The organism is Desulfovibrio biadhensis, from assembly GCF_055388615.1.
This window is the reverse complement of the sequence record NZ_AP042477.1, coordinates 514,277-622,500: the sequence shown is the minus strand read 5'-3', so window position 1 is coordinate 622,500 and position 108,224 is coordinate 514,277. Positions and strand designations below refer to the sequence as shown.

Annotated in this window: 100 protein-coding genes, 2 rRNA genes and 1 pseudogene (2 of these 103 running past the window's edge); 63 read left to right on the top strand and 40 right to left on the bottom strand. The window is 54.6% G+C overall.

Features of this window, described 5'->3' with window-relative positions; translation table 11 throughout:
* The 3 genes from ACZ5EH_RS02750 to ACZ5EH_RS02740 form a co-directional block, all read left to right on the top strand.
* Window positions 1–895: ribosomal RNA gene (locus tag ACZ5EH_RS02750) — 23S ribosomal RNA — on the top strand; it begins 2,036 nt to the left of the window's first position.
* A 53-nt stretch (window positions 896–948) separates the two neighbouring features.
* Window positions 949–1,063: ribosomal RNA gene (gene rrf / locus ACZ5EH_RS02745) — 5S ribosomal RNA — on the top strand.
* Between the two features lie 272 nt (window positions 1,064–1,335).
* Window positions 1,336–1,623: a sll1863 family stress response protein gene (locus ACZ5EH_RS02740; RefSeq protein WP_464276611.1), complete on the top strand. Its 288-nt coding sequence runs from the start codon at window positions 1,336–1,338 to the stop codon at window positions 1,621–1,623.
* A gap of 92 nt (window positions 1,624–1,715) precedes the next feature.
* Here ACZ5EH_RS02740 and ACZ5EH_RS02735 read toward each other — a convergent pair whose 3' ends face one another.
* Both ACZ5EH_RS02735 and ACZ5EH_RS02730 read right to left on the bottom strand, forming a co-directional pair.
* Complete coding sequence (locus ACZ5EH_RS02735; RefSeq protein ID WP_464275709.1) at window positions 1,716–3,173, bottom strand: IS1182 family transposase; 1,458 nt, start codon at window positions 3,171–3,173, stop codon at window positions 1,716–1,718.
* An 83-nt stretch (window positions 3,174–3,256) separates the two neighbouring features.
* Window positions 3,257–4,030, bottom strand: coding sequence for an enoyl-CoA hydratase-related protein (locus ACZ5EH_RS02730; protein ID WP_464276610.1), 774 nt, complete (start codon window positions 4,028–4,030; stop codon window positions 3,257–3,259).
* Between the two features lie 282 nt (window positions 4,031–4,312).
* Here ACZ5EH_RS02730 and ACZ5EH_RS02725 point away from each other — a divergent pair, with 282 nt between their 5' ends.
* Together ACZ5EH_RS02725 and ACZ5EH_RS02720 are read left to right on the top strand one after the other, a co-directional pair.
* A complete protein-coding gene (locus tag ACZ5EH_RS02725) occupies window positions 4,313–4,969 on the top strand; it encodes a hypothetical protein (protein WP_464276609.1) in 657 nt (218 codons plus the stop codon).
* 153 nt (window positions 4,970–5,122) lie between these two features.
* On the top strand, window positions 5,123–5,476 hold the full coding sequence (locus ACZ5EH_RS02720; protein WP_464276608.1) for an Mth938-like domain-containing protein: 354 nt from the start codon (window positions 5,123–5,125) through the stop codon (window positions 5,474–5,476).
* Between the two features lie 9 nt (window positions 5,477–5,485).
* Here the strand turns inward: ACZ5EH_RS02720 and ACZ5EH_RS02715 are convergent, their stop codons facing one another.
* Window positions 5,486–6,409: a lytic murein transglycosylase gene (locus tag ACZ5EH_RS02715; RefSeq protein WP_464276607.1), complete on the bottom strand. Its 924-nt coding sequence runs from the start codon at window positions 6,407–6,409 to the stop codon at window positions 5,486–5,488.
* A gap of 280 nt (window positions 6,410–6,689) precedes the next feature.
* Here ACZ5EH_RS02715 and ACZ5EH_RS02710 point away from each other — a divergent pair, with 280 nt between their 5' ends.
* Together ACZ5EH_RS02710 and ACZ5EH_RS02705 are read left to right on the top strand one after the other, a co-directional pair.
* On the top strand, window positions 6,690–7,274 hold the full coding sequence (locus tag ACZ5EH_RS02710; RefSeq protein WP_464276606.1) for a hypothetical protein: 585 nt from the start codon (window positions 6,690–6,692) through the stop codon (window positions 7,272–7,274).
* Window position 7,275: 1 nt separating this feature from the next.
* Window positions 7,276–7,758, top strand: coding sequence for a GNAT family N-acetyltransferase (locus ACZ5EH_RS02705; RefSeq protein ID WP_464276605.1), 483 nt, complete (start codon window positions 7,276–7,278; stop codon window positions 7,756–7,758).
* Between the two features lie 5 nt (window positions 7,759–7,763).
* On the opposite strand, the gene ACZ5EH_RS02700 is transcribed toward ACZ5EH_RS02705, so the two are convergent.
* The 5 genes from ACZ5EH_RS02700 to ACZ5EH_RS02680 form a co-directional block, all read right to left on the bottom strand.
* Complete coding sequence (locus ACZ5EH_RS02700) at window positions 7,764–8,411, bottom strand: ComF family protein (RefSeq protein ID WP_464276604.1); 648 nt, start codon at window positions 8,409–8,411, stop codon at window positions 7,764–7,766.
* 158 nt (window positions 8,412–8,569) lie between these two features.
* Complete coding sequence (locus ACZ5EH_RS02695) at window positions 8,570–9,211, bottom strand: flavodoxin family protein (RefSeq protein ID WP_464276603.1); 642 nt, start codon at window positions 9,209–9,211, stop codon at window positions 8,570–8,572.
* Window positions 9,212–9,273: 62 nt separating this feature from the next.
* A complete protein-coding gene (locus ACZ5EH_RS02690; protein WP_464276602.1) occupies window positions 9,274–9,435 on the bottom strand; it encodes a hypothetical protein in 162 nt (53 codons plus the stop codon).
* A 93-nt stretch (window positions 9,436–9,528) separates the two neighbouring features.
* A complete protein-coding gene (locus ACZ5EH_RS02685; protein WP_464276601.1) occupies window positions 9,529–10,158 on the bottom strand; it encodes an MBL fold metallo-hydrolase in 630 nt (209 codons plus the stop codon).
* 2 nt (window positions 10,159–10,160) lie between these two features.
* Window positions 10,161–10,649, bottom strand: a complete 489-nt coding sequence (locus ACZ5EH_RS02680) for a nitroreductase family protein (RefSeq protein WP_464278252.1) — start codon at window positions 10,647–10,649, stop codon at window positions 10,161–10,163.
* A gap of 227 nt (window positions 10,650–10,876) precedes the next feature.
* On the opposite strand from ACZ5EH_RS02680, the gene ACZ5EH_RS02675 reads away from it, so the two are divergent.
* The 5 genes from ACZ5EH_RS02675 to ACZ5EH_RS02655 all read left to right on the top strand — a co-directional run bounded on the left by ACZ5EH_RS02675 (window position 10,877) and on the right by ACZ5EH_RS02655 (window position 15,934).
* Window positions 10,877–11,746 carry a CheR family methyltransferase gene (locus tag ACZ5EH_RS02675; RefSeq protein ID WP_464276600.1) on the top strand — a complete coding sequence of 290 codons (870 nt, stop codon included), beginning with the start codon at window positions 10,877–10,879 and terminating at the stop codon, window positions 11,744–11,746.
* A gap of 97 nt (window positions 11,747–11,843) precedes the next feature.
* The gene (locus ACZ5EH_RS02670) at window positions 11,844–12,503 is read left to right on the top strand and encodes a Crp/Fnr family transcriptional regulator (protein ID WP_464276599.1); all 660 of its coding nucleotides are present in this window, start codon (window positions 11,844–11,846) and stop codon (window positions 12,501–12,503) included.
* A gap of 211 nt (window positions 12,504–12,714) precedes the next feature.
* Window positions 12,715–14,598: an anaerobic carbon-monoxide dehydrogenase catalytic subunit gene (gene cooS, locus ACZ5EH_RS02665; protein ID WP_464276598.1), complete on the top strand. Its 1,884-nt coding sequence runs from the start codon at window positions 12,715–12,717 to the stop codon at window positions 14,596–14,598.
* A gap of 108 nt (window positions 14,599–14,706) precedes the next feature.
* Window positions 14,707–15,474 (top strand): ATP-binding protein, encoded by a 768-nt coding sequence (locus ACZ5EH_RS02660; protein WP_464276597.1) that lies wholly within the window; start codon window positions 14,707–14,709, stop codon window positions 15,472–15,474.
* Between the two features lie 154 nt (window positions 15,475–15,628).
* A complete protein-coding gene (locus tag ACZ5EH_RS02655; RefSeq protein ID WP_464276596.1) occupies window positions 15,629–15,934 on the top strand; it encodes a hypothetical protein in 306 nt (101 codons plus the stop codon).
* Window positions 15,935–16,083: 149 nt separating this feature from the next.
* Here ACZ5EH_RS02655 and ACZ5EH_RS02650 read toward each other — a convergent pair whose 3' ends face one another.
* Complete coding sequence (locus tag ACZ5EH_RS02650; protein WP_464276595.1) at window positions 16,084–16,917, bottom strand: tetratricopeptide repeat protein; 834 nt, start codon at window positions 16,915–16,917, stop codon at window positions 16,084–16,086.
* A 216-nt stretch (window positions 16,918–17,133) separates the two neighbouring features.
* On the opposite strand from ACZ5EH_RS02650, the gene ACZ5EH_RS02645 reads away from it, so the two are divergent.
* From ACZ5EH_RS02645 to ACZ5EH_RS02635, 3 genes are read left to right on the top strand one after another with little or no spacing between them, the layout of a single operon-like run.
* Window positions 17,134–17,604 carry a chemotaxis protein CheX gene (locus ACZ5EH_RS02645; RefSeq protein ID WP_464276594.1) on the top strand — a complete coding sequence of 157 codons (471 nt, stop codon included), beginning with the start codon at window positions 17,134–17,136 and terminating at the stop codon, window positions 17,602–17,604.
* Window positions 17,605–17,652: 48 nt separating this feature from the next.
* Window positions 17,653–19,275 carry a response regulator gene (locus ACZ5EH_RS02640; protein ID WP_464276593.1) on the top strand — a complete coding sequence of 541 codons (1,623 nt, stop codon included), beginning with the start codon at window positions 17,653–17,655 and terminating at the stop codon, window positions 19,273–19,275.
* Window positions 19,276–19,300: 25 nt separating this feature from the next.
* Window positions 19,301–19,681, top strand: a complete 381-nt coding sequence (locus ACZ5EH_RS02635; RefSeq protein WP_464276592.1) for a chemotaxis response regulator CheY — start codon at window positions 19,301–19,303, stop codon at window positions 19,679–19,681.
* A gap of 284 nt (window positions 19,682–19,965) precedes the next feature.
* Here the strand turns inward: ACZ5EH_RS02635 and ACZ5EH_RS02630 are convergent, their stop codons facing one another.
* The gene (locus tag ACZ5EH_RS02630) at window positions 19,966–21,963 is read right to left on the bottom strand and encodes a putative bifunctional diguanylate cyclase/phosphodiesterase (RefSeq protein WP_464276591.1); all 1,998 of its coding nucleotides are present in this window, start codon (window positions 21,961–21,963) and stop codon (window positions 19,966–19,968) included.
* A 231-nt stretch (window positions 21,964–22,194) separates the two neighbouring features.
* On the opposite strand from ACZ5EH_RS02630, the gene ACZ5EH_RS02625 reads away from it, so the two are divergent.
* The 7 genes from ACZ5EH_RS02625 (at window position 22,195) to ACZ5EH_RS02595 (ending at window position 29,470) form a co-directional block, all read left to right on the top strand.
* Window positions 22,195–23,109: an ADP-ribosylglycohydrolase family protein gene (locus ACZ5EH_RS02625; RefSeq protein WP_464276590.1), complete on the top strand. Its 915-nt coding sequence runs from the start codon at window positions 22,195–22,197 to the stop codon at window positions 23,107–23,109.
* A gap of 81 nt (window positions 23,110–23,190) precedes the next feature.
* Window positions 23,191–24,372 carry a sensor histidine kinase gene (locus tag ACZ5EH_RS02620; RefSeq protein WP_464276589.1) on the top strand — a complete coding sequence of 394 codons (1,182 nt, stop codon included), beginning with the start codon at window positions 23,191–23,193 and terminating at the stop codon, window positions 24,370–24,372.
* Between the two features lie 211 nt (window positions 24,373–24,583).
* Complete coding sequence (locus ACZ5EH_RS02615) at window positions 24,584–25,192, top strand: hypothetical protein (protein ID WP_464276588.1); 609 nt, start codon at window positions 24,584–24,586, stop codon at window positions 25,190–25,192.
* Between the two features lie 10 nt (window positions 25,193–25,202).
* A complete protein-coding gene (locus tag ACZ5EH_RS02610) occupies window positions 25,203–26,330 on the top strand; it encodes a glycosyltransferase family 4 protein (protein WP_464276587.1) in 1,128 nt (375 codons plus the stop codon).
* Window positions 26,331–26,539: 209 nt separating this feature from the next.
* Window positions 26,540–27,703 carry an SPOR domain-containing protein gene (locus tag ACZ5EH_RS02605; RefSeq protein ID WP_464276586.1) on the top strand — a complete coding sequence of 388 codons (1,164 nt, stop codon included), beginning with the start codon at window positions 26,540–26,542 and terminating at the stop codon, window positions 27,701–27,703.
* 87 nt (window positions 27,704–27,790) lie between these two features.
* Window positions 27,791–28,732 (top strand): polysaccharide deacetylase family protein, encoded by a 942-nt coding sequence (locus ACZ5EH_RS02600; RefSeq protein WP_464276585.1) that lies wholly within the window; start codon window positions 27,791–27,793, stop codon window positions 28,730–28,732.
* Between the two features lie 36 nt (window positions 28,733–28,768).
* Complete coding sequence (locus ACZ5EH_RS02595) at window positions 28,769–29,470, top strand: type 1 glutamine amidotransferase (RefSeq protein WP_464276584.1); 702 nt, start codon at window positions 28,769–28,771, stop codon at window positions 29,468–29,470.
* A gap of 38 nt (window positions 29,471–29,508) precedes the next feature.
* Here ACZ5EH_RS02595 and ACZ5EH_RS02590 read toward each other — a convergent pair whose 3' ends face one another.
* The gene (locus tag ACZ5EH_RS02590) at window positions 29,509–30,729 is read right to left on the bottom strand and encodes an HD-GYP domain-containing protein (protein WP_464276583.1); all 1,221 of its coding nucleotides are present in this window, start codon (window positions 30,727–30,729) and stop codon (window positions 29,509–29,511) included.
* 202 nt (window positions 30,730–30,931) lie between these two features.
* Here ACZ5EH_RS02590 and ACZ5EH_RS02585 point away from each other — a divergent pair, with 202 nt between their 5' ends.
* Genes ACZ5EH_RS02585 through ACZ5EH_RS02570 form a run of 4 tightly spaced genes read left to right on the top strand, consistent with a single transcriptional unit; the run spans window position 30,932 to window position 33,336 of the window.
* Window positions 30,932–32,005, top strand: a complete 1,074-nt coding sequence (locus ACZ5EH_RS02585) for a PilZ domain-containing protein (RefSeq protein WP_464276582.1) — start codon at window positions 30,932–30,934, stop codon at window positions 32,003–32,005.
* Window positions 32,006–32,059: 54 nt separating this feature from the next.
* Window positions 32,060–32,662 (top strand): GDSL-type esterase/lipase family protein, encoded by a 603-nt coding sequence (locus ACZ5EH_RS02580; protein ID WP_464276581.1) that lies wholly within the window; start codon window positions 32,060–32,062, stop codon window positions 32,660–32,662.
* The gene (locus tag ACZ5EH_RS02575) at window positions 32,659–33,009 is read left to right on the top strand and encodes a DUF2250 domain-containing protein (RefSeq protein ID WP_464276580.1); all 351 of its coding nucleotides are present in this window, start codon (window positions 32,659–32,661) and stop codon (window positions 33,007–33,009) included. Before ACZ5EH_RS02580 ends, ACZ5EH_RS02575 begins: the two co-directional genes overlap by 4 nt.
* Window positions 33,010–33,024: 15 nt before the next feature.
* On the top strand, window positions 33,025–33,336 hold the full coding sequence (locus ACZ5EH_RS02570) for a hypothetical protein (protein WP_464276579.1): 312 nt from the start codon (window positions 33,025–33,027) through the stop codon (window positions 33,334–33,336).
* 5 nt (window positions 33,337–33,341) lie between these two features.
* Here ACZ5EH_RS02570 and ACZ5EH_RS02565 read toward each other — a convergent pair whose 3' ends face one another.
* Window positions 33,342–33,812: a hydrogenase maturation protease gene (locus ACZ5EH_RS02565; RefSeq protein WP_464276578.1), complete on the bottom strand. Its 471-nt coding sequence runs from the start codon at window positions 33,810–33,812 to the stop codon at window positions 33,342–33,344.
* A gap of 264 nt (window positions 33,813–34,076) precedes the next feature.
* Between ACZ5EH_RS02565 and ACZ5EH_RS02560 the strand changes: the two genes are divergently transcribed.
* Window positions 34,077–34,481, top strand: a complete 405-nt coding sequence (locus ACZ5EH_RS02560; protein ID WP_464276577.1) for a chemotaxis protein CheW — start codon at window positions 34,077–34,079, stop codon at window positions 34,479–34,481.
* Window positions 34,482–34,494: 13 nt separating this feature from the next.
* Here the strand turns inward: ACZ5EH_RS02560 and ACZ5EH_RS02555 are convergent, their stop codons facing one another.
* Both ACZ5EH_RS02555 and ACZ5EH_RS02550 read right to left on the bottom strand, forming a co-directional pair.
* Window positions 34,495–37,260, bottom strand: a complete 2,766-nt coding sequence (locus ACZ5EH_RS02555) for a cation-translocating P-type ATPase (RefSeq protein WP_464276576.1) — start codon at window positions 37,258–37,260, stop codon at window positions 34,495–34,497.
* The gene (locus ACZ5EH_RS02550) at window positions 37,257–37,946 is read right to left on the bottom strand and encodes a TVP38/TMEM64 family protein (RefSeq protein WP_464276575.1); all 690 of its coding nucleotides are present in this window, start codon (window positions 37,944–37,946) and stop codon (window positions 37,257–37,259) included. Before ACZ5EH_RS02550 ends, ACZ5EH_RS02555 begins: the two co-directional genes overlap by 4 nt.
* A gap of 279 nt (window positions 37,947–38,225) precedes the next feature.
* Here ACZ5EH_RS02550 and ACZ5EH_RS02545 point away from each other — a divergent pair, with 279 nt between their 5' ends.
* The 9 genes from ACZ5EH_RS02545 (at window position 38,226) to ACZ5EH_RS02505 (ending at window position 46,162) form a co-directional block, all read left to right on the top strand.
* The gene (locus tag ACZ5EH_RS02545) at window positions 38,226–38,618 is read left to right on the top strand and encodes a desulfoferrodoxin family protein (RefSeq protein ID WP_464276574.1); all 393 of its coding nucleotides are present in this window, start codon (window positions 38,226–38,228) and stop codon (window positions 38,616–38,618) included.
* Window positions 38,619–38,622: 4 nt separating this feature from the next.
* Window positions 38,623–39,762, top strand: coding sequence for a PAS domain S-box protein (locus tag ACZ5EH_RS02540; RefSeq protein ID WP_464276573.1), 1,140 nt, complete (start codon window positions 38,623–38,625; stop codon window positions 39,760–39,762).
* Window positions 39,759–40,697: a sigma-70 family RNA polymerase sigma factor gene (locus ACZ5EH_RS02535; protein WP_464276572.1), complete on the top strand. Its 939-nt coding sequence runs from the start codon at window positions 39,759–39,761 to the stop codon at window positions 40,695–40,697. Before ACZ5EH_RS02540 ends, ACZ5EH_RS02535 begins: the two co-directional genes overlap by 4 nt.
* Window positions 40,698–40,941: 244 nt before the next feature.
* A complete protein-coding gene (locus ACZ5EH_RS02530) occupies window positions 40,942–41,880 on the top strand; it encodes an L-lactate dehydrogenase (protein WP_464276571.1) in 939 nt (312 codons plus the stop codon).
* Between the two features lie 54 nt (window positions 41,881–41,934).
* Window positions 41,935–43,329 (top strand): dihydrolipoyl dehydrogenase family protein, encoded by a 1,395-nt coding sequence (locus ACZ5EH_RS02525; protein ID WP_464276570.1) that lies wholly within the window; start codon window positions 41,935–41,937, stop codon window positions 43,327–43,329.
* A gap of 109 nt (window positions 43,330–43,438) precedes the next feature.
* Complete coding sequence (locus tag ACZ5EH_RS02520) at window positions 43,439–43,831, top strand: class II SORL domain-containing protein (RefSeq protein WP_464276569.1); 393 nt, start codon at window positions 43,439–43,441, stop codon at window positions 43,829–43,831.
* A gap of 66 nt (window positions 43,832–43,897) precedes the next feature.
* A complete protein-coding gene (locus tag ACZ5EH_RS02515; RefSeq protein ID WP_464276568.1) occupies window positions 43,898–44,386 on the top strand; it encodes a universal stress protein in 489 nt (162 codons plus the stop codon).
* Window positions 44,387–44,659: 273 nt separating this feature from the next.
* Window positions 44,660–45,205 carry a PAS domain S-box protein gene (locus ACZ5EH_RS02510; RefSeq protein WP_464276567.1) on the top strand — a complete coding sequence of 182 codons (546 nt, stop codon included), beginning with the start codon at window positions 44,660–44,662 and terminating at the stop codon, window positions 45,203–45,205.
* Window positions 45,206–45,244: 39 nt separating this feature from the next.
* On the top strand, window positions 45,245–46,162 hold the full coding sequence (locus tag ACZ5EH_RS02505; protein WP_464276566.1) for a LuxR C-terminal-related transcriptional regulator: 918 nt from the start codon (window positions 45,245–45,247) through the stop codon (window positions 46,160–46,162).
* A 95-nt stretch (window positions 46,163–46,257) separates the two neighbouring features.
* Here the strand turns inward: ACZ5EH_RS02505 and ACZ5EH_RS02500 are convergent, their stop codons facing one another.
* From ACZ5EH_RS02500 to ACZ5EH_RS02480, 5 genes are all read right to left on the bottom strand, one after another.
* Complete coding sequence (locus tag ACZ5EH_RS02500) at window positions 46,258–48,297, bottom strand: transglutaminase TgpA family protein (RefSeq protein ID WP_464276565.1); 2,040 nt, start codon at window positions 48,295–48,297, stop codon at window positions 46,258–46,260.
* On the bottom strand, window positions 48,290–49,222 hold the full coding sequence (locus ACZ5EH_RS02495; RefSeq protein ID WP_464276564.1) for a DUF58 domain-containing protein: 933 nt from the start codon (window positions 49,220–49,222) through the stop codon (window positions 48,290–48,292). Before ACZ5EH_RS02495 ends, ACZ5EH_RS02500 begins: the two co-directional genes overlap by 8 nt.
* 119 nt (window positions 49,223–49,341) lie before the next feature.
* Complete coding sequence (locus ACZ5EH_RS02490; protein ID WP_464276563.1) at window positions 49,342–50,529, bottom strand: radical SAM protein; 1,188 nt, start codon at window positions 50,527–50,529, stop codon at window positions 49,342–49,344.
* A gap of 54 nt (window positions 50,530–50,583) precedes the next feature.
* On the bottom strand, window positions 50,584–51,012 hold the full coding sequence (locus ACZ5EH_RS02485) for a hypothetical protein (RefSeq protein WP_464276562.1): 429 nt from the start codon (window positions 51,010–51,012) through the stop codon (window positions 50,584–50,586).
* Between the two features lie 178 nt (window positions 51,013–51,190).
* Window positions 51,191–52,360, bottom strand: coding sequence for an AAA family ATPase (locus tag ACZ5EH_RS02480; protein ID WP_464276561.1), 1,170 nt, complete (start codon window positions 52,358–52,360; stop codon window positions 51,191–51,193).
* Window positions 52,361–53,039: 679 nt separating this feature from the next.
* Between ACZ5EH_RS02480 and ACZ5EH_RS02475 the strand changes: the two genes are divergently transcribed.
* From ACZ5EH_RS02475 to ACZ5EH_RS02410, 14 genes and pseudogenes are all read left to right on the top strand, one after another.
* Window positions 53,040–53,222, top strand: a complete 183-nt coding sequence (locus tag ACZ5EH_RS02475; RefSeq protein ID WP_464276560.1) for a ferredoxin — start codon at window positions 53,040–53,042, stop codon at window positions 53,220–53,222.
* A 208-nt stretch (window positions 53,223–53,430) separates the two neighbouring features.
* A complete protein-coding gene (locus tag ACZ5EH_RS02470) occupies window positions 53,431–55,473 on the top strand; it encodes a methyl-accepting chemotaxis protein (protein WP_464276559.1) in 2,043 nt (680 codons plus the stop codon).
* A gap of 241 nt (window positions 55,474–55,714) precedes the next feature.
* Window positions 55,715–57,421, top strand: a complete 1,707-nt coding sequence (locus ACZ5EH_RS02465) for an FAD-dependent oxidoreductase (RefSeq protein WP_464276558.1) — start codon at window positions 55,715–55,717, stop codon at window positions 57,419–57,421.
* A 417-nt stretch (window positions 57,422–57,838) separates the two neighbouring features.
* A complete protein-coding gene (locus tag ACZ5EH_RS02460) occupies window positions 57,839–58,003 on the top strand; it encodes a DUF1328 family protein (RefSeq protein ID WP_464276557.1) in 165 nt (54 codons plus the stop codon).
* Window positions 58,004–58,251: 248 nt separating this feature from the next.
* Window positions 58,252–58,659 carry a hypothetical protein gene (locus ACZ5EH_RS02455; RefSeq protein ID WP_464276556.1) on the top strand — a complete coding sequence of 136 codons (408 nt, stop codon included), beginning with the start codon at window positions 58,252–58,254 and terminating at the stop codon, window positions 58,657–58,659.
* Window positions 58,660–58,784: 125 nt separating this feature from the next.
* Window positions 58,785–59,459, top strand: a complete 675-nt coding sequence (locus tag ACZ5EH_RS02450) for a response regulator (RefSeq protein ID WP_464276555.1) — start codon at window positions 58,785–58,787, stop codon at window positions 59,457–59,459.
* Window positions 59,440–60,834: a sensor histidine kinase gene (locus ACZ5EH_RS02445; RefSeq protein ID WP_464276554.1), complete on the top strand. Its 1,395-nt coding sequence runs from the start codon at window positions 59,440–59,442 to the stop codon at window positions 60,832–60,834. Before ACZ5EH_RS02450 ends, ACZ5EH_RS02445 begins: the two co-directional genes overlap by 20 nt.
* Window positions 60,835–62,462: 1,628 nt before the next feature.
* Window positions 62,463–62,774 carry a 30S ribosomal protein S6 gene (rpsF, locus tag ACZ5EH_RS02440; protein ID WP_464276553.1) on the top strand — a complete coding sequence of 104 codons (312 nt, stop codon included), beginning with the start codon at window positions 62,463–62,465 and terminating at the stop codon, window positions 62,772–62,774.
* A 1-nt stretch (window position 62,775) separates the two neighbouring features.
* Window positions 62,776–63,039, top strand: a complete 264-nt coding sequence (gene rpsR / locus ACZ5EH_RS02435) for a 30S ribosomal protein S18 (RefSeq protein ID WP_464276552.1) — start codon at window positions 62,776–62,778, stop codon at window positions 63,037–63,039.
* A 12-nt stretch (window positions 63,040–63,051) separates the two neighbouring features.
* Window positions 63,052–63,639 carry a 50S ribosomal protein L9 gene (gene rplI, locus ACZ5EH_RS02430; RefSeq protein WP_464276551.1) on the top strand — a complete coding sequence of 196 codons (588 nt, stop codon included), beginning with the start codon at window positions 63,052–63,054 and terminating at the stop codon, window positions 63,637–63,639.
* A 59-nt stretch (window positions 63,640–63,698) separates the two neighbouring features.
* Window positions 63,699–65,087: a replicative DNA helicase gene (gene dnaB, locus ACZ5EH_RS02425; protein ID WP_464278251.1), complete on the top strand. Its 1,389-nt coding sequence runs from the start codon at window positions 63,699–63,701 to the stop codon at window positions 65,085–65,087.
* A 110-nt stretch (window positions 65,088–65,197) separates the two neighbouring features.
* Entirely contained in the window at window positions 65,198–66,499 is a 1,302-nt protein-coding gene (locus ACZ5EH_RS02420) for a phenylacetate--CoA ligase family protein (protein ID WP_464276550.1), read from the top strand.
* A 175-nt stretch (window positions 66,500–66,674) separates the two neighbouring features.
* Window positions 66,675–67,172: a DUF456 domain-containing protein gene (locus ACZ5EH_RS02415; protein ID WP_464276549.1), complete on the top strand. Its 498-nt coding sequence runs from the start codon at window positions 66,675–66,677 to the stop codon at window positions 67,170–67,172.
* 73 nt (window positions 67,173–67,245) lie between these two features.
* A pseudogene (locus ACZ5EH_RS02410) lies at window positions 67,246–68,013 on the top strand (RNA methyltransferase).
* A 35-nt stretch (window positions 68,014–68,048) separates the two neighbouring features.
* Here the strand turns inward: ACZ5EH_RS02410 and ACZ5EH_RS02405 are convergent.
* Window positions 68,049–68,528 carry a hypothetical protein gene (locus ACZ5EH_RS02405; RefSeq protein WP_464276548.1) on the bottom strand — a complete coding sequence of 160 codons (480 nt, stop codon included), beginning with the start codon at window positions 68,526–68,528 and terminating at the stop codon, window positions 68,049–68,051.
* A gap of 248 nt (window positions 68,529–68,776) precedes the next feature.
* Here ACZ5EH_RS02405 and ACZ5EH_RS02400 point away from each other — a divergent pair, with 248 nt between their 5' ends.
* Together ACZ5EH_RS02400 and ACZ5EH_RS02395 are read left to right on the top strand one after the other, a co-directional pair.
* On the top strand, window positions 68,777–70,963 hold the full coding sequence (locus ACZ5EH_RS02400) for a protein kinase domain-containing protein (RefSeq protein ID WP_464276547.1): 2,187 nt from the start codon (window positions 68,777–68,779) through the stop codon (window positions 70,961–70,963).
* 61 nt (window positions 70,964–71,024) lie between these two features.
* Entirely contained in the window at window positions 71,025–71,816 is a 792-nt protein-coding gene (locus tag ACZ5EH_RS02395; RefSeq protein ID WP_464276546.1) for a hypothetical protein, read from the top strand.
* A gap of 54 nt (window positions 71,817–71,870) precedes the next feature.
* Here ACZ5EH_RS02395 and ACZ5EH_RS02390 read toward each other — a convergent pair whose 3' ends face one another.
* Both ACZ5EH_RS02390 and panD read right to left on the bottom strand, forming a co-directional pair.
* Window positions 71,871–72,203, bottom strand: coding sequence for a hypothetical protein (locus tag ACZ5EH_RS02390; protein ID WP_464276545.1), 333 nt, complete (start codon window positions 72,201–72,203; stop codon window positions 71,871–71,873).
* A 16-nt stretch (window positions 72,204–72,219) separates the two neighbouring features.
* Entirely contained in the window at window positions 72,220–72,573 is a 354-nt protein-coding gene (gene panD / locus ACZ5EH_RS02385) for an aspartate 1-decarboxylase (RefSeq protein WP_464276544.1), read from the bottom strand.
* A 300-nt stretch (window positions 72,574–72,873) separates the two neighbouring features.
* On the opposite strand from panD, the gene ACZ5EH_RS02380 reads away from it, so the two are divergent.
* Both ACZ5EH_RS02380 and ACZ5EH_RS02375 read left to right on the top strand, forming a co-directional pair.
* Window positions 72,874–76,686, top strand: coding sequence for an ABC transporter substrate binding protein (locus tag ACZ5EH_RS02380; protein WP_464276543.1), 3,813 nt, complete (start codon window positions 72,874–72,876; stop codon window positions 76,684–76,686).
* On the top strand, window positions 76,670–76,969 hold the full coding sequence (locus ACZ5EH_RS02375; protein ID WP_464276542.1) for a YrhK family protein: 300 nt from the start codon (window positions 76,670–76,672) through the stop codon (window positions 76,967–76,969). The genes ACZ5EH_RS02380 and ACZ5EH_RS02375 overlap by 17 nt, the downstream gene beginning before the upstream one ends.
* A gap of 7 nt (window positions 76,970–76,976) precedes the next feature.
* Here ACZ5EH_RS02375 and ACZ5EH_RS02370 read toward each other — a convergent pair whose 3' ends face one another.
* The 4 genes from ACZ5EH_RS02370 to ACZ5EH_RS02355 form a co-directional block, all read right to left on the bottom strand.
* Complete coding sequence (locus ACZ5EH_RS02370; RefSeq protein WP_464276541.1) at window positions 76,977–77,987, bottom strand: glycosyltransferase family 4 protein; 1,011 nt, start codon at window positions 77,985–77,987, stop codon at window positions 76,977–76,979.
* A gap of 9 nt (window positions 77,988–77,996) precedes the next feature.
* Entirely contained in the window at window positions 77,997–78,389 is a 393-nt protein-coding gene (locus ACZ5EH_RS02365) for a VOC family protein (RefSeq protein ID WP_464276540.1), read from the bottom strand.
* A gap of 140 nt (window positions 78,390–78,529) precedes the next feature.
* On the bottom strand, window positions 78,530–79,063 hold the full coding sequence (locus ACZ5EH_RS02360) for a ferritin-like domain-containing protein (RefSeq protein WP_464276539.1): 534 nt from the start codon (window positions 79,061–79,063) through the stop codon (window positions 78,530–78,532).
* A gap of 198 nt (window positions 79,064–79,261) precedes the next feature.
* Entirely contained in the window at window positions 79,262–79,714 is a 453-nt protein-coding gene (locus ACZ5EH_RS02355; RefSeq protein WP_464276538.1) for a Fur family transcriptional regulator, read from the bottom strand.
* A gap of 338 nt (window positions 79,715–80,052) precedes the next feature.
* Here ACZ5EH_RS02355 and ACZ5EH_RS02350 point away from each other — a divergent pair, with 338 nt between their 5' ends.
* The 8 genes from ACZ5EH_RS02350 (at window position 80,053) to ACZ5EH_RS02315 (ending at window position 89,134) form a co-directional block, all read left to right on the top strand.
* Complete coding sequence (locus ACZ5EH_RS02350) at window positions 80,053–80,397, top strand: carboxymuconolactone decarboxylase family protein (protein WP_464276537.1); 345 nt, start codon at window positions 80,053–80,055, stop codon at window positions 80,395–80,397.
* Window positions 80,398–80,559: 162 nt separating this feature from the next.
* Window positions 80,560–82,470, top strand: coding sequence for an ATP-binding cassette domain-containing protein (locus ACZ5EH_RS02345; RefSeq protein ID WP_464278250.1), 1,911 nt, complete (start codon window positions 80,560–80,562; stop codon window positions 82,468–82,470).
* Window positions 82,471–82,551: 81 nt separating this feature from the next.
* Window positions 82,552–83,190, top strand: a complete 639-nt coding sequence (locus ACZ5EH_RS02340) for a LysE family translocator (RefSeq protein ID WP_464276536.1) — start codon at window positions 82,552–82,554, stop codon at window positions 83,188–83,190.
* A 210-nt stretch (window positions 83,191–83,400) separates the two neighbouring features.
* The gene (locus ACZ5EH_RS02335; protein WP_464276535.1) at window positions 83,401–84,435 is read left to right on the top strand and encodes a LacI family DNA-binding transcriptional regulator; all 1,035 of its coding nucleotides are present in this window, start codon (window positions 83,401–83,403) and stop codon (window positions 84,433–84,435) included.
* Between the two features lie 45 nt (window positions 84,436–84,480).
* On the top strand, window positions 84,481–85,488 hold the full coding sequence (locus tag ACZ5EH_RS02330) for an ABC transporter substrate-binding protein (RefSeq protein WP_464276534.1): 1,008 nt from the start codon (window positions 84,481–84,483) through the stop codon (window positions 85,486–85,488).
* A gap of 75 nt (window positions 85,489–85,563) precedes the next feature.
* Complete coding sequence (locus ACZ5EH_RS02325) at window positions 85,564–86,379, top strand: ABC transporter permease (protein ID WP_464276533.1); 816 nt, start codon at window positions 85,564–85,566, stop codon at window positions 86,377–86,379.
* Window positions 86,376–88,292 (top strand): ATP-binding cassette domain-containing protein, encoded by a 1,917-nt coding sequence (locus ACZ5EH_RS02320; protein WP_464276532.1) that lies wholly within the window; start codon window positions 86,376–86,378, stop codon window positions 88,290–88,292. Before ACZ5EH_RS02325 ends, ACZ5EH_RS02320 begins: the two co-directional genes overlap by 4 nt.
* On the top strand, window positions 88,292–89,134 hold the full coding sequence (locus ACZ5EH_RS02315; protein ID WP_464276531.1) for a phosphodiesterase: 843 nt from the start codon (window positions 88,292–88,294) through the stop codon (window positions 89,132–89,134). Before ACZ5EH_RS02320 ends, ACZ5EH_RS02315 begins: the two co-directional genes overlap by 1 nt.
* 12 nt (window positions 89,135–89,146) lie before the next feature.
* On the opposite strand, the gene ACZ5EH_RS02310 is transcribed toward ACZ5EH_RS02315, so the two are convergent.
* From ACZ5EH_RS02310 to ACZ5EH_RS02295, 4 genes are all read right to left on the bottom strand, one after another.
* Entirely contained in the window at window positions 89,147–89,353 is a 207-nt protein-coding gene (locus ACZ5EH_RS02310) for a DUF2905 domain-containing protein (protein ID WP_464276530.1), read from the bottom strand.
* A gap of 233 nt (window positions 89,354–89,586) precedes the next feature.
* The gene (locus ACZ5EH_RS02305; RefSeq protein WP_464276529.1) at window positions 89,587–90,447 is read right to left on the bottom strand and encodes a LuxR C-terminal-related transcriptional regulator; all 861 of its coding nucleotides are present in this window, start codon (window positions 90,445–90,447) and stop codon (window positions 89,587–89,589) included.
* Window positions 90,448–90,549: 102 nt separating this feature from the next.
* Window positions 90,550–91,059 (bottom strand): PAS domain-containing protein, encoded by a 510-nt coding sequence (locus tag ACZ5EH_RS02300; protein WP_464276528.1) that lies wholly within the window; start codon window positions 91,057–91,059, stop codon window positions 90,550–90,552.
* Between the two features lie 295 nt (window positions 91,060–91,354).
* Entirely contained in the window at window positions 91,355–93,424 is a 2,070-nt protein-coding gene (locus ACZ5EH_RS02295) for an ATP-binding protein (RefSeq protein WP_464276527.1), read from the bottom strand.
* A gap of 711 nt (window positions 93,425–94,135) precedes the next feature.
* On the opposite strand from ACZ5EH_RS02295, the gene ACZ5EH_RS02290 reads away from it, so the two are divergent.
* Window positions 94,136–94,516, top strand: coding sequence for a DUF3568 family protein (locus ACZ5EH_RS02290; protein ID WP_464276526.1), 381 nt, complete (start codon window positions 94,136–94,138; stop codon window positions 94,514–94,516).
* A gap of 135 nt (window positions 94,517–94,651) precedes the next feature.
* Here the strand turns inward: ACZ5EH_RS02290 and ACZ5EH_RS02285 are convergent, their stop codons facing one another.
* From ACZ5EH_RS02285 to fdnG, 10 genes are all read right to left on the bottom strand, one after another.
* The gene (locus tag ACZ5EH_RS02285) at window positions 94,652–94,975 is read right to left on the bottom strand and encodes an antibiotic biosynthesis monooxygenase (protein ID WP_464276525.1); all 324 of its coding nucleotides are present in this window, start codon (window positions 94,973–94,975) and stop codon (window positions 94,652–94,654) included.
* Between the two features lie 67 nt (window positions 94,976–95,042).
* Complete coding sequence (locus ACZ5EH_RS02280) at window positions 95,043–96,788, bottom strand: PAS domain-containing sensor histidine kinase (protein WP_464276524.1); 1,746 nt, start codon at window positions 96,786–96,788, stop codon at window positions 95,043–95,045.
* Window positions 96,789–96,916: 128 nt separating this feature from the next.
* Window positions 96,917–100,186: a PAS domain S-box protein gene (locus ACZ5EH_RS02275; protein ID WP_464276523.1), complete on the bottom strand. Its 3,270-nt coding sequence runs from the start codon at window positions 100,184–100,186 to the stop codon at window positions 96,917–96,919.
* A 410-nt stretch (window positions 100,187–100,596) separates the two neighbouring features.
* On the bottom strand, window positions 100,597–101,733 hold the full coding sequence (locus tag ACZ5EH_RS02270; RefSeq protein WP_464276522.1) for an ATP-binding protein: 1,137 nt from the start codon (window positions 101,731–101,733) through the stop codon (window positions 100,597–100,599).
* Window positions 101,734–101,929: 196 nt separating this feature from the next.
* Window positions 101,930–102,766 carry a transposase gene (locus tag ACZ5EH_RS02265; protein WP_464276521.1) on the bottom strand — a complete coding sequence of 279 codons (837 nt, stop codon included), beginning with the start codon at window positions 102,764–102,766 and terminating at the stop codon, window positions 101,930–101,932.
* Window positions 102,767–102,923: 157 nt separating this feature from the next.
* A complete protein-coding gene (locus ACZ5EH_RS02260; RefSeq protein ID WP_464276520.1) occupies window positions 102,924–103,352 on the bottom strand; it encodes a winged helix-turn-helix domain-containing protein in 429 nt (142 codons plus the stop codon).
* 153 nt (window positions 103,353–103,505) lie between these two features.
* Window positions 103,506–104,273 (bottom strand): formate dehydrogenase accessory sulfurtransferase FdhD, encoded by a 768-nt coding sequence (fdhD, locus tag ACZ5EH_RS02255; RefSeq protein ID WP_464276519.1) that lies wholly within the window; start codon window positions 104,271–104,273, stop codon window positions 103,506–103,508.
* Window positions 104,270–105,229 carry a formate dehydrogenase accessory protein FdhE gene (locus ACZ5EH_RS02250; RefSeq protein ID WP_464276518.1) on the bottom strand — a complete coding sequence of 320 codons (960 nt, stop codon included), beginning with the start codon at window positions 105,227–105,229 and terminating at the stop codon, window positions 104,270–104,272. Before ACZ5EH_RS02250 ends, fdhD begins: the two co-directional genes overlap by 4 nt.
* A 94-nt stretch (window positions 105,230–105,323) precedes the next feature.
* Window positions 105,324–106,067 (bottom strand): 4Fe-4S dicluster domain-containing protein, encoded by a 744-nt coding sequence (locus ACZ5EH_RS02245; RefSeq protein WP_464276517.1) that lies wholly within the window; start codon window positions 106,065–106,067, stop codon window positions 105,324–105,326.
* A gap of 52 nt (window positions 106,068–106,119) precedes the next feature.
* Window positions 106,120–108,224: the 3' portion of a formate dehydrogenase-N subunit alpha gene (gene fdnG / locus ACZ5EH_RS02240; protein ID WP_464276516.1), read on the bottom strand. The gene runs 940 nt beyond the window's last position; 2,105 of the gene's 3,045 nt are visible here — the last part of the coding sequence; its start codon lies beyond the right edge, outside the window; its stop codon occupies window positions 106,120–106,122.

Below are 108,224 nucleotides of genomic sequence, written 5' to 3'. Positions count from 1 at the left end.
ACTCAGTGAAATTGAATTGGCGGTGAAAATGCCGTCTACCCGCGGAAAGACGGAAAGACCCTGTGCACCTTTACTACAGCTTGACATTGAGCTTTGGGTAAGCATGTGTAGGATAGGTGGGAGGCTGTGAAACGGGCACGCTAGTGTTCGCGGAGCCACCCTTGAAATACCACCCTTGCTTGCTTAAGGCTCTAATCCAACGCCGTTATCCGGCTTGGAGACAGTGTCTGGTGGGTAGTTTGACTGGGGCGGTCGCCTCCCAAAAAGTAACGGAGGCATGCAAAGGTTCCCTCAGGCTGATTGGAAACCAGCCGTTGAGTGCAAAGGCATAAGGGAGCTTGACTGTGAGAGAGACATCTCGAGCAGGAACGAAAGTTGGTCTTAGTGATCCGGTGGTCCCGTATGGAAGGGCCATCGCTCATTGGATAAAAGGTACGCCGGGGATAACAGGCTGATCGCATCCAAGAGTTCACATCGACGATGCGGTTTGGCACCTCGATGTCGGCTCATCACATCCTGGGGCTGAAGCAGGTCCCAAGGGTTCGGCTGTTCGCCGATTAAAGTGGTACGCGAGCTGGGTTTAAAACGTCGTGAGACAGTTTGGTCCCTATCTTCCGTGGGCGCAGGAGACTTGAGAGGGGTTGCCCCTAGTACGAGAGGACCGGGGTGAACGATCCGCTGGTGGACCTGTTGTCCTGCCAAGGGCATAGCAGGGTAGCCACGATCGGAAAGGATAACCGCTGAAAGCATCTAAGCGGGAAGCCTGCCTCAAGATAAGGTCTCCCTCTCTTCGGAGCTGAAGATCCCATGTAGACTACATGGTTGATAGGCCGGGTGTGTAAGCGCAGCAATGTGTTGAGCAAACCGGTACTAATAGATCGTGCGTCTTGCCTATCTCATTATAAAAACCTCCCCCCTCTTTCTTCCTATATTTCCGGACAAATTTGTCCTGGTGACCATGGAGGAGGGGGTACACCCGTTCCCATTCCGAACACGGCAGTTAAGCCCTCCATCGCCGATGATACTGCAGAGTAGTTTGTGGGAAAGTAGGCCGTTGCCAGGGCACCCTTTACAACGAAAGCCCGTCAGCTCAAACTGACGGGCTTTTGGCGTTTCTGGACCCACCACATCCACACCACACACAAAAAAACCGGAAAGTTTCCTTTCCGGCTTCTTCTTTTTACGTTTGGTTCCTCACATACAAATGGGGCATGTGTACCCGTTTACCGGCTCGGTTTCCGGGATAGCTTGACGGTCTGCTTTGCTATGCTAATGTTTAGAATAGAAATATACTCAGATTATTGTTGCAAAGAGTATTAAATCCAAGGAGCCGCCATGGATCCCCAAAAAGAGTATGAACTCAAACTGCGGCAACAGCTTGATGGCTGGAATGCTGAAATCGCAGGTCTTGAAGCAACGTTTATGGACAGAAATGCCGATACGGACATCGATTACGCCACCGAGCTCGACGCTTTGAAGAGCAAGCATGATGCCTTACATGGCAAGCTTGGTGAGATGGAGAGTGCGGAAGATGATTCCTGGCACACAATGCGCCACCTGGCGGATAAAATACAAACCGAATTGCACGAGGCGTTAGAGGCCTTGAAAAAGCGCCTGGGGTAATAATAAGCGCCTTCTAGAGGGAAGGCGCTTCAGCTCATTGACAAACCCCGCTTTTTGCAAAGTGGGGTTTGTTTTTATGAACCGATTTCTTTTCAGGCCGCTGCCAGCTGGGATGTTGGCTCGATCGGCCCCAATCGAACGAGACAGAGAGACTGAGGTAGAAAGTACAGGCATTTGGGCTGCAAATATTTGTATGACAGCTCCAAAGGGGCCAGCAGCAAGGCCATTTTCTTCATGTTTTGACATGTGGCGGAAAGCAGGCTTTGAACCTGGACCTTAGCCAGGCCGCAGAACCGAGCATAGCGTTGCCCGTGCAGTTGTTTGGCGTCGGCAAAGCTGCGCTCTACGGTCTCTTTCCGGCGAGCATAGATTCTTTTTCCGAATTCCGTGAGCCGGTGCGCATCCACCGTATCCACGTATTCCCGCCACACATGGCGTGTCACTGTTTTCTTGCAATTCCGGTTTGTTGTGCACTCTTTCAGTAACGGACAGCGGCGGCAAATCTTTGGTAACGAGTCATAGAGACGATATCCTTCGCGGTTGGTGGTGGAGTAGTGAAGCTCCTGGCCTTCGGGGCAAAGATAGCAGTCCTTGTCCGGCAGGTATTCAAAGGCGCGTTTGGGGAGCATCCCTTTGCGACGAGTGGGACGACGATAGCCAATGACACCATAAATATGCTTTTCTTCCAGCGTCTTGCAAATGTGTGAGGTGAAATATCCTGCATCGAGGCCGACGTGCTTCACAGCAAAGCCGAAGCGGTTGATTTGTCGGTCCAGCCGATCGAGATAGGGCATGCTGTCATGCACCGAGGCCGGAGTTACGTAACTGTCGGTGATAATGTTGTGTCGGCTGTCCACAGTGCGATGATCCAAGTAAAAGAAGCCCTTAGGCTTGCCCTCGCGTACCATGTACCCGCTGTCCGGATCGGTTGTGCTCTGCTTGATCCGCTTGGACCCCGCTTCGCGGTTGTCCTGCTTCAGCGGTTTCTTTCCATGCCTGCGCCTGTCTTCCTCCACGGCGTCTTCAAGTTCGCCCAAGTATGACTTCGTGCTTTGGGCAACGAGCTTTTCCGTAAATTTATGCTTGTTGGCGTTGGCTTTCAGGTGGGTGGAATCGGTGTAAAGCGTGTGTCCGCCGACAAGCCTCTTTTTCATGGCCTGGAACACTATACCGTCAAAAATGTCCTGGGCAACGCTGGTGTCGTTAAATCTGCGCCGCCGGTTTTGGCTGATGGTGCTGGCATCGGGCACTTTGTCCTGCAATCCCAGGCCAAGGAACCAGCGATAGGCAACATTGACCTGGATTTCCTTGACAAGCTGACGCTCGCTGCGGATGCCAAACAGATAGCCGATGAATAGCATTTTGAAGAGCACCACCGGTTCAATGGCCGGACGGCCATTGCCCTCGCAATACAAATCCTTGGTGAGCTCATGAATAAAGGAGAAATCAATAACCTTGGCAATTTTGCGAAGCAGATGATTCATGGGGACAAGTTCGTTGATCGAAACAAACTCCATTTTCACCTGCTGATTTTTGGGCGGCTTTAGCATGAAGATAGTATAAGAAAACCCTCGCCGATTGGCGAGGGTTTGTCAGCATTCTGAAGCGCCTTCTAGAGGGAAGGCGCTTTTTTTTATTCACCGCTCCAACAGGGGGGGCGTTTTTCCGAAAAAGCCGCCGGCCCTTCCTGAGCATCCTTCGATGCGGCTATCTTGGCCCAGACCTCATCGTTGATGCCCCATAATGCATCTGATCCTGCAAGGCTTTCTCTGGCGACCTTGAGAGTGCCCTGCACTGCCAAAGGCGCGTTGGCGGTTATTTTTCGCGCCAGGTCCATGGCCGTTTCCAGAGCCTGTCCTTCAGGGGCTAATCCATTCAACAGTCCGTATTCAAGGGCGCCACGGGCCGTTATACGCGCCCCGGTCAGCATCATGGCCATGGCGGGCTTAGCTGGCATTATTTTGGGCAAGCGTATTGCTCCGCCGGCATTGGCGAACAACCCGACACTTACTTCAGGCATGGCAAAAAAAGCGTTCTCCGTAGCAATGACCATATCGCATGCCAAAACTATCTCGAAACCACCCCCCACGGCGCCACCTTCCACGGCGGCTATGATGGGCTTTGGCGGCAGAGCTCCGGTGAGTCCTGCAAAACGTCCGGGTCCGCCTAATATCGCATCGCTTTCTCCAGCAGCAAATGCCCCCAGATCCATGCCTGCGCAAAAGAATTCCCCCTGGGAAGTGATAATGGCGACGAGGGCTTCTTCGTCTTCTGCAAATCGTTTGAGCGCCGCACGCATATCATTTGCCAGGGCGGAGTTGACGGCGTTGCGTTTTTCCGGCCTGTTCAGCCGCAGTATTGCTATACCGTCGATGCGTTCGTACAAGACCAGCTCATGGTCGGCCATATATTCCTCCTTATGTTAAGTTCAAGCTGACACGAAACGCAGCGGCACCGCAAGCTTTTCACTGCCTGTGGGAAGATTGGCGCAGATCATATTTTTGTGTATAAATTAACCAGGATTTTTGAGAATTGATTGCTGCTATCCAGGAAACGCCGGAGCCATGCGCGAAAGACTTGCGAAGCGGGCCGACTCAATTTACTGTTCAAAAAGGGCATGCCCCCCGTGCTGGCGGCAGTTTTGCCTGACGTTGCTTTCCCCTTGCACCCCAACCGGAGAAAGTGCCTCATGAAATTGCGTATAGAAATCACTGGACAGTTGGAACGAATCATAGTCACCAGTCTGCCCGAACGTTTCATAAACAAGATTTTCAGGCACTGCCTCGGCAAAAACAACACTCCATATTTTGCCAACAACTGCTTCAAGGGCGTGCTTTATTTTGATTGGGAACTTGCGGTGAAATTTGCCGAGAGTGTGGACTTTGCCTGGACCACATGGAAAGAGGCCACGCCCATCCACAAGACAGAGGGCTATCTGTTCGAACAATACGTAGACATCATGGCCAGCATGGATGGTGACAGGAAAGTGCCGTTGTCAGCCTCCGAGTTGGAAACACAGAATAATGCCTTGCCTTTGGATGCTGCACTAGAAGCAATTCCCGATGATCATATCTGTATTCTGCTTGGGGCAATAGATAAGGGGTCTGAAAGCTATACTCTGGAGATAGAGAATCATTTCGATCCTTCCAAACTGCTTTTCTCGTTGGACAGCCTGGAGGACTTCAAAATGTCCGACATGCTCATCACCGGAGTAAGCTACGACGGCGCCCCCATGCAGCGAGAAGCGGGCAAGCACATTGGCAAGCAAATGGTCATGCCTGTCATGTTCTCGAAAGAAGGCGTGGAACTCGACTTGTATGATTTTATGAGCATGAATTTGGAGTAGCGCCAGGGAGGGCTCTGCTGAGGAGTCCGGTCTGAGGCTGCTTTTTATCGCTATCCAGCATCTTTGGTGCTGGGTAGTGGCTTTGCAGTATACCCACCATCTTGCACCGATACCTGGTGCTAACACGTAACATACGGATACAACATACTTATTATGGAACAGCCACATATTGAACACTATGCTTTCGGGTCCATGACAGTGGACGGCGAATCATTCAAAGACGATGTTATCATTATTTCCGGTGCCGCGCACAGCGACTGGTGGCGCACGCAGGGGCACCTTTGCCAGGAAAGCGATCTGGATGAAATTTTCGATGCCAGGCCGCGTCATCTGGTCATCGGCACGGGCAGTTCCGGAGCCATGCGCGTGAGCCCCTCAGTGGAAACACGGTGCAAAAAACTGGGCATTGCACTCAGCGTGGCGCCTACGGAAAAGGCCGTGGATGAATATAACCGCCTGGCCGCAGAAGAAAAAAGCGTGGCCGGGGCCTTTCATCTCACTTGTTGATAGCCTTCCTCAGTTTTTGCCGATTTCCTTTGCAACGGCCAGCACCGTGATGGCGTAGAAGTAATCCGGATTATAACGTTTGATGACCTTGATGCGCCCCTTGCGTGAAAGAGATTTTTTCCATCCCGCTTTGTGCAGGAATTTGGCGACGCTGTGTATGGCATCTGCAGGGGCGTACAGGTCAACCACACCATCGCCGTCTCCATCCACACCCAGGCGCTCCACATTGGAGGGCATGAACTGACACATGCCTATGGCGCCGTATATGGAGCAGGGCATGGCGGTAGGATCAAGTCCGTTGGCCCAGGCGTACTCCAATAACGCCTTGAGCTGCCTGTAGGCCCATTCCGCCTTTTGAGACTGCCGCTCCACCAGCCATTGTTTCTGTTCCGGTGTGGGCGAGTATTTATCCACAAAAGCCGCCATATCTTCATAGCCGCTGGCCGCAGACATGCTGGAAAGAACATTGATTGCGGTGCCATAGCCCAAAAACGTGCCTAGTTTCGTCTCCACCACCAGCACGGCCAGAACAACCTCGGCCGGAACCTTGTACTCCTGTTCTGCAGCTTTGAGGGCGGAAGCGTAGTCCTTTTTGAAGACCGCCAGCCGCGCGAGCACTTCGGGAGTCAGATGCGGTGCATGCAGCGGTATTTTTTCGCGTTTTTTTGCAGGCTTTTCGGGTTGCGCGGGCGTTTCGGGCGCGGGCTCCACTGGCTTGTACTGTGTTTTGTACAGAACGCGCATCTTACGCCCCATGGAATCGGGGTCGTAGGCAACTTCAGGCCTGGAGTACAATTCCTGCAAGCGCTCCATGGGGTAGCCCTCGGCAGCAAGCCGGGCAACCAAGGCCTCAAAGTGAGGATCAAGGGCGGTCTGCCTTTGTTCCACCAGAGGCGCCCCCATGACTATTTTGGATGCCGCGCTCGTCGCCACGCCTGTCAACGGAAACAAAAAAAATAAAGATACGCCAAAAAAAAGCCAGCATCGCATAAAAAACCTCGGTGCGGGTTGGTGTCGTTGGAATCAGCCCTGAAATGCGCCAGGCACTCGGAAGAAATATACCAGATATTTTCCTGAAGAAAAGGACGGTGCGTTACGGAACACATCAGGCATGTAGGGGGAGTCCAAGTGGATTTGCTTATTGTCCTCTAAAAAAGTATCGGATATGAGCCCGTTTTTACACACCATGAATAAAAAATCGGGAGAACCTTCCGTGAATGATCTTTTTACCATGGCGGACCGTAACCAGCAACGCGCCAGAGAAATAATACAGGATATCTGTCTGCTTGAAATTTGGGCGGCGCATGGTGTGCAAGCCAACCTCGTGGGCTCACTGCGGAATGGCTTGCTGTTACACAATAAAGATATCGACATGCACGTCTATTCCGATCCTTTTGTTCTGGCGGACAGTTTTGCGGCCATGGCGCAACTGGCTGAAAATCGTCGGATCAAGCGAATTGAATACGCAAATCTGTTGGACACGGAAGAAGAATGCCTGGAGTGGCACGCCTGGTACCAAGATGACGAAGAAGTATGGAAGCTCGACATGATCCATATCCGCAAGGGGTCGCGCTACGACGGCTATTTTGAAAAGGTTGCCGATCGTATCCGTGAAGTGCTGACGCCGGAAACAAAAAAGGCCATTTTAAGCATCAAGAATGATCTGCCAGCCGATTGCGCCTCCATGGGTATTGAAATCTACAAGGCGGTTATCGCTGACAATGTCAGAACCTGCCAGGATTTTCTGCTTTGGAAGGCCCAGAACCCCGGAGAGGGCGTTCTAGACTGGATGCCGTAATATGGCGGCTGCGATGTTATCCATAAGACTGGCTGCTCCTGAAGATCTACAGGACATTGCACGTTTGCACAGAACTTCCATCAGTGTCTTGTGCAAGGGGGATTATGCACCTGAAGTGATAGAAATATGGACGGATTTGCTGCGGCCGGAAATTTACCTGCAGGCGCTGCAAGAGAAAATATTCCTTGTGGCTGAAACGGGCGGATGTCTCCATGGTTTCGGCATGTTGGATATTCTCGGAAAGAACGTAAGCGCTCTGTATGTGGCGCCGGAAAAAGCAGGCTGTGGTATCGGAACTGCCATTTTGCATGCAATGGAACACAGGGCTGTACAACAGGCATTGGAATCGCTGACCGTGCATGCCACCAGCAATTCCGTTTCCTTTTACACCCGAAATGGATTTAGACGGATTGCAGATTCGTTTCACAAACTGCCGGATGGTACGCGCCTCGCCTGTGTTGTGATGGAAAAAAGCCTGCTGTAACGCGCTCACGCCCCGGGTGTTCTGGCCAGAACCAACACGTCGACGCGAGCTGCCCCGCTTTTTCGCAAGGTGCGTGCGCATTCGGAAATTGTCGCGCCACTGGTCATTATATCATCAAGCAAAAGAACGTGCTTGCCCGAAACAATGGAGGCGTCGGCCGTGAAAGCGCCTTTGATGTTTTTGGCGCGTTCTGAGCGCTGCAACGTGAATTGCGGCACGGTGGGGCGCTGCCGGGCCAGGGCCTTTGGCAAGACAAGCAACCCTGCATGTTTTTGCAGAGGCCGCGCCAATTCCACACTCTGATTAAAGCCGCGCATGCGTAGCCGTTTAGGATGTAACGGCACGGGCGCCACCAGGTCAGGCGTATCTCCCCCAGCGCCATGCATCTGCCAGGTTGTCAGGGTCAGGTGCTGCAGAAGCGCCCCGAGACCGAGACGTGATTCCATCTTGAAGGCGAGAATGCATGCGCGCAGCACCCCGGAATAAGGGGCGTAAAAATGTAGCATATCCCATGTGCGGTCGAGCTTTCTTTTTTTTCTTGAACGGGAAGTCGGGAAGCAATTGCCGCAAGGGCGCACAGGGGCGTTAGCAGCCGCAGTCATTTCACCACAATAGGGGCAATACCCTCCAGTGCGGGGGGCAAGCAGATCCATACAATCACTGCAGAGAGGCGGCGTCCGCCCACGTATTTGTGTAACGTTGCGAGCAGATGATTCGGTGACCTGGCCGCACAGGCTGCAGCGTCGCTCCAAAAGGCCCAGGGCGTGCAAACCGGAGTGGAGGGCCTGAGCAAAATGAAGCCTGGGCTTTATCACGGCGTGGGTGTGTCCAAGTGTTTTTGTGCCGCACGCCAAGCCTGGGCGCCAAAGTCCATGAGTTGCCCTATTCGCTCGGAAGGGGAAATCACGTCACCTGGTGCGTCTACCCCCCGAAAAAGCAAGGGGGGCTCCAGGGTGCGGTGAAAAGGGGAGAGGAAATACTTGAGTGTGAGCAACGCCCCTTCGAATAGCTTTTCCCCTTTGGGACGTCCCGCTACCATGCAGACAAACGCAGGGCGTTGGGGCAGGGCCACCATTTCCGGGTCTTTGTTATCCTGTCGGATGTAAAAGCTCTGGGCCCTGTCGATAAAGGCTTTGAAGCCAGAGGGCACGTGGTAGAAAAAAATCGGGGAGCTGAACACAACCACAGGCGCGGTCATCAAAATGGTAAACAGTTCGCCTGACTGGTCCTTTCCTGTCAGCACGCAGCGGCCGGCCTTGTCGCGTTCGCAATGGCCGCACCCCCTGCAGGGGGTGACCTGAAAATCGCGCAGATGAAAAATGCGGCTCTGCCCCCCGCTTTGTTCGATGCCAGCAGCGATTTGCAGCGCGGCCTGGTCGCTGTTGCCGCCTGCTCTGGGGCTGCAGGCAAAGACGGCCGCCGTGTTTTTGCCAGTGGGGGTGATGTGTTCCACAAAAAAGCACCTTGGAGTATGGCTGCGCGTTCAAAACAGCGAGCATTGTGCAGTAACAACAATTATTTGCGCTGAAAGCTGATCTTTACGTTCCTGCCATCAGGCTGCTCGGCAAGGCTCCAGCCGGGTTCTATGAACAAAAGCTCCTGCGCCACGGGCACATCCCGTGGGTTGAGTAGAAAGTCGAGGCGCTTATGCCCGCTATACTTGAGATGCCACTGCATCTCCTGAAGCAACCGTCAACAACGGTTGCTCAGGTCGATGAATTGTTCCGTTTTGGCCATGGCCCCCCAGCCTTCAATTTGGAGCGTAAAAGATCACATTCCTCTATAGTCACTGAAAAAGGGATTATGCAACTTTTCATCGCCAACACTTGTTGGTGAGCCGTGTCCGCTGTAAAGCACGGTTTCGTCTGGCAAGGTAAAAATATTTTTTATGACGGACTGTTGCAGGGCTTCAAAATCACCGCCAGGAAAATCAGTACGCCCTATGGAGCGGTTGAATATGAGGTCGCCCACAAAGCAGACATTGTGCTCCGGAAAGTAGAAGCTGAGGCTTCCCGGGGTATGTCCGGGGGTGGCCAGGGCCTTGCAAGTGGTGCCCAGCAGCTCCATTTCTCCGGCTTCAATGGGAGTGTAGGTGAATGTCTCCACCGTGGGCATGCCCCACATGCCGCCTTTGCCCAGCTCGGTTTTCATCAGAAAGGAATCTTCATCGTTTGCCAGGATGGGGGCGCCGGTGGCGTCGGCAAGGGCCTTGTTGCCGAATATATGGTCAAAGTGCAGATGCGTGACCAGGATATGGGTGAGGGTTATCCCGTTTTGCTTCAGGTGGGAAAGCAAAGGGGTTGGATCACCTCCTGGATCAACGGCAACGGCTTGTTGGCCTATGCAACCCAGATAGCAGTTGGTTTCCAGGGGGCCAATGGGAAAGGTCAAAACATCCATGTTTAGAAATCCTCCAAAAGATATTCTTCAAGATCGAGCCGTGAGGCGCTGCCTTCGGCTGCGGGCTTGCCAATGGCCAAAAGTGCTTGAAATTCGTATGCATCAGGTGAAAGCCCAAGGGAATCCATAACCTGGTCGCTCTGGTTGGCTATTTCTCCCAGCCACACGGCGCCATAGCCTTGGGCGTGGACCGCCAGCAGCATGTTCTGGATGCTGGCGCCGACGCCCTGGTGATCCTTCATGGAGCTGTATGTCCTGGATTTGTCCAGAAATACGGCAACCAAAGCGCGGGCCGCCACAACGATTTTCTTATAGGCAGTGCATTGGGAAAGCGCCTCCTGTCTGGGGTCGCCAGGCAGAATCACCAGAAAACGATAGGGCTGATTGTTCTTGCCGCTAGGCGCCCAGCGGCCGGCCTCTACAACCTCGCGCAGTACTTCACGCGGCACGTCTTCTCCGGTAAATTTTCGTATGCTGCGGCGTTGTCGCATGGCCTGCAGCACAGGATTTTGTTCTGTACTCACATGAGCTCCTTGTCATCTTGCGAAGATTGCAACTTGTTTTTCATACTAGCCTCTCCTGGTGAGGGGAGCAAGGGCAGTCAACATTCCTGGTAGATGCAGGAACCAAAAGCGCCATGCAGCGGATTGTTTTTATCTCGGTCTTGTACTGAGAACATACCTGGTGTATGGTAACATACCCTATACGAGGCATGTATATGAATGAAACCATGAGCAGTGTGAAGACAAGACCTGCCCTGACACTTGGGCATATGTCTGAGCGGGACTTTAACAAGTTCAGCCAGTTCATTCATGAACGCGTGGGCATTAAGCTGCCGCCCTCTAAAAAGAATCTGGTGGAAACGCGGCTGCAGAAGCGAATGCGTGCTTTGGGCTTGCCTTCCCATCGCGAGTACATGCACTACGCGTTCAGTACGGAGGGCATGGAAAAGGAACTTTCCAACCTCATAGACGCCATCACCACCAATACAACACACTTCTTTCGCGAAAATCAGCATTTTGTTTATCTGGCTAAAACGTTGCTTCCCCGTTGGCTGGAAAAAAACGGTCGTTACCGCAAAATGCGTATCTGGAGCGCCGGGTGCTCCATAGGTATGGAGCCGTACACCCTGGCCATGGTCTTGTCCGAGTTCAAGGAAGCTGTAAATGGTTTTGAATTTGAGATCCTGGCCACGGACATCTCCACCCAGGCGCTTCGCGAAGCATCCCAGGCCATATATTTTGCTGAGCGGGTAGAACCCGTGCCGGAGCACATGAAGCGCAAATACCTGCTGCGCAGTCGCGACCGCAGCAAGGGGCTGGTGCGTGTGGTGCCTGAATTGCGAAAGGCCGTGAAATTCATGCAGCTTAATTTCATGGAAGAGTTTTCGTTTGATCAACCTTTTGACGTGATTTTCTGCCGCAATGTGGTCATTTATTTTGATCGCGAAACCCAAGCAAAGCTTTTTACGAAATTTTGCAGAAACCTGAAGCAAGGTGGAAATCTGTTTATCGGGCATTCCGAAAGTCTGACGGGAATGGCCCTGCCCCTGCGCCAAGAAGTTCCCACCGTTTATTGCAAAATATGATCGTCTCTGGTCTTTTACCGCCTTGCCTGGCCTTCAGGCTGATAGTACGGTAAAGAAATGGAGACCCCTCTCCATCAAAAATGAACAAGGGGCGATCGTGAAAACCAGACTCATGGACATCAATCTGCTCGAGGCGTTGGAAAATCCAGGCCTTGAAGATTTGCGCAACGAATTTTCCTCCCGCCATTACTCGAAAGGGGCGGTTATCTACGAGCCGCGCAGCCGTGAGAATACTGTTTTTATAGTAGCTTCCGGCAGCGCCAGGCTTTATCTGGCCTACGAGGAAAAGGAATTTACCCTTTCCATACTGGTGCCGGGAGATATATACGCCACACATACCCGCGCCTATGTGCAGGCCATGGATGACCTGACACTTCTCTCCATGCCCACGGAACGATTTGCTAAATTGCTGCAGCGACACCCAGAGTTGAACAGAACCATGGTTCTGGTTCTGGGAGACATTCTCAAAAGCTCTTTCTCCATCATCCACTCCCTTGTCTTCAAAGATATCCCCCATCGTATTGCCGAATATTTGCACGTTGCCGCCTCTGAACATGGAAGCAAGCTCCCTGAAGGGTACCGGCTGGAACTTTCCGTAACCACGGAGCAACTGGCCAACATTGTGGGATCGACACGGCAGACAGTATCGGAAACCCTCTCTCGCCTGGAGCGAGAGGGCCTCGTTTTACGCGAAGGACGCGGCGTTTATCTTATTCCGGATTTGCGCGCCCTGGGAGCGTACGCCGCGGCAAATTGATCGCCCCTTGTCTTTGTTTTTTGTGCAAGGCAGAGAAAAAAAGGGCGGGCACATTTGTTGACGGTTTTTGTCGGATACCCGACAGACGGGATTGTTCCCTGGTTGTATTTTTACGGATGAAAATATCTTCATACCGTCCGCAGGATATGTTGGCAGGATTTATCCAGGCGGACGTGCTTCCATCCACATTCATACACTGAGGGAGAAGGAAATGGCAGAAAAGCTACCCCCCAGACCCGAGGACCTTTCCATTTGGCCAGACGCCCACGCAATGATTGAAAAAGCCAGGCGTGATGGTGTGGAAACCGTATGGGACAGGCTGCAACAGCAAACCCCTTCGTGTAAATTTTGCGAACAGGGACTCTCGTGCCAGAAGTGCGTTATGGGGCCCTGCCGGATTGTGCCGGGTAAAAAAGACCGCGGTGTCTGTGGCGCAGATGCAGACCTCACCGTGGCGCGCAACTTTGGCCGCTTTGTTGCTGCCGGCGCTGCTTCCCACTCAGACCACGGGCGTGACCTGGTGGAAACGCTGCTGGCCATCGGCACTGGCGAAACCAAGGATTATGAAATCCGCGATTCTGAAAAACTGCGGCGCATTGCCGGTGAAATCGGCCTGGACGTTTCCGGCAAAAGCGATCAGGAAACTGCAAAACTCCTGGCCGAAGCCTTTATTCAGGATTTTGGCTTTGCCACCCATACGGTGTCCTTCCTTAAAAGGGTGCCTGAAAAGCGTCTGGCTCTCTGGGAAAAAGTGGGCATCACCCCCCGCGGTATAGACCGCGACGTGGTGGAAATGATGCACCGCACCCACATGGGCGTGGACAGCGATGCCATCAGCATCTGCCTGCATTCGGCGCGTGTCTCTCTTGCGGACGGATGGGGCGGTTCCATGATCGCCACTGAACTCTCCGATATCATCTTCGGCACCCCCACGCCTAAAACCGCCAAGGTCAACCTGGGCGTGCTCAAGGAAGATCAGGTCAACGTGGTGGTGCACGGGCACAGCCCCATTGTTTCCGAAATGATTCTTGCAGCAGCAAGGAGCCCAGAGTGTCTGGACAAGGCAAAGGCCGCCGGTGCAAAGGGCATCAACGTGGCCGGCCTTTGCTGTACCGGTAATGAAGTGCTCATGCGCCAGGGCATCCCCATGGCCGGTAACCACCTGATGACCGAACTCGCCCTGGTGACAGGGGCGGTGGACTGCATCGTGGTGGACTACCAATGCATCATGCCTTCCTTGGTTACGGTTGCAGGCTGCTACCAGACGCGTTTTGTCTCCACCTCCGACAAGGCCAAGTTCACCGGCGCCGAACACGTGGAGTTCAATTACAAGAACGCCCGCGAAAAGGCCGTGCAGGTTGTGGAAATGGCCATCGAGGCCTACAGCAAGCGCGACCCGTCCCGTGTGGAAATTCCGGGCGAACCCGTTGAACTCATGACCGGTTTCTCCAATGAAGCCATTCTTGGCGCTGTGGGCGGCACCCCGGCGCCGCTCATCGAAGCCATCAAGGCCGGACAGGTGCGGGGCGCAGTCGGCATCGTCGGCTGCAACAACCCCAGGTTGAAGCACGACCACGTACACACCGAACTGTGCAAGGAGCTCATCAAGCGCAACGTTCTGGTGCTTGTCACCGGTTGCGCCACAGTCGCCATGGGCAAGGCCGGCCTCATGGTGCCGGAAGGCGCCAAAATGGCTGGTGACGGCCTGCGCAGTGTTTGCGAATCCCTTGGCATTCCTCCGGTTCTGCATGTGGGCAGTTGCGTGGACAACTCGCGCATCATCCACCTGTGCGCTGTGCTTGCCAATGCCCTGGGCGCAGACATCTCCGACCTGCCAGTGGCGGCCAGCGCCCCTGAATGGTACTCGGAAAAAGCTGCGGCAATCGGCCTTTACGCAGTCGCCAGCGGTATTTATACTCACCTGGGATTGCCCCCGAACATCACGGGCAGCGAAACCGTCACCAATCTGGCCCTGGGCGGATTGGATGAGGTCGTGGGCGCATGCTTTGGCGTGGAGCCCGACCCCCTGAAGGCAGCGGAAGCCATTGATGCGCGCATTGCATCCAAGCGGCAGGCCCTTGGTCTGAATCCGTAGAATACGCAGCCTTCCGGTTTCCGGAAAAGACTGATGACAGTGAAAAAAGGGGGGGCGCAAGCCCCCCTTTGACTGATGCGCTCGCATCATAATCCATTGGAGACAGACATGAAATTGGCGGTTGCCGGAAAAGGTGGGGTAGGCAAGACTACCATCGCGGCCTGGCTTGGTGACTATCTCGCCAGGCAAGGCAAGGACGTCTATCTTGTGGACGCCGATACGGCCCTTTCTCTGGGGCAGGCGTCTGGCCTCTCCCGGGAGGCCCTTCCCGAACCGCTGGTGCTGCGCGACGACCTGGTCAAAGAACGTATTGGCGCCGGTTTCATGCATCTCAATCCCGAAGTGGGCGACCTGCCTGAGAACCTGGCCGTTGAACTGCCTGGCTCAGGAGAAAACGGCGCAGGCGCCAAACGATTGCTGGTCATGGGCACTGTTGCAGGAGCTGGAGGCGGTTGCGCTTGCGGCGCAAACTCTTTGCTCAAGGCCCTTCTGGCGCACTTGGTGCTGGACGCCAAGGAATGGGTGATTGTCGACCTGGAAGCCGGCGTAGAGCATTTAGGGCGCGGCACCGTGTCGAGCGTTGACGGTCTGGTGGTGGTCAGCGAACCATCGCGCCGCGGGCTGGACACCGCTGCGGAAATCGCTCGTCTGGCAGGGGAGATGGGGCTCACAAAGCAGTTGCTGGTGTTGAATCGCCATCAAGGCGCGGCAGCACTGCCGGAGATAGAGGGACTGCCCCCCTTGGTCGCCACGGCGCCTCCTTTGGATGGATTGATCGCCAGGCAGTTGGAAAGCGGCAATGTGCTGGGGCTTGCAGAGCAGAGCGAGATAGTGGACCCGTTGTGCGAGAAAATTCTGTCTGGTCTGGGCGCGTAAGCACCTATTTTGGGGAACGGTTTACGGCATCTTTTGCCGCCTTCTTTTTTATGGCTATATAGTACCTTGAAAAGATTGACGTATCTGTGGTTGGAAAGCCTTTTGCTTAGCATTGAAGCAGTAAACTCCAACCACAAGCATGAAGGAGCGCCCCATGCTGGTACGTATGAATGATAGCGATGTGGCTCGTGAGAGCGATCCCTTTGCCCGTCTTGAAAATTTGCTGCAGAAGAGCAGAGAGAAGCGGGGGCTGATCAATCCGGCGCAAGCATCCGCACCCCAGGCAGCACAGCAGACTGGTGCGGCAAAGGATGCCGACTTCAGCGACCCCAATGTGCGGGAAGCTTTTCTGGGATCATTGCGAACCTTGGGCACGACGGAAAGCAGCCAGGAAGCAAACGACGCCCTTGCGCATCATCTTGATCCGGACAGGGTCGCGGCATTGCTGGACCTGGATTAGCTGCAGCGTGCACGTGGGCGCAGCAGGCTCGCCCATTTCCGTAACAATCGGAAACAATCACAAAAGGCAGGGGGGCGCTGTCAGACGCCATGAGTGGTGCTGACAGTTTGCAAAGGGGAGCGGCTCCGGGAGAATATCCTGGCCCGTGGCTACGTTGTTTGGGGAGCAGCCTTCTTGGCGGCCGCTTTTTTGAGTTTGTTGTAGATCATGCGTGAAGCCTTGTGCCCCGGATCGGCTTGCAGCCCTTGCGCCGCGCTTTTAAGGGCTTCCCTGGCCTTGCCCTGTCGTGCCTGAGCCTGGGCCAGCAGCGCGAATAGGTCGGGATCGTGGGTTGCCTGTGCTGCGGCTGCATGTTCCAGGAGAGCGGCTTCAGCCTTGTCCCACTCTTCCAGGGCAATCCAAGCACGCGCGGACGCAATGGCCACGATAAGTGGGTCGGGATCGACTTTCAGCCCTTTTGTCAGATACGTCAGGGCCTGTTTTGGGAATCCTGCTTCCAAAAGTTTGCTGCCGATGACGTAGAAGAGCTTGTGCTCATCCACATAATTATTCACCGCCTCTTGGAATGCTTCTTCCGCATCCTTCAAGTTCTTATTTTCCAGGTATTTTTGGCCTCGAATCAGGTTGTTGTCCAATTCGAGCTTACGATTTCTCGTTTCTTCAAGACTTTCTTTCTCAGCTTCTTCTTTCACTTTTTTGATGATGCCTATAAGTGTTTGAAAAAGGGATTTGAGTTTTCCCTTTTGCATCACCAAGCCATCTGGCGAAGGGCAGTGGCGCCTCACCTCCTGGGTACGGTTCAGCAGTTGTATCAACTCGAGAATGCCGTTTTCCACAAGAGCCTTATCTCGCCCTAATAATTGTGAAGTTGCTGTGGTTTTGAGTGCCGTTGCCACACTCAACATAGCGCGCAACACATCATGACGATGATAATAATTCCTGGCCCTGGCCAGTTCTTCCATTATGTTTTTGGTCTGTTGCATTCTTTTGGTTGTTGGAGTTCCGAATCTGCGTTTTCTCTTATCCTCTGGCGAGGAAGTGCGTCAAGCGGGTGATTTCGTATAATGGAATTACGGCCATGTCTGGACAGAAAGGGGGCACGTCTGTATGAATATATCAGACTGCCGGTCTAACAGTGCAGCGCAAAAAGAAGATCCTGATATTAAAACTGAGGACCTATCGAGCAAGGAGCATTTGTAATGTCCAAACCCGCAGGCGTGGAAATCGCCAAGCCTTTTGTCAAGGCCACCGTGAGTGTTCTTAGCACCATGGCCATGATTGAGCCACAGCCCGGCAAGCCTTTTGTGAAACACGATAACACCGCCATTGGTGACATCTCTGCAGTTATCGGCATAACAGGAGACAGGAATGGCAGCATTTCTGTATCCTTTACTAAAAAATGCGCGATTGCTTTGGTCAAATCCATGCTGGGTGATGACGTGCAGGACATAGTGCAGGATGTAAAGGATGCTGTGGGCGAGATAACGAACATGATTTCTGGACAGGCCAGGGCCGGGCTTGCAGAATTGGGGATGCATCTCGCCGGCTCCACACCATCAGTTATTATGGGTGACAACCACACGATTACCCATGTTACCAAAGAGCCTGTTGTGGCGATTCCTTTCACAACAGAGCACGGTGATTTTTTCGTGGAATTTGCTTTTGAATAAAAGTTTACCCGGTAAGGACGCGTAACGCATTTTACCCCGGGAGTTTGTATGGCTATTTTGGAAGGTTTTCACGATAAGGATTTTATGGCGCAAATCGCCGAACTGGGCGAGGTGGAGAAGAGTAACGATCCTGCCGCCGTTGCACCACTGTGTGCAATACTTGAAAATCCAGTTGGCGACACGGCGGTGGACTCCATGGTCCGCAATACATTGCACAATGTGCTGCTGCACAATCCTGCAGAGTTGCTGGCCCTGCTGGAAAGCGGCAACAAGAACCTGCAACGCTATTGTACATCGCTTGCTGCAGAAGCCGAATTGGCTGAAGCGGCGCCTGTCCTGCGGCGGCTGGCCGAAGCCTGGGGAAGCGAACCAGGTGAAGGGGAAGCCCTGCACGAAGCGCTTTCCGCCCTGGCCCGGCTGCACGATGGCGACTCTCTGCCGCTTTTTCATAAGCACTTGCATCACGAGGACGATTATATTTCCACACTGTGTATCGAACAGCTCGGGGAGTTGGGCGATGCTTCGGCAATCCCTGAATTTGAAGCCATTATTAACGCCAACGAAGCGCCGGAGCGCTATACACAGTGCGAAGTCCTGACCTGGAAAGCCATCGAGGCGTTGGGACAGTTGGGCGCAAAGGGCGCTGATGCGGCGCTTGGGTATCTTGTCACCAAACTGCACCACGAGAACCCGACAGCCAGACGTATCGTACACCGCGTGCTGGTCGAAGTGGGGCAACCGGCTGTGCCATTGGTGGCGAATACGTTGCGCACCTCCAGAGACATGGATACCAGAATCATGGCGGCCAACGTCCTGGGCTTTATCGGCCACAAGGACGCAGGGTCGGCGTTGGTAAGCGCCTTGGATGACAAGGTGCTGGTCGATCATAACGAACTTTTTGCAGCTTATGAGGCCCTTGGTAAAACTCCTGGCATAAAGAGCATGGTAGCGTTGCAGGACGCACTGTTCAGTGAAAAGGATCCGTTGCTGATTCTTTGCATCGTTCAGGGGTTGGATTCTTTGCTTTCTCCTGCTGGGGCCAAGGCCTTTGGGCAAAAAATTGTCTCCCTGGTGGAAAAGGGCGAAGACCAGGGGCAGCGCATCTTGGATGCGGTGATTGCAGCCAAAGCCGGCAATCTCTTTGCCGCTCTTCATGGAGAAGGAGCAGTTGGCGAGAAGCTTTTGAAGGCGGCGAATGCTGCCGCGACAGATACCCGTGAACATTTTGCCCAGATACTCGAAGCTGCAGGGGCCGCAGAAGATGCGGGCCAGCTCAGGCAAAAGCAAGAAGGCGCATCCGACAGCGGGCCGCGGCTGTTGGCCGTGGACGACTCCGACGCCATGCGAGGGTTTTATGCGCAGTTGGCAGGAGAGGTGAGGTGCACGATACACACTGCTGAGCATGGCCAGGCGGCTCTTGATCTTGTAGAAGCAGGTGAACGATATGACATGTTTGTGGTTGACATGAACATGCCTGTCATGGATGGCATTGAGCTTACCCGGCGCTTGCGCGCCATGGAAGAATACGGGCAAACGCCCATAATGATGGCAACGACTGAATCCGCAAAATCACAGGCCCAGCTTGCAAAGCAGGCGGGAGTGACCGGATTCATCATAAAACCATTTACAAAAGAACTTTTTGCTAACAAAATAGTGAAAATGATCCATTGAGGAATTCAAGAGGAGAACTGAGAGCATGGGCTATAACACCAACATGCGGCTCCTGGTCGTGGACGACTTTTCCACGATGCGCAGAATCATCAAAAACATTCTGCGCCAACTGGGCTTCAATAACATCGAGGAAGCAGACGACGGAACCACTGCCTGGGAAGTCATCAATAAGGGCGGCATAGACTTTATCATTTCCGACTGGAATATGCCCCAGATGACCGGCATCGAACTTTTGCGCAAGGTGCGCTCCAGCGAAGAGTTCAGCGATCTGCCTTTTTTGATGGTTACTGCTGAAGCGCAACAGGAAAACATTATCGAGGCTGTACAGGCAAAAGTTTCCAACTACATTGTGAAGCCATTCACTGCAGAGACGCTGAAGCAGAAAATCGACAAGATTTTTGATTAGTGTCGTATATGCTGCCTTTTGAAGGGCAGCGCTAAAAGCCGCAAGACTTCTTTTCTGGGCATTCCGGCAGCCGGGTGCGTGCGGCTTTGTATGCGTGCAAAAAAATGCCGCACCCCTTTTGTGGCCTCTTGTTGCTGGTAAGGTGGAATTGCGCGTTTGTCTGGCAAGGCTATACGTGCTTGCTCACCTGATATTGGTGGCTGAACGCCCGATCAGAATGCACCATACTGCGGCGGAAACAGCAGGTTTTCTGCTTTCCGTCGCGGTTTTTTTATTGTGGGGGGCTACTGAGAAGCGTCGGTGGGCAATTCGCTTGTCACCAGAGAAGGCCGGCAGCTGCGAATATATGTTTCCAAACTTTCCGTGCAGAGCGTCCGGGCAAAGTGGTAGCCTTGGGCAAAGGTACACCCCAGTTCCAGAAGCCTTGCCCGCTGTTCTTCTTTTTCCACACCTTCCGCTATGACCGTCATCTCCATACTTTGCGCCATGGCGACTATTGCCTCGATAATGCGGCAATGCTTGCCTTCCAGGAATTCGATCCTGTTTACAAAGCTGCGGTCTATCTTGAGGATGTCGAAGGGGAATTTGTAAAGATGGCTGAGTGAGGAGTAGCCTGTACCGAAGTCGTCAATGGCCAGGGAGACGCCCAGCCGTTTCAGCTCCTGTAGCGCGGCGTTTGCTTCCAGGGGATTGTCCATGACCATGCTTTCGGTCAGCTCCAGGTGCAGCAGTTCCCCGTCCACCCCATTTCTCTCGAGGTTGTCTTTGATGATGCCTGGCAAGGATTGCTGTTGCAGTTGCCTTGCTGAGATATTCACACTCATGGTCAGGCGGTTGCCGTTGGTTCTGTTGCGGTTGAGCTCGCGCAACCGTGTGCAGGCCTGTTTCAGAACCCAGGCGCCAAGGGGCAGGATGAGACCGGTCTCTTCGGCAATGGGGATGAATTCCACGGGGGAGACCATGCCACGTGTGGGGTGCTGCCAGCGCAACAATGCCTCAACCCCCGTAACCAGCCCTGTCTTCAAGGACACGATCGGCTGGTAGTGCAGGCAGAACTGGTTCTGCCCCTCTTCTATCAGGCAGCAGCCTTCTTCGCTTTTTTTCGGTGAAAGCTCTATCACCGCCTTGCGCATATCTGATTCCAGCTGCAGATAACTCATGGCTCTGTCGTGTATTTCCGAATGGAAGACCTTGTACCCGCCACGGCAGCGACTACGGGACCATTGCATGGCGGCGTGTGCATCGCGCACAATGTCGTCCGGGTCTTCATAATGGGGTGCGCTGAAGGCAATGCCGATGCTTGCCGAGGTGTAGACTTCCGCACCTTCAATGATGAACGGTCTGGAAAGGACCTCGCGAACACGCTCCACCACCCGTAGGGCTTCCCGCTGATCGCTTATTTCATCAAGCAGCAGCACAAATTCATCTCCCAAAAAACGGGAAGCCGTATCCACTTTGCGAAGGCACCTTTCTATGCGCTGGGCCGTGGCGCGGATCATGGCGTTGCCTTTGGCGTGGCCAAAGCTTTCGTTGATGATCTTGAAACGGTCCAGATCAATGTAGAGCACGGCGTACTGCAGCCCTTCGCGACGTTGATAGCCGGCCATGGCGCGGCGCAGTCTGTCCAGAAACAGCGCTCTGTTGGGGAGAGAGGTCAGGGGGTCGGTAAAAGCCCTTCTGGCCAGCTCTTCTTCATAAAATCTACGCTCGGTTATGTCCCTTCCGATCATCAAGGCGCTTTTTTCTGTGAGGGGGGATACCGTTAACTGAAAAGGGGTCTGGGTGTTGTCTATCTCGACAAGTTGTTCCACCTCTTCACTCACACGCTCCAGGAAAACGCGCTCCAGCACCTGACTGAAACGTTTCCATCCCTGGTTTGGCAGGAACTCCTGGATGTTGCGTCCTTCTATGTCGTCAGGATCAAGCTCGTGCAGTTCATAGCGGGTGGGGATGAACCGCAGGATAAAGCCGTTTATGTCCAGCTCTGCAACGAGGCTGTTCATGGAGGAGAGGACAGTGCCCAGTTCCGTTTCTGATCGCTCCCGTTCGATGCATTCTGCAACGAGCTTCTGGCGCGTTGTCTCGGCTTGAGATTCCAGTCTGCGGGTCCATGTGAGCACCCAGGCGCCCACAAGAAGCAGTATGGCGCTCAGCCCCAGGGCGATTCTTTCTCCACCGAGTTCAGCGGAGGATTCCCAATGAAGGAAGCCCCCTTGCCAGGTGGCAATGAGCGTAAGGGAGGCTAATGCCGTAGCGACAATTATGTATGTACGTTTCTTCATGATAAAACCAATAAATGTGTAAGCCCTCAGGGTGACAATAACGTTACAAACGTATTTTTGTCGTGAAACAAGCCGTCAGGTTTTCCGTACGAAACCATGGCGGATCGGGGATGCCTTGGAAATGCCAAGAGGGGTTGAACAGGGGGCGCTTTGGAGCTAGGTATGTAAGTAAGTAAAAATTTACGACACATTGAACGAATTGTGTACAACCCGGAACACAGGAGACAGAACATGTCAGATACAACCCGAGCTCTCGTCCTGGCCTCATTTGCAGGAGATTCCCTCTCCCTCGGTGCCCATTGGATATACGACCCGAAGCGCATTCAGGAGCAATTCGGCAGAGTGGAGACGCTGCTCGCCCCCCAGCCGGGAACCTATCACGCTGGCAAAGAGGCTGGTGATTTTACGCATTATGGGGATCAGATGTTCGTGCTGCTGGAGTCTGTGGCAGCCAAGGGCGGGTTTGATCTGGATGATTTCGCCACCCGCTGGAAAGCACTCTTTGATGGCTACAAGGGCTATTTCGACGGCGCCACCAAGAAAACCCTGGCTCGTTTTGAATTTGGTTCCGAACCTGAAAGCGCAGGTTCGACATCCATTGATCTGGCAGGTGCTTCGCGGATCGCCCCACTTGTCTGCAAGCTGCATGGTGATGCAACGGCCTTGGTGGAAGCGGCGCGGGCGCAAACCAAGATGACCCACGCCACTACTGATGTGGTGGATGCTGCTGCCTTCTTTGCACACACCGCCTTGGAATGCCTGTCTGGCGCACACCCTGAAGAAGCCATGAAAAACGCCGCCAAGGCCGAGTACGTTGCCGGCAATATACCCAAGTGGGTGGAAAAAGGACTGAGCACCAAAGGCAACGATACCGTGGAGACCATCCAGAAGCTGGGCCCAACGTGCCATGTTGACGAAGCGTTGCCAGGGGCTGTGCATCTGATCGCGTCCTATCCGGATGCTCCGAAAAAGGCGCTTGTAGAATGTGTCATGGCGGGTGGGGATTCCGCAGCCCGAGCCATGCTTGTGGGCATGGTGCTGCTTGCCTGGCCGGAAAATGGCGGCCTGCAGGCGCTGCCAAACGAATGGATAAGCGGGATGCGCCGTGCTGAAGAGATTGAAAAACTCTTGGATAGCATGGCCTGATGCAGCGGGTAGTGCGTCAAACGCTCATGATTGCCATTTGAAATGCCAACGGCTATACCCCAACGCGGGGGAAAATGAAATATGGCTATTGAAGTTTGGCGCACCTGCCATCACCATTACCAGTCCAGGTATCATATGCCGGATGCCAATTTGGCCGAGCGTTTACCCGCAGAGATTATCGAACGTCAGGCAGAACTCTTTACGAGTGAATTGATCCACACGCTTCTTGGCGCAGTTTTTGACAGTGTCTTCATCGTCAATATTTGCCGTCAGGTCGTTTTTGCAAACCGAGTGGCGCTTGCAGGACTCGGCGTGCAAAACCAGGACGATGTTCTGGGGCTGTGCCCTGGAGAGCTCTTTGATTGCGGTCATGCTCTGGGCGCTTCCGGAGGCTGCGGCACGACTGAATTTTGTCAGCAGTGCGGTGCCTTTCGCGCCATAGGCAAAGGTCTCGAAGGTGTGGAGTGTGAAGACGAATGCCGCATCATGCGGCACCACGGTAAAGAGTTGGAGGCGTCCGACCTCAGGGTCCGTGCGACGCCTTTTTTTACCAGCGACGAAAAGTTCGTCATCATCGCATTCAACGACATCAGTCACGAAAAGCGCCGCCGCGCTCTCGAACGCATCTTTTTCCATGATATTCTGAATACGGCCGGGGGGTTGCGCGGCTTTGTAGAAATGCTCATGCAGGATTCCCCTGAGAATCTGCGTGAGGATACTGCAATGCTCTACCGTTTTTTCTCCACGCTGCTGGAAGAGATCAAGGCGCATAAAACCTTGATGGCTGCGGAAAACGATGAGCTTGAAGTCAGGGAGCAGCTTCTGCATTCGCGCCCGTTGCTGGAAACGCTGGTCGCAATGTTCAAGGAGCACGATGTCGCCAGGGGGAAAACTGTCTGCGTGGCCAGTGATGCGCAGGATATAGCCCTTTTGACTGATGTCGCCCTGCTGCACAGAATTCTGGCGAACCTGCTCAAAAATGCCCTGGAAGCGAGCGAACGCGGGCAGACTGTGGCGATAGACTGCCAGAAAAAAGACGCGGACAAGATCGTTTTCAGCGTCCAGAATGAAGGCGTTATGAGCAAGGACACGCAAGTGCAACTGTTCAAGCGCTCCTTTTCGACCAAAGGTGAGGGCAGGGGGCTGGGCACCTACAGCGTGCGGCTTCTGACCGAACGATACCTGCAGGGAAAAGCGGATTTCATCAGTAATGAAAAACAAGGCACGATTTTCTACATAGAGCTCCCCTTGAAGGAGTTCTAAGAACTGTGGCCTGACGCTACTCAGTCTGCGTACTTTTTTGTACCCCTTGAGCGGTCTGATAAACGCTGCATTGGCGGTTGTACAAAAACTTGCGAAAGATGGTAAGAATTAGGTATACTGCAAAGTAGAAAAGTTTCTTATGTTGCTATTTTTTTATTTGTATCGCCAATGCCTGTGATGTTCACCTTGTTGCCTGTTAATGGTGTCTGCAATGCGAGTTGTATGGAATCCAGCTGACGGAAGCCAACCTTCATTGCCACAGATCGGTACTGCACTGATGGGGGCGGGGCTGATTGTTGAAGAGCAATTGCTAGCTTCTCTGGAGCGGCAAAAGAAGCACCCTTACCTGACGCTGGGGCAGCTCATCAGTTTGATGCACAAGATCCCGATGTCGCAGGTGGACGCCGTCAGCATACGTTACATGACGCTGCCTCTTGTTGGCCCTGCCTTGCTGCAACGGCTTACAAAGTTTGCTGAAAAGGACCGTTTTGCAAAACGGCTCGATCCCAGTTCCTTTGTAAAGGAAGTTGTCATCAAGATGCTTGAGTACGAGATGATGCACATAGACGCCAGGCGATATGATGAAGAAGGCGGCGAAATCCGCACAAATGAAGTGCGGCGGTACGTCCTTACGCAGGGCAAGGTGCAGGTGGACCTGCATACGGTCAATGGTGAAAAGGTTCCGGGGACGCTCAGGATCAAGCAGGACAGCATTTCTCATGTCCTGGAAATCACGGACCCGGATGATTTCGTCAAGGCTGAGTTCTATTACGAATTACGCAGGTATTACACGCGCACGTCTGTCGCTTCGGAAGATTGAGTTCCTTCCTGTGCAGAAAATCCCCGACACGTCGCCCCCGGACCGCATCAGGGTCCTTTTCATTCTCGGCCAGTTCACCTTTGGCGGTTCTGAACGTCATGTCGCTGATATGGCAGCGAATATGGATAAAACTCGTTTTGATCCATGCGTTTTGAATCTGCGCCTAGGCGGCCCCCTGGCCGATACGCTCAGTGCAGTGGATGTTCGCTTCCGTCAGGTGCCGCTGCTTTCTTTGCCCTTTCCTTTTTGGCGGGTGCAGCGCGAGGTGCAGGCGTTCGCCCCGCATGTGGTGAGCGTTTACACTTATGTGGACAAACTATGGGGCAGGGCCGCCGGCATTCTGGCACGGACGCCGGTGGTGCTTTCTGCCTACCGCACCCGCCGTTTCCCATGGTACGAGCGCTTGCTCTTGCCCGGCACCACAGCCGTGGTAGCCAATTCGAATGCCTTGCGGCAGGAGTTTCACGAACGCTATGGCTACCCTATGGAGCGGTTGCATGTTCTGCCCAATGGAGTGGACCTGGAGCGGTTTGCCCCGCGTTCTGTACATGAGGTGCGCAAGGCGCTGGACCTGCCCGGACACTCGCCCCTTGTGGCCATGGTAGCGCGTTTCGCCCCGGTTAAGGGACACGAAGTTGCGCTGGATGCCTTTGCTGCGGTCAAACGCGCCCTGCCTGATGCGATTTTCATCCTTATGGGGCACGGGGGGGAAGAAGGCAGGATCAAACAGCGCGTTCAAGAGCTTGGCCTGCAAGAGAGTGTTCGCTTTCTGCCTCCGGATACCGATGCCCCCTTGGTGTACGCCGCTGCTGATGTGGTGGCGCTCAGTTCGCATTCCGAGAGCCTGCCCCGTGTTCTGGTGGAGGCGGCTGCATGTGGTCGGCCTGCGGTGGCCACTGCTGTCGGGGGGTGTAGCGAGATCATAGAAGATGGACAAAGCGGCTACATTGTGCCGCCAGGAGATGCGGCAACGCTTGCCGCCCGCCTTGTGACTCTGCTTTCAGAACCCGACCGTGCAAGGCGAATGGGCAACAGAGCCCATGCAATCGCAGCTGCGCGCTTTTCCATGCCTGCCATGGTGGCAGCTTTTGAATCTCTGTGCTCACAGCTGCTTATGAAAAATCAGCACGTTCGCTAAAACTCTAAAAATGCTCTAGACATTCTGGCGCTTCAGACGTATCGTTCTTACGATAGGTTGTTTTCAGGTTTGCGCGCCGCCCGGCACTCTGGAATGGAGTTGCCCCGTCTTTGTTCTGAGTAGGATGAAGGAGCGGCCGGCGCATTCCGGGGAAGTCAGGGGCCGGCTCTCCCGGTTGTTTTCCAGGGCTCTATCAACTGGAGGGCGCCATGCGTCGCAGTCTGCTGATTGTCTCCCTCGTATTGGTTCTTACAGCAATAATGGCGCTGGCCGGGTGCCAAAAGACCAAAATTCCGCCTGAGCGTTACGCCGGTAGTGGTAATTCGCAATCAGGCGCGGTGACGCAGCCCACCACCATTCAGCCACCGGCAGAGAAGTCCGGCGGTGTCAAATCATCCGATCTTTCCGAAAGCCCTGCGCCAGGAGTTGCTTCAAGTCAGACGCCTGCTCCCAAGCCGGTTGCCGCGCCTACGGCTGGCTCTCCAGCGCCCCAACCTCAGGCGGGGCAGGTAAACCCTGCACGTGAAGTGGTCACGTATCAGATTGGCGCCTTTTCAAAGCCGGAAAACGCCCAGGCTCTGGCCCAGAAAGTGGAAGCACTCGGCTTTTCCACCAGCGTGGAAAACGATGCTGCAGCGGGCGCTCCTTCACACAAGGTCCTTGCCACCTGGCGGGGGTCGGATGCTGAAGGCCGGGCCAGGCTCAATGAAGTAGGGGTCTACGATCCCATACTCATCGGCGGTCGTGTGGACCCCCGTGATCAGGACAACATGCAGAGCATGCCCGCGGCCACCAGCTATGTTCCGGAACCGGCAGGGGCTCTGCCTGCAACGGGTGTCAGTTATCAGGTGGGCGCCTTTGCCATGGAAGCGAATGCCGTGCAGCTCAAGCGCCAGCTCGAAGAGGATGGCTTCACCGTAACACTGCAGAACACCCCTCAGGATCCCGATACCAAATACCGCGTGGTGGCCACTTGGCCAGGTACTGACGAAGAGGGACGCGCGCGGCTGCTCGAACATGATATTTTCGACCCCATGATTGTTCAGTCCGGGCCGCAGCCGGCTGCATCCACCACCACTATTCCCGCCGCTTCCCAGGCGCCTGCAGAACCGGTGGCGCCGGCCGCGCCAGACGCATCACCCCAGGCTGAACAGCACTATACCTTTCAGGTCGGCGCATTTGGCGCCGTGGAAAATGCAGAGATGCTGCGCGATCAGCTCCGGGGCGTCGGCTTTGAGACGGATGTCGAGCTCGTGGAAGAACAGGGCAAGCCCAAGTACCGTGTCATTGCGCGTAAGCAGGGCAGTGTGCCCGCACTGCGCAAAGAGCTGATGGACATGGGGGTGGCAAACCCCATTCTGTTGGGTTTCTAGTTTTTCCGGGCCGAGGCCCGTGGCGGCGAATATGAGCATGCCTGCTTCCCAAGCTCGTCTGCCGGTGCTACTCTGCGCGCCATGCACGTGAGCAGACAGACAGAGAAACCTTCCGTCAAACTTGTTGTCAGTGTTGACGTGGAGGAGGAAGGGCTGTTCGGCGGGCAATACGCCAGAGAGGCAACGGCCGCGAATGTTACCCACCTGAAGCGCCTGGATTTTTGCCCCCGCGAATTCGGCGTGCCTTTGACGCTGTTGGCTGCATGGTCCGTGACACAATCGCCCGCCGCCTGCGAGGCGATTCTGCGTCACAAGGAAGACTATGGCGCGGCTGTTGGCGCGCATTTGCATCACTGGAACACCCCCCCTTTGCGGGAACTCCCGTATCCCGACCCTGTGCCTTCAGCGCTGGTGCCCCATGATTTGATGCGGGACAAGCTGCTGCAGCTATGCGACACCATCAACGACCGGTTCGGCACTCCCCCCCGTTCATTCAGGATGGGGCGCTTTGACTGGTGTGACTCCCTGGCTCCTCTGCTGGAGGAAGCCGGCATCAGGGTTGATTCCAGCATGGTGCCCCTGCGCACGGAAATAGGGCTGGACCGGCCGGACCATTTTCGTTTTCGCGCCAGACCATGGCAGATAACGCCCTCTCTTTTGGAAGTGCCGCTCACGGCCGATTCCATTGCCGATTTTTTCGCTAAAGGGGCGGATCGCCTTGGAACCCTGCTACCGGAAAAAGCCCGGCGCAGACTGTTGCGGGATTACTCCCGGGTTGCAGTTGTTGGCATTGCTCCCTTGTGGTTTCCCCTTGCGTCCATGAAGCTGGCGACCTGGCTGCATCTGGCCCGCGGCGGACGCGTGCTGAACATGTTTCTGCACTCTTCCGAACTGATGCCAGGGGGCAGCCCAAAGGTGCCGGACGAAGCCGCGGCGAACAAGTTGGCAAAAAAAATTGGAACCTACATGGCATGGTTGCACACCGTATGCGACGTGCAGGGAACCACCCTGGATGCTGTAGCGGAGTGAGTGGCGCCGCCAACTATAGCTTTGCAGGAGGATCGTATGCGGATGCACTGTCTGCGGCATGTGCCTTTTGAAGATGAGGCCGCCATTGGGCAATGGGCAAGAGCGCGTGGGTATGAAGTCACTGCGGGGGGATTTTACCTTGCGGATGAAGCACCCGCCGTGGCTGCGCTGGATTGGTTGGTGGTGATGGGCGGACCCATGGGCGTTGGAGATGTGGCCGAACACCCCTGGCTGGAAAGGGAAAAGGCTTATATTGCGGATGTCGTTGCCAGTGGCGCGCGGGTTCTTGGCATCTGTCTCGGGGCGCAACTCGTGGCGGAATGTCTGGGGGCGACGGTCACGCGCAATCCAGAACGCGAGATCGGCTGGCTGGATGTGGAGCTTTCACAACAGGCCAAAAAATATACATTTTTTGCGGGCTTGCCAGAGCGATTCATGGCCTTTCACTGGCATGGTGATACCTTTTCCACCCCCCCTGAGGCAGTGCCATTGGGCAGCACCGCTGGGTGCCTCAATCAGGGGTTTCTGTACCAGGAGCGTGTTCTGGGCCTGCAGTTTCACCTGGAGTCAACGCCTGCTACCGTGGAAAGTCTCTTGACCCACTGTGCGGATGAGATGACTCCGGGGCCATGGGTTCAAGATGCCGCAACAATTCGCAATGGAGTGGAGAACATCGAAAAAATGCGGCCCGTAATGGAAGAGCTTCTGCTCCGTCTGGAGCGAGGGCGAGCCAAATAAAAAGCACGCCCAGTAAATTCTGCATACCGGGGCATGCCCTACAGTAGGTACTGGGCGGGGTCTACGCGGAAGTCCTTGGGATCGAATGTTTTGACCACTTTCAAATCCTCTTTGCCCTTGTGGGCGGAAAGGTCAATATCCTGCGGGATGCAAGCCCGTTTTTGTGCGTCGAAAATGACTTTTACGTTGGGCCGCAACGGATTGCCAGGATTTGGGCTGGCGACCAGAGCGAACATGCCAGAGGACAGCTCCACCATCGAACCAATGGGATAAATGCCCAGGAAGTTGACGAAATTCTCCACGTGCAAGGGGAACAAATCCTGCCCCCGCATGCTGAAAATCGTGCCCATGGCCTTGTTCGGCTGTATGCCGGGCTTGTAGACCCGTTTGCTGGTCAGGGCGTCGTATATGTCCGCCAGGCTGATGATGCTGCCGAACAGACTGATGGCATCGGCTTGCAGCCCTTTAGGATAGCCTTTGCCATTGTACTTCTCGTGGTGCTCTTCAATACCGCGCAGGATTTCTTCCGAGACATTTCTTTGCCCCGCCAGCAGTTCCACCCCTTTTGTGGGGTGCTTCATCATTTCCGAAAATTCTTCCTGGGTCAGCTTGCCCGGCTTGTTCAGAATGGCGTCCGGTATGCGTGCTTTGCCCATGTCATGCAGTAGAGCCGCCACGCCAAGGTCCTTTACCACAGGGGGGGGCAGTTGCAAAAAGTTCGCAAAACCAAGGGTCAATACGGAAACGTTGATGCTGTGGGTGTAAGTATATTCATCGTATGAACGCAGTTTTGTGATGCTGATGAGGGCATCGCTGTTGCGTATCACACTTTCCATCAGGCCCTGCACAAGTTCGTTGGAGCGGGAGACGTCCAGTTGTACACCCATGCGTGCGTCCTTGACGCAATCCTGAACCAGACGCATGGAGTCGGAGTAGAGCTTTTTGGCTATGCCCAGCTCTTTCTCCAGAGGAACTTTTTTTGTTTTGATGAATTGCGTGTGCTGCTGGGCTTTTGAAAGGTCCAGAGCCTTGCTTATGGTCTCTACTGTGTGATGCAGGGAAAGGCCGCTGCCATCGCCGTCGGTAGGGTCGTCTATGAACGTTTCCGTATACCCTTCCGCCAGGATGGCTTCGATTTGGCTCTGGTCCTCAATGACGCAGGACTTGGCATACAAATAAGGGTTTTCGAACCAGGAAAGACCTGTATCAACAATGTGCATGCCGACTTTAAGGTCGGCAACGTCGATTTTTCTCCGCATGAAAAAGCCCCCCGGCAAAGCTCCACAAGAAAGTTACACAATGTATACAAGACACTAATCTCGTTGTCACTGCCGTTATTAAAGGGAGCCTTCCTCTACATCTCTGCCAGGCAGGCGTGTTCTTGCTTCACGTATGACTTTGGCCTATCTTGCGCTTAAGGAAAAAGTCTTTGGGAGGACATCATACGTAAGGAGGCCGGTAATGGATGAGGGCTCCGGCAGAGTGCAAAACAACGTGACACCCCAGGCGCGGGAGCATTATCGACAAGGGGTTGCGCTGCTTAAAGAACGTAAGATGGATGAAGCCAGACGTGAGTTGGTGGCTGAGCTCAAACTCGTGCCTAAATACCCTGAAGCCCTCAAAGCTCTCGCTGTTACCTACAAGGCGCAGGGCAAGAAAAACGAGGCCTCCAAATATTTCAGTGCCGCAGCCATGGCTTGTGTGCACCTGCGACGCTATGACGATGCCGACGCCCTTTACAAAGGGTGCCTGGCCAGCGGGTTGAAGGCAGAGAATCCCTATCAGCGGGCGGCCGGCGCATTGCGAGAGGCCGGCAGGCATGAGCAGGCGCTCAAGCTCTATGAGCGCGGGTTGCAGTGTGACCCCGCACATGCTCCCCTGGCCGCAGGGTACGCCATGGCCAAGGCAGGCGCGGGCCAGGTGGAAGACGCCCACCGTTTTTTACGCTCCTATGTTGCGGAACGGCCTGAAACGGAAGAAGCTTTGCAAAACATGGTCTGCCTGCCGGAACCGACTAATGGCGAAACTGCCTGGAATGCCTGCCCGCCTCCTGAAATTACAGGTGGGGTGGATTTTGATCCTGACCTGCCGGATATGGCAGTGGATGAAACAGGGCAACAGGAGCTTGTGGAAGAGTTGGCTCCAGAGGTTGCCCCGGGCAATGAAAAAAGGCGTTCCCGGCGTATTCCACTGGCGGATTGCAGCATACGGTACGCCAAACGAAAAGACCCGCTGCCCGTTATAGATATCTGCCGCGAAGGCGTTGGTTTCAAGAATGAAGGCGTGGTCTTTGAGAAAGGCGCAAAGCTGACCTTGGACTTGCTGGGGCTGGAAAAGGTCAAAGTGAAGAAATTTCGCGTTCTGGTGCGCCACGTAACGGGAGAGCATGTGGGGTGCGAGTTTGTTGATTTATCGGATAAGCAGCGTAAACAGATAGATGATTTGCTGTTCGCCGATGACAAGGATAAAAATGATGATTTTGAATCCGTTATCGGTGTAGGCAAGGACATCAACTTCGATCTCGATGTCTGGTAGGGCGTTTGCCTACCATGATGGTAAGCCGACATCGAGCCCCTCTCAGGAGAGATAATGATCATCAGTTTTTTTGGCGATTCCCTGGTGAATGGCGTGAACGATCCGGACTACATCGGTTGGGTCGGGCGTCTTTGCGCTGAAGCCAGAACCAGAGGCTGCAGCATGACGGTTTACAACCTGGGAATTCGCCGCAATACGAGCGCCGATCTGCTCGCACGCTGGAAAGACGAACTGGCCCGCAGAGAGGCGCCCGGGGATTCCATGTATCTTGTTTTTGCCTGCGGTGTTGCAGATATGGTGTTGGAAGATGGCTCACCACGTATCTCGATAGAACAATCCGTGGCCAATGTAAGAAAATTGGTGGAAGACGCAAAGGCACAGCACCCTGTGCTGTTCGTTGGGCCGCCACCTGTGGCCGATCCGGATTTCACTTCCCGGGTTATGAAGCTTGATGCGGCGTATGCAGCAATGTTTAGAGAAATCCAAGTTCCATACTTGAGCATCTTGGCGGATTTGTACGATTCAGAACTCTATGGAAACGACCTGACGCAGGGCGATGGCGTGCATCCTTCCCGCGCCGGCTATTCACATATCTTCCGGCTGGTCGACAGTTGGGACGCATGGAATGACTGGATATGCCCCCCGGAGCAGGAATGACGCATACAGGCGGCGGGGCGCAGGACCTGCAGGAGCGATTCCCGGCTTTGCAGCTGGAAATATTATATTACATACACAAGGCTGGCCCCGCTTTTGTGAACAAGCTGGCCAAACGGCTCAATGCAGCGCCGGAAAATGTGCGCGAGGCCGTCTCCGTATTACAGGGGCAGGGGCTGCTTGAGCGCGTCACCGGCGCCAATATCGAATACCGCCTGGACAAGCGCACAAAAGTGGCCAAACATCGCAACCACGCCTACTTTGGCCTTACACGCAAGGGGCGGCATCTTTTTCGCCGTAATGAGGTGGACTTGGATGTGAACCTGCGCCCGCCCTATAAACAAGCCTGACCACGTTGTTTTCGCATGATCGATAAGACAACGATCCAAAAGACCCTCATACAACGCCTGGAGAAATTGCCGCAGGGGCACGCCGTGGAGATTGTGACCTACAAGCGCAATCGCGGCGCGGTATTTGTCCGCCACAAAGAGGGCTTTATGATCATCGAGCATGGATACAATGAAGAGCGTTTCGAGGACGTGCCCCTTTCCCGGGTGGAAAAAATGCTGAAGACTCTTTTGAAGCGAGAATTTCCACGCAGCACCAAGATACGGCTTTACACCCTTGGGGAGTTTGACGAAGCCGCCTGGCGGGATACCAGACGCAAGGTCTTGTAGCCTGTTTACGGTTGCTGTAGCCGGGTGATGATATCCTGCGCCACCTGCTCTACGGCGGCGTCGACTGCGGGCGTACAGGGCGATTGTGGTGTTTCCGGCAAGGCCGCTTCAATGAGGATTATACGGATTTCATCTGGTATCTCTGCAGGGTAGAGGACCCTGGCTGTTTCCAAAGTTTGCCCCAGCGCTATGGCGTGGGAGTTCACGGGGTCACCGGCTCCGGTAAGCTCTGCGGCTGCGATTTCACGCACCTCCCCGGGGCTCCCTCCAAGTCTGCTGGCGTCAACGATAAAAGCCCTGCGACAGCCTCTCAGGGCCTCCATAATCGCAAACCCCACAGTGTAATAACTGGCGACGTCGGCCTCCACCTGGGAGGAAGCAACGGCCTCCTCTATACGCCTGGCCACTTCCAGCCCTGCGCGGTCATCCCCCATCACGGGGTTGCCAATGCCTATGACAACGTTTTCGCGCTGCATGCTTTTCTCACTGTGCTCGTGTTCACGCCAGAAAGCAGCACTACGCCATGGCGAGCCGCAGCTCAAGGGGGAAGTGCGGCAGTCTTCAGGCAGCCACTTGGCCTTGGAGCCCGAATGGTCTATGGTTCAAAATGGAGTAAATAGAGTTGTGCCAAGGAGAACGATATCTGCTTGAATGGAAAGAAAGAATGGAGCTACTGCCATGCACCATGAAAAAAGCAACATGCTGGATGTCCGCCAGTTTCTTTGTTTTGAATTGGGGGTGTGCCATATGCCATAGATTTGGGCACGGTGAAAGAAATTGAGCGCAAGCTCGACCTTACGCGGCTGCCGGAAGTGCCGCCTGAGGTTGATGGCGTGGTGGAGTGGCGCGGCCGCGCAATACCGCTATTGAACCTCTGGCATCGGCTGGGTGTAGCGCCGCCGGTTGATGAACGTGAACGCCCTGTAGTTGTGCTGGATATGGATGGCGAATTCATCTCCTTTGCCGTGGAGACCATGCCGGAACTGTGCACCCTGCGTGAAGACCAGGTGATGCCTCCGCCTGAATCCACGGTTTCCAGGGGGCAGGAGCTCATCACCAGCATGGGGCGTTTCGATGACGACTCCCTGGTGATGATTTTGGACGCCGAGGCCCTTGCCTCCAGCGTGCGCGGCGCCTCGGACTGAGTTTTTCAGGGCATTATTTCTTCTTTTCCCTGGCGTCCAGCACCAGCAGGACAATCTGGATAAAAGCTGTTGGGGCCAGGCTGCAGCCTATAATGAGTTGCCAGCCCACCAGTCCCGGATTTCCAAGAGCCAATACTTCCGACAATACAGGCAGCCACACTGCCAGCAAAAGCAGCCCGATGCAGATGCCGAGCGCTCCCCATACAAAAGGATTGCGCGTGACGACATTGTTTATGGGGTTGGTGCCAATGCCGCGCATGTTGAACACATGCCAGAGACGGGCAAAGGCCAGTGTCAGGAAGGAAATCCCGACAGCCTGCTTTTGCGGCATTTCAAAGTGGTACAGCGCCAGGGCAAAGCTGACCAGCACCGCCGCGGTGATAACGGCAGCGTATCCGGACATGCCCCACCAGTGTGCGCCCGTGATGATGGATTCTCCCGAATCACGCGGCGGCCGGCGCATGGCTGCGTCGTCTGCGTGCCCCATGCCCAGGGCAAGGGCGGGAAAGACATCCCCCAGCATGTTCAGATAAAGAATCTGCAACGGTAACAGAGGCAAGGGCATGCCAAGAAGCATGGCCACGGCCACGATGGCGATTTCAGCCATGTTTCCGGAAAGCAGAAAGATGATAAAGCGGCGGATATTGTTAAAAATGCCGCGCCCCTGCTTGATGGCCATGACAATGGTGGAGAACGCGTCATCCTTCAGCACCATGGCTGCGGCCTCGCTTGCTGCCTGGGTGCCGCGCTTGCCCATGGCGATGCCGATGTCGGCCTTTTTCAGGGCAGGGGCGTCGTTCACGCCATCACCCGTCATGCCCACAACATCTCCCTGATTTTGCAGCAGTTCAACCAGCCGCAGTTTTTGTTCGGGAGAAACACGTGAAAAGACAGTAGCCGAGGTAAGGCGCTCGATTGTTTCCGGGGGCGCCTGCGCCCCCCATCCGTCATCGGTGCCGATTTCACTGCCGTGGATGGGTTCTGCGCCTTGGGGGGCAAGGCCCAGTTCACTGGCGATGGCGGCGGCGGTGTGGGCCTGGTCTCCTGTGACCATGATGACGCGGATGCCGGCATCGTGACATTCGGCAATGGCGTCCGCCACGCCATCACGCGCGGGGTCTTGCAAGCCCACAAGGCCCAGGAGCGTCAGCCCTTCATAGGGAGGGGTGTTTTCGTCGTTGGTCAGTTTGCGCGCCAGGGCCAGCATGCGCAGCCCTCTGGAGGCCATTGCCCTGTTCGTTTCCTCCCAGCGCTCTCTGCCCTGATCGTCAAGAGGTGTCAGGGCGTCATCTTCCAATACGGAATCGCAGTGTTGCAGCACGGCTTCGGGCGCTCCTTTCACTGCAACCAGCACGGAGCCGTCTTCATTGTTCGCAAGGCGATGGTAGGTGGCCATCATCATGTTCTCCTGGGAAAAAGCCACCTCGCGTAATTCAGCAAATTGCTGCAACAGGTCCGCACGGTCATAGCCTGCGGCGGCGCCCGCCTCCAATAGCGCAATTTCCAGGGGATCGCCCAGGCTTTTTTCCCCTGAGCCGCCACGGTCTCGACCGAGTTGGGCGTTGTTGCAGAGCACACCCACCCGTATCGCTTCCCACACTTCCTGGCGGGGCGAATCCTGGGCGGGATGAAGTGTCTCTCCATTATATGTAAATGCGCCCGTTTGCTTATCAAAAGAAGTGTAACAGGACTTTTCGCCACAATCTCCAGCATGGGCAAGCTGCGACAAGTGCATGCGATTTTCCGTCAGGGTGCCGGTCTTGTCCGTGCAGATGGCGCTGACAGCGCCAAGGGTTTCCACAGCAGAAAGTCTTTGCAGCAGGGCGTTGCGCTTGGCCAGCCGCCACATGCCCCTGGCCAGGGCTATGGTGGCCACCACGGGCAAACCTTCGGGAATGGCCGCCACTGCCAGAGCAATGGCCGTCTCGATGACCAGAAACAGTTCCATGCCAGTGAGTACGCCCACAAGAGCAACCACCACCGTAATGGCCACTGTGACGAAAAGCAGCCGTCTGCCCAGGCGGTCGAGCCGTTTTTCCAGAGGCGTGTCTTTTTGTTCGGCGTCTTCGGTCAGTTGGGCAATGCGGCCGAGTTCGGTGTGCATGCCCGTCGCTGTGACAACGCCATGGCCGGAGCCGGCCGCCAGGGTGGCGCCCTTGTAAAGCATGCAGCTTCGTTCGGCCAAAGGGGCGTCTTCCGGAGCTGGGTCCAGATTCTTGGCCACGCTCATGGATTCCCCCGTCAGAAGAGCCTCGTCGGCCTGCATCTGGGCTTCTTCAATGACACGGAGGTCTGCGGGAATCACGTCTCCTGCTTCAAGAACCACAATATCGCCGGGCACGAGTTTGGCCGCCGGAATCTCTTTGGCGCTGCCGCCACGAATAGTGCGTGTTTTGGCCTGGCCGAGCTTTTCCAGAGACTCCATGGAGCGAACTGCTTCGAGTTCGGTGAAAAAACCGATGATGATATTGAAGCCTATGGCCACGGCAACGGAAGCGGCTTCGAGCCATTGGCCGAAAACCGCGGATAACCCCATGGCAATGGCCAGCAGCAGTACGATGAGATTGCGAAATTGCTCCACGAATATTTTCCAGGCAGGCGTTGTCTTCTTTTTCGCCAGCCTGTTGGGGCCGTATTGCTTCAGTCGCGACGCTGCCTCCCCAGGGGCCAGCCCGCTTTCCAGAGAAGTGCCGAGCGCGTCCTGCACTTCTTGGGCGGAGAGGGTCCAGGGGGCGTTTACCGCAGATGCATTATGGGGGCGGGGGGGTGCTTCACTCATTGTTTCGAGTCACTTCCTTTGTTGCTTTTTTGTGCTGCATCGTCTTCATTGCTACGCAATGAACGTACAATGCGGGGCGTGCCCACCATGGCGAGCAGCAGCAGAAAAATGCCGATGAAAAGAGGCGTCAGACTTCCCGTGGCTACGGATCCACCCACAAGCACCAGGGGAATGCCCTGGGCTACCTGTACGGGCCAGGCAACGGCCAGAATCAACCCCAAAGACCCGCCGCCAAGGGTTATGGTGAAGTTCTTTACCGCGTAGGATAATGCAGGAATAAGCGAAAACATGGCGACCCAAAGCCCTTGATCGCGCTCCGGGATTTGCGGCAGTGAGTGCCCCTTACGTTTGAGGAAATTCGTGATCCAGCGTTGCAACCACCTGGAAAGGAGCCACGTAAGAAAAAGATGCACAGGGGTTGCCACAACAAGGGCGGTAATGCCCCAGACAATGCCGAGCCGTGCTCCCGCCACGACCAGCAACAGGCTCAGGGGGAACCCGAACACCGGGAGTGTAAGCAAAAGCGCAAGAAACAAGGGCAGCGACGTGTGCTGCTCGATGTAATCATGGGCCTTGTCCAACAGCCCGGCATCCCACAAATAATATCCAAGCCCCCCCACAACCAGCAAGGGCGCGATTGAGAGCGCTATGCGAACGTATTTGTTGTGCATCCAACTCTTATCCATTTCTTGACTCCGGAAATTTCTGAGCCGGGGGATCGGCGAAAGACTCCCACCGGCAAGTATTGAACACTATACATGATTGCGCCCCCGGACAAAGGGGAGAAAACGGGGCATTGGGCATAAGGGCATGCCTTTGCTAGCGCCACAGCCCCACGCGGAAACGAGGATCATACTAAGTCACGCTGCAACTACCCGATCTATCCCCCTTTCACCCCCTTTTCATTGCAACAGGTTGGCGTAGGTTCAATAAACGAGAAAACTCAAGAAGCAAGGAGCGGACAGGTGGCTGAAGCATTGCGTGTGCCCAGGGGGGAATACTTCACTGTGAAGCTGTCGATGGGAAATAACGAATCGCACGAGGCGACGAGTGAGCATCATATTCGCTGGATTCGGGTGTATTTCAAGCCTGATGTGGGTAGAACCGTAGAGGTCGCCACCTACAATTTGGCCCATGCTGCAAACCAGAATAAAGGTGCATCCGCCAGATCGCTGGTGGACACGGAGGGCAACGTGCAATGCACGTTGGCAGTGACAACGCCCGGCACCTTGCTGATATGGGCCTATTGCAACCGCCACGGCTTTTGGGAGCGTTCGATGCGGTTGGAACTGGAATACGTGGCCAACATGGAAGAAGCCGAGCGGCCACAGTCGCAGCCTTCCTACTTCAATGGGTGATGGTATGCAGGGACCTGAGAATGGCAGCAATACAAAATTTATTCAGGACAATGCTTCCTGTAATCTTGTCGAAGCCCGCTACCAGGCAATCACTGAAACCTCGGTTGATGCGATTGTAACGACCAACGCGGCCGGGGAAATCATTACCTGGAACAAAGGCGCCGAGAAGATGTTTGGTCATGGCCGCGAAATCGTGGGCAAAAATGTTTTGGAGATTATCCCGGAGCACTACCGGGAAGACCATACCCGCGGTATGAAACGGTACCTGGAAACAGGTGAGAAAAAGCACATTGGCCAGCATGTTGAGCTGGAAGGGCTGCGCGCCAATGGCGAAATCTTTCCGCTAGAGCTTTCGCTTTCCACCTGGGAAGGCGAAGGGTGCCGCTATTACGGGGCCATTATTCGCGACTTGACCGAGCGCAAACGTACCGAATCGTTGCGCGAGGAAGTGCACAGGCTGATGCGCCACGACCTGCGCTCCCCGCTTGTGGGCATTGGTGGTATGGCCCGTTCTCTTTTGAAAAATGACGATCTGAATGAAGAACAGCTCGAGAAGCTTGGTATTATAGAGCACTTGGGAAGCAGGGCCGTCAAGCTGATCGACCGTTCACGCCTGTTGTTGCGCATAGAAAAAGGGGAATTTGAACTGGAGCCCACGGATGTGGACCTTGTGGCCATGCTGCTTTCGCTTGAGCAAAGCTGTTCCCCTGAAGATGGCGCAACGGGCGTGCCCCTGCAGCTCAGCATCCAGGGGCACCCCCTGGATCGGGATCAGGAGCCTGTCATTGCAGTGCAGGGAGACCCCGTGCTTTTGGAAACCATGTTGGAAAATTTGCTGCGGAACGCGGTGGAGGCTTCTCCCAAAGACAGTGACATTGCCGTCGACCTTTCCGAGAAAAACGATGTCGTGGTTGTTGACGTGCACAATCAAGGTGAAGTGCCTGCAAGCGTGCGCAAGCGTTTTTTTGAACCCTACGCCACGGCCGGCAAGGAACACGGTACGGGACTGGGGACCTACAGCGCCAAACTGGTGGCCAATGCGCACGGAGGCGATATCGACTTCACCACCTCTCCACAGGAAGGCACCCATGTGGTTGTTTCGCTGCCAAAAACCGTAAAAGAGCAGAAAAAGGACCCGTCATGAACAAGAAGGCTGGTCTTGATAATACTTTGCTTCCTGCCGTGTCAGGAAAAAGAAAGCAGACAAAAGAAGGGGGCGGCTTCAGGGATGGGCTGAGCGGCTATCTGCGGGAAGTTGGACAGTTTCCCATGCTGACGCCTGAAGAGGAGCGGTTGCTCGCCAATCGTGTTCGCGAGGGGGAGGACCAGGAGGCCGCCTTCAGGCTTGTAACGTCACATCTGCGTCTTGTTGTCAAAATCGCTATGGAATTTCAGCGTGTCTGGATGCGCAGCGTTCTGGATTTGATTCAGGAAGGCAATGTCGGGCTCATGCAGGCTGTCTCAAAATTCGATCCGGACAAGGGCGTGCGCTTTTCCTACTACGCCACCTTTTGGGTCAGGGCTTTCATACTCAAATTCATCAGGGATAACTGGCGCATGGTAAAGCTTGGGACCACCCAGGCCCAGCGCAGACTGTTCTATAATCTGGGTAAAGAGCGGCGCAAGCTGCAGCAGCAAGGGCTGGAACCGGACGCCAGTGCTCTGGCAGCGAGTCTGGACATGGACGAGGAGCAGGTGGAGCAGATGCTGCAACGCATGGATATGCCGGATATGTCCCTGGATGCTCCGCTGGGCGAAGAGCAGGGCGCCACCTTTTTGGATGTGATGCCCGCCCTCGGCCCTGGTGTTGAAGAGCAGGTGGCGTTTTCCGAGCGCAGCGCCCTGGCCAAGGACGAAATAGAATCTGTGTTGCCGGAGTTGAACCCGAAGGAAGCGGATATTTTGCGCGCCAGGCTTTTGCATGACGAGCCTGACACACTACGCACCATTGGTGAGCGTCATGGTGTTTCCCGAGAACGCATCAGGCAGATAGAGCAACGGCTTGTGCAAAAGCTGCGCGATCGCATGGCGGACAGGCACGAGGACATGTTCGCCGCAACGGCCGAGATGGAGTCCTGATGAAGATATTCTGGCTTTTAGGGTGATGCGTGAACTGCATACCCGATGATTACCCTGTCCACCCCCTTGGAATCGCGGCCATGTCGATGCATTGTAGTCAACATGGAGAAAAAAGAAGAAGTGTTTGCAGGTTTGCAACTGTGAAATGAATGCCAAAAAGGTATGTATCCACCCTGAAACGATCGAATATCGTCTCAAGGGTGCATTTGTTTTTGCAAAATAAAAGTTCTTTAGAGGAATTGACATGTATTCAAAAATTGCAGTCATTGGCGCAGGAATGGTCGGGTCGTCTTTTGCTTATGCTGCAGCCATTGAAGGCGTGGCAAATGAAATTGCCCTGATCGACCTTTCATACGAACGGGCGGAAGGGGAGGCCATGGACCTGAACCACTGCCTTTCTTTTCTCAGCCCCATGAACATTTACGCGGCAGGCTACGAGGCCTGCAAGGACGCACAGGTGGTTGTTGTAACCGCTGGAGCTGCAACGCAAGCCGGGCAAAGTCGCCTGGAGGTGGCCGACAAGAATGTGGACATCACGCGCAAAATCGTGGGCAGCATCATGGAGCATGCGGCATCGCCCGTGCTGCTCATGGTCAGCAACCCGGTGGATGTGCTTACCTATACGGCCGTCAAGGAAAGCGGTCTGCCCAAGGAAAGGGTCATCGGCTCCGGCACCGTACTGGACACGGCGCGGTTTCGATATTTGCTGGCGGACAGCTGCAAGGTGGACCCGAGAAATGTCCACGGCTACGTCATTGGCGAACATGGCGACAGCGAACTGGCCCTGTGGAGCAGGGTCAACATTGCCGGTGTTCCTTTGGAGTCGTATTGCGAAGCATCCGGAAAGAAATGTGATAGCGACTTCCGTAAAAACGTCATGGAGGACGTGAGAACCGCCGCATACAAAATTATCGAGCGCAAGGGCGCCACTTACTATGCCATAGGTCTGGGCATGGTGCGTATTGTTGAGGCAATCCTCAATGATCAGAAAAGTGCGCTGTGCATATCCACCCTCGTTGATGGCCAATACGGGCTGAACGATGTCTGCCTGTCGCTGCCGTGCCTTGTCGGCAGAAACGGTGCGGAGCAGATCATCGAGGCCGATATAGCGCCCGAGGAATTGGAAGCCTTGCATAAGAGCGCCGGTGTGCTGCGCGAAACAATCGACAACGTGGGCATTTGAAGCCTCTATGCAGGCGGCGGAAAAAGATGAGTATGTATCGAGGGGGATACTGCAATGGCTGATACTTTTGACGTTATAGTGGCGGGCTCTGGCCCTGCCGGCGGGCATGTTGCCAGGAGATGTAAAAGAGCCGGTCTTTCTGTTGCCGTTGTCGAGGAGAACGGGTGGGGGGGCGTATGCCCTTTGCGGGGGTGCGAGCCAAAGAAAACCCTGGTGGAGGCAGCGCACGCCGTGGACGCCATTCACCGTATGCGGGGCAATGGCGTAACTGGTCAGGCCTCCATAGATTGGGGGGATTTGATCCGCTTCAAGCGTGAATTTACCGAGCCAATTTCTGATGCCGTGAAGAAAGGTCTGGAGAACGCAGACATCGCGACCTATTCCGGGCACCTGGAGTTCACAGGGCCAGACGAGATGCTGGTGCACGAGGCGTCAGGGAGCACGGTTGCCCTGCAAGGGCGGCGTGTTTGTCTTGCAGTGGGCGCAAAGCCCAGGCCATTTTCCTTTCCCGGCGCGGATATGATGGTTGCAAGCCCGGAATTTCTGGAGCTGGAAAGTCTGCCCCGCAGAATCGTCTTTCTTGGCGGCGGCTATGTTTCCTTCGAGTTCACTCTGGTGGCCATGGCCGCTGGCTGCGAGGCCGTGCTTGCAACGCATGGGAATACATTTTTGCGCGCGTTTGACCAGGAATTGGTGGCGCGTTTGCTTGATATCTGCCGGGAGAAAGGGCTGGAGCTGGTCACAAATTTTACTCCCGGAAATCTGGAGCGCAAGGATGGCAAGCTGGTGCTGCATGGCGCTGGTGACGATGCCAGGAGCTTTGAGGCTGACATGATCTTCAATGGTGCGGGGCGCGTTCCCCGTACTGCTGCACTGGGGCTGGACAAGGCCGGCGTCACGTTGGTCAAGGGCGCCGTGGAGGTTGACGATTGTATGCGCAGCACCTCGAACAAGGCTGTTTTTGCCGCCGGAGACTGCAACAACCAGAGCTGGCCCCTGACCCCCGTTGCCGTGCATCAGGCAGACGTGGCGGTCTACAACATTCTGCAGGACCTTGGCATCGAATACCCGACAGGTCGCGAAAAGGTGCACTATGCGGGGTTGGCAAGCGCTTTGTTCAGCGACCCTCCCCTAGGACGTGCGGGCATGTTGGAGCACGAAGCCGCCGAACAGGCCAGGAAGGAAGGATTCTCCTTGAAAAGTTACAAGGGAGATGCCTCGGAGTGGGCTGAATACCGCCGTATAGGGCGCAACCACGCCGGATATAATGTGCTGGTGCGCGAAGACACGGGGCATATTCTGGGCGCGCACTTTCTTGGAGAAGGCGCAGAGGAAATAGTTAGTCTGCTGGGGTTGGCCATCAGGCAGGGTATAACCGTGGACGATCTGATGGATATGCTTTGGGCGTATCCCTCCTTCGCCTATACCCTGCGCTATGTATTTGGCTGACAGGCTGGCGGAAAAACTGAAAAATGTTGCAAAATGCGACATGCTATATAGTATGAAGGATGGAATCTTTGTTCTATCCTAAACCGAGGAATAAAAAAGGAGGCGCACAATGCGCGGGGGTGATCTGTATCAGAGCGATGACTGGAAAAATGAAAAACATGTACCTGTTATCGATGCCCCTGACAGTGTGAAAGAAGGTGAATTTTTCGACGTAAAGGTCACTCTGGGTAAGGAAATCGCCCACCCCAACACCACAGAGCACCATATCCGTTGGGTGCGGCTGTACTTCAAGCCCGAAGGCGACAAGTTCACTTATGAAATCGGAAGTTTCGAGTTTGCGGCGCATGGTGAATCGGTACAAGGCCCCAACACTGGCCCTGTCTATACCCACCACGAGGTTGCCGCATCCATGAAGATAACCACGCCCGGGCACATCATTGCCACGGCATACTGCAACATCCACGGTCTGTGGGAGAACAGCAAGGCTGTTTCCCTGGCGTAGAAGGGTAGATGCAAGAAGGGTAATGGAGCCTGGACGCAACACAACAAGCCCAGGAGGGAAGCCAACATGGAAATGAAGACGATAATCTGGCCGACCGACCTGTCGGACAACTCAATCAAGGCGATACCGCATCTGCAATCACTTGCGGAAAAATATGATGCTCGTGTCCTGGCTATGTATGTGGCTGTGGATTTGTGCTCTTACTTTCCTGCATACGGTAATTACCCGAGTAAGGATGTAGTGCGCGATTTCCAGAGCTGGGAGTTGGAGCAGGCCAAGGCAAAACTCGAGAGCATATGTGAAGCTGAGCTGAAGGCTTGCCCTGACGTGCAGGTGCGTCTGGTTCAGGGACGCCCTGCCGATGCTATTCTGGAAACCATCGAAAAGGAAAAGGCTGATATGGTCGTAATGACCAGCCGCGGCCACGGCGCCATCGACAAACCTGGAACCGACCCAGGCTTGGGCGCGGTTGCCAAGGAAGTTCTGGAACGTTCGCCTGTGAGTGTGATCACAGTGAACCCCTTCCAGGCAGGCCGCATGGCCGTTCAAAAATGATATATACGCCGGGGCGGGAGATCATCCCGCCCCGGTATTGATGTTCCCGCCATCTATTTTCATTTCCTCGAAATAGAGGAAACCTTCCCCTTTTTGTCCGTTTTCGTCCTACACGTGTTTACGCATAGTTCCTACACCAGGTGTGGTGCTTTGCTGATAGTCGCGCATGTCTGCCGCAGGTAGTTATATGACCATGACGTACCCCCCTTTAAGGTCTGCCCGGTTTAGCTGTTTGGCCGTCAATGGGTGGCAACAGGGGGTGGGGAGGCATATATGTTTGACAAATATAAATGTATTCCAAACAGATTCCATAACGAAAATCATGTGTCGATGGATGAGAAGACCCTGGTGCCTCTTTTGCGCACACTGGTCGACAGGCAGCAATTGCTTGCCGTTCGCTACGACGCCAACGGGAAGCTGACATGGGTCAATGACGCCTACTGTGCATATTGTCGTATGGAACGAGATCACCTTTTAGGCCGCAATTTTATCCATAGAATTCCAATGGAGGATTTGCTGCGGGTCAGTAAGGCGGTGATGTCTCTTTCACCACACCATCCTTCTTGTGCCATCCAGCATGAGATGTTGCAGTATGATGGCGAATTGCGGACCCATCTGTGGGTGCACAGGGCCACATTTGACGCGGAATCGACTACGCCCACCTACGCAGGTGTAGGCTATGATATTACAACTGTGCTTAACAATTTTGAATTATTGAGGAATAAAGCCAGAGAGCTTGATTCGCATGCAAGAGAATTGCTCACCAACCATCGGAACGAAGCGTTTGTTGCCCGAGGTGGGGTGTCTAGCATCGCATGAGCAGGAAGTCTTGTATGATACTGTTATGGGAGAGTTAAAATGTCGCAAAGTGCAGAATCCATGACGAAAGGCCGGGACATGCAATCCGGGATGTTGCCGCCAATGAAGAAGAGTGGCACCGGCTCAGACGCCATGAAGCCGGAGCGCGAACTCCCTATGCAACTATACCAATCACTTTTTGAAGACGCGCCTCATGGTGTTGTCCTGGTAGACGAGGCTGGGCATGTACTGGAAGGGAACAAGGCCGCCCACTCCCTGTTTGGGAGAAATGGCGATCTGGTGGGCGCATCCCTTTCTGATCTGCTTTCCCCAGGGCAGGGTAAGCTGTTGCTGGAAATGCTTGCCGGCTTGAATGAAGAGCAACACGCGTGTTTTGTTGAAGTCAACAGCAGTACCGGGGCGGTCCCTGTCCAGGTGTACATTGGGCCACTGGAGACAAAGAACGGTTCTACCAGACTTTACCGCCTGTTTTTTGAGGATAAAAGCGACCACAAGGCCCTGGAGGAGCGCTTGCAGCGCAAGGAGGCCCTGGTCGAAGAAATGCAGATCACGCTGCGCAATGTCATGCGCTCTGCCAGGCAGGACAAGGAAGAGCTGGAGAAAGACCTTAGCCATTTCATCAAGGTGGATATTCTGCCAACCCTGCGCAGGATGTCTGTGGAGCACTCCCCCGAGGTTCGACAGAACTATGAGGAAGTCATCGAAGAACAGCTTGGGGATCTTTCCAAGGCGCATGAGCAGGAACCTGATCCGCTGTTCTATGATCTTACGCCCACAGAGCTGAAGGTGTGCGAATATATTCGTGTTGGGCACGCCACAAAGGAGATTGCAGAAACCATGCATCTGGCCTTTGAAACTGTGCAGACACACAGGAAAAACATCCGGCGCAAGCTTGGTCTCAAAGGGCGTAAGGTCTCCCTTTACATGTTTTTGCGCTCGCGGGGCCGTATGACATGATGCCGCGCCGGCAATTTTCGTAATAGTCCCTCACACACGGCCGCCCCTCTTTTTCGATTTCGCCTCGAAAAAGAGGGGCGGTTCGTTTTTTTTGCTCAATCGTTGGCGTGAGGGCGTCGTATGTGTCGTGGAATTTTGCGGACAAGGGTTTCCAGCTCTGCAATGTCCTGATCGTCCACTACTTCTGGCGGGGCATATCGCACTTTTGCATACATTTCAGCTATGTGCGTAACAGGCTCGCAAAGGTCGGGTCTTTCATTTTCCAGTCGTTGCACGAGTGTGGCGGCATACTCCATAGGGCCTTGCCAGTGGGGGCGCGGCAAGCCATTACGAGCCATTTTTGCGCAGAAGCGCTCCCATAAGAGAACTGACTTCTCGTTGTTGGCTTTTCGTGCAAGAAATTGAAGGGATAACCCTCTGCGTACCAGCACCAGAACCAGAAAGCTGAGGGCAAGCACGCTCAGCACAAGCGTCACGCCTATCAGTATGCGCTCCAGCCGAAGGTTGCCTATGCCCATTCCAAGGGCGCGCAGAATGCGATTGATAACGCCGCGTTGATCCCAATAGCTATAGCCGAGGACGGTGCGCTCCCATTGGTAATTCAAGGAATCCAAACGCATGGATATGGCGCGGAGCCAGGGCGGAAGCTCCTGCAAGGCGCCGTCCGGCGCACCCCCGCTATTGGCAAGGGCAGCCAGCAGTCCTTGGTCCAGCCGCTCCGGCGCAACCATGGCCGTGGGGTCCAGGCGCACCCACCCCTGCCGCGCTATCCACGCCTCCACCCAGGCGTGGGCGTCTGACTGACGGACCATGAGATAGCCGCCTACCGTGTTTTCCTCCCCTCCCAGATAGCCGACAACGACCCGGGCCGGAATGCCGGCGGCGCGCAGCAAGAATGTCATGGCAGAGGCATAATGCCCGCAGAATCCTTTTTTGGTTTCGAACAGGAAGGTGTCCACGGGGTCTTGGTCTGCATCGATTGCTGGTGGGGTGAGCGAATACAAAAAGCCTTGATTGTGAAAGTATTGCAGACACCTGTCTATTACCCCTTGTGGGGATTGCTCTTCTCGGAGCCATGTCTGGGCCAGGGCTCGTGCATTTGGGGCGGCGTCTTCAGGCAGTCTGAGGCCCCGAAGGTAGCCGAAGTGGCTCAAACCGTCAGATTTATGGTGCAAAAAAGAGGTCATGGTGAAGCTGCGTGTGCGTGTGACATCAAACCGGGAGCGCAAGGTATGGTCCACCTGCAGGACCGCCCACCCCAGGCCGGATATGGGCATGTCCAGGGTGAAGAGCCATCGCTGGCCGTTTGGCTCCTGCATCACTCTGTAGGTGATGGGAGAACTGCCCGTGATGGATGCGTAGGCTTTTGGCAATTGCTGGGGTGCTTGCCAGCTTCTGCCGTCGAAATCCCACAGTACTATCCCCCGCCAGTAGAGCATGCTCCGCGGTGGCGTGGCGCTTTCAAAGTTCACCCGAAAAGCAAGCTCCCTGTTCAATACGAGGTTCGATATATCTCCAGGGGCAAGAACGTCACTTACGCCGCTCAACGCACCCTGGGTGGAAAAGCCCAGAAGGCCGCCGGGAAAACGCGGGAATACAAGGAAAAGGGCCAAGGCCAGGGGGGCTCCTTGCAATAATAAACGCAGCGATATCCTCAAGGATTCGGCGGTGTGTGTTTTTTCGTGGGTGGTGCGCAGCAGGGCAGCGCCCAAGGTGATGAGCGCTCCCATGGCGAAAAGCGCGGTTATCAGGCTTTGGGAAAAGAACAGGCTGAAAATGAGCAGGAAGCTGGTCAACAGCAGTGTGGTGACGGCGTCACGGCGGGTGGTAATTTCCAGGGGCTTGAGCGCCAGCAGTACGGCCAGCATGGAGACACCGGTCTTCAGGTTCAGGGAAGCGCCATAACCAAGAAAAAGCAGCCCGGCAGCGCCGAGCGCCAGCAGGTTTCTGGTCACTTTTGGGGGGCGTCGCCACCCTTTATGTATGCCCAACAGCAGATAGCTCCAGGACGCCAGGCAGAGCAGTGTCACCCCTGCCGGGAGTTGAAACATGTGCGGCAGGTAGGCTGTAATGACAGCCAGAAGCACCGCCCCTAGATAGGGAGAATCAAAGTATGGCGATTCGCTTTCAGCCACGGGGGCTCCCTGTTGCTTCAACTGCATCGATTCGGAACAGGGCCAGGGCTTGCAGGCACCGGCGCAGGTGCGCCTCACCCTGGGCGGCGGGGATTTTTTCATCCGGCAAACGCAAGGAAAAATGCTCCCCAAGACCATGCGCCTGCAAGGCCTGGCGGCAGAGCATGGAGAGCCGCTCCTCTTTGCCGGTTGCGGGCAGGCTTTCAAAGTCCAGTTGGATGGCGCCGCCTTTTCGTCCTTCAAATTCCTTGGTCAACAGGCCGTGCCCCCGCATGGATGCCTTCCAGTCGATGCGTTGCGGCACGTCGCCGGGCGTGTATTCACGCAGCCCGGCAAAATCTTCAACGTCGGGGCCGCCACTGGAGCCGGCGCCTTGTCCGCCTGTGCCGCGAGGGAGCGGCAAGTCCAGGGGATAAGGAGCAGGGTAGACCAGGCAAGACGCTGTGACGCTTTTTTTGACATGTACCTTGAAGATACCCAGGGGGTACTGTGTGGCGAGGTGCAAATCCGGTGGGTGCAAAACCCCACGCCTGGGGGCTGGCAGAAGCAAGGAGGCCTGGGTGTCGCCCTTTGCGGGGATATCTACAGTGACGGGGGCGCTCCCTGGCAGAGAACAATCTATGGAGCGCCCTGCCGTGGGGCCGGACATGCAAAGCATGTAGGTGAAGCTGGCTTCCTGTCCTGCAAAAACAGGGTGGGCGCTACAGCCGCGAATTTCAATACTGCGAAGCTGGGCCCTGGCTGTCAGCAAAGATACGGCAGCCATGCTCAGGAGCAGGAACGTGATTAAAAATCCCAGATTGTTTCCGTAATTGGCGCTGCCTAAAAGCATGCCCACAAGACTCAGAAAGAAGAATCCTCCATACGCAGTGGGGCGTACGCGCAAACGCAAAAGCGAAGAATCCGGGGCTGTGGTCGCTGTCATGCTGCATCAATAACACAAAACCACAGGAACAGGGGAAGCGGGGCGTTTTTCGTCTGCCGCCGTTGGTCAGACTGCGCCCAATTGTAAAGAGCGCTTCCTTATGCAAACAAATGGAAGAATCAATCCTGCTGGCTGTCGCCCTGTTTTTTGAGCTGTTTGAAGGACGCCACGTTTTCCTGGCTGCGCTCGTTGAACCCGCTTTGCAGGTGCTCGAGCCCGGGGATGCCAAAGGCGTTTTCGTGCAGGGTTCTGTTGTGTGCGTCTTCACAGTCAGGGCCGTGGCGCATCACGCAGTAGGCGCAGTATGGATAATAAGGGGCGTCAGCATCGATTGTCGCGCGGATTCTGCGGTAGTGCTCCCCGTTCCAGACGGCCTTGAAGCCATCCTTGAAAAAGCCGAGTCGCTGCTTCCAACAGTAATAGCAAATGCGCAGGGAGCCGTCGGTATCTATCTGGCAGAACTGCCACGGACGCAGGCAGGGTGCGGGGATGCGCCCCTGGCCGGGAAGGGCGGGGGTCACCAGTTTTAGGCCGAGTTCGTCCGCCTTTGCGCCTGCTTCGGCAAAGACTTCGGCGGCCAGCTTGGGGTGATTGTACAGGGATTCGTCGAAATCCAGATCGTTGGCCACGTTCAGGTATTTGACCTCGATCTTGTAGAGGCCGAGCTTTGCGGCCAGTTCCACCGCGGCAGGAAGCTCATGGGCGTTGGAGCGCATGATGGCGAAACGGAACCAGAGTCTGGGGAAAAGTTGTTTTTTGCTGCGCTTCAGGCTTGCAAGCCGGTCGATGTTTTCGACAATGGTTTCAAAACGCGCCCCGCGCCGGATACGCTCAAGGGTTTCCTTGGTGGCGCCGTCAAAGGAGATACAAAGCTCCTGCAGGCTTTGGTCCTGGACCATCCACTTGGCCACGCTTTCGTCCAAAAGCATGCCGTTGCTGGTCATGGTGGCCAGGGTGCGGTATTTGCGCGCGAGCAAAAGGGCTTCGCGTATCCGAGGGTAGAGCAGCGGCTCCCCTCCGGAGCAAAAAAAGACTGTGCAGGCAGTGGGAAAAAGCTCCTTGGCGATGCGCTCGTACAACTCGAAGTCCATCCAGTACGCTTTTTCCAATGATTCGTAGGAAATACAGAAAATACAGCGAAGATTGCAGGCCTTGGTCAGGATAATATCCAGCGACGCAGGCATGCCCCACGGTTGTGGGCGCCTGAGTTTGCCGGCAAGGGTAACGCGTGCTGCGTTGGCCATGGCGGCGGGATTGATGCAACGTGCCTGTCCAAGCGTGGTGCTCAGGGTATTGAAAATGCGCATGTAGTTCGTAGTGTTTTTGATTCCGTCTGTCGGGGGCGGCTTGCAGGCGGGAGTTCAGCTTGTTTTCTGGGATAATGTCAGAATTTTTTGCACAAGGGTGCTATCCAGCCCTTTTTTATTGAATTCATCGAGAACGATCTCAAGCGCTTTGTCCACAATGTCCGAGCGGCTTGGCCGATCGCCGAGCCTGTCTTCGAGCAGACGTGCAATTTTTGATCGCGCAGCGCCCAGACTGTCCAGGTTTTGCTCGGAAATCAGGTGGGTGGCTTTTCTGCGGGGGGTGGTGCGCACTCCCTGCCCGGCCTTGTGGACGCCTGGCTTATCAGGGGCGCCCTGGGGTGTCATATCGCCAGGGGCGGCGTCCTGCATTGGAGCGCTGCGGTATATGAGTTCGCTCAAACCTTCGAAACCAGTACGGTGGTCTTCCACTGCCTGGGTAAGAACGTCCTCGAGCACGTCGCGTATGCTATTTCGCTCGACCATTTGAATACCTGTAAATAGGGGTGCTGGATATCAGGAGGCCCCCCCAGCTTCCCGAAACGAATCGAAGCAGCTTGCCCGGTTGCAGCGGCAAGCTGTTTGCGACAACCTGCTCCAGAGCGTAGACGGACGCCCTGCTTTCGTCAATATGCGGCGATTTGCTGTCTGCGCCTGCCCTTACTCAGAGCAGGGCGTCCCCATCCGTCACCTTGCGGACCAATGCCTTGTAATCCACCACGCCGCTTGAATCGTCGTCATACTCATAGATTGTCTGGCCGTATGCAGGAGCTTCGGAAAGGCTGGGGTCGTAGCGGACTGGCGTGCAAAGATAGTCGGCGTAAAGTTCCTTGAGCTTTTCGTAAATGTCCACTCGGCTGGAGATTTTGTAATCCAGAAAAGTGGGCACGATGTAGGTGATGCCCAGATCGTTGCGGTATTTCTGGATGGTGGCAAGGCTTTTGGAAAATTCGGAAAGACCTTGCAGGCTCATGACCTCCAGGGAAACGGGAATGAGGATTTCCTTCACGAAAAAAAGCACGTTGACCGTGATGGGGTCCCACCCGGGAGAAGAGTCGACTATGATGAAGTCGAAGTGGGTTTCAAAGGGCTCGAGAGCTTCGGCAAGGGTCAGTTCGCCGCCAAAGTCCTTGCGGTCGATGAGCCGTTTGAGGCCTGCGAGGGAGCGCCCCCCCGCCAAAAGCCAAAGACGTTCGCGGGCCTTGTGCAGTGCCTTTTGCGGGGAAACTTCCTTGGCGACGAGCTCGGCCAGACCGTACTCAGGTTTGACGCCAAGCATATAACTGGACTGCCCTTGTGTGTCGGTGTCCACCAGGAGGACCTTGTAGCCTGCCGTGGCCAGTCCGGCGGCCAGATTAACAGACGTGGTGGTCTTGCCAACACCGCCCTTGCTGAGAATAACGCCGATGGAGCGGGCCTTTTGTTTTGGCTTGGGCCGCTGCGTCATATGTTTTTTGGCAGCCGCAGCTGTCTGCTTGTCCGGTGGCGGCAAATGGGGCGTGGGCTCCGGCGCACCGGCTTCAGGCGCGGCCTCGGCGGTCGTCTCGCCGGTGGTATCTGCAAGGGGAGCGGTCGACTCTTCCTGCTTTGGCGCTGCAGATGCATTGTTAGCGGCTGCGGCAGCTTCCTTTTTGCGGCGCTCTTTACGCCCCTCATCCATATCCTGTGTGTCTTCCGGGGCTGCAGAAGTGCCAAGGAAGCCAAGCTGGTCCAGGTGCAGGGTAAACCGGTGGCCGCATGAGCGGCACAGTGTCGTGACCCGGGGTTTGTCCCTAGGGATCAGCTTGTCGTCAACATTGCGTGTAATACCGCAATTTGGACAGGTAATTTCCATCTTCAGCCTCCAGGGCGCTGTTGACGCAGGGTATCCGTTAGACCACCGCGCGATGATACAGTTGCCGCAATCACTTGCGAGAATAGCATATTGAGACGTAAAACGCCATAATCCTTAGCACAGAAATTGCTCACCTTTGATGACGAGAATTATACCGACATCAATTCCATGCGCATAGACGCATGGCGTAAGCTGAAGCAGCACGGTATATACTGCTGTATGAAAATTGTAGCATCACCTTTGCAGTCAGAAAAGCATGTGCGCTCACGCAACAATGCGCCAAGGGGCACAATTGCATGTGGCGCGTAACAGGGCTGCAATATAAATGAGCAAGGCCGGCTTGCCCCACGGAAAATCCGGCCAGACAATACAGCACCGCCCACACCGTTTTGTCAATGACGACACCCATAACTGCAGGGCGCGGCGAAAATCCATCTTTCAGACTGAGCTCGGGGAGAATCCAATCTTATTAAAGTGATCTTTATCCCAAGCCTTGCAAGCGCACATGGAAATAGTATATGCGGAGCAAAAGAGCGTCGCACCTGGCCAAAGCTCTTCAGAAACAGGTGTGTCGCTGTGTCATGGTTCCTCACCATGCGCCAGTGGAGAGCGCCGTTTATTCGGTTCCGGGTTGGCCATGCGAGGGGCGAAGAGCAAAGCAAATTTAAGGAGATCTGTTATGGCCATTGTTATCGATGAAGATGCATGCATGGGTTGCGAATCCTGTGTCGAAATGTGCCCCGACGTTTTCGAAATGAATGCTGATGGCGACAAGGCCGTGGTCATTAATCCCGACTCCGACGCTGACTGCGTTGAAGAATCCATCGACGCCTGCCCCGCTGAAGCCATTTCCAAGAGCTAGCCGTGTTTTGACGTCGTCTCCTTTGTACGACGTCGCGTGAACGATCGCATCTGAAAGCCCCCTGTGCGGATAAGCACAGGGGGCTTTCAGTTTTTGATACAAAAAAAACTCATCCCTACTTGCCTGTGCAAACGCATTCGGTTATTTTACCAATTTATATGGGAGCATGTATAACATTGGATTAAAAAGCAGTTCTTTTGGAGCAGATATGAAATTCAGAGCTAAATTCCTAATCCCTGCGTTATTACTTCTTATTGTTGGTATGTCAGTGATGACGTGGTTAGCTTACAAAAAGAGCATAGTTACCTTGTCGTCACAGACAAATGAGATGTTGAGAGGGTCAGTAGATAGTCTTCTTTCCTCGATTGATCTGTGGGTAACAGGGGCTAACAATGAAGTTCTCACATTGTCAGGTGCATATAATGTTGTTCAGGCTATAACAAACAGTCAAAATGAAGAAATAGTAAGCGAAACTAATAAGTATTTACAAAAAGTTTTGAAAAGGCACGCTTCTTTTGACAGCCTTGCGTTGGCTAATACAAAAGGTATTATTGTCGGCGGTACGCTTGATGAGCTGCAAGGGCTGGACTTGAGTAATCGTGATTATATTCAAGAGGCCTTGGCTGGCAAAAATTATATATCAAAGCCAATAATAAGCCCTGTAAATGGCAGGGCCGTATTCGTTATTTCCGCACCCGTATACGCAGATGGTAAACTTGTCGGAGCTGTAAGTGCTGGTATTCGCATCTCTGCATTTGCCGAAAATCATGTCAATACGCTCAATACAGATGATGTTTATGCGTATATCTTGGCTCCGGATGGCCTTCTTTTGGCGCATCCGCAAGCTGATTTGATTGCCAAACTCAATGTGTTCACGGAAACGGACTACGGAAAGAAAATGGCCAACCAGGATGAGGGGGTTATTGAAACCGAATCGCTGGGTGTCGAAAAACTAATCTTCTTTACAAAATCCAAGATTACTGGATGGACCCTGGGGATGGCGTTTGTCAAAGAGGCTGTACTTGCACAAGCCAAAGACCTGGGACTGTTTATTCTTATCCTGTCCGCCAGCCTGTCGGTTGTCATGGGCCTTGGTATCTGGATCATCCTCACCCTAAGCGTGCTAAGTCCCATAGGGAAGCTTGATGCAGCGGCCATGCGTATCGCCGGGGGAGACCTTGATGTCGATATGAAATCCGACAGAAAGGATGAAATTGGCAGCTTGCAGGGCGCAATGGATACCATGGTCGTTACGCTGAAAACGAAAATCGGAGAAGCCGAGGAGCAGTCGCGCCTGGCTGCCACGGAAACAGAAAAAGCCACGGCGGCAATGGCGGATGCCGAAAAAGCACGAGAAAAAGCTGAAAAGGCCAAGGAAGAGGGCATGCTGCTGGCGGCGGAGCAACTTGAAAACATTGTGGCTTCCATAACCTCTGCTTCGCAGACGATTTCACAGCAGATAGAGCACGTGAGCAAGGGCTCGGAAGAACAAGCCAGCAGGGTGGGCGAAACTGCCGCGGCCATGGAAGAGATGAACGCCACTGTGGTCGAAGTGGCGCAAAATGCTTCTGAAGCTGCGGGCATGGCTGGTGAAGCAAGGCAGAACGCAGGCAATGGTTCATCTATCGTGGCCAAGGTCATCAAGGGCATTGGCGATGTGCAGACAACGGCCATGGCGCTCAAGGATGACATGACCAACCTGGGCGAGCAGGCCCAGGGCATCGGGCAGATAATGAATGTTATCTCCGACATTGCGGACCAGACAAACCTGCTTGCGCTGAATGCCGCCATCGAAGCGGCACGGGCTGGTGAAGCCGGCCGAGGATTTGCAGTGGTGGCCGACGAAGTGAGAAAGCTCGCCGAGAAGACCATGAGCGCAACCAAGGAAGTGGGCGACGCAATCGCCGGTATTCAGCAGAGCACGAAGAAGAACGTTGAAAACGTGGATATGGCAGTGCAGAACATTGATGCTGTGACCACGTTGGCGGGTGATTCCGGCCAGGCCTTGGAGACCATTGTAAGCCTTGTCGAGCAGACTTCGGACCAGGTCAGCTCCATTGCTACTGCTTCCGAACAACAATCGGCAACCACGGAAGAGATCAACCGCAGTGTTGCCGATATCAGCCGTATTTCCACTGAGACGGCAGACAACCTGCGGCAATCAGCAGACGCCATTGCCGACCTTGCCGCACAGTCCGAGGAGTTGCGACGTTTGATCGCTCATATGAAGTCAGGCGACAACGCCGCGTAACTGAACGGGTTTCGTTCCCGTCGTAGTCGTTTTTTGCAAGCTATGTGCGCTGCCTTCTTCATCAGTAAAGGAGAAGGCAGCGCACTTTTTTTATGGGGCCATAACGCTACGTTATATGCAAGACAGGGTGCTGACTTTTCCAACACCCTTTACGCCTTTGCTCCTTTGCGCTAACAATCGCCGGAAAGTAACTACCATGCATCCGAAAATACGGAATAATTTCTGACGTCAGGAGGATAGAATGTCGCAACATGTGGTCGTAATCGGGGCAGTTGCCCTCGGCCCGAAATCTGCTTGCCGCTTCAAGCGTCTGCAACCCGACGCAAAGGTCACCATGATCGACAAGAGCGATCTCATTTCCTACGGCGGGTGCGGTATTCCCTATTACGTCGGGGGTGAGGTCTCCGAGGCCATGCAGCTGCGCACTACCAGTTTTCATATGCTGCGTGACGAGAAGTTCTTCAAGGAAACCAAAGGCGTCGACGTCATTACCGGCACCGAGGCCGTGTCCATCGACCGCAAAGCCAAGCAAGTGCGTGTCCGGCATCTGGCCACTGGAGAAGAGGAAGACCTGCAGTACGATCAGTTGGTTATTGCGACAGGAGCCACCCCGCGCAAGCTGGGGCTGCAAGGTGAAGAATTGCAGGGCGTTCACTATGTTTCCAATCCCCATGACGCCACCAGAATCCGCGAAGCCGTGACCAAGGGGCAGGTGGAAAAGGCCGTTATCCTGGGGGCCGGGTTCATTGGTTTGGAAATGGCGGAAGCATTCGCCGACATGTGGGAAGTGGAGACGACCGTTTTGGAGATCGCCCCCCAAATTATGCCCAGGTTGCTCAGCCCTGTGCTGGCAAAAATGGCAATGCGCCACATGGAAGAAAAGGACGTCAGTTTCGGGCTGGGTGAATTTGTCCAGCGCATCGAAGGTGAAGGGCAGGTGCAGCGTGTCGTCACCAACAAGCGCACCATTGATGCCGACGCCGTGGTCATCAGCGTAGGCGTGGCGCCCAATGACGAACTGGCTCGCAAGTGCGGTCTGGCCGTGTCCGACCGCGGCGGCATTATCGTTGATGAAAGTATGCGTACCTCTGACCCCAGTATCTTTGCAGGGGGCGATTGCGTGGTCATCCGCAACGAGATCACTGGGCGCGATTTCTATCTGCCCATGGGGTCCATGGCCAACCGCCAGGGCCGTGTCATCGGCACCAACCTGGCGGGGGGCAATGCCAGCTTCAAAGGCGCAGTGGGCAGCTTTGTCTGCAAGATCTTTGAACGCTCCATCGCTGGCGCTGGTCTCAGTCTCCAAAGCGCCCTTGAGATGGGCTTCGACGCGGGGAGCGTGATGCTCACCCAGTTGGACCGCGCCCATTTCTATCCTTCAAAGGAACTCATGACTCTGGAGTTGGTCTTTGACAAGAGTACCCGCAGGGTGCTGGGCATCCAGGGCTTCGGTTCTGCCGGCGATGCCATGGTCGGCCGGGTGAACGTCGTGGCCACTCAGTTGGAGCGGTGTCTGGGTGTAGACGATATGTGCAACCTGGAGCTCTGCTACTCGCCGCCTTTTTCCGCCGCCATGGACATCCTGAACACCCTGGGCAGCATGGCCGACAATGCCCTGGCAGGGCGCAACTGTGGCGTCGGGCCGGAGGGATTCCAGGGGCTTTGGGATGAACGCGATTCCGGCAAGTATTTCTTCATGGATTGCCGGGAGCAGGCGGACGCCAGGGATTATGTGGAGCGCCACCCCGACGTCTGGCACAATATTCCCCAGGGCCATATTTACGAGCGGCTGGAAGAGATTCCCAAAGACAAGACGGTGGTTCTCGTCTGCAACACAGGTGGGCGCTCTTATGAAGCGCAAATCATGCTGCATGAGAAAGGCTATGAAAATGTGGTCAATCTGCACGGCGGCATGGCTGCGTTGAAACAATGGGGCATGGACCTGTAATCATTTCGGTTGCAACCCCTGACAGACAATAATGGGAAACGGCCCGGCGAAACGTCTGCTGACGCTATCGACCGGGCCGCTCCATTGCATCGCCCCGGGCGCACCGTGCGGTCATATGGCCGCCGGCGAGGCATTGTAGTGTGTTGTAAGCCTCCGGGCCAGCATGGCGTCACGAATGCCCCAGGTGTTTTTGGTCTAGCAATTACAGTGCCAAAAGTTCTTTTTGGTGACTATTTTTGAATGCCGCAGAAGTCTCTCCTGGCTCCCCTTACCTGTTTTATCACCGATTCCTGACCGTTACAGGTCGAAAACTTCACGTTACAGTGAATGTGGTTTCATAGGGAAACCGTAATGAGGGGATAATGACGGCCCGTGCGTTGCCCGGCGACCGTCGGGATAACAACAGGAGGGAACGCCATGTTAGGTTGGGCAATAACGTTTTTCATCATCGCCATTGTTGCGGCTGTGTTTGGCTTCGGCGGTATAGCTTCCGCGGCTGCTGGCATCGCCAAAATACTGTTCTTTGTCTTTTTGGTGCTTTTCGTCCTCGCCTTGATTTTTGGCAGGCGCCGCAGATTGTGATGTTCTGCTGTTAATAGCATCAGGTAAACACACCATGCTGGGGGACGCAGTTGCCCCTTGCATTACGGCTTCCCAAAAAGGCGCATGCTGTGGCATAGAACACCTGCGCCATGCGGGAAGCCGCGTGTTTTTTGTCTTGCATGCAATTACAGGAGCGCCCGGACCAACCAGTTTTGAACTTGTGGTGCACCGGGTTCCTTGGAAAGGATGCCGATAGTGTCGGCGCAACAATATGTAAGGAGAGGAACATGAAGGGCTATGCAATGCGTTTGATGGTGGCCGCCATGGCTGCGATTCTGGTGTTGACCTCGGTGGCGTTCGCTTCTGAGCAGAAGGCGGAAGACGACAATCTCACCGAAGGGCAGATTGAAGAATACGCTTACGACAAGCGCGCTGACGCCGTGAAGGTGCTCGAAGACAGGATGCAGGATATCGAGCAGGGCTTGGACAAGCTTGCTGAAGAGTTCAAGGACAGCGAAATCAAGAAGGCGTTTGTTGATGAAATGAAAGAGCTGGCCGAAGAGACCAACGACGTGATCAAGCAGCTCAACAATGCTGACGAGACCGTCTGGCCTGAACTCAAGGAAAAAGCTGCCGCCGTCATGGACAAGCTGGAAGCTTTTTACGAGAAGATGGAAAAAGAATTGACGCAGTAGGAAGTTTCCCAGGTTTTTATCATTCTATAAGTAACCCGGGGCGGGCTTTGTCCGGCCCGGGTATTTCCCGGTTCCAGCCGGGGGGCTGCCCCCCTATATTGTGTTGAACCGCTAAGGCGTTGCCCATGAGAATCCTCATAGTCGAAGACGACCCCAAAATCGCCGCCTTTGTAGCCAAAGGACTGGAGCAGGCCACTTACGCCGTGGATGTCGCCCAGACAGGCACGGACGGTCTGCATATGGCCTTGACGCAACCCTATGATGCCGCTGTGGTGGACATCATGCTCCCGGGTATGGATGGCATCTCTTTGATAGAAGCCATGCGGAACAAGGGGGTGCAGACCCCTGTCATCATCCTCAGCGCCAAACACAGCGTGGAGGATCGTGTAAAAGGGCTGCGCAGTGGTGGTGACGACTATGTCGTCAAGCCGTTTTCCTTTTCCGAGCTTCTGGCCCGCGTCCAGGCGCTGATAAGGCGCTCCAGTCAGGAAGCAGAGGCAACGACGCTTCGCGTGGGAGATCTGGAACTGGATTTGCTCAGCCGCGAAGCCAAACGGGAAGACAAAATCATTGAGCTGCAGCCTCGCGAGTTCGCATTGCTCGAATACCTGATGCGCAATGCGGGGCGCGTGGTTTCCAAGACGTTGATCCTGGAGCACGTCTGGGATTACAGTTTCGATCCGCAAACCAATGTGGTGGATGTTCTTGTGTGCCGGCTGCGCAATAAGGTGGACCGCGACTTTCAGGACAAGATGATCCACACCTTGCGCGGAGTTGGCTATGTACTCAAGGGCGCATAGGCCGGCGCTGCGCGTCGGCTGGCGGCTGGCTCTCTGGTTCACTCTCGTCTCCATCTGCATCACCGTTCTGATCTTTGGCGCAACCTATGGCCTGGTTTCTCGCGCCATCCGGGATAACAACCGTAATGTCGCCAGAAACAAGCTCGAACAATACGTACAGATAGAGCACCGCCACGGCTTGCCCGCGCTGTTGCGCCTTCTGGACGAAGAGCGCACCGCAAACGCCCGTACCGGGTTTTTCGTGCGTGTTCTGGATGACAAGAACAGGGCGCTTCTGGTGACCCTGCCCGAAGGTCTCCGGGACGTAGACATCAAGCAGATAGAGCAGCGACGTTTTACCTCCACCCGCCGCTGGGTGGTGCTCCAACCTTCCCAGGACGGCGAGACCCTGGAAGCCATGGGTGTTTCGCTGGCAGAGAATTTCCAGCTTCAGGTCGGTTTTGGTATGGCCGAGCGCAAACGATTGCTGGGCTACGTCAAATCCATATTCCCCCTTGTGGCCCTGCCCATGCTTTTACTCGGGCTCAGCGGCGGCGTATTTCTCGCAAACAGGGCGCTTTCCCCTTTGCGTGATCTGACGCGCGCCGTGTCCAAGGTTGAGAAGGGTGGGTTTGACGCCAGAGTGCCCATGCCCCCTATTCAGGATGAGCTGCACGATCTGGCAGGGCAATTCAACACCATGATTGAGCGCATCGGCGCATTGGTTGCGGGCATGCGCGGGACCCTGGACAATGTGGCGCATGACTTGCGCACCCCCCTGATGCGTTTGAAACTGACCGTGGAATCAGCCCTGCAAAAGGAACAGGACCCCGCCGTGCTGCGCGAGGCGTTGCTGGATTGTGCGGAAGAAGCCGAGCGCATCGGACGCATGCTGACCACGCTGATGGATATTTCCGAAGCCGAAAGCGGCGCCATGCACCTGGAGCTCGATGACGTGGATCTGGTTGTTCTTGCCGAGGAAGTGGTGGAGCTTTATTCCATGATCGCCGAAGACAAGCAGATCGACATCTGCATGGAGGCGGACGCGCCGCTTCCGGTCAAGGCAGACACGGGGCGCATGCGGCAGGTGCTTTCCAACCTGATGGATAACGCCCTCAAATATACACCGGAAAAGGGGCGGGTTATCGTAACGCTGGGCAGCGATGCCGGACATGCCATTGTCGAAATTCGCGACAGCGGGCCTGGCGTCCCCCCCGAGGACAGGCCGCATATTTTTGAGCGCCTCTATCGCGGCGACAAGAGCCGCTCGCAAAGAGGGCTCGGCCTTGGGCTCTCTCTTGTGCAGGCCGTGGTCCACGCCCACGGGGGGCAGGTGCGCGAAGACGGTGTGGATGGCGAGGGCGCCTGTTTCCGGGTGCTGCTACCCCTGGTGTAAAAAAGGCGGGGCCGACGGCAAATCTGGATTCCCGATTTCTCGGGAATGACAGTTCGCTGTGTTTTGGCTGGTGGTCATGTGATGCGGTGCGCCTGTCTGGTGTGTGGCTGATGGCCGTGTGGTCTTGAGGGCTGCGTTGCGGACGCGCTCTTTGTCATGCCCGCGGATGCAGGCATCCAGCCTTTTGTATAGTCCCTCAGGGTGGTACTGCAGTAGCGCAGGCTAGAGGTGAATCCTGGATTCCCGATTTCTCGGGAATGACAGTTCGCTCCGGTGTGGCTGTGGTGGTGATGTGGTGCGGTTCGTCTGTCTGGTGTTGGGCTGGCTGCCGTGTGGTCTTGAGGGCTGCGTAGTGGACGCGCTCTTTGTCATGCCCGCGGAGGCGGGCATCCAGCCTTTTGTATAGTCCCTCAGGGTGGTACTGCAGTAGCGCAGGCTAGAGGTGAATCCTGGATTCCCGATTTCTCGGGAATGACAGTTCGCTGCGGTTTGGCTGTGGTGGTCATGTGGTGCGGTTCGCCTGTCTGGTGTTGGGCTGGCTACGGTGTGGTCTTGAGGGCTGCGTAGTGGACGCGTCCTTTGTCATGCCCGCGGAGGCGGGCATCCAGCCTTTTGTATAGTCCCTCAGGGTGGTACTGCAGTAGCGCAGGCTAGAGGTGAATCCTGGATTCCCGATTTCTCGGGAATGACAGTTCGCTGCGGTTTGGCTGTGGTGGTCATGTGGTGCGGTTCGCCTGTCTGGTGTTGGGCTGGCTACGGTGTGGTCTTGAGGGCTGCGTAGTGGACGCGTCCTTTGTCATGCCCGCGGAGGCGGGCATCCAGCCTTTTGTATAGTCCCTCAGGGTCGTACTGCAGTAGCGCAGGCTAGAGGTGAATCCTGGATTCCCGATTTCTCGGGAATGACAGTTCGCTCCGGTGTGGCTGTGGTGGTAATGTGGTGTGGTGCGCCTGTCTGGTGTTGGGCTGGCTGCCGTGTGGTCTTGAGGGCTGCGTAGTGGACGCCCTCTTTGTCATGCCCGCGGAGGCGGGCATCCAGCCTTTTGTATAGTCCCTCAGGGGCGTACTGCAGTAGCGCAGGCTAGAGGTGAATCCTGGATTCCCGATTTCTCGGGAATGACAGTTCACTGCGGTGTGGCTGTGGTGGTGATGTGGTGCGGTTCGCCTGTCTAGTGTTGGGCTGGCTGCGGTGTGGTCTTGAGGGCTGCGTAGTGGACGCCCTCTTTGTCATGCCCGCGGAGGCGGGCATCCAGCCTTTTGTATAGTCCCTCAGGGGCGTACTGCAGTAGCGCAGGCTAGAGGTGAATCCTGGATTCCCGATTTCTCGGGAATGACAGTTCACTGCGGTGTGGCTGTGGTGGTGATGTGGTGCGGTTCGCCTGTCTGGTGTTGGGCTGGCTGCCGTGTGGTCTTGGGGCTGCGTAGTGGACGCCCTCTTTGTCATGCCCGCGAAGGCGGGCATCCAGTATTTGAATGGGGCGCATCGTTGGCGCGTGCTAGCGGCCTCGTTTTTTCATCGGAATACGCTTGACAGCTCCAGCGTTTTTCACTACCAAATTCAATTCCGCCTTGCTCTTCCGCCGGAACCTTCTTCCGAAGGGAAGGGCCATACCGTCCAAAAGGAGGATTACATGCGTAAGTACGAGTCTTTGCTGTTGTTCTCTCCTGAGCTTTCAAGCGAGGAGCGCAACGGCATCCTGGAGAACCTGACCGGCATCATCGAACGCCAGGGCGGCAAGGTGCTGCTCACGGACGAATGGGGAATGCGCGAGCTGGCTTATCCCGTGAACAAAGTCATGCGCGGGATTTACGTCCGCCTGGAGCTGGCCATGCCTCCTCTGGCAGTGCAGGAGTTGGAACGCAACATCCGCATCACCGAAGGCATTTTCAAGTTCGTCACCGTGAAGCTGGCCGATCAGGTCGAGGCCGAGGAGGCAGCATAACATGGCTTTTAAAAAGCGTTTTACCCCCCGTCGTAAGTTTTGCCGGTTCTGCGCAAACAAGGACCTGCCCCTGAACTACAAGAACCCCGAGGTGCTGGGTGAGTTTGTCACTGACCGTGGCAAAATCATTGCCCGCCGCATCACGGGCACCTGCGCCAAGCATCAGCGTCGCCTGACCACAGAAATCAAGCGCGCCCGGCAGATGGCCCTCTTGTTCTACACTGCCACCCATTCTTCGCAGGTGCGCAAGAAGTCCACGCTGTAAGGAGCGCTCGCCATGAAACTTATATTGAGAGCAGACGTTGATCATCTCGGCCGTTTGGGCGAGATTGTGAAGGTAAAGCCCGGCTACGGCCGCAACTACCTTATTCCCCGCGGGCTTGCTATGCCTGCTACCGAATCCAACCAGCGCGTCTTCGAGCAGGAGCGTAACAAGCTCCAGGCTCATATGGAGTCTGTCCGCGCTGAAGCCCGCAGCCTGGGTGATAAGATTGCCGCTTTGTCTTTGGAAATCCCCATGCGTGTCGGTGAAGGCGACAAGCTCTACGGCTCCGTGACTTCCGTCATGCTGGCAGAAGCCATGGAAAAAGCCCTGGGACAGAGTGTTGATCGCCGCAAGATCCTTTTGGAAGAGCCCATCCGCTCCCTGGGTGCCTTCACCGTGCCGGTGAAGCTGCACCAGGATGTGGTTGTGGAATTCACCGTGAAGGTTATGCGTCACGGTGTCTCCGCTGAAGAGGCCGAGGCCGAGCTCGCTGCACAGGCTGCGCCTGTGGAAGAGCCTGAGTCCGAAGAAGCTGCTGCTGAAGCAGCAGAGCAGGCCCCTGCTCAAGACGAGGGCGAGGCCGCTACCGAGCAGGCATAGCTTCCTTGAGCGCGGAATACGAATCCGGAAAAGGCAAGAAGAAGGGCCAAGGCCGCGGCTTGTCCGTTGGCGAGGTTCTGGAGCAGGCCTCTTCCGATCTGGTGCGCAAAGTCCCCCCCCATAACCTGGAAGCCGAACAGGCGGTTTTGGGGGGGGTTTTTCTTGATTCCAGAATACTCAACACCCTCATTGACATTCTGAACAGGGATGATTTCTATTACCCTGCCCACCGTGTCATCTACTCGATTTTTGAAGATCTGAACGAAAAGTCACGCCCCATTGATCTGGTCACGGTGGGAGACGCCCTCAAACAGAGCGGCATGCTCGCCGATATCGGGGGCGCCGTGTATTTGGCGGAGCTGGCCCAGTCGGTGATCAGCGCTTCCAACGCCATGCACCATGCGCGCATTGTGCGTGATAACTCCATCCGCCGCGAACTCATCCGGACATCGTCCAACATCATCAGCGATTGCTTTGAAAGCGGGAAGGGTGTGGACGAGTTGCTGGACGAATCCGAGCAGGGCGTGTTCGCCATCACACAGCGCACGCAAGGGGCGCTCTATTCTTCCAGCCATGATCTTGTGGCCAAGGTTTTTGATGAACTGGCCGAGCGTGCCGAGCGCAAAGAGCTGGTGACGGGAGTGGACACGGGGTATCAGAAGCTCAATGAGATCACGGCGGGGCTGCAGGCATCGGATCTGATTATTTTGGCGGCGCGCCCCAGTATGGGAAAGACGGCCTTTGCCCTGAACATCGCCATGCGCGCGGCAGTTGGGTCTCAGGTCCCCACCGCTGTGTTTTCGCTGGAAATGAGCATGGAACAGCTGATGATGCGTATGCTCTGCTGTTGGGGCAAGGTGGACCTTTCCCGGTTGCGCCGCGGTTTTCTCGATGACGAAGACTGGACCAGGCTGCACATGGCCGCCGATTTTCTTTCCCCTGCGCCCATCTACATTGACGATACCCCCGCATTGGGCACCATGGAATTGCGTGCGCGCTGCCGTCGCATGAAGTCGGATAAAGGTCTGGGCTTGATAATTGTGGACTATCTGCAGCTTATGCGGGCGAGCAGGCGGATCGAGTCCCGTGAACAGGAAATTTCCGATATCTCGCGCAACCTGAAGGCGCTGGCCAAGGAACTGGACGTGCCAGTGATCGCGCTTTCGCAGTTGAACCGCAAGGTTGAGGAGCGGACAAACAAGCGCCCCTTGCTTTCTGACTTGCGTGAATCCGGCGCCATTGAGCAGGATGCTGACGTGATCATGTTCCTTTACCGCGACGAGGTTTACAACAAGAACGAGGACAACCCCAAAAAGGGTGTTGCCGAAGTCATCATCGGCAAACAACGTAACGGCCCCACCGGCACCATAGAACTGGCCTTCCTCGGCCCCAGTACGGCGTTCGAGGATCTGGCCGAGATGCCCGCGCCGTCAGAATCCAGTTATTAGGGGCTGACCCTCGTTGGCACCCCCTGGGCAGGCAGGGGTGTTCCGGCGTGTTTGCGCCGTAATTTCAGCACATTCGCTTTTGTTTTTGGGGCGAGAGTAAGGAGGGAGGCATGGACTGGTACCACGAGGCAGAAGCCTATGACCGCAGCCAGATCGAGGCTTTGCAGCTGGTAAGATTGAAAGCCGTGCTCGAACGCTGCGCTGCTTCTCCCTTCTACAAAGAGCACTTCAAGGAAGCGGGCTTCTCCCCGGACGATGTCAAAAGCCTGGATGATCTCCGGCGCATTCCCTTCACCACCAAAGACGACCTCCGCGCCAGCTATCCCGATCGCATGCTGACCATGCCACGGAGCAAGATGGTCCGGTTGCACGCTTCCAGCGGCACCACTGGCGCGCCTACGGTCATCATGCACACCAAAAACGACCTGGATACCTGGGCCGATCTCATGGCGCGCTGCATGCACCTGACGGGCATGCGCTCCAGTGACATATTTCAGAATATTGCAGGGTATGGGCTGTTTACCGGCGGGCTTGGCATCCATTACGGGGCGGAGCGGCTTGGATGTCTGACCATCCCCTCCGGAGCAGGCAACTCTGCGCGTCAGCTCAAGCTGATTATGGATTTCAATGTTACCTCTGCGCATATCATCCCTTCCTATGCACTGTATTTTGCCGAGTATGTGCGCAATCAGGGCATAGATCCCACATCGCTGCCCCTGCGTGTTGCGCTCATAGGTGCAGAGCCGCATACGGACGAAGCCCGGCGTCGCATTGAAGAGATGCTGGGGCTGAAGGCCTACAATTCCTATGGTCTTTCCGAAATGAATGGGCCGGGTGTGGCGTTTGAGTGCAAAGAGCAGAATGGAATGCATCTTTGGGAAGACGCCTATATTCTCGAGGTCATCGATCCTGAGACGGGCGAGCCTGTGGCGGACGGAGAAATAGGCGAACTGGTGCTGACCACGCTGACCCGGGAGGGAATGCCCATACTGCGTTACCGTACGCGGGATTTGAGCCGTATCTTGCCGGGAGAGTGCCCCTGCGGCAGAAAGCATCGCCGTATCGATCGCATAGCAGGGCGCGCCGATGACATGATTATTATCAAGGGCGTAAACATTTACCCCATGCAGATTGAGCAGGTCCTGCTGTCCATCCCCGAAGTGGGGCAGAACTACCTCATCGTGCTCGAACGCGAAGGCTTCATCGACCAGATCAAGGTGCTGGTGGAGCTAAAAGACGAATTCTTTGTGGAAGATATGCGTGCATTGGCCGGCCTGCAAAAGCGTGTTGCTGCGCGTTTGCGCGACGAATTGCTGGTAACGCCGCGGGTGGAACTGGTGCAGCGCAATGCCTTGCCCACCAGCGAAGGCAAGGCGCAACGCGTTCGTGACGACCGCCATAAAGGCGAGTAAAGATTCCCTTTTTGCGGGGGAAAACGTATTATAGGTTTTCCCCCGCCCCCTTTCCTAAAAGAGTTATTATTTGCTGCCGGGGGCGTTGCTTGGTACAGCACAGCAACGCTACAAAAGAGACAGCACAATAACAGAGTCGTAATCCTGAAATAACACATAGATTGGAGTTTTAACTATGGCGACTGTCTGGGCCATACTGTTCGTATGTCTTCTGCTGCTTGTGCTTATGCTGCACATTTTCAGCCTGCCGGCCAACTGGATCATGCTGGGGCTGCTGCTTATTTGGAAATTCATGCATCCGGAAGCCATGGGCTGGGGGTTCATGGGGGTTCTCCTGGCGTTCGCACTTGTAGGAGAAATCATGGAGTTCATAGCCCAAGCTTACGGGGCAAAGCGTTTCGGCAGCACCGGGAGGGGCAATCTTGGCGGCATTATCGGCGCCATAGCGGGTGCCATTCTCGGGGCGCCCTTCTTTTTTGGGTTGGGTGCCGTGATCGGCGCCCTTTGCGGCGCCTATGCCGGTTGCTTCATCATGGAAACAGGACAGGGGCGCAGCAACGCCGAGGCCAGTCGCGCAGCCTGGGGTGCATTCTGGGGCAAGTTCTTCGGCATGGGCATCAAGGTCGGCCTGGGCATGGGTATGCTGGCGCTCAGCGTCACTAGGATTTTTTGATTTCCCCCATCTGAACGTTTCAGTTGTTATCGTTTTTGAATCCTGATGCTTTCGCATATCCAAGGAGTCATGGATGCTCGATGGTTTGGCCGTTGTATTGGTGCGGCCGAAATTTCCTGAAAATGTAGGCGCGGCTGCGCGGGCCTGTGCGAACATGGGGTGTTCGCGGCTTGTGGTGGTGGACCCCAAACGCTGGAATATGAAAGCCGCCCAGGCCCTTGCCACGGCGTAGGGCGAGCCCATCCTGGAAAATATGCGCGTGGAGGAAGACCTTGCCACCGCCCTTGCCTCCTTTAATATGGTTTACGCCACCACCGCCCGTACAGGGGGGTGGCGCAAGGGTGTTTTAACGCCGTCCCAGGCAGCTCCTGAAATAGGGGAGCACCTGGGAGAAGGGTTGGAAGTGGCCATTGTTTTCGGCCCTGAGGACAGGGGCCTGACCAACGAAGACATTGCGCTCTGCGGCCGTCTGCTCTGCATTCCGACTACGGGGTCCAGTTCCCTGAATCTGGCGCAGGCCGTGCTCATCGTCTTGTACGAGTGTTTTACCCACGCGCCCAACACCAGGCCTTTCCGTCCTGCCGGCCCAAGTCTGGAGCGCCGTATCACGCACCAGGAGCAGCAGACCCTTTACGCCACTCTGGAAAAAACCCTGCTGGCCATCGACTACCTGAAGTCTGACAATCCCGACTACTGGATGCTCCCTGTAAAGCGCTTTTTGCAGCGCACCCCGCTCAGGCGCAACGAGTTCAACCTGCTCATGGGAGTCTGCCGCCAGGCGCAATGGCTCAGCACGCAGGCAGGTATTGCGGGTGCGGAAAGCAAAGAGGATGATGCGTAAGGGATTGATAAAGGCGTGATGCCGGGGCCTGGCCTTTACGGCATCAGGTAGAATCCAACGGTCTTGTTGCGCACCCCGCCCACAAACATCACACCCACCAGGTTGTCCTTGATGGAAGTCACCTTGACGGTACGCTCCACCGGGGTTTGCTGTTTGTTATCCAGGGTTAAGCTTATATCCAGGTTCATACCGTGGGCCATGTCATCCAGGTGATCAACCGTGAAGGAAGCGCCTTCGATGGATAAACGCTGCAATGTGATGGCGCCACGCTTTTCGGTTTTGGGGACGTGGTATTCTCCTGCCAAATCCACATTCTTGATGTAGTTCTTGCAGTATTCGAATTGACAGGTAAAGGATTGGCCGCAGGGGCAGTTTACGCGTAGAGGCGTTTCGACCTCACGGTAAGGGCGTGCATCAAGAACCTTCTTGCGATGGCAGGAGGGGCAGACCAGCGTTGTACGTTCGCTGACGTCCACATAAAAGGTGCATTTATCTCCAGTGCGTGAAATTTCCATGGCGATTCATATATCAGGGGGGCGAACATCTTCAGGGGAAAATGTCCCGCATGGCCGTCTAAAGTGTTTAATAGTTGATGCTTCAACTATCATCAGGTTCCATACCTGTCCAGATTATGTAAACAGAGCGTTTTCGTAACCGTTGGGGACGGCTTTACAAATATCACACCCGGAGCTAGAAATTTATAAGGTACGGTCAGGCGTTTATTTTTCAACACTAATCCTGCGACACGGCAGGAGGCCGGGGCGTGGCAGAAACCGAAAACGGTTCCGAATACGGTACTGAAGCCCTCGAAACAGGAGTGGTGCTGCAATCCTACGAAATCCAGGCAATCCTGGGTAAGGGAGGATTCGGCATCACGTATCTCGCCATGGATCGCAACCTCAAGCAGCAGGTTGCGCTCAAGGAATATTTTCCCCACGAAGTCGCCACAAGATTGGAAAACAACAGTGTCGCCGCGCGTAGCGAGTCTGTGCAGGCCCACTTCGACTGGGGCAAGAGCCGCTTTCTGTTGGAAGCCCAGATACTGGCGCAATTCAAGCACCCTAACATAGTGCGGGTGCTGACCCTTTTTGAAGACAACAATACCGCCTATATGGCCATGGATTTCGAACGGGGGCGCAGTCTCGCGGATATCCTTGAAGACAGCCAGGTGCTTGATGAAACCGCCCTCAAAGCCATTACCCTCCCCTTGCTCTCTGGCCTGGAATCGCTCCATGCTCAAGGATTCATCCATCGGGATATCAAACCGGAGAACATTGTCATACGCGAAGATGGCTCCCCCGTGCTCATTGACTTCGGTTCTGCGCGCAATGCCATGGGGCAGCGATCCAAGGCGCTGACAACTCTGCTGACGCCGGGCTATTCACCTTTGGAACAGTATTACAGTACGAGCGACGACCAGGGGCCTTGGACCGATATCTATGCCTTTGGCGGGGTTCTGTACCGCTCCATCACCGGGAACACGCCGCCGGAATCCGCTTTGCGCACCAGCTCTGCACTGAGCGGCCGCAACGACCCTCTTGTGGCCGCAGTGACCAGCGGGTTGGGGCGCTACAGCCGGCACTTTCTGGAAGCAGTGGACCTGGCGTTACGTGTATTGGAAAAAGACCGGCCGCAAAGTGTGGAACAATGGCGCGCCATGCTTTTTCCTTCTGAGGATGCGGCCTTGCCGGAACCCAAGGGGCTTGCGCCTGTCGTTCCTGTGCATAAGGACAGAGAGCGCCCCAGTGAAGCGTCTTACAGAAAGACGGAACCCCTGCTTTTGTATGTGGATGACGCAATGCAGCAGCGCATACAACAGGTAGCTTCCAGCGGTGAACTGCCGGGCAGTTTTGAAAATGTTCTGGTGCTGGCGGACGATGTGGAGCATGTGCGCAGTGATTGCGCCAAGCTTGCCGCTGCTGGGTGTAACGGGTTCAAGGCGTTTGCCAGAGGACGCCAGGGGCTCAGGTACATGAAGGAGCACAAGGTTGACCTGATCATCTGCGATGCAAGCTTGCGGGACATGGCCGGTCTCTCGTTTTTGCATCATGTCGGCAAGCTGCGCCCCATGATTCCGGTTTTGCTCATCGCCCACTCTGCGGAGCGGGGGTATGTGCTGGACGCCATCTCGCTTGGGGCGGCTGGCTTTCTCAAACGCCCGATTGATGATGACGACATGCAGCGCCAGCTCTTGCAGTTGTGGCAGGTGGGGAGTTTTTATGGCGTGGAGATGAAACGCATGGGGCAGGCCCATCGACTGCTGGCAGAGGGCAAATTGCGCGAGGCGCGTGAATCCTTCATGGCAGTGACCTCCATAGTGGAGGAACCCCAGGATTATTACGATACGGGGTTTGAAGAACTGTTGGGCAATCAGTTCGGACGCGCCATGGTGGATTTCAAGCGTGCGGCAAAGATTCTGCTTTTGGCCATTGAAGCGCACAAAGGTCTGGCCGAAGCCGCAACCCGGAGCGGTGACACAAAACGCAGCAAGGGGTTTTCCGTTCGCGCAGCGCGCCATCTGGCTCTCTACACACGTCTGGAAGAGACCAAGCAACTATTCGTGACCATCATGCGCAACAAGAGCCACATCCCCAACCCCTATAATACGCTCGGTGTGGCCCTGCGCAAGCTGGGTGATTTTACGGGCGCTTCAAAAGCCTACGCAAAAGCCCTGGAGCTTTCTCCCGACGACCCTTATGTGCACTATAATATGGCGCGGGTGCTGGCTTCAAACCTGGAGCACGATCAGGCTGTGGAGCAGGTCTCCATGGCCTTGGCCGCAAAGCCCAACTTCGATGCCGCCCGCCAATTGTACAGGGTCATTACTGGCTTGGGGTGGCAGGGGAATGGCAGCACCCCCCCGGAGAGCGAAGCAGAGGAAGAGGCGATCGCCACGGCCCCCAGAGCCGGGAATACGGTGCGCGGTCCCGAGCCTTTGCTGGATGACTGATAGCTAAGTGGTGCGCTTTTTTGTTTGCATGACATAAGCGCTTGCCTTACTTCTTTATGCCGTGAATCACTCCCCACTTTCTCTTATCCTCGGCCTGGCGGCAGGCTATCATTTCGGTGACGTGCGCCCCTTTCTGCAATCGCTTAAAGAGACAGGCTATCAGGGGCGGGTGGTATTGTTCACATCCCCCACCACCCGAGACCTTGAGCGAATGGCCGAACTCGGCGCGGAAGTGCGCCCCTTTGTTCGTCCGGATGCCATGGCGCATGTGCCTTACAATGCGTGGCGGTATTTTCTGTACCGTGAATTTCTCGATGCTGCGCAGGATGTTATAGGCCATATCATGCTCACGGATGTACGCGATGTGGTTTTTCAACGCGACCCTGCAGAGTTCCCATGGGATAGGGGACTGCATGTGTTTCAGGAGGACGCGCGAATGCGGGTGCTGGACTGCGAGCACATGCGTAGATGGGTGGCAGGGCACTTGGGAGAGCAGGCTTTGCAGGACCTGGCTGATGAGCAGATCCTCTGCTCCGGCATAACCGTGGGAGATGCCGACTCGGTGCGCGAATACGTGCGCACAATGTGCTCGGGGCTTTTGCCCTTTACGCCGGGCGTGCGCATGGCAGGCTATGATCAGGGGTTGCACAACCATTTGCTACGGCGTGGCGTGTTCGAGAAGGTAAAGGTCCACGATAATGCGGGACCCGTATTGACCCTAGGGTATAGAAAGGAAGGTGCGGCAATGAATGCGGCCGGTGATATGCTGGGAGAAAACGGGGCGACGCCCCTGGTTGTGCACCAGTATGATCGCCACCCCGCGCTTTTTCGTGCTGTAAGAGAACGCTGGTAGGGCGCTCTTCAACGGGCTCCAGCCCTGCCTGTCAGATTGAGCTGGAGTGCCTGTTTAGTCGTCGTCGCAATCGCAGTCATGTCCGTCTGATTCTTCATCTGCCGCATCCTCATCAAATCCTTCCTCAGGAAAGAACTGCAGCATGGCCTGGGAGAAGAGAAACAGGCCATCCACCATGAAGGCGAATTCAGGACATTCGTCGCGCCACAGGGTCATGAGTTCCTTGACTTGCTCCTGGGCCTTTTCCACTTCTTCGGGGGTTTCGGCATTGTTGATGGCGGCCAGAACTTCTAGATAGTCATCGCTCATATACGCCATGACCAGGGCTCTGCCCACGCGTTCCTTGTCCAGACCGTCCCATACGCCGGGTTTGTTCAATTTGGCCATAAAGGGAACTCCTTGCTTATTGCGAAGCCTGGGGAACGTTGCCCGGGCCGCAGATGACTATTTTGGGGGTGTGTTTTTCAGTTTCAGACTTTTCCAGCCAGGTGTAGGCAGCAACTATCAGGCGCTGGCCGACTTCGCCCTTGTGGGCAGCGGCGCCGTTAAGGCAAATCTCGCCGGGTTGTCCTTCTATGGCGTATGTTGTCAGTCGTTCGCCATTGTCCACATTGTAGACGTCTACCTGTTCGAAAAGCGCGATGCCTGCAGCTTCAAGAAGCGCAGGGTCAATGGATATGGAGCCGATGTAGTCACGGTTTGCCCCCGTCAGGGTGGCGCCGTGAATTTTGCCGTTGAGAAAGCAACGCAAAGACATGAGTGGATGATCCTTTGGATGGCGCTGCAGCAAGGCAGCAGCCGGGTTTGTGCACGCCCGCAACAAAGACAGGGGCGCGTGTGTCGAGCCGGGAACCTAATCCATGGCCCACTGCGATGCAAGGGGGATGAGCAGGTAATAATGTACCAAAGGGATTTGTCTATAGCATTCTTCAAGAACGCAATGCACAAGTTATCTAGCTTGTGAATAGTGCCCGTAATGTGGTAATTAAAATAATACGTTTTCATGTCTGCCGCACATTGCGGCCACTCGTGCGACAGATAATGGGGGGAGCACAGGGTGTTGATTCGTACTGCGTTATTACTTGCCGGCATGTGGCTTATGGTGCTTTTCATGCCTGCTACCGGCGAGACGGCAGAGGCCGAAGCGCGGCAGGATGTCCTGGTTGTCTCCTCTTATCATGAAGGCGATCGCTGGAATGACCATATCATACAGGGGCTGCGTTCCGAGTTGAACGAACTCCCCAGGGTGGTGCTCCATGTTGAACATTTGGACTCGCGCCGGCACAGAGGCGAGGATTATCAGGATGCTTTTGCAAGGTTCCTGAGCGAAAAATATGCAAACATGGACCTGGCTGCCATTGTCGTTTCGGATAATGCAGCTTTCGATTTCATTCTCGATTTTCGGAAACGTTTCGCGCCTGTAACGCCTCTTGTCTTTTGTGGCATCAACAATTTTTCTCCTGAGCAAATCAAAGGAATAGATAATATTGCCGGTGTCAATGAGATGCTGGATTTTGCAGGTAACGTGGAGCTTATCCTGCAACTGTTCCCCAATAGCGAGAGCATTGGTGTTGTTGCCGGGAGTAAGGGGCTTGGGCGGCTGAACCTGGATCTGTTTCGAAAATCACTCGCGGCCTACTCTCAAGAAGTGAAGCTACGCGAATTTATCAATCTTGGAGAGTGCAATGTCAGGGACGCATTGGCCACATTGCCCAAGGGCACGCCGGTATTGCGCATGTGCAATCTCGTTTCTGCAGATGGTACTGATGTTTCATTGGATAAAAGCTTGGAAAGTATTGCGGAAGCAAAATATTGTCCGATTTTTTCATTGTGGGATTTCGATATCGGCAAGGGAGCATTGGGCGGCATTGTCACAAGCAGTTTCCAGCAAGGGGTGACGGCCGGTTCCCTGACGGCAAGGATTCTTAAAGGGGTGCCTGCTGACAATATACCTGTTGTTATGCAGACGCCCGCCGTGGCGATGTTCGATTATGTGCAAATGGAAAAATTCGGTATTGAAGAAGAAATGCTCCCCAAGGACGCAATTATCATTAACAAACCCGATACCCTGCTGCACCGTCATAAGGCAGCCTTTTACGGTCTGGCTGTGGCCCTGGCTTTGGCGGCGGTGACGATTCCTGTCTTGTTGTACCTACTGGCTGCGCAGAGGCGTTCGGAAGTTGCTGTGCGAAAAAGCGAGCGCTTTCTCCACTCCCTTATCGAAACCATTTCCACCCCAATATTCTGGAAGGATATTGATGGCATCTACAGAGGGTGCAATACGGCTTTCGCTGCATCACTTGGCTTGACGCCGGAACAGGTGATCGGACGCTCCGTATATGAGGTGGCGCCGAAAGCCATGGCGGATGTGTACGCAGAAATGGATAGTGCTCTTTTTGAAAACCCCGGTAAGCAGGTTTACGAGTCCCAGTTGAAAGATGCGCAACAGAACCAAATCGATGTGGTCTTCCATAAGACGACATACAATGATCATGAAGGAAAAACCGAGGGCCTCGTAGGTATTGCGCATGATATCACCCAACGAAAGAGGGCCGAGTTGGACCTGCGGGAAAGTGAGCACCGGCTGCAGCATATTTTGGAAAACCTGCCAGTAGGCGCGATTCTGGTGGTGGACGGCGCCTTGCGCTGCAATCGCACGTGCACAAAACTTACGGGATATGATGCTGATGAGATTGCCACGGAAGAGCAGTGGTTTTTAGCTCTCTTCGGCACTGCCTCAGAAAAGCGGCGCAAACTCTACGAGCAGGACAAGGCCATGTCATTCGGCAAGAGCCATACGTTGCAATTTCAGCGCAAAACCGGGGAGGTGCGTTGGGGCAAGTTCAGCGGCTGGACTGACGGAAAGATGCTCATCTGGCTTATCGACGACGTGACCGAAAGTGTAGAGGCTCGGGAAGTTGAACGGCAATCAAAGGCCCGGCTGGAAAGTATTTTCAGGGCGGCTCCTGTTGGGATTGGCGTTGTGACAGATCGCATTTTTCAGGAAGTAAACGAATTTTTTTGCGAAATGCTTGGCTACACCAGTGAGGAGCTCATAGGCCAAAGTACCCGCATGATCTACCATTCCGAAGAAGTGTTCGAGGAAGTGGGCCGGGCCAAGGAAGAGCAAATGGCGCAGCAGCACATCGCCACCATCCGGACGCAATTCAGACGCAAGGATGGTGAGCTGTTGGAAATAATCCTGCGGGCCACACCCATGGATTCCAGCGAGCCCGTCAAGGGCGAGACCTTCACAGCCTTGGATATTTCAGAACTGGAGCGGACCCAGCAGCAGCTTCGCGAAAGTGAAAAACGTATCCGCTCCGTGATTGAGCTTTCACCTTTGGCGATTGGGCTGACCAGTAGTTCGGGTAATTTGATTGACTGTAACATGGCGCTGGCCAATATGCTGGGCGTACCGCGGGATGCATTGCTTGGGCGCAGGATTCATGAATTTACACATCCCGACGACCTGACAGAGGGGCAGGATCTTCTGCGCGCATTGTGGGCAGGGGAAAGGGATAATTACAGCGTAGAAAAACGATACATCAGGGCGGACGGCACCGAAATCTGGGTCAGTCTCCTGGCAAGCATCTTCAGGAGTAAGGCCCCTGGCATGAGCTTCAGCTTCGCATTTGTGGAGGATATAAGCGAGCGCAAGGAATACCAGGAGAATTTGCGGCTGGCCAAGGAAGCTGCTGAAGCAGCCAACCGGAGCAAAAGTGAATTTCTCGCCAACATGAGCCATGAAATCCGAACACCTCTCAATGGTGTGATGGGGATGCTGCAACTTGTCCATCATTCTCAGTTGGATGAGGAGCAACGTCGTTTTATTGATACCGCGATACTTTCCTGCCAAAGATTGACGGGGTTGTTGAGCGATATTCTGGATCTTTCGCGCATTGAGGCGGGCAAGCTGAGCATTGTCAGCGAAGAATTGAACGTGGCGGGACTGTTGCATGAGGTTGTGGATACCTTTGGCGTAGCTGTAGCGCAAAAGGGGCTGGACCTGCGGCTTACTGTTGACGAACGGATTCCTCCGCGGCTGATGGGTGATCCCATGCGTCTGCGGCAGATTGTGGTCAACCTGGTGGGCAATGCCATAAAATTTACTGAAGTTGGAAGTGTCTCCGTAGAAGCATGGCGTTTACCGGATTTGCATGAGCAAGATCAGGTACGGGTGCTGTTCAGCGTCAAAGATACGGGCAACGGTATTTCGGACAGCAAACTTAAGAAGATATTTGAAGTTTTTTTTCAGGGAGAAGATACCTACACCAAGCGCTACCAGGGTGCAGGGCTGGGATTGCCGATTGTGCGGCGTCTGCTTGAACTCCTGGGCGGCACCATGTCCGTGGAGTCGAAACTGGGGGAAGGCACGGCCTTCTACTTATGCCTGACTTTGCAACTTGCTTCTGAAAAAGCCCCGGTAGTGATCAATTGTGGAACCAACGTCAGCGCACCGTGTAAAATCCTTTTGGTGGAGGATGAACCCGTAAACATGCTTTCCACCACACGTTTGCTGGAAGTGAACGGGCATAGAGTCTCCACGGCCTCTAATGGGCTGGAAGCGTTGGAGATGCTGGAGAGTGAGGATTTCGACATAGTGCTCATGGATGTGCAAATGCCTGAAATGAATGGTGTAGAAGCTACCTCCGAGATCCGAAATTCCCCTGCGCTGGCAGCAAAGAAAGATACGCCGGTGATAGGGCTGACGGCCTACGCCATGGAAAGCGATAGACAGGCCTTTCTCGCGGCCGGGATGGACGGTGTGCTGACCAAACCCGTGGTCATAGAAGAGCTGGAGCAGCTGATATGGCAACTTGTCATTGAAGACAGGCCGCGGGGGGCGGCTGATGTTTTGGCGCAATAATTATACGTTTTATGGCGCGCAGGTATTGCACTTTGCTCGCAAGTGTACAATATGTTTAAGTATGAAAGTAATACGCACACTTGTCAAAGATTATGGCTGGATTCATCTGGGCATTGGGATGCTGGGTAATCTCTGCTTTTTCATAGGTAGTGTTTTTTTTCTGTGGGAAGGGTTGAAGCCCGCTGGTGTATGGCTTTTCATTATAGGTTCCGGAGGCATGCTGATCGGCTCTGCTGGCGGGTGGGCCGTTTCCGTCTACAAGGCCAGGGAACCGGATTCATAAGTCATTATCAGAAATTGAGAAGAGAGCAGATTTTTTTTCCTATGTTGTCTGGTGCGTAAGCCCGCATATCCTCCATGGCCTGCGTGCATACGGGGGGCGTTTCGCCTTTTTCCCAATAACGCAGGACCTTGCGCATGAGGTGCGCCAGATGTCCCGGGTCTGGCACGGCCCACTGCATTTCCCGGGTGTATAAAGGAATACGCGAACACATTTCCGCGGAAACAGCATCCAGTGTGTAGCGCACGGGGTAGCTGTTGGCCTGGGTCATAAAATGCATGTTGCCGCTCCAGCCTGTGGCAATCACGGGGGTACCTGCCGCCATGGCCTCTGAAAGTGAGAGCCCCCATGCTTCGGCATGGTGCGGGCTGACGCAGCAGTGGCACAGGGCGTGGAGTGCTGCGAGCTCCTCGCTGGGGAGTTCCTCTTCAATGCTGATGATGCCGGGCAGGTTCGAAAGGTCCCACGGGTGGCGGTATTGCTTGACCACAAGCCGTACGTCATCGCGGCGAGAAAAATGTTGTGTGTAGGTTTCTAGCAGCAGTTTCAGGTTTTTTCGCGGATTGACCGAATCCACAATGGTGTAAAAGTAAAAGCGCCCCTCTGTGTAACGTATGCGTTTGCGGACCGCCTCCATTGCTTCGGGGGGTGGGGTTCTTTTTTCTGCCGGATGGGGAACGACATCCACCTTGCAATGGGGCGCAAAAGCCTGTGCGGAAAAGTCCGAGCAGGTCCAGACGCGGTGCACGTGCTGCAATTGCTCCCTGTATTGCTTTGGCAGCGTCTCTGTTTCCCATACGCCATAACCGACCACCGTGCCCCCCCGTGCCGTGAAGGGGGCGAGTTGCAACCGGGTGGCAAGCGCCCCCCAGTTGAGAGGGTCATCGTGCAGCACAACCACGTCGGCTTCTGAAACGGCAGGAACCAGGCGCGCTCCTGCCATTTGCAGGGCCTTCATGTTCGCCTTCCCAGCGATTTTGTGGCTGATATATTCACTCAAATGGTAATAGATGCCTGCCATGGCCCCGGTCTAGTCCTTGTAGTATTGGCTGTATTCTGCTGTGGGGGGGATTGGGGTGTAGATGTAGATGGTCACGCCGTAAGGGTCCGTGGTGGCAAAACCGCGGTCCCCCCAGGGGTGGTCTTCCAGAGACATTATCATTGTAAGGCCGGCGTCTGCCAGACGCTGGTGCACGGCGTCCACGTCATCCACCTGAAAATTGCAGGTAAGTCCTCCGGCATAGCGGGGGTGCTCAGGCGATTGCGCCTGCATGAACTGCATGGAGCAATCATTCCCAAAGGAAATGTTCAGGTACCAACCGCAGTCAAAAACAATGCGTGCATCAAGGTGTGTCTGGTAGAAGTCGCGTGCCGGTTGCACGTCTTCCACAATGATGCAGGGGGAAATGTCGCTGATGTTCATGTGTTGCTCCCGGGCTATTAGGTGCGTTTCATTGTAGCTACCGACAGGGGGCGCAGAAAGCAAGTGTGCAACAAAAACGCCCCGCACCAGGAAATTGATGCGGGGCGTTATCAGTCAGCGTTTTTCAAGAGCAAGGTGGGTTATTCTCCCTGGCTCACAAAGCTCTTGGTGGAACCACCAGTAGAAGCGGAGGTGCCAGCGATCTTGGAAAGATAGGTCTCGCCGAGGTCGGCGATGTGGCCGGCAACGTTGTCGAAATGGTTCATGTGCACCTGTTCTTCATCAATGATGGTGTCGAACAGCTTAGCGCTGACGTTGTCGCCCATTTCACGGCAGGTTTTCAGAAGCTGGTTGTAGACATCGATGGTGTTGTCTTCCAGATCTGTGTCAAAGGGGAAGATGGCCTTGACGTCCTGCCCCTTCTGTACTTTGTCGTCCATTTCCGTGGTGGGGTCGCCGCCAAGTTCCTTGATGCGCTCGGCAAATTGCTCGGCATGGCGCATCTCATCGATGGCGATCAGCTTCATGTCACGGGCCAGTTCACCGTAATCCATGTCGTCCAGTGCGTAGTGCTGGATCATATACTGCGAAATTGCAAAAAGCTCCATGGAACGAGCTTTGTTCAGTGCTTCAAGTACCTTAGCGCGGCGTTCTTCCTTTGTCATGTCAGCCATGATCTGCCTCCTGTAAGCGTTTGTATTTGGAGGGGCGGTGCACCGCCTCCGGGGAATGCGACAATCAGTGTATACAAATCCTAATTACGATAAAGCATGTTCCGGAATATTGGCAAGCGCCGGGTGGTTTCAGGGAGCTGCCGCGAAACAACGTGGATATTACGGAAAATGATTATCCGTAGCAAGGGGGAATCTGATTTATGTGCTGCGTTGGCAGGTGGGGCACAGACCGTAAAAATCCAGCCGGTGAGATGTAAGTACAAATCCTGAATTGTTCTTGATTTCCTTGATGATATCTCCAAGGCCGTCCACTTCGGGGTCCACAACGGCGCCGCATTTTGTGCAGATAAGGTGCGGATGCGGGGAAGGATTATGCCCGTCAAAACGATTTTCGCGGCTGCTGAATTCCAGCTCTATCACCTCGCCCATTTGCTTCAGCAGCGTGATGGTCTTGTAGACCGTAGCCAGGCTCATGGAGGGAAATTTATCCAACAGGGCTGTGTGTAATTCATCCACGGTGGGGTGCCCCGGATGCATTATCAGGGCGCGGATGATGGCAACACGTTGGGGTGTCATGCGCAGGCCACGTTCCTGAATCTTGGTCAGAAGGTGGTTCAGGCGTTCTGTGCGCGATTCTTCATGTTCAGACATTGCAAATAATCACTTGTAAAAAATAACTTATAAAATAAAACGTTGTGCATCTGTTTGTTGGCGCATGCGGAAACGAGAAATACGCCACTATAATGAAAGTACGCCAGAAACTGGGGAACGGTCAACATCTTATGTTTTTGTAAGCGTTATTTTGCTTTGCCCTACTGCTGAGATGCTGCCCCACTGGTGCGCTTACGCATCTATACGGAAGGCAAGGTGGGAAAAATAATGGAGTATCAGTGCTTCTTCTTGGCTTCATGAAGAATGTTCATTTGCACCAGCCCTTCTGGTGATGCAGGGTGCGACATGAAATTTGCAAACCCCAAAAGGAGGCAACAATGCTGGAGAGTCAGTTGGACCTGCATAAAAAGATTGGTGAGCAATGGAGCAAGTATCGGGAAATTTTGCCGGATGTGGCGGATGCTTATGACGCCCTGCCGCAAGAGGTATATAAGGATGGCGTGCTCACGGGCAAGACAAAGCGGCTGATGGCCTTGGCGGGTGCGCTTATCGGCGGCTGCCGCGCCTGTATCCTGTTTCAGACAGAGCATGCTCTGAACCTGGGCGCCACTCCGGAAGAAATACTGGAGACCTGTGCTGTGGCCATATCTCTCGGGGGCACCATGGCAGGGGGGCAGACCACCCGCGTGGTGGGACTTCTGGAAGAGAAGGGACTTATATAAAAAAGGGCAGTTATCCCCTACTGCCTGTCAGCAATACAAATATGTACAGGGCGGCCCCTTAGAAGGGGGCTGCCCTTTTTGGGTTTTTTTCTCTGCCATGCCCACCACATCTGGGCAGGGCACCAGTTGCGTCCGTCCGCAAAACCTGTCATCTCCCCCTCCATGGCTCAAATAAGTGTTCACAACTTGCACAAGGCATTTGCCGGCCCGCCTCTTCTGGATGGTGTTTCCTTTCAGGTACAGCCTGGAGAGCGGATATGCATTGTCGGGCGCAATGGCGAAGGAAAAAGCACGCTGCTGCGGCTCATGAGCGGTGACCTGCAACCTGATGCGGGCGAAATCGCCTGGGAAAAGGGGCTGCGTGTCGCCCGGCTTTCCCAGAAGGTGCCAGAGGAAACCACGGGGGAAATTTGGGACGTGGTGACTCAAGGGATGGGGCGTTTGGGTGAAGTGCTGGCGAAATATCACCACGTAAGCCAGAACCCTGACGTCACGCCTGAGGATTTGGCTGCAGCGCAAACCGCCCTGGAACGTCAGGGAGGGTGGGAAGCCTTGGCTGAAGTGGAGGCCGTGCTCTCCAAGCTGGGACTCGATGGTGCAGCCCGTTTTGAAAATCTTTCTGGCGGTCTCAAGCGGCGGGCGCTGCTCGCACGCGCCCTGGCCAGTTCCCCGGACGTGCTGCTTCTCGATGAACCGACCAACCATCTGGACATCGACTCCATTGCCTGGCTCGAAGACTATCTGTTGCGCAAGGTGCGAACCCTGGTTTTCATCACCCATGACCGCGCCTTTTTGCGGCGGGTGGCCACCCGTATCATCGAGCTTGACCGGGGCGCGCTTGCCGATTGGAGCTGTGATTACGACACGTTTTTGGAACGCAAGAACGCCCTCCTTGAAGCTGAGGAAAAGGAGTGGGCCGAGTTCGATAAAAAACTGGCCCGCGAAGAAACCTGGATTCGTCAGGGCATAAAGGCGCGGCGCACCCGCAACGAGGGACGCGTACGCGCGCTTAAACAGATGCGCCGCGAGCGGCAGGCCCGGCGCGAGCGCACCGGTTCGGCCAATTTTTCCATGCAAGGGGCAGAGCGCTCCGGCAAGATTGTCATCCAGGCGGAAAACGTTTCTTTTGGATGGGGCGACACCGTTCTGTTCAAACCTTTTGACCTCAGAATCTCCCGTGGCGACCGTGTTGGGCTCATTGGACCCAATGGCGCGGGCAAGACAACGCTTATCCGCCTGCTTCTTGGTGAACTCACCCCAACAAGTGGAACCGTGCGCCTGGGCACCAATCTGGAGACCATCTATTTTGACCAGCATCGCGAACAGTTGAACCCTGAGACACGTGTGCGCGATACAATTGCCGACGGCAACGACCAAGTGGTAATCCAGGGCAAGGCCCGCCACATAATAGGGTATCTGAAGGATTTTCTTTTTCCTCCGGAGCGCGCCAACAGTCCCGTGAGCGTGCTTTCCGGCGGCGAGCGCAACAGGTTGCTGCTGGCGCGCCTGTTCACGCGCCCCTCCAATTTTCTGGTAATGGACGAACCCACAAACGACCTGGACGCGGAAACGCTGGAGCTATTGGAAGAGCAATTGGCCGAATACCAGGGTACTGTGGTTCTGGTCAGCCACGACCGTGCTTTTCTGGATAACGTCGTCACCAGCACCATTGCTCTGGAGGGAGAAGGGCGGGTAGCTGAATACGTGGGCGGATATGAAGACTGGCTGCGGCAACGGCCGCAACCTGCCACGGCGGAAAAAAAGCCCGCTCAAAAGCAGGAGACAAAGCCAAAGATCGTCCCCCAGGACAAACCCAGAAAATTGAGCTTCAAGGAGCAGCGTGAAAAGCAGGAGTTGGAGCGGGAGCTCGAAGAACTGCCCCTGCGTATCGAGAAGCTGGAAAAACAAGTGGAAGCAGCGCAACTCAAGCTTGCCTCACCAGAGTTGTATACAGGGGGCAAGGATGAGGTCACGACTGCCAAACAGCAGCTTGAAGCGTTGGAAGCTGCGTTGGAACAGGCTTTTGAGCGCTGGAGCGCAGTGGAGGCGCGGCTGGAGGAATTGAGTGAGTGAGGGCGCGCAGTGTTGCTTTTGGATAGAAGAGGGAATAGCTTTGGCGGGCAATAACGCGAATGACCACCTTCTGGAGATCCCATGATTTTTGCTTATGACCTGCAACACTGGTTGACCTTTTTTGCCGCGGCGTTCCTGCTCAATCTCGCCCCTGGGCCGGACCTGGCCTATATTCTGGCGCACACAGTACGTGGCGGGCGCGCTTCTGGCTTTGCCGCCATGCTCGGCATCTGGACTGGGGCGCTGGGGCATGTGCTTTTTGCCGCTCTGGGCCTGTCTGCGTTGATAGTGGCTTCGTCGCTGGCTTTTGGCATCGTTAAATATGCAGGCGCGGCCTATCTCCTTTGGCTGGGCGTGCAGGCTTTGCGCTCCAAGGGTGGCTTCAGCGTTGATACAAGTGGCGCGGCCCCTCTTTCTTTGCGGCGCACATTCATGCAGGGCGCTTTCATCGACCTCCTGAATCCCAAGGTAGCCATCTTTTTTCTGGCGTTTTTGCCCCAGTTCGTAGCGCCTGAAGCCGGGCCGGTGCCGCTGCAACTCATGCTGCACGGGGTGCTGATTATCGTTGTGGCCGCCTTTATAGAGCCGCCCATGATTCTCATGGGGCATGCGGTGACGGAGCGGCTGCGCAACAACAAGCGTTTTTGCACCTGGCTGGACAGAAGTCTGGGCGCATTTTTTATATTTTTGGGACTGCGTCTGGCTGCCAGCGAACGCTAGAGGTCTGTTTTTTTAGCTTTTTCACCGGCGTCGGGGGTCACCCCGTCGCCGGTTTTTTGTTTTCCGGATACCCACCCCCCTGATCCTGCCTTTCTTCATACTGTCATAGAACGTTCACAGCGACGTCACCACAGCCCCTCCCTTATGGAGGTAGGGATGCACCATTGACTGGAGCACGACAGGTGTAAACGTTTACATTGCGGGGCCGTCATGGGGTCTTCACCTACTTTCAAGGATGTCGCAAGAGTTGCAGGGGTTTCCCTCGCTACGGTTTCACGCTGTGTAAACACTCCAGAACTGGTGAGCGAAGAAACCAGGGAGCGGGTGGAGCAGGCCATGGAAAACCTGCACTACCGCTACAATTCCCTGGCCAGGAGCTTTGCGACCCGCACCAGCAGAACGCTGGGTGTTGTTCTGCCAAGCATTACCAACCCGGTCTTTGCCGAATCCACACGCGGCATTCAGGATGCCGTGGCGGAACGCGATTATCAGATATTCCTTGCCAATACGGACTATGACCGGGACAAGGAATTTCCCCTCATCCGCAACATGCGCCAGCACCAGATCGACGGCTTGATTCTCACGTCTTCCGGATTGGCAAGCAAATCTGGACAACCCGAAGGGCGCGGCGTGCAAGAGTTGCTGCAGGACAGATTTCCCTGTGTGCTGCTTTACAGCACCATCAGACAGGGGCCGCTGAGTTCCGTGGGGGTTGATAATGTGATGGGCGGTGAAATGGCCGCCCGTTATTTATGGGAGCAGGGGCACCGGCATATTGCCATGCTTGCGGGCTCGTTCGCCATGTCTGACCGCAGCCGGGACAGGTATGACGGCTTCAAAAATTTCCTGATGGACAAAGGGTGTTTCAAACGCACCCTGGTCAAGGAAATCGGTTTTGACATGGGGGAATGCAACACGGCGCTGGCAGGACTTTTTTCTGTGAACGAGCGCCCCACCGCACTTTTCTGCTCAAACGACCTGCTCGCCGTGGCTGCCATTGCAGAGCTGCGGGAAATGGGCTTGGACGTTCCCCGTGATGTTTCCGTCATGGGCTTTGATGATGTTTCTCTTGCCGGGTTTGTCAGCCCCGGCCTCACCACCATTCGCCAGCCCGTTTATGAAATGGGGCGTTTGGGCGCCGAATTGCTTTTTGATCTGCTGCAGAATCCTGAGAAGGAACCTGCGCACAAATTGCTTCCCTTGGAATTGGTTGTTCGAGGAACCGTAGCCGCGTTGGGTGCGTAGCTGCGCGGACCATTATCAATAGAAAATCTTGGAAGGAGAATGGACATGAAAGCGTTTACATCAGCTGTTGGGGCTCTGGCCCTGGTGCTCATGCTCGGCTCTGTGTGCTGGGCCATGGATCAGGCCATTTGTTACAACTGCCCCCCGGAGTGGGCGGACTGGAAGACGCAGCTCAAGACCATTGAAAAGGAAATCGGCATTTCGCTGCCCCACGATAACAAGAACTCGGGGCAGACCCTTTCCCAGCTCATTGCGGAGAAGGCCAATCCTGTGGCGGATGTCGCATATTACGGTGTTTCCTTCGGTATCAAGGCCAAGGAAGAGGGCGTTATCGCGCCGTACAAGCCTGCGCATTGGGATGAAATCCCCGACGGTCTCAAGGACCCGGATGGTTACTGGTTCACCATCCATTTTGGCACCATCGGCTTTTTCGTGAACAAGGACGCCTTGGAAGGCAAGCCAGTGCCCAAGTCCTACGAGGATTTGCTGGACCCCATGTATGAAGGCATGATCGGCTATCTGGACCCCACCAGCGCCTTTGTTGGTTATGCGGGCGCCGTGGCGGTGAACGAGTCTCTGGGCGGCAGCCTGGATGATTTCACGCCTGCCATTGAATTTTTCAAGAAGCTGAAGGCCAACAACCCCATCGTTCCCAAGCAGACGTCCTACGCACGGGTGCTTTCTGGTGAAATTCCCATTCTTTTCGACTATGATTTCAACGCTTATCGCGCCAAATACAAAGATAAGGCCAATGTTGAGTTCGTGATTCCCGAGGAAGGCTCCATCATCGTTCCCTATGTGATGAGCCTGGTGAAAAACGCGCCGCATACTGAACAGGGCAAGAAAGTGCTGGATTTCGTACTGAGCGACAAAGGCCAGGCTGTTTGGGCCAATGCCTACCTGAAGCCGGTGCGCTCAAGCGCCCTGAGCCCGGAAGTAGCCGCCAAGTTTCTGCCCGCTTCCGAGTATGAACGCGCCAAGCCCATTGATTACAGTAAGATGGCAACCAGTCAGAATACCTTCAGCGAGCGTTATCAGAAGGAAGTACGGTAAACAGTTCTGTCTTTCCGGCATGCGGCATGTCGCCGCATGCCGGATTGCGGGATAAAGTAAAAGGTGAATGCATCCATGCGTAGGCAGCATCTGCTCCTGCTATTGGCGCCGATGGTGGCAATTTTTGGGGCTTTTTTCCTCTTACCGCTTGCCAAATTGCTGGTGGTTTCTTCTGCCCAGCAGACGGGCGCGCTTTACCTGGAAGCGCTCACGGCGAGCAGGTATCTGAAAAGCCTGGGGTATACGGTGGTTCTGTCCCTTGCGGTCACTGTTGTTTCCCTGGCTCTTTCCGGCGTTGTGGGCGTATTTTTCGCGCGCAACAGTTTTCCCGGGCAAAGGATACTCATGTCCATGCTCACCTTTCCCCTGGCGTTTCCAGGTGTTGTGGTGGGGTTCATGATTATCCTGCTGGTGGGCAGGCAAGGCCTGGTGGGCGAAGTGACCAAAGCGGTCACGGGAAGCAAGGTGGTGCTGGCCTATTCCCTTGGGGGGCTGTTTCTGGGCTATTTATATTTTTCCATTCCCAGGGTGGTGGCTACCATCAAGGCTGCAGCAGAAAAGATCGACCCCTCGCTGGAGGAAGCGGCGAGGTCCTTGGGGGCATCGCCCTGGCTGGTGTTGAAGGATGTGCTGGTGCCGGCGCTGACCCCAGCCTTTGTGGCTTCCGGGGCCATCTGTTTCGCCACCTCCATGGGCGCCTTTGGCACAGCCTTCACTTTGGCCGCTGGTATAGATGTGCTGCCCATCACCATCTACACGGAGTTCACCCTGTCTGCGAATATCGCCATGGCCGCGGCTCTGTCCATTATTCTGGCGGGCATTACCTGGCTGACGCTGCTGCTTGCCAGGTGGGCCACAGGTGAACGAAGCATAGGAGCGGCGGCAGGATGACCAGAAACAGGATTTTGTTCTACGTGCAACTTGGGCTGACCCTGCTGTGTTGCCTGTTCCTTATCGTTCCCGTGATCCAGTCAGTGCTGGCTGGTGTTACGGAAAATTATTTCAAGGGCATATCCAGCGGCCTGACCCTGCGGTGGCTGGTAGAGATGTGGGAGCTTTACGCCGACACCATTTTTCGGTCCATGGGTATTGCCTTCATGTGTCTGCTGGTGTGTCTGGCAGCGGGCGTACCGGCCGCCTATGTGCTTACGCGCAGTAACAGCCGCTGGAGTCGCCTGCTTCAGGAACTGCTGGTCCTGCCCCTTGCTGTGCCGGGGTTGGCAATCGCCATGGGTATCCTGCTTGTTTTTGGCGGCTTTACCAGCTTTCGGCAGTCAAATTTGTTCATCCTCACCGGTCATGTTGTCTTTTGCCTGCCGTTCATGGTCCGCTCGGTCAGCGCCGTGCTGGGCATGCTGGACCTGAAGATTTTGGAAGAAGGGGCGGCCAGCCTGGGGGCAGGATTCTGGCGACGCTTCCTGGAAGTCATCGTGCCTTCTGCCGTGCCAGGCATCCTGGCCGGCTCGCTGATGGTATTTACTCTGTCAGTGGGAGAATTCAACCTTACCTGGATGTTGCATACGCCCTTGACCAAAACGCTTCCTGTGGGATTGGCCGATAGCTATGCCTCCATGCGGTTGGAAATCGGCTCGGCCTACACGGTGGCTTTTTTTCTGATCATCATTCCCGTGCTGGTGGCCATGCAATGGCTGGCCAGATTGCACGAAACCCGGACGCGGAAGACCGCCGCGTCGGCAGCCAAGGAGATGGCATCCATGGAGCCTGGTGGCATTACCGCCTCGACAGCCGGATTCACGGGCGCGTCAGTGCAGCTTACGCACTGCGCCAAGACCTTTGCCGACGGCACCAAGGCCCTCGAGCCTTTGGAGCTGTCCATAGCGCAGGGCGAAACCCTTGTCTTCCTGGGACCTTCAGGCTGCGGCAAAACCACGACCCTCAGAATCATTGCGGGGCTGGAAAGCCCGGACAAAGGGGGCATGGTTCTTTTTGATGGTGAGGACGTGACCAGGACGCCCATCGAGCGGCGCAACGTGGGCATGGTGTTCCAGAACTACGCTCTGTTTCCAAATATGAGCGTGCTGGACAACGTGGCCTACGGGCTGAAAGTACGCGGTGAGTCCCGACGGCAACGGCATGCAGGCGCCATGGAAATGCTTGAAATGATGCGTATAGCCGATCTTGCATCGCGGCATGTGGACCAGCTCTCTGGCGGACAGCGACAGCGGGTTGCCCTGGCAAGGGCGCTGGTGGTGCGCCCCAAGGTGTTGCTGCTGGATGAACCGTTGACCGCTCTGGATGCCAAACTTCGCGAAGTGCTGCGCGCCGAGATTGATATGTTGCTGAAATCCCTCGGTGTTACAGCAGTCTATGTGACACACGATCAGGCCGAAGCAATGGCCCTGGGTGACAGGATCGCCGTCATGGACAAGGGGCGCATCATACAGATCGGCACGCCACGGGACATCTATTTCAACCCGGCTGACCATTTTGTCGCCGACTTCATAGGCGTTTTCAACAAGCTGCAAGCCACCACAAATGGCGAAGGACTGCGGGTCGGGGCCTCAGGCCGTATTCCCATGGATTGTTTGAGCAGTCCCTTGCATGAAAACGCGAGCAACGCGGCGATGGATGTGTTCTTTCGGCCGGAGGACGCGCGCATCGACGAAAAGGGGACACTTCAGGGCGCCATAGAATCCTCGCTTTTTCTGGGGGATAAAGTGAGACTGCTCGTTCGTCTTGGCGACGGGCAGGTGGTGAAGCTGGATGCGCCTGGAAAGCAGCGTTATGTGACGGGCGCCCCCGTAAATGTTGCTCTTGATCCAGCCTCGGTGATGGTGCTTTGATGCTGCTAGCCCAAATAAGCGATCTACACATCACAGGTGGCGACGCCCTGGCTTATGACGTTGTCGATACAACGACAGCAGCCAGGAGAACAGTAGCATATCTTGAAAAGTTAACGCCTGCGCCGGACCTGATGCTTGTGACGGGCGACGTCACCGACGATGGCAGCAAAGAAGCTTACGCGACTGCCCGGGATATTTTGCGCAACGTTGCCGCGCCCCTTTTGGTGGTGCCAGGGAATCACGACCACAAAGAGCGGCTGCAGCAGGCATTTGGCCAGCAGACCGCCTGCACAGACATGGTGGCAGGGCGATTGTGTTGCCAGTTCATGCTCCCCCCATTTATGTTGGTGGGGGTGGATTCTGCCATCCCTGGCAAACACGGAGGGGGGCTGCCTCCGGAGGTTCTGGAATGGCTCGACCAGATATTGCATGACGGACAGGGCATGCCTACCGTGGTTTTCATGCATCACCCGCCATTTGCCGTGGGGATAGGCAACATGGACGCCGAGACCTTTGTAGGGCGCGAGGCACTGGAAGAGGTGCTGTCCCGCCACCAGCATGTTGTGCGGTTGCTCACCGGGCATGTGCACCGCCCTTTGCTGCGTCAGTTTGGCGGCACTTTGGCAGCCGGAGCGCCCTCCACCGCCATGCAACTTGCACTGGATTTGACGGCGGATGCGCCCTCCCAATTTGTGATGGAACCGGGGGGGGTGGCGCTGCATTTCTGCCCTGACCCAAAAGCTGCCAGGCCTGAGTTGGTCACCCATTTCGGGCTGTTGCCTGATCCTGAGCGCCCCTTCAGTGGGCCGCATCCTTTTTTCGGAGTTGTATCGCCGGAGTAGTCAGGAAGGGCTTCAGCGCCGGAAGATGTTTATCAGAATGGTCAGCACTATGCTGACTACGAGCATGGATGTGATGGGAATGAAAACCTTGGTGCGCCCGGATTCATAGCGGATGTCGCCGGGGAGTTTGCCGAACCAGTGCAGCAGCCAGGGGGCAAAGTGCAATACAAGACCGATTGCCACAAGAATGCACCCCGTGATGATTATCCAGCGAGCCATTGAATCCCTTTGTTGTTAGAAAATGGGAGTCCGTCGCATCCGCCAACGTGCAGTTTTTTACCTCTCCTGCCGAAATATGCAAACAAGGCTGCCGCTGTGCTTGTTGCCTGGATGACAGTTGGCTCAAGGGCGCTTGTCCTGCAGCGCAAAGGTAGACTCGGAGTGCAAAAAAATGCCTGAGCACAGCGTGGTGGAAGCTGTGCTCAGGCTATATAACATCAGAAGGCGAAGGGTCAGGCCCATTGAGCTGGAGCCAGGCGCCCTCTGGTACGTATGAACATTTGCAAGGAAGCCTTGCTTCCGTTGAGCCCCAGTTTACGGCGGATGTTCTTGCGGTGGGTCTGCACTGTTTCAAAGGTCAGGTGCAGGTTGCTGGCGATTTCCTTTGTGGAGGAGCCATCGCGTACTAGGCGGCATACTTCGATTTCCCGCGGCGTCAAAACCTGAAACAGGGGATCGGCCATGCCGGGGCGGTATTCACTGGGCTTGCTCGCATGGATTGCAGACGCGGGTTTTTTGGGTTGCGTCCTGGGTTTATCGTGGGCGATGTCGTGTGGTTCCACGGCGACGTCAATGGCTGCAGAGGCGGGTGCGGCTTCGCCGTAAAGGGCGTCACGCATATGCACCTGAGTATCGGGCTGCTTTTCCGGCTCCTGTTTACGGGGCAAGGGCTTGGGATCGAAAAGCAGGTGGTAGATGCCATTTTGCGGGGTGCCCCAACCGAAATTCTCCAGCTTGCTGACGTGTACTTCACCCGTAACCGTTCCCTTGCTGGTGGGGATGGAGATACGGGATGTCAGTTGTTCATCGCTGATGGAGGAAAAAGCTCTGCAGAGTGACTCCCCTTCTGCAAAAATCGAGGAGAGGCTGCTGCCAATGAGTGATCTGATGGTGAACATTTTATTGGCTGCCGGGTTGGCGTCGATGATCTGGCCGCCTTCATTTGCCAGGAGCATGGCATGGGGGGCTTCTTCAAAGATCGTTCTGAATATCCCTTTTTCGGCACTTGCATCGTTTTCAGGTGCAGAAGGAGAGAAATGAAATGGAACGACATTTTCGAAATTACTGCTCTTTTCGATTGTCAGGTTCTGCATGATAGTTTCCTCCGTATTGCAAATAGCAATGTTAGCTCTGCCGCTACTGATCCACGGCTGTGCAAAGTATCTCTATTGAATGAAAAATGACCATTTTTTCGTTCACATTGTTTGGTTGTGGAGCTCTTTCCGCATGGTCTTCAGAACATGGCTTAAATCTCTAACCATCGTGTCTATATATTCGGGGTCATGCGATCGGGCCGTGACGTCAATGCCCACTGCCAGGTAGGCCGCAGTGTCGCCCTCTGGGGTGAAAAATGCGTGATGTACCCACAGTTGTCTGCGAAGGCCGTCGCCATCGTGCTGCACGTCGTGCGCTATGCTGCAAGCAGGATTTGCAGGTGAGAGTTTGCTGACGGATTGGCTCACGTGCATAACGTCTTCTCTTGGCACGAGATGGATGAAGTTTTTTCCCAAGAGAGCTTTTTTTTCCATTTGAAAATAGTCGCAGTACGTCTCGTTAACGTAGGTAAGCTCACCTTGGGTGGAGTAGGCCATGACAAGGTAGTCTGGCTTTTTCCAGGGTGTATGGGGAGCTATGCTCCCTGCCGCCAGGGTTTTGGAAACGTTGCCGTTGTCCTGGCTTTGGATTTTTTCTGAACCTGTATTCATGGTTGCCTCCATAACCTTCTTGCCCATGTTCCACTTGTTTTTTGCTGCAGGTGGGCAAGTCTCTTCAGTTTAGTCTTCTACAGGGCAACCAAGAAAAGCGCTGTCGGCAACGCAGGGAAGGTTGGTGTCAAAAAAAAAGAATATGTCTGTAGGATGAACGCCTACAGGATTTGAAATGATATACTATATTGAAAAGTTGGGCATGTTCTTGCCCGCAAGCAACAGGGGAAGGCGGAAAAAAGCGCGGTAAGAGATGAGGAAAGGTTTTACTGTTCGTATAGAGAAAATAGATTTTCTAGCAGAAAATTGTAGGAGGAAATTCAATAGTAAACGTGCTCCCCTTCCCCAGTTGCGAATGAGCTGTAATGACGCCGTCGTAGTTCGCCACAATCAACTTGCAAATGGCCAGGCCCAGGCCGGTGCCTTTAGCCCTGTCGGAAAGTGTATCATCACGGGTTACCTGATAGAAACGATCGAAAATCTTCGCCAGCTCAGCGGGGGGAATTCCTCGCCCCTGGTCTGCGACTTCAATGCGCAGGCCACCTGTGGAGGTTTTCTCCATGGTTACGGAGATGATTCCTTCCGGTGTGTGCTTGGCAGCGTTATCCACCAAGTTGACCAGCACCTGAAGCATACGGTCAAAGTCGGCCCAGATGGGGGGCAGTCCTTCCTGGACGGAGGTCTGGACGTCAAGTCTGTCGTTTTCCGCAATGACGAATGACATGATGCTTATGGTATGGGCGACCAGGTCCTTAAGGTCTATGGAGCTGTCATTCCAGTCCACACGACCGCTTTCGATTTTGGAAAGGTCCAGGTAGTCGTTGATCAGACGTGTGAGCCTGCCGCCTTCGGAAATAATGGTCTGCAGGTTGCCGCGGATGCGTTCAATGCGTTTATTGTGGGGTGCCGAGGGGAAGACGTCTTCAGCCAGAAGCGTTTCGTAATCCTTGGCTGCCAGCTTGGCAAAGCCAAGCACCGAGGTCAGGGGCGTCCTGATGTCATGGGACACTGTGGACAGAAAGGCGGACTTGAGTTCGTCCATTTCCATGAGGCTCTGGTTGGCTTCTTCCAGTTCCCTGGTCCGTTCCTCCACTCTTTGTTCCAGCTCTTTATGTGCCTGCTGCAATGCGAATTCAGCCTTTTTTCGTGACGTTACATCACGTATGAATCCAATGATCTGTACTGCCTCTCCGGTGCTCTCATCAATAACCGGGTAGCAATAGACCTCCAGCCATTCAATACTGCTATTGGCCGGCCCATGCTTGGTTTCTATTTCAGTCTGTTTGGAATGCAGGCATCGCAGAGCAGGGCAGCTCTCGCAGGGCTTTTCGTGATCATGTATGCAGAAGTGACATTTCTTGCCAATAAGGGGCATGCTCTCCTTGAACCAGTCCTCCAGGGTCTTGTTGGCATGGATGATGGTCAGGTCCGGTGAAAGCACGCAAATGCCATCTTGAATACTGGTGAGGACGTTGCCCAGGAAGCTCTGGCTTTCACGTAGCTGGTTTTCCGCTCGTTTGCGTTCGTTTATTTCACGTTGCAGGCGGCGGTTCCACCAGAGCATGATGCCCAGGATAATCAGCCCCCCAATGGTGAATTGCAATATGAGACGCCTGACCATGCGGGGGTTGGTGAGCGTCTCATATTCGAGATTTATCCAGCGTTGTTGGATTGCCATGCGTTCCTGCTCTGATATGGCGCCCAGTGTTTTTGTCAGGATTGCAAGCAATTCGGGCTGATTTTTCAGTACGGCCATGGCCAGTTTGTTGTTACCCCATGGGGTTGGGGCAGCAACACGCAGATTGGAGAAGCCTCTTTTGCGAATAATGGCGCTTGCTACCGCCAGGTTGGCTATGCAGGCGTCTGCCTCGCCCAGAGAGACTGCTTCAAGCCGCGACTGGGCGTTTGACTTGAAGATGAAATCGATATCCAGGTCAGGGTACTCATTGGCCAGTTTGCTGTAGTTCGCCAGAGTCTTGATGACGGCGACGCGCTTGTTGTGCAGGTCTTCTATTCCCCCCACAAAGGGGGCATTGTCCCTGGTGATGATGACCAGCGGATATGAAAGATAGGGGCGCGTGAAGAGAAGGTATTCATTGCGTTCAGGGGTGTTTGCGATGCAGGGAAACAGTTCTAGTTGCCCCTTCTTTCCCATTTCGAGCGCTTCTTTGAAAGAAATTCCCAAAACGGGAACCAGGCGGATGCCAAGAAGCTCCTCCATCCTTTTGAGGTAGTCTGAAACCATGCCCTTGAACACTTTTTCCCCGTTTTCCTCCTCCACGTATTGAAAGGGGGGGAAGGCGATACCCACTCCAAGATGCAGTACGGGGTGCTCGTCCAGGTATTTCTGTTCAGAAACCGTCAAGGGGATTTCTGCGCTGTTTGTGACATGCGGGCACAGGGTAAAAAATAAGAATGCGGCAAGACTTGCTGCTGCAAGATTTTGAAGACGTAGGGAAAAAAACTGTGAAAGGATAGATTTCATAAGTAGAACGCGTATCGCAAGCTAAGAGTCTTTTTCGTAAAAACGACACTCATCAAACAACTCCCCCCGACGTACTACTCAAGATACAACCAGCAAATTATCCAGATTGAACTAAAAAAACATAATCCTGCCAATGTGTCCATCCAATGATATTTTTTTTGGATGTTTATTACATTTCAGCGTGCGGTGCATTCTCATTTCCTGGAGCAGCGCCAAAATACTTATATTTCATAAATTCTTGACCAAGTTAGAGCGGGAATGGTATTGGTTTAGTCATATAAAATAGGAAGATCAGAATAGCTCATGGTGTTGGTTTGCTGTTGGTGAAGACGCTACGTATATGAAAAACAGTTTCAGAAGATTGTTTTCTTTTGAAGAGGGAGTTCTGAACTCCATATGACTTGCTGATAGATTTCTGAAGTGCGCAAGTCGGAGTTTTTGCATTGTAATAAGCCATGTGATGCAGGCCATAATATTTGGGGGGCGATAGAACCGCGCGGCTTGGTTTTAACCAATAGCCCTGCGGTGAAGCTGGCAACGGGAGACGTAGGTTCACCGATTAATCGACCCAAGACGAGGAGGTAAGACCACATGGCCCTGACCCGAAGCTTAACCGTTGTTTGTTGTTTACTGCTTGTTGCACAGTTTGCCGGCTGCGCCCATAAGAAGTCTGGCGGCATGGACTACGCCTATACCAACGGGTGGGTTACCTACGAATACAGCGCTTCCAAGACTGCTGTTTTCGATTCCAGTGTACATGGTCTGTATAGTGAATTTGCTGTTATTGAAGAGAAGGACATTGATGCTGAAGGCGCTGAAATCGTTGGTACCTTGGGAGAGCAGCCTGTGGTCGTAGACATGAATGAAATCGCCCCTGGCCAGACGTTGGTCATGGTCAAGGTTGCAGACGCGGGTGACAAGGCGCAGGGTGTGAAAGTGCATAAGGCCATCCAGCGCTATCTGCTGTACTAGTTCGCCTGGTTCCGCCACCGAGGGCGCGAAGGCCGTATTTGCACCCGAGTCGATCGATAAAATGATTGGCGCGGGTGAATGTATGCGATTCCATGACCGGTTGTTTGCTGCAAGAAGCAGGCAGCCGGTCTTTTTTTAGTAATCGCCAGAGAGAAAGGTGGCGAGGGCCACTTCGTAGTGAAGAACATGCGTGTCCGGTACGAGTTGGTATATTTTGTCTTCAGGATATAGTCGCGCCACCTCTATTGCATTCCCCGCGTATTTTTCAATGTCCTCTATGGAATCCCAGTAGGTTATCAGTTTGAATCTGGCGGTTTCATGTTCTTCGCGTATGAGGATTTGCGCACCATGGCATCCTTGGATTGCTGCAGTGTCCTGTACGCCCGTCTTTTGCAGGTATTTGAGAAATCCGTTTTTATGCTCCAAGGGGCACTGCGCGCACCATTCTCGTGCGATCATGATCAACTCCTTTTTGGCAATGACAGTAAGTATTCCAGAATGTTGTAGTAGAAAACTGATGAGGTGATTACGGTGTGTTGTCAGGTGTGATGGGGAGGGTGAAATGGAATTCGCTTCCAGAGTCAGGGCCGGACATGACGTGAATGCTCCCGCCATAGTGTTCCACAATCTGTTTGCATATGGCGAGTCCGAGCCCCGTGCCCGGGATTGAAGCCGCGGCGTTTTCATCGACCTTGAAAAATTTATCGAACACGCGCCCCAACATGGCGGGGGGAATGCCCACACCCGTGTCCTTGACACAGAACTTCAGGTGATTGTTGCTGGCGGAGGCGGAGAGAACGACTTCACCTTCCTTGGTGAATTTCGCTGCATTATGAAGCAGGTTGAGGAACACTTGGCGCAATTTGTCGGGGTCTATAAGCACTTGCGGCAGCTTGGAGGTCATTTCAATGCGAAGTTTTACAGCATCGGTATGCTCAAACAATCCCTGTACTGCTCCAGCAGCCTCGATCACTGCCTTTTCAGGATCAACGTGCTGATCGTACCATACCATGTGGCCTGATTCGATTTTTGCCAGGTCAAGAAACTCGGTTATCAAACGGGTCAACCGTCTGCTTTCTTGCGAGACAATCTCTAGATTGGACAGGATGCGCGTCCGCTTCTTTTGCATTTTCTCTGACAACGGGGAAAGGGGGGGAGGGGGGATTTGCAGAAAGTCTTTTCTGATGAGCTTGGCAAAGCCCATGATAGAAGTCAGAGGGGTGCGCAGTTCGTGGGAAACGGATGAAAGCAGCGCTGATTTTATCCTGTCCAGTTCCTGCAGCCTTTCATTGGCGTCTTCCAGTTCTTGCGCCTTGTTCTCAAGTTCTGCCGTGCGTTCGGCAACCATGGATTCGAGCATTTCGTTCAGGCGTGAAAGCTGTTCCTCTGCACGCTTACGTTCAATGGCCACGGCTACCTGTTCTGAAACCGCCATCATGAAGGCAACGTCTTCCTCGTCATAGTGCCAAGGGTTTTCGTAGTGCTGCAGGGCCATGGCGCCAATGGTATTGCCCCCCAGCATGAGCGGTACACCAAGCCAGACGGCAGGGTCTGTGCCTACCACGGTTATTTCACCTTTGTGCTTTTGCTCTTCAAGATCAGTGTTTCGCAGAAAGAGCGGGCGTCCGGTGCGGATGACACGTAGTGTAAGACTATCTACATCAGCAGAACTCACATTGTGAATATCATAGTATTCATCTCTTTCATCAGAAAAATAGGGGAACACGATCCTGTCATTTTCTTCATCAAGTACGCCGATAAAAAAGTTCGTTGCGTCGACGTGTTTATGAAGAACTATGTGTATCTCAGCGTATAGCTCGGAAATATCACGGGTAGAGCTGATTGCGTTTGCTATCCCATAAAGTGCGCCAATGGTGCGCGACGCTGTAGAGGCTTTTTCTATCTGGGTGAATGTCGTTGCAAATAGCTGCGGCGCCACCATGCTGTGCGCCATGGAAAAATGTTTTATTTGTCCATCCGGGGAAGAGAGTGAAATTGTGGTGTCATTGCGCACAAGGCTTGCAATAATAGTGTCTCGCAGCGGTTGGTCCAGATCGTCCAAAGCGGTTGTGGCGGCTTTGTGCGTACTGAAAGAATTAAGGCCGCGCGAAAAAGCATTGTTGACGTGAAGAATGTTCCCCTGACCGTCATGGAGCACGCACGCAGTGGGGAGCTGTTCGAAAACTGCGGAAAAAACCTCTCCATCAACCATTTGTGGGTTTTTTTGGGGAGTTTCAGGAGATTGGGAGCGTGTGGAGGAGGGAAGTTGCATAGTGGTGGAAAAAAACCTTTGCAGATGAACAAATTTGTATTTGAGTTTTCCTAATTCAAAATCAGGAAAATATGAAGCAAAGATTTTGTTCTGCTCGGGTTAATGAGCATCATGCACAGAAGAAATTCCTATTTGGAGCATAATTTCTCTATCGTATCAATGAGTTTTTCAATTTCAATTGGCTTAGCTATGTAGCCGGTCATGCCGGCAGCAAGAAATTTCTCCTCGTCCCCCATCATGGCGTAGGCAGTTACAGCAATAATGGGAATGTTGGCCACATTGTCTCCTGCTTCTCCCGCTCTTATGCATTTTGTGGCCTCAATGCCATCCATAACGGGCATTTGAACATCCATAAGCACGACGTCGTAATCGTCGGTACGCAATGCGTCGATGCTTTGTTGACCGTCTTTCACTGCGTGGACGTTGTACCCGTATTTTTGCAATAAGCCCATGGTGGAGACGCGGTTGAGTTCGTCATCCTCGGCAAAGAGAATTTTCAGAACTCCATGACGTCCCGTAAGGGGGGGAGAAGAGATGGTCGGCAAAGGGGCTGGCTGCAGCACACGAAAAGGAAGACAAAAATGGATGGAAGTGCCTTCTCCTACGGTACTTTCAAGGGAGAGTGTGCCCCCCATCAGTTCCACCAGGCGTTTTGAAATGGAAAGACCGAGGCCGGCGCCCTGAACGTCACGTGTGTAGCCGACAGCGGCTTGGACAAAAGGCTCAAAAAGTTTTTTCTGCATTTCTTCAGGTATGCCGATTCCTGTGTCTGTAACAGAAAAGAGAATGCGGCAAGCATCGTGTTCATTCACAGACAGGGCTTGCGCAGCCACGGTTATTTGCCCCGATTTTGTGAACTTGATCGCATTGCCCACCAGATTGTTCAGCACCTGCTGCAATCTGACCTGGTCTCCCATTACCCTTTGCGGCAAGCCTGGATCATCCTTGAATACGAGTTGTAAATTCGCCTGGCCGGCCGCCGTGTGAAACAATGCAAATACGTTCTCTACGGCTTCTCTGACATCAAATGGTTCCATTTCTATAGTTATCCGATTGGCTTCGATGCGCGACAAGTCCAGAATATCGGTAAGAAGGCGTGTAAGTCGTCTGGCTGAATTTGCCGCTGCCATGACATATTCGTCTTGTTGTTTGGATATTTTTGAAGTGCGCAATAGTTGTAGCATGCCTAGTATGCCATTGATAGGGGTGCGGATTTCATGGCTCATGTTAGCAAGGAATTCTGTTTTTGCAGAGCTGGCGGCTTCAGCATTTTCTTTTGCAAGCATCAAATCTGCTTGCATTTGCTTGCGCTTGGTAATGTCACGGACAATGGCGAGAACAACGTTCTCCTCTTGAATGGCGATACCGCTCAGACTGACTTCTACGTCAAACAGAGTACCGTCTTTGCGCCGATGTTGACCTTCAACATAGATGCGCGTTTTGCTGAGGTCTGGAAAGAAATTCGTAATGTCTTCTTTGGTCATATCGGCAACATAATCCCACGTGTGCATGCCTAAAATCTCTTCTGGTGAGGTATAGCCAAGCATTTTGGCAAATTGCTTGTTTGATTCAATGATCCTGTGTTCCTGGCTAATTATCAAAATGCCGTCACTGCTGTTGTCCATCAGCATTTTACGGCGGTTTGTCTCTTGTTCCAGTTCCTGTTGCGCTATTTTGCGTGCCGTAATGTCTGTTGTGAAACCGTCAATGAGAAACGGCTCCAGTCCCTGGCTGTTACGGGTACGGGCATTCATGGAAAGCCAAATGTGCTTGCCGCTTACATGTCTGGCCTCGTATTCAAAATTCTCCACATAGCCATCCTTTTGCAACAGGCGCAAACACTCTTTACGGCGTTCAGCGTCAACATAGAGGGTTGAGGGCATGTCAATGTAGTGGCGTATGGCTTCTTCTGGTGAGTCCACTCCTAGTATCTTGGCCATTTCCGGGTTGATATGGTGGACCTTGCCTGAAGAGTCTGTTTGGAAAATTCCCACTGGAGCGCGCTCGAAAATCTCGCGATATTTAGATTCTTTCTTTTTGAGTTCTTCTTCAAATTCCTTGCGTTCGGAAATGTCTCTGCTCACACCGACTATGCCTGCAAAATTACCATTTTCGTCAGCCACGGAGGTGGCAATGTACTCTGCCCATATATTTTTGCCGCTTTTGTGACGGAACTGTACTTCTGACATGACGCTGCCAGGGTCAGGGCTCTGACGCAGCATCTCTAGATGGGCAATGAATTTATCGTACTGCGCCTGGGTGATGAACTCCGACTGGGGGATTGCGGCAATTTCTTCCGGCGTATATCCCAAGAGGAGCTCAATCGAGGGCGAAAGATAATTGAAGTTTAGTGATGCATCCAAGGCCCAGATAGTGTCACGCATGTTATCGGTGAGCAGTTGGTAGCGTTCCTGGCTTTTTCGCAGGTCTTCTTCCGTACGTTTGTTTTCCGTAATATCATGGAACAGGCCGAGCACCAGGCGTCTGCCCCCTAGGGGAAAAACGCATGACTGGACGTGGGCGAGTCGTGTTTCACCATCGATTCGTTCGACTTTGACGTCATGTGCGCGCCGTAAGCTGGTGCTGGCTCTTTTAAAACTTTTCGTCTTGCCATTTTTTTCGAGCAATTGTGTAGGGTGCATCTCTCGCTGGTGGTGGCCAAGGATTGCATCTCTTGCACGACCAAAAAATGTTTCCGCAGCCTCGTTGCAATCAACAATGATGCCTGTGTCTGCATCCGCAACAAGGACAGGATCGACAACCGCCCCGTATAAAGCCCGAAAACGTTCTTCACTTTCACGCATGTCCTGGTCGAGCTTGGTGCGGCGTATGCGGCGGATCATGAACAGGCCCAAAAGCATGGTGGCGCCGGGGTAAATGAGCAGTAAGGGGAGCGCATACTCCTTGAACACGTCGAAACCCAGGCCCAGGGGCAACGTAAACATCAGCAAAAGCGATGTTGCATGAACGGCGAATCCGAAAAGGAGCAGTTCTTTCCAGCTGGTGGCGGTCAGTTCGTTGTGGCGGATGGTGCGCCAGAGTATGCCGATTGCAGACGCCATCACCAGAATTGCGACAACGGTCCAGGCGCTCATGCTCCCCAGATACAGACGGTATAAAATGGTTATGGCAGCGCCCACCAGGGTGGGAACTACCCCCGTGAGGAGCCCGGCTATGGACAGGAGTATCGAATTGGCGTCAAAGATCAGCCCCGGGCGCATGGCCCAGGAGAGGGAGAGAAGGCAAACCCCTGCTGCACCAAGGAATACCCCCGCTACAAACCGACCAGGGAGTGAAGTCGCACTACACCACTTTTCGATAAACGTGTCTGCAAGCAGTGCTACGGCAAGCAGCAGCGATGCATTTTGCACAAGAATGATGGCGGGCATACTACCCATGCATTTTTGCAGCCTTTAAGATGATGGTTACTTTGTATGTTTATTCAAAATAAAGTGTTTATTTAATGGTAATTGAATATATCTTTTGAGGCAATAGGATTATTTTTTACGTTCTGATAATAGCAAAGTGCAATATATTGTATAATTACCTTTGCACCGGGCTCTTTCAGGGAAAAGGTGTATATATCTATATGACTACACGAATTGCATCTTTAATGCGATTCGGACAGGGGTAACGCGGAAGACGCCATGCCAGGTGGCCTCTCCAAGTACTGCGGAAAAAATCTATTGGGGGGATTACGTTTTTTGATGCAAAAAACAATGGTTACCCACTTTTCGGGGGGGGGGAAGCCCTAAGGGATGTTCGTGCCGTCACCGCAACGAATCGGCAACATAGCGGGTATGGCGGTCTATTCTTGTAACGCTTCAGGCAGAAGCAGGGTGAATTGTGTTTTTTCGTCCTTGCTAACAAAGGAGACACTGCCCTGAAGGTAATTTTCGGTAAACAGCTTGATGACATAGGTGCCAAGCCCCCTGTCGTTCCCCTTGCTCGAAACATAGCGTTTAAAAAGCTGGAGCCTGATGCGTTTGGGGATTGTGCCGTCATTGGTGACGGTTATCGCCACCCCTTCGGGCTCTTTGGTGCAAGCAAGATGCACCGGATCGGCTCTGCCAGCCTTCTGGCGGGCAACCTCACGAGCTTCAAGGGCGTTTATCAGCAGATTGCGAAGCGTATGCCGCAATAGTCTCGGATCGGTCAGTATTTCAACGCCAGTTGCAGCAACATCGATATTGTCTCTGACCGATGGATTGTTTCGGAACATTTCATCGACTACAGAGCGAAGGAATTCACCAAGATGAACAATACTTGGCTTGACTGAAAGCCGCCCAGTTTCGGCCGCTGTCACATCGCGATGGTAGACAACGTCGCGCAGCATTTCCATTGCGCTGGCTTCCAGCATCTCAGCCATGTCGGCATCTGAATTGCCTTTGGTAATCATGTTGCCCAGCGTGGCTATGCCACCGGCTTCATTGATAAGTCTGTGGAAAAAGGTGCGCTCCAGATATTTGAGGCGCTTTTCATGGCTGATGTCCAGCGCTGTGAACAGGGTAAAGGTGTAGCCGTCAAATACAACGGGGTTGGTAAAAACTTGCAGATCAAGAGGGCTTTCACCGTTTGGGTGCCTGCGGAGCATGTGGCATTCCTGACAGTCCGCGTTGCCACGCAGGCTGCTGACAATGGCAAGTGCTGCGCCGCATTCCTCGCAAAATTCCGAACAACCGCATCCTCCATCTTCAATACAGGCATGGACGCAGTTCAGGGCCTCTCCAGGGCGCAACCCCATGATCTCTTCAGGAACAATTCGCTCTGACAGTTTCTTGAAAGCTTCATTGCAAAAAATGATCTGCCGGAATTGGTTGACGACAATGATGCTGATGGGGATGGCGTCCATCCATGGAGTGAGGAATTCAGCCCGCAGACGCTTGGAAAGGTTGAGGATGGTATCCTTGTCCATGCGGTCTTCTGGTAAAAACTTGGTAGCCATACTCTTATCCCCCTTAGGTCACTATGCGTAGAGCGTATCACGGACTTAGAACAGCATAAAGGTATGTTTTTTTGATGCGTCTTATGCATAGTCTGCGTTTTAAAGGTGTTCAAACACTTGCGTATAGAGAGAATCCTGTGGATTGATACTGTAAAACAGGGAACTCCCCCATATCTGCCGGGGTATGTGGAGGTGGCTAGAGGCCTTGTGGCACAAAACCGCACAATGCGCCGGCAAGGATGGGGATAAGACTGTCGTTGCGATTGTTATAGCGCATTTCCCACTCCTTCAGATAGAGGGGGAAGCTTGTCGGTTGGATGCCCCGGACCCTGGATAGTCTTTTCTTCGCAAAGGCCCAGAACTCACTGCCGTCAGCAGGCAGGCGCGGGGCATTGTGCTGTATGAATTGTGTGGGCCAAAGATCGGGACTGCAACTGACGAGCATGGAATATTGTTGGTAGGGCGCTGTGTAGACGACTTGGCCAAGGCTTGCTGTCTCCAGGCAGAAATTCAGCTTGAAGTGCAAAAGGCTTTCAATGGTCAGGTCAGGCAAAAGGTCACAAATGATATAGCCGCCCAGGTCCATGACGCCGAATACGGGGGGATCGTGAGCGTCCGGGCTGGTCTTTTTGCGCCCTGGCCCGGGCCAGATGCCGTATTCGTAGTATCTGTTTGCGTCCAAGGCCTGAGCAAGCACCGCACGCCGTAGCAAATCTCTGGCCTTGAGCACGGTGGCGTAGGACACGGTCATTTGCTTGGCGATTTCATCACTGGGCACATCAAGCTCATATAATTTCATGAACCAGAGCCATTGCTGGAATGTGAAAGCGCACCCTTTGATGAATCGTTGGCTGAAATCGTGGAAGGTGTAATGGCAACGGGCGCACCGCCTGAGTTTGTCAGCTACCCGGTAGAGCTTTCGCTCCCTGCAGCGGGGGCAGAAGCGCTGGTGGTTTTTCCAGCAAAAACCCAAAAGGTATTTGCGCGCTGATTTCTCAGTGGATGCTATTTGATTAAAGGTGATTACGTCCATACGGCATGTTTCGATCATGTCAAAAAAGACATAATAAAATTATTTTAAAAAATACAGCATTTTTATATGGCTAATAGAAAAAGGTGATACGACAAGGGGAAAATAGGAAAAAACGCCCCCGATGTTCAAAACCGGGGGCGTAATATTGAGGAATTTTCTATTTTACACAGACAAGGCGTGGAGGAATGCTGTCGAGATTCTGTATTTCGTTCTCGTTGTTTTCAAAGTTCTTAAAGCTGTCGACGCCCCACGGAAAAATATTTTGCGCATGTTCAAGAGCATCACGTTCCACAGCCTCGAACCATTTGCTGAACATGTCACGGACCATGCGCCCTTGTTCAGTAAGGCGGTACCCCTTGCGCTTGGAGCCATTGGTTTCCACAAGCTTGACACCCATGGCGTTTTCTGTGGCTTTCAGTTTGCCCCATGCCGCCCTGTAGGACATGCCGAGTGCTTTGGCCGCTTCTTTCAGGGAGCCGTGCTGTTCAATGAGATCCAAAAGCAGCACCCTGCCAGTGCCGAAAAAGACCTCTTCGCTTTCTTCAAGCCAGAGTTTCATACGTATAGTGGGGTGGTGCTTGTCCATTATCCTTTCCTCCATGCGGTAAACAGCTTGTTAGGCTATGGTCCTTGAGTATTCAGGACCTGATCGACATGTCACTGTCTAGTAGGAAAGGGTGAGACGGGCAAACGCGTCGCAAGGGACTCTGCAACGCTTTTGCACAATGGCTGGTAGGGCTCAGGAGGCGCTGCTCTGGGGGATGGCCTCTTGTTGTTCCTTGGTAGGGCGGGTTACGCGTTCCTTGCAGGTGTAGACGTTCATACGCCCCTGTCGGACGCGTCCGATGAGGGTGATGCCGTGTTGTTCGGCAGTCTCTACGGCCAGACCTGTGGCCACAGAAATGCCGCAAAGATAGCTGACGCCAGCCGCTGCGGCCTTATTGACCAGGTCGCAGGACAGGCGTGAGGACATGGTTATGGCTATGGCCTGGTCCAGGGTGTTCTGCTGCAGGGCAATGCCAATGACCTTGTCCAAGGCGTTATGCCGGCCGATGTCTTCGGCCATGGCAAGCTGCCGCCCGCCGGCTGTGTATATTGCGGAACAGTGGGTGGCGCCAGTGCGGCGAAACACATCCTGGGCGGACTCCATGGCCTTCATGAAGCCGAAAATCTCCGTCGTGGTCAGGAAAGGCACCTCGCCAGGTCGTAACGTGGCGTTTTTTAGGGATACAGCGTTCTCCGCAAGCGTCACTTCCGCCTGCAGACCTCCTTTTGAAAAGGAGCTGAATGTGAGAGCGGCAACCGACGCCGCACTCTTGATAAGCCCCTCACTGTGCAGGTACCCCAGGACAAGCTGCTCGTCGTGCCCTGGGGTGCACATGGTGCGCCCGACTTCCTGACCGTTGATGCAAATACTCAGGCATTGCTCCTCGGCCAGGGTATCTTCCACGTACTCTGCTACATCCGTGTACTGACGCAGAATCAGGCGCTTGCTTGTCCGGCTCATGAATCCCCCTCCTCTTTGGGGAAGGTGTTCCAGGGCGCAGGAGCAAGGGGCGCATACCCTTTTTCCGCAGCAATGATGTCCAAATGCATCAACCCCAGGGGGGCAGCCAGCATGTCCGGATCGTCCGCGTATTCACGCAGATCAATGCATGGGAAATAAGAGTGGCACTTGGTGCAGAGCTCTACGCGCTCCTGGCGCGCCTTATGAGCGTGCAACATTTCGCGCGTTCCGGGGTCGGCGTTTTCACAGGCGGGGCAGGCGTCGCGACGATACCGCCACTCGTTGCCGCACTGTGAGCAGTGGAGGTACTTCTGCCCCCCACCACCAACCAGGGAATCGAGGTCGGTGGGTTCCTGCCTGGCCAGATACGCGATTGAAGGGAAGGACCCGCAAACAGGGCAGAAACCCTGTTTCCATGCATATTCCACTTTGATTTCGCCCACGCGTTGGGCCAAGGCGGCAAGGGGCGCCCCTGCTATTTGCTGCAGCACGAAATGCAGGGTCGCAAACTCCACGTCTGCTTCGTTGGAAATTTTCTCCAGGGAGGCATTATCCCTGCTCAGCAACAGTTCACAGGACGCTGTCAGAGAAAAACGCTCCTCGCGGATGGCGTCGGCGCATTTTTTCAGGCTTTCGTTTTCGGGTAGGGCCTCTTCAAGCACCTGCAAAATTTCTTTTGCTGCGTCCTGCAACCATGAATCCAGGAAATCAAGGGAGACCGAAGAAAGAATGGGCACGCCATTGTTGCCTGGATCCAGGCGGGAAGTATCAAGGCTGCTGGTGTCCAGAGGTTCCTTGGCAAAGCGCTCTTCGAGTTCGGCCCGTTTTTCCAGAATGGGTTGGAACACGCGAAGAATACCTTCATGAGAAGGGCGCTGCAGGCAGTAGCGGTCAAGGGTGGCGCTGACAGTGTGGTTTTTTTGCTGGTTTGTCGCGTCGGTCTGCAGTTGCGGCATGTTCCTTGGACTCCTTGTATTTTATGTTCGCGGGGAGCATCGGACGGGTGTCCGACACTCCCCGCACCCTCTAATCGATGGACAGAGACAACATTTAACCGTTCGTCAGTACTCTACGGAATGGCTTGGCCAGTCCAGCAAGGAACTGCTTGCGCCCTATTCCGGAGGGGGTGGCTTGCGCCACGCTGTATTCGTGGTAGTTGGCCGGCTCGTCAGTGAGCAGGAAGATGACGCTCACGTCCTGGGCATCGGCGAGCATGGCCTTGGGGAAGGTCTTTTTCGCGATTTCCAGGCGTTTTTCAGCCAGGGCGAGCATGTCTTCACGTTCACCGAAGTTCATGGTGCCGGTGGGGCAAACCTTGACGCATGCCGGAAGCATGCCGGCCTGTACACGGTCGATGCACATGGTGCATTTCGACATAAGGCCGGTGGCTTCGTCGCGACGAGGAATGTCGTAAGGGCACGAATCCTTCACCATTTGGAAGTCGTCGGGAGAGAGTTCCTTGGACTTTTCGGTGAAGAGTACTGCGCCCGTGGCCTCGTCATGGATGATGGCGCCTTCGACAACCAGGTCAGCCGTGTCTTTGCATGGGGGTACAACGCAGTGGCGGCACTGATCCGGGAAGAAGTTCCAGCGCACCACGCCCTCGTCATCCATGAGATCCTTGAACCGGACCAGTTTATAGTTGTTGGGGTTCAGATCTTGCGGATTCTGATGATTTCCCCAGCCATACTGCAGGGTCTTGTTCGGCTCCAGCTCATGCCATTCTTTGCATGCAAGCTGGCAGCCGCGGCAAGCCGTGCAGCGGGATGTGTCTATCAAGAACGCCTTAGGCATAGCATACTCCTTGCTATGTCCGCAGGGGGCTTACGCCGCCCTTTGGGACATGTCAGGTTGCAAGCTCGGTCAGCTTGTCCGCCTTGCGGATGTTCACACAGCAGGCCTTGAACTCCGGAATGGTGGTGTTGGGGTCACCCACCGAAGGCGTAAGCCTGTTGGTGGAGTCTCCACTACCCGGGGTAGTCCACCCGAAGCAGAAGGGCATGCCGATTTCGTGCACAGTGCGGCCGTGCACCTGCAGGGGGCGTATACGGACCGTGACCATGGCGATGGCCTCGACCTTGCCGCGTATGCTTTCCACAATGACACCGTCGCCGTTCTTGATGCCTTTTTCCTTGGCCAGCTCGGGGCTCATTTCCACGTACAACTGCGGTTCGGCCTCGAGCAGGTTGGGCACGTTGCGGGTTTCACCGCCACCGCACCAGTGCTCGGTCACGTTGTAGGTCGTCAACACGATGGGGAAGTTCGGATCGGCCGGCTTGGCCAGCTTGTCCATATCGCTGTTGACGGACTTGTAAACCGGGCTGCTAAGCTGCTTGGAGAACGGGTTGGAGTCCACAGGGGTCTCCACCGGTTCGTAGTGTTCGGGGAAGGGGCCGTCTTGCCTTCCAGGACCGAATGCCTGGCCCATGCCATGCACGGTCATGATGAAGGGGTATTTGCCCTTGCCGGTGGAGAGTGGCGGCCAGCCGCCGTCGGGCACGTCGCCCACCCACTTCTCGCCGGTCCATTCGATGACGGGCATTTCCTTGTTCAAAGGCTTGCCGTCCAGGTCCACCGAGGCGCGGTTGTACAGAATGCGGCGGTTGACAGGCCAGCACCAGCTCCAGTTCGGAAACAGACCGATTTTCTTTTGCATCTCGGTCTGCGAAGGATCACGGTACTTGGATTTGTTGCCGCCGTCTTCCGTGTAGCTGCCTGCGTAGAGCCAGTTCAGGCTCATGGTGGAACCGTCATCCTGCAAGGCCGTGAAGGAGGGAACAAGGGTGCCCTTCTTGTAGGTCTTGTCCTTGATGGTGACGTCCTTGGTAAAGTAGCCGTTGATCAGCTTGGTGATATCCTCGGCAACGTACTTTTCAGGCCAGTTCAGATTGACCACTGCCTCGGGCAGTATGCCACCGTCCTTTTTGTACATGCCTTTGAGGATGTTCATGATGGACACGAACATTTCACCAAAGGTCTTGGCTTCGCCAGCGGGTTCCACGGCCTTGTAGTGCCAGAGCAGCCAGCGGCCGGAGTTGGTGACGGTTCCTTCCTTTTCCACACGGTGGGCGGAAGGCAGCAGGAAGACTTCAGTCTTCACGTTCTTCGGGTCAACACCAGGGCGATGCCAGTTGTCCGTGGTTTCGGAGTGGTGCAACTCGGAAGTGACCAGCCAGTCCAGGTTGTCCAGGGCTTTGCGGATCTTGTTCGAGTTGGGCACGCTCTGCATCGGGTTCAGGCCGATGATGAAACCGCCCTTGATCTTGCCGTGGTACATGCGATCGAAAAGCGGCATGTAGGAGTAGTCCTCGCCTTTTTCGATCTTTGGCAGCCAGTCGTAACCAAAGCCGTTTTCAGGCTTGGCTGCATCGCCGTACCAGGCCTTGAGCAGACTCACAAAGTACTTGGGCTTGTTCTGCCACCAGTTGGCGCTTTGCGGGTCTTTGGTCACCGGGGTGTTGGCCTTGTTGTAGTCCTCGAGGGTCTGCCACCCGTCGTGCGGCATGGCCATGTAGCCAGGCACGATGTGGTAGAGCAGGGTGTGGTCCGTGGACCCCTGCACGTTGGGCTCACCACGCAATGCGTTGATGCCGCCACCGGCAATGCCGATGTTACCCAGCAGGAACTGGATGATGGCGGCGGAGCGGATGTTCTGCACACCCACGGTATGCTGGGTCCAGCCCAGGGCATACATCACGGTACCGGCCTTGGAACCGTTGCCTGTCTTGCTGTAGGCTTCGTACACGCGCAGCAGGTTCTCTTTGGAGACACCTGTGACGGTGGAAACGGTATCCAGGTTGTAGCGGGAGTAGTGCTTCTTCATCAGCTGGAAGACGCAGCGTGGGTCTTTTAGGGACTTGTCGCGTTTGGGCACGCCGTTTTCGTCCAGCGCATAAGCCCATTTGGACTTGTCATAAGAGCGCGTCTTGGGATTGTACCCGCTGAACACGC

Excerpts from the sequence above, each read along its gene's own strand:
- ACZ5EH_RS02505 (WP_464276566.1), top strand. The coding sequence starts at position 45,245 with ATGTCGCAAAGTGCAGAATCCATGACGAAAGGCCGGGACATGCAATCC.
- ACZ5EH_RS02615 (WP_464276588.1), top strand. The coding sequence starts at position 24,584 with ATGCGAGTTGTATGGAATCCAGCTGACGGAAGCCAACCTTCATTGCCA.
- ACZ5EH_RS02275 (WP_464276523.1), bottom strand. The coding sequence starts at position 100,186 with ATGGGTAGTATGCCCGCCATCATTCTTGTGCAAAATGCATCGCTGCTG.
- ACZ5EH_RS02725 (WP_464276609.1), top strand. The coding sequence starts at position 4,313 with ATGAAATTGCGTATAGAAATCACTGGACAGTTGGAACGAATCATAGTC.
- ACZ5EH_RS02330 (WP_464276534.1), top strand. The coding sequence starts at position 84,481 with ATGAAAGCGTTTACATCAGCTGTTGGGGCTCTGGCCCTGGTGCTCATG.
- ACZ5EH_RS02270 (WP_464276522.1), bottom strand. The coding sequence starts at position 101,733 with ATGGCTACCAAGTTTTTACCAGAAGACCGCATGGACAAGGATACCATC.
- ACZ5EH_RS02590 (WP_464276583.1), bottom strand. The coding sequence starts at position 30,729 with ATGCGGAGAAAAATCGACGTTGCCGACCTTAAAGTCGGCATGCACATT.
- ACZ5EH_RS02605 (WP_464276586.1), top strand. The coding sequence starts at position 26,540 with ATGCGTCGCAGTCTGCTGATTGTCTCCCTCGTATTGGTTCTTACAGCA.
- ACZ5EH_RS02655 (WP_464276596.1), top strand. The coding sequence starts at position 15,629 with ATGCTGGTACGTATGAATGATAGCGATGTGGCTCGTGAGAGCGATCCC.
- ACZ5EH_RS02390 (WP_464276545.1), bottom strand. The coding sequence starts at position 72,203 with ATGGCCAAATTGAACAAACCCGGCGTATGGGACGGTCTGGACAAGGAA.
- ACZ5EH_RS02265 (WP_464276521.1), bottom strand. The coding sequence starts at position 102,766 with ATGGACGTAATCACCTTTAATCAAATAGCATCCACTGAGAAATCAGCG.
- ACZ5EH_RS02580 (WP_464276581.1), top strand. The coding sequence starts at position 32,060 with ATGATCATCAGTTTTTTTGGCGATTCCCTGGTGAATGGCGTGAACGAT.
- rpsR (WP_464276552.1), top strand. The coding sequence starts at position 62,776 with ATGGCTTTTAAAAAGCGTTTTACCCCCCGTCGTAAGTTTTGCCGGTTC.
- ACZ5EH_RS02740 (WP_464276611.1), top strand. The coding sequence starts at position 1,336 with ATGGATCCCCAAAAAGAGTATGAACTCAAACTGCGGCAACAGCTTGAT.
- ACZ5EH_RS02315 (WP_464276531.1), top strand. The coding sequence starts at position 88,292 with ATGCTGCTAGCCCAAATAAGCGATCTACACATCACAGGTGGCGACGCC.
- ACZ5EH_RS02555 (WP_464276576.1), bottom strand. The coding sequence starts at position 37,260 with ATGAGTGAAGCACCCCCCCGCCCCCATAATGCATCTGCGGTAAACGCC.
- ACZ5EH_RS02360 (WP_464276539.1), bottom strand. The coding sequence starts at position 79,063 with ATGGCTGACATGACAAAGGAAGAACGCCGCGCTAAGGTACTTGAAGCA.
- rpsF (WP_464276553.1), top strand. The coding sequence starts at position 62,463 with ATGCGTAAGTACGAGTCTTTGCTGTTGTTCTCTCCTGAGCTTTCAAGC.
- ACZ5EH_RS02570 (WP_464276579.1), top strand. The coding sequence starts at position 33,025 with ATGATCGATAAGACAACGATCCAAAAGACCCTCATACAACGCCTGGAG.
- ACZ5EH_RS02290 (WP_464276526.1), top strand. The coding sequence starts at position 94,136 with ATGGCCCTGACCCGAAGCTTAACCGTTGTTTGTTGTTTACTGCTTGTT.
- ACZ5EH_RS02595 (WP_464276584.1), top strand. The coding sequence starts at position 28,769 with ATGCGGATGCACTGTCTGCGGCATGTGCCTTTTGAAGATGAGGCCGCC.
- fdhD (WP_464276519.1), bottom strand. The coding sequence starts at position 104,273 with ATGAGCCGGACAAGCAAGCGCCTGATTCTGCGTCAGTACACGGATGTA.
- rplI (WP_464276551.1), top strand. The coding sequence starts at position 63,052 with ATGAAACTTATATTGAGAGCAGACGTTGATCATCTCGGCCGTTTGGGC.
- ACZ5EH_RS02370 (WP_464276541.1), bottom strand. The coding sequence starts at position 77,987 with ATGGCAGGCATCTATTACCATTTGAGTGAATATATCAGCCACAAAATC.
- ACZ5EH_RS02650 (WP_464276595.1), bottom strand. The coding sequence starts at position 16,917 with ATGCAACAGACCAAAAACATAATGGAAGAACTGGCCAGGGCCAGGAAT.
- cooS (WP_464276598.1), top strand. The coding sequence starts at position 12,715 with ATGGCAGAAAAGCTACCCCCCAGACCCGAGGACCTTTCCATTTGGCCA.
- ACZ5EH_RS02510 (WP_464276567.1), top strand. The coding sequence starts at position 44,660 with ATGTTTGACAAATATAAATGTATTCCAAACAGATTCCATAACGAAAAT.
- ACZ5EH_RS02460 (WP_464276557.1), top strand. The coding sequence starts at position 57,839 with ATGTTAGGTTGGGCAATAACGTTTTTCATCATCGCCATTGTTGCGGCT.
- ACZ5EH_RS02625 (WP_464276590.1), top strand. The coding sequence starts at position 22,195 with ATGTCAGATACAACCCGAGCTCTCGTCCTGGCCTCATTTGCAGGAGAT.
- ACZ5EH_RS02720 (WP_464276608.1), top strand. The coding sequence starts at position 5,123 with ATGGAACAGCCACATATTGAACACTATGCTTTCGGGTCCATGACAGTG.
- ACZ5EH_RS02640 (WP_464276593.1), top strand. The coding sequence starts at position 17,653 with ATGGCTATTTTGGAAGGTTTTCACGATAAGGATTTTATGGCGCAAATC.
- ACZ5EH_RS02465 (WP_464276558.1), top strand. The coding sequence starts at position 55,715 with ATGTCGCAACATGTGGTCGTAATCGGGGCAGTTGCCCTCGGCCCGAAA.
- ACZ5EH_RS02445 (WP_464276554.1), top strand. The coding sequence starts at position 59,440 with ATGTACTCAAGGGCGCATAGGCCGGCGCTGCGCGTCGGCTGGCGGCTG.
- ACZ5EH_RS02525 (WP_464276570.1), top strand. The coding sequence starts at position 41,935 with ATGGCTGATACTTTTGACGTTATAGTGGCGGGCTCTGGCCCTGCCGGC.
- ACZ5EH_RS02335 (WP_464276535.1), top strand. The coding sequence starts at position 83,401 with ATGGGGTCTTCACCTACTTTCAAGGATGTCGCAAGAGTTGCAGGGGTT.
- ACZ5EH_RS02620 (WP_464276589.1), top strand. The coding sequence starts at position 23,191 with ATGGCTATTGAAGTTTGGCGCACCTGCCATCACCATTACCAGTCCAGG.
- ACZ5EH_RS02630 (WP_464276591.1), bottom strand. The coding sequence starts at position 21,963 with ATGAAGAAACGTACATACATAATTGTCGCTACGGCATTAGCCTCCCTT.
- ACZ5EH_RS02575 (WP_464276580.1), top strand. The coding sequence starts at position 32,659 with ATGACGCATACAGGCGGCGGGGCGCAGGACCTGCAGGAGCGATTCCCG.
- ACZ5EH_RS02325 (WP_464276533.1), top strand. The coding sequence starts at position 85,564 with ATGCGTAGGCAGCATCTGCTCCTGCTATTGGCGCCGATGGTGGCAATT.
- ACZ5EH_RS02260 (WP_464276520.1), bottom strand. The coding sequence starts at position 103,352 with ATGGACAAGCACCACCCCACTATACGTATGAAACTCTGGCTTGAAGAA.
- ACZ5EH_RS02495 (WP_464276564.1), bottom strand. The coding sequence starts at position 49,222 with ATGACAGCGACCACAGCCCCGGATTCTTCGCTTTTGCGTTTGCGCGTA.
- ACZ5EH_RS02280 (WP_464276524.1), bottom strand. The coding sequence starts at position 96,788 with ATGCAACTTCCCTCCTCCACACGCTCCCAATCTCCTGAAACTCCCCAA.
- ACZ5EH_RS02490 (WP_464276563.1), bottom strand. The coding sequence starts at position 50,529 with ATGCGCATTTTCAATACCCTGAGCACCACGCTTGGACAGGCACGTTGC.
- ACZ5EH_RS02350 (WP_464276537.1), top strand. The coding sequence starts at position 80,053 with ATGCTGGAGAGTCAGTTGGACCTGCATAAAAAGATTGGTGAGCAATGG.
- ACZ5EH_RS02245 (WP_464276517.1), bottom strand. The coding sequence starts at position 106,067 with ATGCCTAAGGCGTTCTTGATAGACACATCCCGCTGCACGGCTTGCCGC.
- ACZ5EH_RS02660 (WP_464276597.1), top strand. The coding sequence starts at position 14,707 with ATGAAATTGGCGGTTGCCGGAAAAGGTGGGGTAGGCAAGACTACCATC.
- ACZ5EH_RS02415 (WP_464276549.1), top strand. The coding sequence starts at position 66,675 with ATGGCGACTGTCTGGGCCATACTGTTCGTATGTCTTCTGCTGCTTGTG.
- ACZ5EH_RS02535 (WP_464276572.1), top strand. The coding sequence starts at position 39,759 with ATGAACAAGAAGGCTGGTCTTGATAATACTTTGCTTCCTGCCGTGTCA.
- ACZ5EH_RS02405 (WP_464276548.1), bottom strand. The coding sequence starts at position 68,528 with ATGGAAATTTCACGCACTGGAGATAAATGCACCTTTTATGTGGACGTC.
- ACZ5EH_RS02730 (WP_464276610.1), bottom strand. The coding sequence starts at position 4,030 with ATGGCCGACCATGAGCTGGTCTTGTACGAACGCATCGACGGTATAGCA.
- ACZ5EH_RS02680 (WP_464278252.1), bottom strand. The coding sequence starts at position 10,649 with ATGCGACAACGCCGCAGCATACGAAAATTTACCGGAGAAGACGTGCCG.
- ACZ5EH_RS02480 (WP_464276561.1), bottom strand. The coding sequence starts at position 52,360 with ATGGAAATTACCTGTCCAAATTGCGGTATTACACGCAATGTTGACGAC.
- ACZ5EH_RS02530 (WP_464276571.1), top strand. The coding sequence starts at position 40,942 with ATGTATTCAAAAATTGCAGTCATTGGCGCAGGAATGGTCGGGTCGTCT.
- ACZ5EH_RS02685 (WP_464276601.1), bottom strand. The coding sequence starts at position 10,158 with ATGGATGTTTTGACCTTTCCCATTGGCCCCCTGGAAACCAACTGCTAT.
- ACZ5EH_RS02690 (WP_464276602.1), bottom strand. The coding sequence starts at position 9,435 with ATGCAGTGGCATCTCAAGTATAGCGGGCATAAGCGCCTCGACTTTCTA.
- ACZ5EH_RS02700 (WP_464276604.1), bottom strand. The coding sequence starts at position 8,411 with ATGGATCTGCTTGCCCCCCGCACTGGAGGGTATTGCCCCTATTGTGGT.
- ACZ5EH_RS02365 (WP_464276540.1), bottom strand. The coding sequence starts at position 78,389 with ATGAACATCAGCGACATTTCCCCCTGCATCATTGTGGAAGACGTGCAA.
- ACZ5EH_RS02675 (WP_464276600.1), top strand. The coding sequence starts at position 10,877 with ATGAATGAAACCATGAGCAGTGTGAAGACAAGACCTGCCCTGACACTT.
- ACZ5EH_RS02345 (WP_464278250.1), top strand. The coding sequence starts at position 80,560 with ATGGCTCAAATAAGTGTTCACAACTTGCACAAGGCATTTGCCGGCCCG.
- panD (WP_464276544.1), bottom strand. The coding sequence starts at position 72,573 with ATGTCTTTGCGTTGCTTTCTCAACGGCAAAATTCACGGCGCCACCCTG.
- ACZ5EH_RS02520 (WP_464276569.1), top strand. The coding sequence starts at position 43,439 with ATGCGCGGGGGTGATCTGTATCAGAGCGATGACTGGAAAAATGAAAAA.
- ACZ5EH_RS02635 (WP_464276592.1), top strand. The coding sequence starts at position 19,301 with ATGGGCTATAACACCAACATGCGGCTCCTGGTCGTGGACGACTTTTCC.
- ACZ5EH_RS02310 (WP_464276530.1), bottom strand. The coding sequence starts at position 89,353 with ATGGCTCGCTGGATAATCATCACGGGGTGCATTCTTGTGGCAATCGGT.
- ACZ5EH_RS02540 (WP_464276573.1), top strand. The coding sequence starts at position 38,623 with ATGCAGGGACCTGAGAATGGCAGCAATACAAAATTTATTCAGGACAAT.
- ACZ5EH_RS02305 (WP_464276529.1), bottom strand. The coding sequence starts at position 90,447 with ATGCAGAACCTGACAATCGAAAAGAGCAGTAATTTCGAAAATGTCGTT.
- ACZ5EH_RS02420 (WP_464276550.1), top strand. The coding sequence starts at position 65,198 with ATGGACTGGTACCACGAGGCAGAAGCCTATGACCGCAGCCAGATCGAG.
- ACZ5EH_RS02375 (WP_464276542.1), top strand. The coding sequence starts at position 76,670 with ATGTTTTGGCGCAATAATTATACGTTTTATGGCGCGCAGGTATTGCAC.
- ACZ5EH_RS02705 (WP_464276605.1), top strand. The coding sequence starts at position 7,276 with ATGGCGGCTGCGATGTTATCCATAAGACTGGCTGCTCCTGAAGATCTA.
- ACZ5EH_RS02550 (WP_464276575.1), bottom strand. The coding sequence starts at position 37,946 with ATGGATAAGAGTTGGATGCACAACAAATACGTTCGCATAGCGCTCTCA.
- ACZ5EH_RS02645 (WP_464276594.1), top strand. The coding sequence starts at position 17,134 with ATGTCCAAACCCGCAGGCGTGGAAATCGCCAAGCCTTTTGTCAAGGCC.
- ACZ5EH_RS02515 (WP_464276568.1), top strand. The coding sequence starts at position 43,898 with ATGGAAATGAAGACGATAATCTGGCCGACCGACCTGTCGGACAACTCA.
- ACZ5EH_RS02565 (WP_464276578.1), bottom strand. The coding sequence starts at position 33,812 with ATGCAGCGCGAAAACGTTGTCATAGGCATTGGCAACCCCGTGATGGGG.
- ACZ5EH_RS02285 (WP_464276525.1), bottom strand. The coding sequence starts at position 94,975 with ATGATCGCACGAGAATGGTGCGCGCAGTGCCCCTTGGAGCATAAAAAC.
- ACZ5EH_RS02485 (WP_464276562.1), bottom strand. The coding sequence starts at position 51,012 with ATGGTCGAGCGAAATAGCATACGCGACGTGCTCGAGGACGTTCTTACC.
- ACZ5EH_RS02470 (WP_464276559.1), top strand. The coding sequence starts at position 53,431 with ATGAAATTCAGAGCTAAATTCCTAATCCCTGCGTTATTACTTCTTATT.
- ACZ5EH_RS02585 (WP_464276582.1), top strand. The coding sequence starts at position 30,932 with ATGGATGAGGGCTCCGGCAGAGTGCAAAACAACGTGACACCCCAGGCG.
- ACZ5EH_RS02340 (WP_464276536.1), top strand. The coding sequence starts at position 82,552 with ATGATTTTTGCTTATGACCTGCAACACTGGTTGACCTTTTTTGCCGCG.
- ACZ5EH_RS02300 (WP_464276528.1), bottom strand. The coding sequence starts at position 91,059 with ATGAATACAGGTTCAGAAAAAATCCAAAGCCAGGACAACGGCAACGTT.
- ACZ5EH_RS02735 (WP_464275709.1), bottom strand. The coding sequence starts at position 3,173 with ATGCTAAAGCCGCCCAAAAATCAGCAGGTGAAAATGGAGTTTGTTTCG.
- ACZ5EH_RS02320 (WP_464276532.1), top strand. The coding sequence starts at position 86,376 with ATGACCAGAAACAGGATTTTGTTCTACGTGCAACTTGGGCTGACCCTG.
- ACZ5EH_RS02250 (WP_464276518.1), bottom strand. The coding sequence starts at position 105,229 with ATGCCGCAACTGCAGACCGACGCGACAAACCAGCAAAAAAACCACACT.
- ACZ5EH_RS02355 (WP_464276538.1), bottom strand. The coding sequence starts at position 79,714 with ATGTCTGAACATGAAGAATCGCGCACAGAACGCCTGAACCACCTTCTG.
- ACZ5EH_RS02455 (WP_464276556.1), top strand. The coding sequence starts at position 58,252 with ATGAAGGGCTATGCAATGCGTTTGATGGTGGCCGCCATGGCTGCGATT.
- ACZ5EH_RS02475 (WP_464276560.1), top strand. The coding sequence starts at position 53,040 with ATGGCCATTGTTATCGATGAAGATGCATGCATGGGTTGCGAATCCTGT.
- ACZ5EH_RS02450 (WP_464276555.1), top strand. The coding sequence starts at position 58,785 with ATGAGAATCCTCATAGTCGAAGACGACCCCAAAATCGCCGCCTTTGTA.